Annotated in this window: 104 protein-coding genes and 2 pseudogenes (2 of these 106 only partly in view); 67 read left to right on the forward strand and 39 right to left on the reverse strand. The window is 36.5% G+C overall.

Features of this window, described 5'->3' with window-relative positions:
- The 11 genes from IPI65_03740 to IPI65_03790 form a co-directional block, all read right to left on the reverse strand.
- Positions 1–909: the 5' portion of a hypothetical protein gene (locus IPI65_03740; GenBank protein ID MBK7440657.1), read on the reverse strand. It extends 72 nt beyond the left edge of the window; only the first 909 of its 981 coding nucleotides appear in the window; its start codon is at positions 907–909; the stop codon falls past the left edge of the window.
- A gap of 11 nt (positions 910–920) precedes the next feature.
- Positions 921–2,453 carry a lipopolysaccharide biosynthesis protein gene (locus IPI65_03745; GenBank protein ID MBK7440658.1) on the reverse strand — a complete coding sequence of 511 codons (1,533 nt, stop codon included), beginning with the start codon at positions 2,451–2,453 and terminating at the stop codon, positions 921–923.
- Positions 2,454–2,487: 34 nt separating this feature from the next.
- Complete coding sequence (locus tag IPI65_03750) at positions 2,488–2,964, reverse strand: HAD hydrolase family protein (protein MBK7440659.1); 477 nt, start codon at positions 2,962–2,964, stop codon at positions 2,488–2,490.
- Positions 2,965–2,969: 5 nt separating this feature from the next.
- Entirely contained in the window at positions 2,970–3,932 is a 963-nt protein-coding gene (locus IPI65_03755) for a sulfotransferase (protein ID MBK7440660.1), read from the reverse strand.
- On the reverse strand, positions 3,926–4,747 hold the full coding sequence (locus IPI65_03760) for an SDR family oxidoreductase (GenBank protein MBK7440661.1): 822 nt from the start codon (positions 4,745–4,747) through the stop codon (positions 3,926–3,928). Before IPI65_03760 ends, IPI65_03755 begins: the two co-directional genes overlap by 7 nt.
- On the reverse strand, positions 4,740–5,705 hold the full coding sequence (locus tag IPI65_03765) for a Gfo/Idh/MocA family oxidoreductase (GenBank protein ID MBK7440662.1): 966 nt from the start codon (positions 5,703–5,705) through the stop codon (positions 4,740–4,742). Before IPI65_03765 ends, IPI65_03760 begins: the two co-directional genes overlap by 8 nt.
- On the reverse strand, positions 5,698–6,426 hold the full coding sequence (locus tag IPI65_03770; GenBank protein ID MBK7440663.1) for an acylneuraminate cytidylyltransferase family protein: 729 nt from the start codon (positions 6,424–6,426) through the stop codon (positions 5,698–5,700). The genes IPI65_03765 and IPI65_03770 overlap by 8 nt, the downstream gene beginning before the upstream one ends.
- The gene (locus IPI65_03775; GenBank protein ID MBK7440664.1) at positions 6,426–7,301 is read right to left on the reverse strand and encodes an N-acetylneuraminate synthase family protein; all 876 of its coding nucleotides are present in this window, start codon (positions 7,299–7,301) and stop codon (positions 6,426–6,428) included. Before IPI65_03775 ends, IPI65_03770 begins: the two co-directional genes overlap by 1 nt.
- A 66-nt stretch (positions 7,302–7,367) precedes the next feature.
- Positions 7,368–7,931, reverse strand: a complete 564-nt coding sequence (locus IPI65_03780) for an ArsR family transcriptional regulator (protein ID MBK7440665.1) — start codon at positions 7,929–7,931, stop codon at positions 7,368–7,370.
- A gap of 57 nt (positions 7,932–7,988) precedes the next feature.
- Positions 7,989–8,813, reverse strand: coding sequence for a 3-deoxy-8-phosphooctulonate synthase (kdsA, locus tag IPI65_03785; GenBank protein ID MBK7440666.1), 825 nt, complete (start codon positions 8,811–8,813; stop codon positions 7,989–7,991).
- 255 nt (positions 8,814–9,068) lie between these two features.
- Positions 9,069–9,872, reverse strand: a complete 804-nt coding sequence (locus IPI65_03790) for a LexA family transcriptional regulator (GenBank protein MBK7440667.1) — start codon at positions 9,870–9,872, stop codon at positions 9,069–9,071.
- Between the two features lie 65 nt (positions 9,873–9,937).
- Here IPI65_03790 and IPI65_03795 point away from each other — a divergent pair, with 65 nt between their 5' ends.
- The 7 genes from IPI65_03795 to IPI65_03825 all read left to right on the forward strand — a co-directional run bounded on the left by IPI65_03795 (position 9,938) and on the right by IPI65_03825 (position 19,189).
- Positions 9,938–11,011, forward strand: a complete 1,074-nt coding sequence (locus IPI65_03795; GenBank protein ID MBK7440668.1) for a PA0069 family radical SAM protein — start codon at positions 9,938–9,940, stop codon at positions 11,009–11,011.
- A gap of 88 nt (positions 11,012–11,099) precedes the next feature.
- The gene (locus IPI65_03800; protein ID MBK7440669.1) at positions 11,100–12,092 is read left to right on the forward strand and encodes a polysaccharide deacetylase family protein; all 993 of its coding nucleotides are present in this window, start codon (positions 11,100–11,102) and stop codon (positions 12,090–12,092) included.
- The gene (locus IPI65_03805; protein MBK7440670.1) at positions 12,089–12,967 is read left to right on the forward strand and encodes a sulfotransferase domain-containing protein; all 879 of its coding nucleotides are present in this window, start codon (positions 12,089–12,091) and stop codon (positions 12,965–12,967) included. Before IPI65_03800 ends, IPI65_03805 begins: the two co-directional genes overlap by 4 nt.
- A gap of 82 nt (positions 12,968–13,049) precedes the next feature.
- A complete protein-coding gene (locus tag IPI65_03810; protein MBK7440671.1) occupies positions 13,050–14,114 on the forward strand; it encodes an efflux RND transporter periplasmic adaptor subunit in 1,065 nt (354 codons plus the stop codon).
- 10 nt (positions 14,115–14,124) lie between these two features.
- The gene (locus tag IPI65_03815; GenBank protein ID MBK7440672.1) at positions 14,125–17,193 is read left to right on the forward strand and encodes an efflux RND transporter permease subunit; all 3,069 of its coding nucleotides are present in this window, start codon (positions 14,125–14,127) and stop codon (positions 17,191–17,193) included.
- A complete protein-coding gene (locus IPI65_03820) occupies positions 17,183–18,496 on the forward strand; it encodes a TolC family protein (protein ID MBK7440673.1) in 1,314 nt (437 codons plus the stop codon). Before IPI65_03815 ends, IPI65_03820 begins: the two co-directional genes overlap by 11 nt.
- A gap of 99 nt (positions 18,497–18,595) precedes the next feature.
- Positions 18,596–19,189 (forward strand): SGNH/GDSL hydrolase family protein, encoded by a 594-nt coding sequence (locus IPI65_03825; GenBank protein MBK7440674.1) that lies wholly within the window; start codon positions 18,596–18,598, stop codon positions 19,187–19,189.
- Here IPI65_03825 and metH read toward each other — a convergent pair.
- Complete coding sequence (gene metH, locus IPI65_03830; protein MBK7440675.1) at positions 19,186–22,848, reverse strand: methionine synthase; 3,663 nt, start codon at positions 22,846–22,848, stop codon at positions 19,186–19,188. The genes IPI65_03825 and metH overlap by 4 nt on opposite strands.
- A gap of 470 nt (positions 22,849–23,318) precedes the next feature.
- Here metH and IPI65_03835 point away from each other — a divergent pair, with 470 nt between their 5' ends.
- The 6 genes from IPI65_03835 (at position 23,319) to IPI65_03860 (ending at position 30,586) form a co-directional block, all read left to right on the forward strand.
- Positions 23,319–25,262 (forward strand): T9SS type A sorting domain-containing protein, encoded by a 1,944-nt coding sequence (locus IPI65_03835; GenBank protein ID MBK7440676.1) that lies wholly within the window; start codon positions 23,319–23,321, stop codon positions 25,260–25,262.
- A gap of 121 nt (positions 25,263–25,383) precedes the next feature.
- Positions 25,384–26,436: a phenylalanine--tRNA ligase subunit alpha gene (gene pheS, locus IPI65_03840; protein MBK7440677.1), complete on the forward strand. Its 1,053-nt coding sequence runs from the start codon at positions 25,384–25,386 to the stop codon at positions 26,434–26,436.
- A gap of 4 nt (positions 26,437–26,440) precedes the next feature.
- Positions 26,441–27,049: a hypothetical protein gene (locus IPI65_03845; protein ID MBK7440678.1), complete on the forward strand. Its 609-nt coding sequence runs from the start codon at positions 26,441–26,443 to the stop codon at positions 27,047–27,049.
- 7 nt (positions 27,050–27,056) lie between these two features.
- Entirely contained in the window at positions 27,057–28,079 is a 1,023-nt protein-coding gene (locus tag IPI65_03850; protein ID MBK7440679.1) for an SPASM domain-containing protein, read from the forward strand.
- 296 nt (positions 28,080–28,375) lie between these two features.
- Positions 28,376–29,554: an aspartate aminotransferase family protein gene (locus tag IPI65_03855; GenBank protein MBK7440680.1), complete on the forward strand. Its 1,179-nt coding sequence runs from the start codon at positions 28,376–28,378 to the stop codon at positions 29,552–29,554.
- Between the two features lie 54 nt (positions 29,555–29,608).
- On the forward strand, positions 29,609–30,586 hold the full coding sequence (locus tag IPI65_03860; GenBank protein MBK7440681.1) for a S1/P1 Nuclease: 978 nt from the start codon (positions 29,609–29,611) through the stop codon (positions 30,584–30,586).
- A gap of 115 nt (positions 30,587–30,701) precedes the next feature.
- Here IPI65_03860 and IPI65_03865 read toward each other — a convergent pair whose 3' ends face one another.
- On the reverse strand, positions 30,702–32,975 hold the full coding sequence (locus IPI65_03865; protein MBK7440682.1) for a PKD domain-containing protein: 2,274 nt from the start codon (positions 32,973–32,975) through the stop codon (positions 30,702–30,704).
- A 12-nt stretch (positions 32,976–32,987) separates the two neighbouring features.
- The gene (locus tag IPI65_03870; protein ID MBK7440683.1) at positions 32,988–34,397 is read right to left on the reverse strand and encodes a T9SS type A sorting domain-containing protein; all 1,410 of its coding nucleotides are present in this window, start codon (positions 34,395–34,397) and stop codon (positions 32,988–32,990) included.
- Positions 34,398–34,637: 240 nt separating this feature from the next.
- Between IPI65_03870 and IPI65_03875 the strand changes: the two genes are divergently transcribed.
- Positions 34,638–36,071 (forward strand): hypothetical protein, encoded by a 1,434-nt coding sequence (locus IPI65_03875; GenBank protein ID MBK7440684.1) that lies wholly within the window; start codon positions 34,638–34,640, stop codon positions 36,069–36,071.
- An 86-nt stretch (positions 36,072–36,157) separates the two neighbouring features.
- Here IPI65_03875 and IPI65_03880 read toward each other — a convergent pair whose 3' ends face one another.
- The 4 genes from IPI65_03880 to IPI65_03895 all read right to left on the reverse strand — a co-directional run bounded on the left by IPI65_03880 (position 36,158) and on the right by IPI65_03895 (position 41,602).
- Positions 36,158–38,170, reverse strand: coding sequence for a sulfatase-like hydrolase/transferase (locus IPI65_03880; protein ID MBK7440685.1), 2,013 nt, complete (start codon positions 38,168–38,170; stop codon positions 36,158–36,160).
- An 84-nt stretch (positions 38,171–38,254) separates the two neighbouring features.
- Positions 38,255–40,243, reverse strand: a complete 1,989-nt coding sequence (locus IPI65_03885) for a glycosyltransferase (GenBank protein MBK7440686.1) — start codon at positions 40,241–40,243, stop codon at positions 38,255–38,257.
- Positions 40,240–40,866: a recombination protein RecR gene (gene recR, locus IPI65_03890; GenBank protein ID MBK7440687.1), complete on the reverse strand. Its 627-nt coding sequence runs from the start codon at positions 40,864–40,866 to the stop codon at positions 40,240–40,242. The genes IPI65_03885 and recR overlap by 4 nt, the downstream gene beginning before the upstream one ends.
- Positions 40,867–40,882: 16 nt before the next feature.
- Positions 40,883–41,602, reverse strand: a complete 720-nt coding sequence (locus IPI65_03895) for an NINE protein (GenBank protein MBK7440688.1) — start codon at positions 41,600–41,602, stop codon at positions 40,883–40,885.
- 184 nt (positions 41,603–41,786) lie between these two features.
- On the opposite strand from IPI65_03895, the gene IPI65_03900 reads away from it, so the two are divergent.
- The 6 genes from IPI65_03900 to IPI65_03925 all read left to right on the forward strand — a co-directional run bounded on the left by IPI65_03900 (position 41,787) and on the right by IPI65_03925 (position 47,456).
- Positions 41,787–42,704, forward strand: a complete 918-nt coding sequence (locus tag IPI65_03900; GenBank protein MBK7440689.1) for a hypothetical protein — start codon at positions 41,787–41,789, stop codon at positions 42,702–42,704.
- A 144-nt stretch (positions 42,705–42,848) separates the two neighbouring features.
- A complete protein-coding gene (locus IPI65_03905) occupies positions 42,849–43,748 on the forward strand; it encodes an outer membrane beta-barrel protein (protein ID MBK7440690.1) in 900 nt (299 codons plus the stop codon).
- Between the two features lie 115 nt (positions 43,749–43,863).
- Positions 43,864–45,330: a sodium:solute symporter gene (locus tag IPI65_03910; GenBank protein ID MBK7440691.1), complete on the forward strand. Its 1,467-nt coding sequence runs from the start codon at positions 43,864–43,866 to the stop codon at positions 45,328–45,330.
- 4 nt (positions 45,331–45,334) lie between these two features.
- Complete coding sequence (locus IPI65_03915; GenBank protein ID MBK7440692.1) at positions 45,335–46,042, forward strand: TIGR00730 family Rossman fold protein; 708 nt, start codon at positions 45,335–45,337, stop codon at positions 46,040–46,042.
- Between the two features lie 9 nt (positions 46,043–46,051).
- A complete protein-coding gene (gene bcp, locus IPI65_03920; protein MBK7440693.1) occupies positions 46,052–46,525 on the forward strand; it encodes a thioredoxin-dependent thiol peroxidase in 474 nt (157 codons plus the stop codon).
- A 97-nt stretch (positions 46,526–46,622) separates the two neighbouring features.
- Positions 46,623–47,456, forward strand: coding sequence for a T9SS type A sorting domain-containing protein (locus tag IPI65_03925; GenBank protein MBK7440694.1), 834 nt, complete (start codon positions 46,623–46,625; stop codon positions 47,454–47,456).
- A gap of 80 nt (positions 47,457–47,536) precedes the next feature.
- On the opposite strand, the gene IPI65_03930 is transcribed toward IPI65_03925, so the two are convergent.
- On the reverse strand, positions 47,537–48,010 hold the full coding sequence (locus IPI65_03930) for a DUF5606 domain-containing protein (GenBank protein MBK7440695.1): 474 nt from the start codon (positions 48,008–48,010) through the stop codon (positions 47,537–47,539).
- A 116-nt stretch (positions 48,011–48,126) separates the two neighbouring features.
- On the opposite strand from IPI65_03930, the gene uvrB reads away from it, so the two are divergent.
- From uvrB to IPI65_03985, 11 genes are all read left to right on the forward strand, one after another.
- The gene (gene uvrB / locus IPI65_03935) at positions 48,127–50,019 is read left to right on the forward strand and encodes an excinuclease ABC subunit UvrB (protein MBK7440696.1); all 1,893 of its coding nucleotides are present in this window, start codon (positions 48,127–48,129) and stop codon (positions 50,017–50,019) included.
- Positions 50,019–50,165, forward strand: a complete 147-nt coding sequence (locus IPI65_03940) for a UvrB/UvrC motif-containing protein (GenBank protein MBK7440697.1) — start codon at positions 50,019–50,021, stop codon at positions 50,163–50,165. Before uvrB ends, IPI65_03940 begins: the two co-directional genes overlap by 1 nt.
- Before the next feature lie 294 nt (positions 50,166–50,459).
- Entirely contained in the window at positions 50,460–50,942 is a 483-nt protein-coding gene (locus IPI65_03945) for a cytochrome c (protein ID MBK7440698.1), read from the forward strand.
- A gap of 23 nt (positions 50,943–50,965) precedes the next feature.
- The gene (nosZ, locus tag IPI65_03950) at positions 50,966–52,957 is read left to right on the forward strand and encodes a Sec-dependent nitrous-oxide reductase (protein ID MBK7440699.1); all 1,992 of its coding nucleotides are present in this window, start codon (positions 50,966–50,968) and stop codon (positions 52,955–52,957) included.
- A 78-nt stretch (positions 52,958–53,035) separates the two neighbouring features.
- On the forward strand, positions 53,036–54,052 hold the full coding sequence (locus IPI65_03955; protein ID MBK7440700.1) for a nitrous oxide reductase accessory protein NosL: 1,017 nt from the start codon (positions 53,036–53,038) through the stop codon (positions 54,050–54,052).
- On the forward strand, positions 54,049–55,290 hold the full coding sequence (locus IPI65_03960) for a nitrous oxide reductase family maturation protein NosD (GenBank protein MBK7440701.1): 1,242 nt from the start codon (positions 54,049–54,051) through the stop codon (positions 55,288–55,290). The genes IPI65_03955 and IPI65_03960 overlap by 4 nt, the downstream gene beginning before the upstream one ends.
- Positions 55,287–55,994, forward strand: a complete 708-nt coding sequence (locus IPI65_03965) for an ABC transporter ATP-binding protein (protein ID MBK7440702.1) — start codon at positions 55,287–55,289, stop codon at positions 55,992–55,994. Before IPI65_03960 ends, IPI65_03965 begins: the two co-directional genes overlap by 4 nt.
- Positions 55,994–56,761 (forward strand): ABC transporter permease, encoded by a 768-nt coding sequence (locus tag IPI65_03970; GenBank protein MBK7440703.1) that lies wholly within the window; start codon positions 55,994–55,996, stop codon positions 56,759–56,761. The genes IPI65_03965 and IPI65_03970 overlap by 1 nt, the downstream gene beginning before the upstream one ends.
- Complete coding sequence (locus tag IPI65_03975) at positions 56,758–57,057, forward strand: hypothetical protein (protein ID MBK7440704.1); 300 nt, start codon at positions 56,758–56,760, stop codon at positions 57,055–57,057. The genes IPI65_03970 and IPI65_03975 overlap by 4 nt, the downstream gene beginning before the upstream one ends.
- A 4-nt stretch (positions 57,058–57,061) precedes the next feature.
- Positions 57,062–57,433 (forward strand): group III truncated hemoglobin, encoded by a 372-nt coding sequence (locus tag IPI65_03980; protein ID MBK7440705.1) that lies wholly within the window; start codon positions 57,062–57,064, stop codon positions 57,431–57,433.
- Positions 57,433–57,873, forward strand: coding sequence for a CopD family protein (locus tag IPI65_03985; GenBank protein ID MBK7440706.1), 441 nt, complete (start codon positions 57,433–57,435; stop codon positions 57,871–57,873). The genes IPI65_03980 and IPI65_03985 overlap by 1 nt, the downstream gene beginning before the upstream one ends.
- A 49-nt stretch (positions 57,874–57,922) precedes the next feature.
- Here the strand turns inward: IPI65_03985 and IPI65_03990 are convergent, their stop codons facing one another.
- The 3 genes from IPI65_03990 to IPI65_04000 form a co-directional block, all read right to left on the reverse strand.
- A complete protein-coding gene (locus IPI65_03990; GenBank protein ID MBK7440707.1) occupies positions 57,923–58,483 on the reverse strand; it encodes a fasciclin domain-containing protein in 561 nt (186 codons plus the stop codon).
- Positions 58,484–58,541: 58 nt separating this feature from the next.
- Positions 58,542–59,414, reverse strand: a complete 873-nt coding sequence (locus IPI65_03995) for a hypothetical protein (protein ID MBK7440708.1) — start codon at positions 59,412–59,414, stop codon at positions 58,542–58,544.
- A 358-nt stretch (positions 59,415–59,772) separates the two neighbouring features.
- Positions 59,773–60,360, reverse strand: coding sequence for a Crp/Fnr family transcriptional regulator (locus IPI65_04000; GenBank protein MBK7440709.1), 588 nt, complete (start codon positions 60,358–60,360; stop codon positions 59,773–59,775).
- 385 nt (positions 60,361–60,745) lie between these two features.
- Between IPI65_04000 and IPI65_04005 the strand changes: the two genes are divergently transcribed.
- The 14 genes from IPI65_04005 to dnaJ all read left to right on the forward strand — a co-directional run bounded on the left by IPI65_04005 (position 60,746) and on the right by dnaJ (position 75,660).
- A complete protein-coding gene (locus IPI65_04005; protein ID MBK7440710.1) occupies positions 60,746–61,591 on the forward strand; it encodes a transketolase in 846 nt (281 codons plus the stop codon).
- Positions 61,592–61,673: 82 nt separating this feature from the next.
- Entirely contained in the window at positions 61,674–63,689 is a 2,016-nt protein-coding gene (locus tag IPI65_04010; GenBank protein MBK7440711.1) for a T9SS type A sorting domain-containing protein, read from the forward strand.
- A 1,179-nt stretch (positions 63,690–64,868) separates the two neighbouring features.
- Positions 64,869–66,230: a VWA domain-containing protein gene (locus IPI65_04015; protein ID MBK7440712.1), complete on the forward strand. Its 1,362-nt coding sequence runs from the start codon at positions 64,869–64,871 to the stop codon at positions 66,228–66,230.
- A complete protein-coding gene (locus IPI65_04020) occupies positions 66,227–67,600 on the forward strand; it encodes a VWA domain-containing protein (GenBank protein ID MBK7440713.1) in 1,374 nt (457 codons plus the stop codon). Before IPI65_04015 ends, IPI65_04020 begins: the two co-directional genes overlap by 4 nt.
- A 63-nt stretch (positions 67,601–67,663) precedes the next feature.
- Positions 67,664–68,617: a transketolase family protein gene (locus tag IPI65_04025; GenBank protein MBK7440714.1), complete on the forward strand. Its 954-nt coding sequence runs from the start codon at positions 67,664–67,666 to the stop codon at positions 68,615–68,617.
- Positions 68,618–68,671: 54 nt separating this feature from the next.
- A complete protein-coding gene (locus IPI65_04030; GenBank protein MBK7440715.1) occupies positions 68,672–69,223 on the forward strand; it encodes an RNA polymerase sigma factor in 552 nt (183 codons plus the stop codon).
- Positions 69,224–69,289: 66 nt separating this feature from the next.
- Entirely contained in the window at positions 69,290–69,868 is a 579-nt protein-coding gene (locus IPI65_04035) for a hypothetical protein (GenBank protein MBK7440716.1), read from the forward strand.
- 31 nt (positions 69,869–69,899) lie between these two features.
- On the forward strand, positions 69,900–70,415 hold the full coding sequence (locus IPI65_04040; GenBank protein MBK7440717.1) for a hypothetical protein: 516 nt from the start codon (positions 69,900–69,902) through the stop codon (positions 70,413–70,415).
- Positions 70,416–70,571: 156 nt separating this feature from the next.
- Positions 70,572–71,234, forward strand: coding sequence for a DUF4290 domain-containing protein (locus IPI65_04045; protein MBK7440718.1), 663 nt, complete (start codon positions 70,572–70,574; stop codon positions 71,232–71,234).
- A complete protein-coding gene (gene murA, locus IPI65_04050; protein ID MBK7440719.1) occupies positions 71,234–72,526 on the forward strand; it encodes a UDP-N-acetylglucosamine 1-carboxyvinyltransferase in 1,293 nt (430 codons plus the stop codon). The genes IPI65_04045 and murA overlap by 1 nt, the downstream gene beginning before the upstream one ends.
- Positions 72,527–72,694: 168 nt before the next feature.
- Positions 72,695–73,216 (forward strand): TlpA family protein disulfide reductase, encoded by a 522-nt coding sequence (locus IPI65_04055; protein MBK7440720.1) that lies wholly within the window; start codon positions 72,695–72,697, stop codon positions 73,214–73,216.
- 7 nt (positions 73,217–73,223) lie between these two features.
- Positions 73,224–73,778, forward strand: a complete 555-nt coding sequence (locus tag IPI65_04060) for a TlpA family protein disulfide reductase (GenBank protein ID MBK7440721.1) — start codon at positions 73,224–73,226, stop codon at positions 73,776–73,778.
- Between the two features lie 152 nt (positions 73,779–73,930).
- The gene (locus tag IPI65_04065) at positions 73,931–74,464 is read left to right on the forward strand and encodes a nucleotide exchange factor GrpE (GenBank protein ID MBK7440722.1); all 534 of its coding nucleotides are present in this window, start codon (positions 73,931–73,933) and stop codon (positions 74,462–74,464) included.
- A 38-nt stretch (positions 74,465–74,502) separates the two neighbouring features.
- Positions 74,503–75,660: a molecular chaperone DnaJ gene (gene dnaJ, locus IPI65_04070; GenBank protein ID MBK7440723.1), complete on the forward strand. Its 1,158-nt coding sequence runs from the start codon at positions 74,503–74,505 to the stop codon at positions 75,658–75,660.
- A 189-nt stretch (positions 75,661–75,849) separates the two neighbouring features.
- On the opposite strand, the gene IPI65_04075 is transcribed toward dnaJ, so the two are convergent.
- The 4 genes from IPI65_04075 to IPI65_04090 form a co-directional block, all read right to left on the reverse strand.
- Positions 75,850–77,253 (reverse strand): histidine--tRNA ligase, encoded by a 1,404-nt coding sequence (locus tag IPI65_04075; protein ID MBK7440724.1) that lies wholly within the window; start codon positions 77,251–77,253, stop codon positions 75,850–75,852.
- Between the two features lie 344 nt (positions 77,254–77,597).
- Entirely contained in the window at positions 77,598–78,050 is a 453-nt protein-coding gene (locus IPI65_04080) for a low molecular weight phosphotyrosine protein phosphatase (GenBank protein ID MBK7440725.1), read from the reverse strand.
- A gap of 87 nt (positions 78,051–78,137) precedes the next feature.
- Positions 78,138–78,932, reverse strand: a complete 795-nt coding sequence (locus IPI65_04085; protein MBK7440726.1) for a hypothetical protein — start codon at positions 78,930–78,932, stop codon at positions 78,138–78,140.
- Complete coding sequence (locus IPI65_04090; GenBank protein MBK7440727.1) at positions 78,922–79,716, reverse strand: hypothetical protein; 795 nt, start codon at positions 79,714–79,716, stop codon at positions 78,922–78,924. The genes IPI65_04085 and IPI65_04090 overlap by 11 nt, the downstream gene beginning before the upstream one ends.
- A gap of 41 nt (positions 79,717–79,757) precedes the next feature.
- On the opposite strand from IPI65_04090, the gene mnmE reads away from it, so the two are divergent.
- The 10 genes and pseudogenes from mnmE to IPI65_04140 all read left to right on the forward strand — a co-directional run bounded on the left by mnmE (position 79,758) and on the right by IPI65_04140 (position 91,698).
- Positions 79,758–81,134 carry a tRNA uridine-5-carboxymethylaminomethyl(34) synthesis GTPase MnmE gene (gene mnmE / locus IPI65_04095; protein MBK7440728.1) on the forward strand — a complete coding sequence of 459 codons (1,377 nt, stop codon included), beginning with the start codon at positions 79,758–79,760 and terminating at the stop codon, positions 81,132–81,134.
- Between the two features lie 518 nt (positions 81,135–81,652).
- On the forward strand, positions 81,653–82,075 hold the full coding sequence (locus IPI65_04100) for a hypothetical protein (protein MBK7440729.1): 423 nt from the start codon (positions 81,653–81,655) through the stop codon (positions 82,073–82,075).
- Between the two features lie 104 nt (positions 82,076–82,179).
- Complete coding sequence (locus tag IPI65_04105) at positions 82,180–82,965, forward strand: T9SS type A sorting domain-containing protein (GenBank protein MBK7440730.1); 786 nt, start codon at positions 82,180–82,182, stop codon at positions 82,963–82,965.
- Positions 82,966–82,975: 10 nt separating this feature from the next.
- Entirely contained in the window at positions 82,976–83,665 is a 690-nt protein-coding gene (locus IPI65_04110) for a hypothetical protein (GenBank protein MBK7440731.1), read from the forward strand.
- Between the two features lie 5 nt (positions 83,666–83,670).
- Entirely contained in the window at positions 83,671–85,389 is a 1,719-nt protein-coding gene (locus IPI65_04115; protein ID MBK7440732.1) for a multicopper oxidase domain-containing protein, read from the forward strand.
- A 43-nt stretch (positions 85,390–85,432) separates the two neighbouring features.
- Entirely contained in the window at positions 85,433–85,996 is a 564-nt protein-coding gene (locus IPI65_04120) for a helix-turn-helix domain-containing protein (protein MBK7440733.1), read from the forward strand.
- Between the two features lie 80 nt (positions 85,997–86,076).
- A pseudogene (locus tag IPI65_04125) lies at positions 86,077–86,482 on the forward strand (heavy-metal-associated domain-containing protein).
- Positions 86,483–86,517: 35 nt separating this feature from the next.
- Positions 86,518–86,994, forward strand: a complete 477-nt coding sequence (locus IPI65_04130; protein MBK7440734.1) for a DUF3347 domain-containing protein — start codon at positions 86,518–86,520, stop codon at positions 86,992–86,994.
- Positions 86,945–89,385: pseudogene (locus IPI65_04135) on the forward strand (multicopper oxidase domain-containing protein). Before IPI65_04130 ends, IPI65_04135 begins: the two are co-directional and overlap by 50 nt.
- Before the next feature lie 255 nt (positions 89,386–89,640).
- Positions 89,641–91,698, forward strand: coding sequence for a copper-translocating P-type ATPase (locus IPI65_04140; GenBank protein MBK7440735.1), 2,058 nt, complete (start codon positions 89,641–89,643; stop codon positions 91,696–91,698).
- A 66-nt stretch (positions 91,699–91,764) separates the two neighbouring features.
- Here the strand turns inward: IPI65_04140 and IPI65_04145 are convergent, their stop codons facing one another.
- The 6 genes from IPI65_04145 to IPI65_04170 form a co-directional block, all read right to left on the reverse strand.
- Positions 91,765–93,216 (reverse strand): T9SS type A sorting domain-containing protein, encoded by a 1,452-nt coding sequence (locus IPI65_04145; protein MBK7440736.1) that lies wholly within the window; start codon positions 93,214–93,216, stop codon positions 91,765–91,767.
- A 254-nt stretch (positions 93,217–93,470) separates the two neighbouring features.
- Complete coding sequence (locus tag IPI65_04150) at positions 93,471–94,742, reverse strand: HipA domain-containing protein (GenBank protein ID MBK7440737.1); 1,272 nt, start codon at positions 94,740–94,742, stop codon at positions 93,471–93,473.
- A 12-nt stretch (positions 94,743–94,754) separates the two neighbouring features.
- On the reverse strand, positions 94,755–95,054 hold the full coding sequence (locus IPI65_04155; protein ID MBK7440738.1) for a helix-turn-helix transcriptional regulator: 300 nt from the start codon (positions 95,052–95,054) through the stop codon (positions 94,755–94,757).
- A gap of 196 nt (positions 95,055–95,250) precedes the next feature.
- A complete protein-coding gene (locus tag IPI65_04160) occupies positions 95,251–96,453 on the reverse strand; it encodes a fibronectin type III domain-containing protein (GenBank protein MBK7440739.1) in 1,203 nt (400 codons plus the stop codon).
- Between the two features lie 261 nt (positions 96,454–96,714).
- A complete protein-coding gene (locus IPI65_04165; protein MBK7440740.1) occupies positions 96,715–98,106 on the reverse strand; it encodes a serine hydrolase in 1,392 nt (463 codons plus the stop codon).
- Between the two features lie 161 nt (positions 98,107–98,267).
- Positions 98,268–98,714 (reverse strand): hypothetical protein, encoded by a 447-nt coding sequence (locus tag IPI65_04170; GenBank protein ID MBK7440741.1) that lies wholly within the window; start codon positions 98,712–98,714, stop codon positions 98,268–98,270.
- A gap of 90 nt (positions 98,715–98,804) precedes the next feature.
- On the opposite strand from IPI65_04170, the gene IPI65_04175 reads away from it, so the two are divergent.
- Positions 98,805–100,658 carry a hypothetical protein gene (locus IPI65_04175; protein ID MBK7440742.1) on the forward strand — a complete coding sequence of 618 codons (1,854 nt, stop codon included), beginning with the start codon at positions 98,805–98,807 and terminating at the stop codon, positions 100,656–100,658.
- Between the two features lie 200 nt (positions 100,659–100,858).
- Here IPI65_04175 and IPI65_04180 read toward each other — a convergent pair whose 3' ends face one another.
- The gene (locus tag IPI65_04180) at positions 100,859–101,455 is read right to left on the reverse strand and encodes a hypothetical protein (GenBank protein MBK7440743.1); all 597 of its coding nucleotides are present in this window, start codon (positions 101,453–101,455) and stop codon (positions 100,859–100,861) included.
- A gap of 23 nt (positions 101,456–101,478) precedes the next feature.
- Positions 101,479–102,108, reverse strand: coding sequence for a zinc ribbon domain-containing protein (locus tag IPI65_04185; protein ID MBK7440744.1), 630 nt, complete (start codon positions 102,106–102,108; stop codon positions 101,479–101,481).
- A gap of 336 nt (positions 102,109–102,444) precedes the next feature.
- On the opposite strand from IPI65_04185, the gene IPI65_04190 reads away from it, so the two are divergent.
- Both IPI65_04190 and IPI65_04195 read left to right on the forward strand, forming a co-directional pair.
- The gene (locus IPI65_04190) at positions 102,445–102,774 is read left to right on the forward strand and encodes a hypothetical protein (protein MBK7440745.1); all 330 of its coding nucleotides are present in this window, start codon (positions 102,445–102,447) and stop codon (positions 102,772–102,774) included.
- Positions 102,775–102,960: 186 nt separating this feature from the next.
- Entirely contained in the window at positions 102,961–104,247 is a 1,287-nt protein-coding gene (locus tag IPI65_04195; GenBank protein MBK7440746.1) for a citrate synthase, read from the forward strand.
- Positions 104,248–104,313: 66 nt separating this feature from the next.
- Here the strand turns inward: IPI65_04195 and IPI65_04200 are convergent, their stop codons facing one another.
- The 3 genes from IPI65_04200 to IPI65_04210 form a co-directional block, all read right to left on the reverse strand.
- Complete coding sequence (locus IPI65_04200; protein MBK7440747.1) at positions 104,314–105,342, reverse strand: hypothetical protein; 1,029 nt, start codon at positions 105,340–105,342, stop codon at positions 104,314–104,316.
- Positions 105,343–106,294: 952 nt separating this feature from the next.
- Positions 106,295–106,726 (reverse strand): hypothetical protein, encoded by a 432-nt coding sequence (locus IPI65_04205; GenBank protein MBK7440748.1) that lies wholly within the window; start codon positions 106,724–106,726, stop codon positions 106,295–106,297.
- Between the two features lie 4 nt (positions 106,727–106,730).
- Positions 106,731–107,225, reverse strand: a complete 495-nt coding sequence (locus IPI65_04210; protein MBK7440749.1) for a DUF4442 domain-containing protein — start codon at positions 107,223–107,225, stop codon at positions 106,731–106,733.
- 1,045 nt (positions 107,226–108,270) lie between these two features.
- Between IPI65_04210 and IPI65_04215 the strand changes: the two genes are divergently transcribed.
- A complete protein-coding gene (locus tag IPI65_04215) occupies positions 108,271–108,549 on the forward strand; it encodes an ATP-dependent Clp protease adaptor ClpS (GenBank protein MBK7440750.1) in 279 nt (92 codons plus the stop codon).
- 5 nt (positions 108,550–108,554) lie between these two features.
- Positions 108,555–109,235 (forward strand): leucyl/phenylalanyl-tRNA--protein transferase, encoded by a 681-nt coding sequence (locus tag IPI65_04220; protein MBK7440751.1) that lies wholly within the window; start codon positions 108,555–108,557, stop codon positions 109,233–109,235.
- Between the two features lie 7 nt (positions 109,236–109,242).
- Here IPI65_04220 and pdxH read toward each other — a convergent pair whose 3' ends face one another.
- Positions 109,243–109,887, reverse strand: a complete 645-nt coding sequence (pdxH, locus tag IPI65_04225; GenBank protein MBK7440752.1) for a pyridoxamine 5'-phosphate oxidase — start codon at positions 109,885–109,887, stop codon at positions 109,243–109,245.
- Positions 109,888–110,011: 124 nt separating this feature from the next.
- Between pdxH and IPI65_04230 the strand changes: the two genes are divergently transcribed.
- The 7 genes from IPI65_04230 to IPI65_04260 all read left to right on the forward strand — a co-directional run bounded on the left by IPI65_04230 (position 110,012) and on the right by IPI65_04260 (position 114,571).
- Positions 110,012–110,569 carry a carboxypeptidase-like regulatory domain-containing protein gene (locus IPI65_04230; GenBank protein MBK7440753.1) on the forward strand — a complete coding sequence of 186 codons (558 nt, stop codon included), beginning with the start codon at positions 110,012–110,014 and terminating at the stop codon, positions 110,567–110,569.
- A 247-nt stretch (positions 110,570–110,816) separates the two neighbouring features.
- Entirely contained in the window at positions 110,817–112,067 is a 1,251-nt protein-coding gene (locus tag IPI65_04235; GenBank protein ID MBK7440754.1) for an NAD(P)/FAD-dependent oxidoreductase, read from the forward strand.
- Positions 112,068–112,094: 27 nt separating this feature from the next.
- Positions 112,095–112,406, forward strand: a complete 312-nt coding sequence (locus IPI65_04240; GenBank protein ID MBK7440755.1) for a TusE/DsrC/DsvC family sulfur relay protein — start codon at positions 112,095–112,097, stop codon at positions 112,404–112,406.
- A 36-nt stretch (positions 112,407–112,442) separates the two neighbouring features.
- Complete coding sequence (locus IPI65_04245) at positions 112,443–112,949, forward strand: DsrE/DsrF/DrsH-like family protein (protein MBK7440756.1); 507 nt, start codon at positions 112,443–112,445, stop codon at positions 112,947–112,949.
- 131 nt (positions 112,950–113,080) lie between these two features.
- Positions 113,081–113,197: a T9SS type A sorting domain-containing protein gene (locus tag IPI65_04250; GenBank protein ID MBK7440757.1), complete on the forward strand. Its 117-nt coding sequence runs from the start codon at positions 113,081–113,083 to the stop codon at positions 113,195–113,197.
- A 4-nt stretch (positions 113,198–113,201) separates the two neighbouring features.
- Positions 113,202–114,263 (forward strand): hypothetical protein, encoded by a 1,062-nt coding sequence (locus IPI65_04255; protein ID MBK7440758.1) that lies wholly within the window; start codon positions 113,202–113,204, stop codon positions 114,261–114,263.
- Between the two features lie 98 nt (positions 114,264–114,361).
- A complete protein-coding gene (locus IPI65_04260; GenBank protein ID MBK7440759.1) occupies positions 114,362–114,571 on the forward strand; it encodes a hypothetical protein in 210 nt (69 codons plus the stop codon).
- A 148-nt stretch (positions 114,572–114,719) separates the two neighbouring features.
- Here the strand turns inward: IPI65_04260 and IPI65_04265 are convergent, their stop codons facing one another.
- Positions 114,720–115,343, reverse strand: partial view of a flavin reductase family protein gene (locus IPI65_04265; protein MBK7440760.1) — the 3' portion only. The gene runs 255 nt beyond the window's last position; 624 of the gene's 879 nt are visible here — the last part of the coding sequence; its start codon lies beyond the right edge, outside the window; it ends in the stop codon at positions 114,720–114,722.

Genomic DNA, 115,343 nt, shown 5'->3' on the forward strand with positions numbered 1-115,343 from the left:
TTCGTCTTTTATGGATAAATCGGTTTGTTTGTAACTGTTGTCTAAAACCACATTACTTTTCTTTAATAATGAATCATACATAGCCCAGTTACTAAAATTCGGATAAGGTCGAACATACAATTTATAATCAGGGTAAACTTGTGCTATACAATCAGCAAGTTTACCAATTATAATTACTTCTTGTTCAACTAATTCCGGTATACCAATTCCACAACCAAAATAAAAGTAAGGATTTTGATTTTGGTTAGATGTTGTGCTACGAAGAAATTGCTCAATGTAACCCAATTGTGTAGAACCGAAAATGGTAATGTGCTCAGCAGGAACACCTTGTAACTCCATCACATCATTTGCAATATCTTGATTCCATACCAAATATTGCACACGTTTTGAAAATCGCACATGCTTGCACGCGTGATCCCAGCTATAAACATAAACCTGGGTTGGTATTTGCTCCCTAACTAATCGGGCAAATAGATAGTCGTCGTATATTTCAGTAAAGGCAATCATTTTATCTACCCCGCTTAAATCTGTTTTGCCTTTATAGTCTATCGTATTCAAGTAAAAATCGTATGAAATAAAATGTGGTGCTGCCTGCTGATATTTTAATAATTGCTCAGCCTTTTTCCTTTGATTAATATCTTTTAGTCCAACACCTTTGTATGCCTCCATCAGGTAATAATTTTTCACCGATTTAGGTAGGCGCTTAAACAATAAATATAATCGCGTATAAAAAATATTTTTTTTTGTGGTTAGATGTTCATCTATAATTCTGCATTCCATACCGGGAATCATGAACTTTTGTATTAACTGTTCATGTTCTTTTCTTATAAAAACAACCACTTTGTGATTTATGCATATGCTTTTGATTAATGCACGAACATCATTTCTGAAATCAAAAAAAGTAAGCATTAACCCAATTGTCATGTAACGATGTCGCTTGCTGGTTTGTGTTGCACCGAACTAAACTGACCAAAAATATTTTCGGTCTTAATAATTTTATAGAATATAAAACTTAACAGCCCTAAAAAGCCTACAAATAGGATTGCCTGCAACGTGAGATTATGTGCATAATTTGCTACGAGGTAATTTATCCCAAAGGCAATTGCAATTAAGCAAACTACCAACAATAGGAACCCCTTGTTGATTTTGGTGAATTTAACCGGATATTCAAATTTCTTATAAAATAAGGTATATGAAAAAATAAACTCACAAATAATTTGAACCAAAGTGCCGATGATAACTCCCTGAAAACCTAGCAGTTTTGAAAGTGTTATACTTAGTATTACATTAATAAGAACAGAAATCAACGAAAACTTTACAATAATACGTATATAATTACTGTGTAAAAGAGTTCGATAAAATGGTGTATATAACATTGAAATGCATAAACCTGCCAAACTTAAAATGCCCCATTTGATATAGATATTGTAGATGTCTGTTCCCAGCCAAAGTGTTAATACCTGATTATAAAAAATTGCAGTTAGTAATGTTATGCTTAGCATAAATAGGAATGCAGTTCTAATTACCTTTCCAGTGAAATTAAAATATGCGGTTTTGTCTTTTTCCAGATTTAAACGGGTAAGCATTGGCTGTATTACCGGGAATGAGATTGATGTGACTCCTCTCAATACAAAATAAGGTTTTGTGATAATCGTATAAATAGTAACTGAGGCAACATCTAAAACACTGGCAATTATAAAACGATCGGCTTGAACAGCCATAAAACTTATTAGCGACAATAAAAAAACCTGCATAGAATATCCAGAATACGGTGTAGAAAAAATGGACTTTCCGCTTAGCAATTTTATGGATAATCCTTTTAATAACTTTTTAATTGAAACCAGATATAAGTCACAAAGTAAAGTAAGTAAGGTGGTTAGTGTTGTAAGTGCGGCAAAAATATTTAAAGTGATGAGGTTAGTAAATTGAATACCTAAAACAATTAACAGGTTTAAACCAATAATGGCTAATTGATATTTATTGCGGATTAGAAAATGTTTATTGGCAGTTAAAATATTTTGTGGCACAGCATCAAGTGTAATCAAAAAAGAATTTATGGCAGCTAAACTGAACAATAGCAATGATGATTTTGCTGTTTCACTTGATATGTTAAATAATGTATCACTAAAAAATCCAATCGCCAACATAAAAATGGCAATTACAAAGGCAGCGTAAAAATTAAACGAGATTCCTGCACTGATGGCTTCCTGGTATTTGCCTGAATTTTGATCGGCATTATATTCTATAGTATATCTGAAAATAGATTTTGAGGAACCGAAGTCAAAAGCAGCCATTGCTGAGGATAAACCAAAACATATAATATACAACCCATATTGTTCGGCACCGTAAGCATGCAAACATACCGGAAGCGCATATATTCCTAAAAGGATACGAACAGCAAAAATGAAATAGTTGCTGCTGATATTTTCAATAAATTTTTTGGACTCGCTCATATCAAATTGCCTTCAAAGCAATTCCGTGCAACGATTATTCAGATAGAAGATAATCGTCTACAAATTCTCTTATAGCTCCTTCGCCACCATTTTTTTGTAAATGGATAATTCCTGGAATCGCTTTAACGTGTTTTGTTGAATTGGCAGGACAAGCAGCAATGCCTACAGCCATCAACAAGTCAATACAATTAATATCGTCACCAATATAGGCGACATCTTTAATAGAAATATTTTCTTTTACACATATTTCTAAAGCGGCTGCTAGTTTACCTTTAAAGCCCGCCCCCTGATATACATAATCAACTTTTAATTTTGCAGCCCTGCGTTCAACTATTTTTGTATGCTCAGTGGTTATAATTCCTGTTTTAATGTTGGCCTCCCTTAATAAATTAAAAGCCATGCCATCATGGGTATTGAATTTTTTAAATTCATCGCCATTTTCAGTATAATACATTCCGGCGTCAGTCATTACACCGTCAACATCAGTCAAAAATAATTTTATTTTATGCATAAAAATTATTGTGGATAGGGAGCATTAAATAAATTGTAGTAATAATTTATGGTTGCACATTCATCAGTATTGGTGATATTCTCCCAATATTTAATGTAACGTTTTGAATTGCGTTTGTAACTATGTCGTGTTATTGGACGTTGATCGTTTGATGTAATTGATTCAAGGTGCGATTGAGTGACATAATTTTTAGAAAATTGCAATTCTTGAGAAAGTGCAGCCACTTCTTGTGGTGGATTACTCATCAATGTTTCAAAATGAACAATTTTGTAATTCTTACGATTTGCAGATTGCACATTTAAAAAGTAATGCAGCAAAGCAGTTTGCAGTGCCATCCTTTCTAAAGGCGACATCTGTGCAATTTTGTTTATAGTGATATTGTCGCGATGAATATCATATCGTTTAAAATAAGGATGGGTATAAATGATATTAAGTCGCTGAATAGGGTCCCATTTTAATTTATTTAAACTGGTAACTATACTCAATGGATTTCGCATCAGGATAATTCCCAAATGATCCCCGAGCAACGGTGCTGCATCTTCCAGGCAAAACGACAAACCCGGATCCTTAATGATTATTCTGCGTTTTCTTAATGGTAACGATTTGTGTAACGCCAGCTTCGTAAGGTATGGATACCAACGTCCACTTTTTCTGTAATGTGACCAGTTTTTAACCGCTACTATTTCTTTATATATTGAACTGATTTGTGCTGAATTAAAAGGCTGATTGCTGTTTATTTTTGCAAGTTCAGAATTCCAAAGTATTGTATTTCTTAAAAACGGTTCGTGATATAAAAATACTTTGTTGGAATTGAATATTTCTTCAACTGTGGTAGTTGCAGATCGTGGTGCTCCCGTAATAATAACCGGTAAACCATTTTCTACCGGGCTGACAGACTTAAATGCATAATCGATTAAATCATCCAATACACACGTTAAGCGTTGTGGTATTTTGTCTATTCTTACCATGCTGTCCACCCTCCGTCAACTGTCAATACACTTCCTGTCATATAACTTGAAGCATCCGATACTAAAAATGTAAATGGTCCTGTTACTTCCGATTTATCAGACATTCTACCCATCGGACTTAATTCAGCAAAGTTTTTAAGAAATGCTTCATCATGATTATTAAATATGCCATGCGGTGCTATTGCATTGCACCGAATTTTATTTTTGGCATAAAAAGTTGCGATATATCGGGTTAAATTCGGAATTACTGATTTAGTTATAACATAATCAACTGGCTTAAATTGCTGATTGCCATCTCCAAAATCATATAAACCCTGATTAGGGGCAACTAATGAATAGGTTGAAGCTACATTTATAATATTGCCATAACCTTGTTTCAACATTTGTTTAATTGCTAATTGCGTTATCAGAACTAAACCTTTAACATTTACATCAAATGATTTTTGTAATAAGTCTAGCGGAAAGTTTTCAAACCTTGTTGAATTATTTTCCGCATTCGCGCTTTTATCAAATTTTGCATCAATGGCTGCATTATTTATCAGCACATCAATACGTTTAAATTTTTTAATAGCATTTTGTATACAGGCGTTGCACGACTTCTCCTTTGTAATATCAGTTATGCAAACCAACGTGTTTTTAGAATAGCCTAATGCTTTTAATTCTGCTTCAGCTTTTAAGGCTAACCGTTTATTGCTATCTGCCAACACAACTTTAGCACCTTGCATAGCAAAACTTTTAACCAATGTCATGCCAATCAATCCAAAAGCACCGGTTAACAAAATCACTTTGTTTTCAATTGTAACAATTTCATTCATTTTGGCACAAATTAATAATTACCGCTGACTCTTCAATTTGTTGCAGCGAAATGGCTGTCACATTATCGTTGTTTATTTCACTAATAAAATGGGATAATTCCGTTTTAAATAAATCATTTCTGTCAAAATCAGCAATTGTTTCTACCTGCTTGATTCCTTTGTGGTGTATGGTTATTGTTGCAGAGAAGTATTCTGCCTCCACCGTTGCATCTTCAAAAATAAAAATGTATTTGCGTTGGGGTATTTGCTCCAGGTAGTTCAAATGTACCTGCGCTGTGATGTCATTTTGATATGAAATTTGAAAGTCGGCAACACTTTCTACATCAATATTTAAATTACTGCTATAACCGAATTTTTTTGCAACTGTTTTAATCTTACTGTCTGCCAACCAGTTAACTAAATCCAGGTCATGACTCAATGTTAAAGCAACACCACCACCCATATTTTTATTGGCAGCATAAGATGTTTTATAATCTTCATAAGGATGCCAATCCGGCAAATAGCTGCCCCAATGTGTTCTAATACTATGCAATTTCCCATATTGATTAGATTTTATCATCGCTTTTATCTGAATCATATGCGGATGAAAGCGCATCATATAGGCAACCTGAACTAACTTGCGATACTTATTTACTGCTGCATTTAATTGTTCAAGATGTTCATTTGAGTGGGAGAGGGGCTTTTCTACCAAAACATGAAATCCGGCTTCCAAACATAACAGCGTTTGCTCAAGATGTTGATTTGTTGGGGTGCAAATTATTGCGAATAAAATTTTTTCTTTAGGTATGGATGACCAATCTGTGTGTATAACAATTGCTGAATTCGTTATATTCCTAAAAGGTAAATTGCGCTGACGATAAACATGAATATTTTGATAACCCATTGCTAACAGATTGCCGATATGCCGCTCTCCAATTGAACCGGCACCAATAACTAAAACACCCTCCTTCTTATTCATCAAATTTGATACAATCGCTGTTTTGAATTAATTCTTCGGCTTTATAAAAACTTGCAACATCATCAATATCTATCGCATATTTTCTTTCAATTAAATAGGGCAATATTTTTTTTCCGCTCATACTGTGCTGCTCTGTTATTGCAGCGGTTTTTATAATATCCAAAGTTCCTGTTTGCCAGTAAACAGTTGGTAGTTTTTGCCTTGGCTGATTATATGGTTCTTCAATATGCTGCAATTTCAACAACGGTTCCATGGCATCGTTATTATTCACGTTGAGCAACCACATTTTAAATGGCGTTATGGGCGATTCAGTTATTGATCGAACGGAATCGGCATCACTGTTTAATAATTTTGTTATTGCTTCATCTATCCATCCTGAAAACCGAATTGGAGATGTTGGTCTTAACTGAACAATGATATCCGGAACATAATTTTCATTTTCTTTCATCCATTTTAACTGATGTTCAAAAACAACAAGATCTGTTGCTACATCATCAGCAAGATGCGCCGGACGCATAAAGGGAATGGCCGCTCCGTATTGTTTACCAACCGCTGCAATTTCTTCACTGTCGGTATTTAAGGTTATTCTTGTAATTAATTTACTTGCTTGTGCTGCCGCAATACTATATGCCAATAATGGATGTTGCAATAGTGGTTTGATGTTTTTACCGGGTAAACCTTTACTGCCGCCTCTTGCCGGAATTATTGCCAGAATTTCCATTAATTATCTGATTTTAATTTTTTACGCTGCACTAATTCTACCGGTAAAATTTCTGATGCTTTATATTGTAATGCTTCATGTGTATGTTGCAAATCACGAATCAGTTTTTGTAATCCGGGAACTTCCAAACTTGCCGCATGATCTGTTCCTTTCCAGGTGCGATCTTTTGTAAAATGGCGTTCTATCCACGTAGCTCCTAAGGTATAGGCTGCTATATCTATTGCAATACCTAAATGATGGCCGCTAAATCCAACGGATTGCACTTGCTCACCATATTGATCATGTAGTTTTTTAATTTCCAATAAACAAATTTCATTAAATTGAATCGGGTAACCACTTGTGCAACTATATAGTACCAATCGATTTTTTAATTTTTCAGAATTAAATAAATCGATAATGGTTTTTATTTCACTGCTGGTAGTCATGCCTACCGAAATATGAACATCTCCCAAATAATTATCGCGAATTAATTCCAATAATTGAATATTATGATTACAGGCAGATGGAATTTTAATAAAATCAGGCTGCAATGCGATAATTTCGTTTGCGCTGGTAATGTCCCAAACCGATGCACTGTAGCCGATGCCAATACTTTCAGCATACAATTTTAGTTCGCCATGTTGTTCAGCAGTAAATTCAAGATATTCACGGTGCTGACCGTAAGTGTTACCATAACTTTGCCAAGGTTCTGGATGTGGTGCGTTGTATTGTGTATCACTTAATAATTCTTTGGGGTTTCGTTTTTGAAATTTTGCATAATCCGCGCCACATTCTTTTGCCAAACGAATTAATTCTTTTGCAATTTCAAAATTCCCCATATGATTACAACCAATTTCTGCAATCACTTTCGGAGCCTGATAATTAAATTGAAACATTTTTTTACAGCTTCGCCTCCTCAGTCACATAAGCGTGTTGAGCAGACAGGTTTTAATTAATAATATTTATTCAGCTGCGTTGTTATTCCACAACACAATTGAATTATCAAGATAGCCTTTAGCCTTCCAGCCCGGATATGATTCCAGACTCAAAACCAGGGCTGATACTTTTCGGTTAATAAGCGCTTCGGTTTTTTTAACCCAATAACTTAGTTTTTCATTATCTACCTCACCAACAATTACCAGTTCAATTACACCGGTATCTTTCCCTTCCGCATAATCGCCGGTTATAAATGCATAACTGATATCGCCAATCTGATTTACGATATTTTCTACTACTTTATCTAATCCAAGATATTTTCTAACTAAACTTTTTAATTCTGGAAAAAGCGGATGTTTTTCATTTGCCCGATATTGAATGGTATTGCCTTCATCAAAAGAAACTAAAAATCCGGCTTTGGAAAGTTTGTTGAGTTCCAAACGAACTGCATTGGTAGATTCATGCATCTCCTTCGCCAAACCACGAAGATGGGCAGACGATTTACTGTTTGAAAAAAATTTCAACAACAGTTTAATACGTGTTCTTGATGTTATTAAGGATTCTAACACAAACTTGAATGAGTAACAAATTTACTCATTTGAATAAAATTTGCAAATCCCCAAATCTGGTTACAAAATACTACACCCTCAAATTGCCTGCCGAATCCTGAGTAAACCGGCTAAAAGCGCCTCCATTTCTGCAAGTGGAACCATATTCGGCCCGTCGCTGAGCGCAACTTCAGGGTTAGGATGTGTTTCGATAAAAAAGCCGTCTACGCCTACTGCTGCGGCAGCTTTGGCGAGATATGGAGCAAATTCCCTTTTGCCACCACTTTTGCCACCGGCTCCTCCGGGCATTTGAACACTGTGGGTTACATCAAAAATTACCGGTGCAAATTGGCGCATAATTGGTAACGAACGCATGTCTACTACTAAATTATGATACCCAAAAGAGGCTCCTCTTTCAGTAAGTAATACATTATTATTACCTGTTGAAGCAACTTTTTCTACCGCATAGGCCATGTCTTCAGGCGCCATAAACTGGCCTTTTTTCACATTCACAGCTACTTGTGTGTTCCCTGCTGCTAATAACAAGTCGGTTTGGCGACACAAAAAGGCCGGAATTTGTAAAACATCAACTACACCCGCCGCCTGTGCAGCATGTTCCGGCAAGTGAATATCTGTTAAAACCGGCACCCCGATTTCTTCCTTTATTTGTTTTAAAATTTGCAAACCACTGTCTATACCTTCTCCTCTGAAAGACCCGCCTGCTGTGCGATTGGCCTTATCAAACGATGCTTTAAATATGTAGTTATAACCCAATTTTCCTGCCACCAGCTTCATTTTTTGTGCTACTTCGCGACAAAGCTCTAGGCTTTCAATAACACAAGGGCCGGCTATTAATAATGGTGTTGCTTCACCTACTGTAATGGTTGATCCTATTTTAACTGGAGCAGAAAACGTTTTAAACATGCCACAAAATTGCAAAAAATATGTGGCAAGATTTGATTTTACGATACAGCCCTAAAGCTGCCGTTTTTTCAAATACATACGGTATATAATATATAATAGCGGAAACAAAAACATGGGCTTGGGTTTAGAGGTTGGGAGAAGGGAATTGACCCGCCCCGCCTTTATTCGGGTGATGACAAGTATAAAAACGACCAAATATTTATTCCAAGAGCATCAAACCTGCACATAATAATGTGTAAAGACGGGGCAGAAGTGCTAATTCCGCTCGATATTGTCCAATCTGCTTTTCAGCAAATGCACCTGTGTGGTAAGATCACCGATAAGTTTATCCAAATCGTTTTTCTTTACAGGCATATAGGACGATAATTTACTTTTCACAAACCAGATTTCCTTAACATCATCAATATCTACAACTATTTCAGGATAAGCATCGTTGTCGCTGATGAGATATAACTTATGCTCCGTTTCGGCCTTGTTTATCAGCCTTTTTACCAAAACATTGTCGGCAGTAACAACTACGTGTATATATCCATCGCGAACATCTTTAAAATGATTATCGCAAAAACGACCAATTACATAATCGCCATGCTGTATTGTATCCTGCATACTGTCTCCCTCAATCTGAAAACATCTGAAAGTGCCATTCCTATAGTCGGAACCGGGTAACTTAAACGCCGGTAACTCCTTGTAATACTCAGGCTCCAAGTATCGCGTTGGATAACCGGCCGCTGCTTTGGTATCCACCATCACAATATTTTCCTGCCCCTGCTCATCTACTGTAATTACAATCGGTCTGTAAATAATTGTGCCGCTTCCTTTTTCTACATCCTTAGTACTTACCTGCTTTATTTTTTTTGTCAGGTCAGTATGCAACAACTCGTCAATCGTTATGTCAAATACTTTGACTATTTCCAACAAAGTCTTATGACCCGGATTTGCGAGGTTGGCTTCAATGTTCGCAATCGTTGTGCGTCCTACGCGGATAAGGTCTGCAAGTTCCTGCTGACTGAGCTTTCGCTCGTTGCGGAGATGTCTGAGATTTGAGCCTATTAATGCCATAACGTAAAATTTAATTTTGTTTTTGTCAGGAAATATGACTTTATTTGTCAAAAATAATGACAATTATGGAATTTCCAAAATTTGATGAAAATTTTTTTAAAGGTCGCGGTGCTCAGATAAATCCGTTTAACCCTTTTCATGCCTCAAACGTAACAGCAGAGCACATTGAAGGGCTTGATGAAGAATTATTATCACCCCGTCAAACCCAATTTTACAGCGAACATCCGAAAAAAATTCTAAATAAGCTCGAAATGCCCGATGCGGCTATGATGTACTCCGTAAATCCTTATCAGGGTTGCGAACATGGATGTATCTATTGTTATGCCCGAAATTCTCATAATTATTGGGGATTTAGTGCCGGCCTCGATTTCGAAACTAAAATTATTATTAAACATAATGCAGCCGAATTACTCGAAAAAGTGTTCATGGAGCAAAAATGGGTGCCCGGACCGGTAACTTTTTCAGGTAATACCGATTGTTATCAGCCCGTTGAACGCAAAATGGGTATCACCCGCAGCTTATTAGAGGTATGTAACAGATTTAAAAACCCTGCCGGAATTATCACTAAAAATCAACTTATCCTCCGCGATCTGGATATTTTGCAAGACCTAGCGAAAGACAATCTCATATTTGTAAATATTACGGTAACCACATTACAGGAATCATTACGTCGTCAGCTGGAACCACGCACTACCAGTTGCGGTGGCCGCTTAAAAACTATTGAAAAACTTGCTGCAAAAGGAATACCGGTTGGTGTTATGATTGGGCCAATTATTCCCGGACTCACCGATTCGGAAATTCCTGATATTATTAATGCTGCTGCCGACCATGGCGCACAAACTGCCAATTATACCATGGTGCGTTTGAATGGTGCTTTGGATAAAATTTTTACCGACTGGATTTGGAAAACGTATCCGATGAAGGCAGAAAAAGTTTTGAATAACATCCGTTCTACACATCAAGGGCAACTGAACGACAGCCGATGGTCGCTGCGCATGCGTGGTGATGGTGAACTGGCAAATAGTATTCATCAGTTATTTTATCTCATGCGCGATAAATATATGCCAAACCGAACACCATTTGAATATAATATTAAATCGTTTAAACGGCCCGGACAACTTACCCTGAATTTTGATTAGTGATGTAGTTGTTAAACTATACAACATTCTGGGTGCAATGGTTTGACCGAATTCATTTAGCTTTACATGTAATTTTTTTGTAGGGCAAATGGGTTTGAAACAAAGTTATTTTACTATTTATAACAAGCGAAATCGTAAGTCGGCTATCGCTACACTTGCTGATAAAACCGGAATGCGTATTATATTCCCATTTTACCATGTTGTAAGTGATGAGCCCGTCCAACATATTAATTACCTCTATAAAGTAAAAACGACAAAACAATTTATTGCAGATTTAAATTTTTTACTGGAAAATTATTTACCACTTGCAATCGATGATTATCAAAACGGAAACTACAATCCGGAAAAAAATTATTTTGTATTAAGTTTCGATGACGGCCTGAGTCAAATGGCTCATGTGGTTCATCCTATTTTAAAATCATTATCTATTCCCGCTTTATTTTTTTTAAACTCCGGATTTATTGATAATACTGCTTTATTTTATCGGTATAAAGTAGCATTGCTGTTAGCTGAGATAGAACATACTGCGCTGGCAACACAAATTTCTGCTGTATTATCATTAAATAAAATTAAAGTTGCTGACCCGGTAAAATATTTATTACAGCTTAAATATAAAGACACGAATTTAATTGATTCAATAGCGAAGTCCTGCAATTATAACTTTGAAGATTATCTCAAAAATGCACATCCATATCTGTCCACCAATCAAATTTTTGATTTGATAAAAGATGGACATACCGTAGGTGCCCATTCGGTTGATCATCCCTTGTACAGTGCCATTGACCCGCAATTGCAATTTGTTCAAACGCGAGACAGCATGCGGTTTATAAACGAAAAATTTAATCTCCCCAAAAATTACTTTGCTTTTCCTTTTACTGCTGATGGTGTTGTAAAAGAATTATTCCCTGCTATGTATAGTGAATTAAATATTCATAAAAGTTTTGGAACTGCCGGGTTGCAAAAAAATAAAATTAACAATCATATAGAAAGAATTCCTGCCGAACACCAAACTTATAATTTGGAAACGTTGGTAAAAAATGAATATCATTATTTTCAATTTAAAAAAATGTTTGGCAAATGAGTTTGGTAAACACATTGATAATTGGTGCAGGAAGAAGTGGAACTACATCTTTGTATGCCTATCTTGAAAAACATCCGGCGGTAAATTTTTCTATCACAAAAGAATTACATTATTTTTCTATACCGGATTTATACAACCGTGGTGAAAATTATTTTCACAGTTTATTTACTGATCGTAATAAAAAAATTATTGCCACTGCAGATACTTATTTGCTTATGGACACAGATGCGCCTGCAAGAGTAAAAGCTTATAATGCAAATATGAAGCTGATTATTATGTTGCGCGAACCGGTTGCACGTGCTTACAGCAATTTTAATTATTCAGTAAATTTTGGGCACGAAAAATCAGATATTTCTTTTTTAGAAACGATTAAACTCGAGCCTGGCAGATTAAATTCTGAGGACATTGTAGAAAAAAATAACTTATGTCATTTTTACGGCAGTTTATATTATAAACATATCAGTTACTGGAATAAATATTTTCCGTCAGATCAAATTTTAATTTTCAAATTAGCAGATTTAAAAAATAATCCTGAACAATTTTATAAAAATGTGTGTATTCAGCTGGGAATAAATTATGTTCCGTTTGAAAAACAGGATAAAGAATTTAACGTTGCTACCGGTGCAAAAAGTAAATGGCTGCAACAATTATTATTAAATCGTAACAATCCGGTACGAAAAGTATTATCGTTTATGCTCAGACCATTTAGAAAATTGGTTATACAATCGGGTATGATAGATAAAGTATATGCGCTCAATAAAAAAACAATAACTATTCAGCCTTTAACTGATGAAGAGAAGCAGATAGCTAAGGCATATTTTAAGGAAGATGAAGAATTATTGATTAAAACCTATGGTATTTCACTCAATAATTGACACTTTAACAAAATTTTAATAAACTTTTTTCCTCTTTATACCATTGATAAACTTATTTGACCAAAACTACTACCACTATAAAATGAATAATGTTAATCGAATAATTGTTGGTTTTACTGCAAGCATGGCGATATTACTTTCTGCCTGCGGTAAAGCAGAATCCAAAACAGAAACCTTGCCTGCAGCAGCCCCGGTTGCACAACCTGTTCAGGCATTTGTTGCAGGAAGTGCGAGTTTGAATAATGTGATTGATGCCACCGGTACTGTTTTGGCAAATGAGGAAGTAGAAATTCGAAGTGAAATTCAGGGCAGAGTTACAGGCGTTTATTTTAAAGAAGGTGAATTTGTTGCTGCAGGAAAATTGTTAATTAGCATTGATGATAAAGAACTACAAGCACAATTAAAAAGAACCGATTTATCTATACAACTTGCAAATGAAGATGAAACGCGTAAAAAGAAATTAACTGATATCGGCGGTTTAAGTAAAGAAGATTATGATGTTGCTCTAAACTATCTCTTAAAATTAAAAGCTGAACGCGAATTACTAGTTACGCAAATTGAAAAAACAAAAATTACTGCGCCGTTTTCCGGTGTTATTGGATTGCGATATATCAGTGAAGGTGGGTATGTAACACCGGCTAATTTAATTGCAACATTACAACAAACCAATCCCATTAAAGTAGAATTTAGTATTCCTGAAAAATATGCAGGTAATATTAAAAATGGCTCAATAGTAAATTATACGGTTGAAGGTAATACAAAAACGTATTCGGCAACTGTTTATGCAAAAGAACCTAAAATTGATCCTGCAACAAGAACAATAAAAGTTAGAGCAACCGGTCCTAATAATGATAATATGCTTGTGCCAGGTGCTTTTGCTAAACTGGAAATTGATTTAGCAACTATTGCTGATGCCATTGTTGTTCCGTCTGAAGCACTTGTGCCTACAATTAAAGGTCAATCAGTAATGCTGGTTAAAAATGGTAAAGCAACTATGACTGTTGTTACTACCGGAATTAGAACTGAAACCACTACACAAATTGTTGATGGTGTTGTTCCGGGAGATACAATTGTAGTTACCGGATTATTAACTGTTCGTGATGGAATGCCCGTTAAACCAATTGTTATTGAAAAAATAAATAAATAATTCAGGCGATATGAATATTTCCTCTCTTTCAATTAATCGCCCGGTAATGGCTACCGTTATTTCGATTTTAATTTTATTATTCGGAATAATCGGATACTCATTTTTAGGTGTGCGGGAATACCCAAGTGTTGACCCGCCTATTATTACAGTATCAACAAATTATATTGGTGCTAACGCAGATGTTGTTGAATCGCAAATTACCGAAGTTCTCGAAGAAAATATTAATGGTATTGCCGGCATCCGTTCATTATCTTCTACAAGTGCTGATGGAAGAAGTACAATTACCGTTGAATTTGAATTAGATGTTGACCTTGAAGCTGCCGCTAATGATGTACGCGACCGTGTAAGTCAGTCGGTTCGTAACCTGCCGCCCGATTGTGATCCGCCTGTAGTTGCAAAATCGAGTGCCGATTCCAATCCGATTGTTTCCATGACCATTCAGAGTAATCAGCGCTCATTACTGGAATTATCAGAAATAGCAAATAATGTATTTAAAGAACGATTGCAAACAATTCCGGGAGTAAGTGAAATAAGGGTTTGGGGAGAAAAAAAATATTCGATGAAATTATTGCTGGATCCGGTTAAACTGGCAGGCTATAATTTAACTCCCCTTGATGTAAGAGATGCTTTAAATAAAGAAAATGTTGAATTACCTACAGGAAGAATTGAAGGTTACAATACAGAACTTTCTATTCGCACATTCGGACGATTAACTTCTGAAGAAGATTTTAATGAGTTGATTATTAAAGAAACAGATGGGGCAGTTATTAAATTAAAAGATATTGGTTCTGCAAAATTATTACCTGAAAATGAAAGAACAATTTTACGCGGTAATGGTGGAATTCCTCAAGTGGCAGTTGCCATTACACCACAACCCGGGTCTAATTATATTGACATAGCTGATGAATTTTATGCGCGCGTCGAAAATATTAAAGATGAATTACCCGACGATTTACAATATAATATTGCATTAGATACGACACTTAGTATTCGTAAAGCGATTGATGAAGTTAAGGAAACACTGGTTATTGCTTTCATTCTTGTTGTATTAATCATATTTGCATTTTTACGCGACTGGCGAACAACTTTAATTCCGGTAATTGCTATCCCGATTTCATTAATAGGTGCATTTTTTATCATGTACATTGCCGGTTTTTCAATAAATATTTTAACCCTGCTCGGAATTGTTTTAGCAACCGGTATTGTGGTAGATGATGCCATTGTGGTATTGGAAAATATATATGCAAAAATTGAACGTGGCATGGCTCCGAAAGAAGCCGCACATGAGGGCTCCAAAGAAATTATTTTTGCAATTATTTCAACAACTGTAACACTCGCAGCAGTATTTTTACCGATAATTTTCCTTCAGGGATTAACGGGCAGGTTATTCCGCGAATTTGGAATTACCGTTGCCGGATCAGTTATTATTTCAGCAGTTGTTTCATTAACCTTAACGCCAATGATGAGTTCGCGGATTTTAAAACACCGCGAAAAACATAATTGGCTGTATCGTGCAACTGAACCATTTTTCGTGGGTTTGGTTGGGGGATATCACCGTTCGTTAAAAATATTATTGCGCACACCTACTATTGCATTTTTAATCATGCTAATTTCTGGTGGAATTATTTATTATTTCGGAGGAAAATTACCGGAAGAATTAGCGCCTATGGAAGATAAAGGGCGTTTTGTAATTAATTCTACTGCACCCGAAGGAACTTCATTCGAAAAAATGGATGCCTTTAATCAGCAATTGGTAGAAATAGTTGATACATTACCTGAAAAGGCAAATATTATTGCAGTTACTGCACCAAGTTTTGGTTCATCCAGCGCGGCAAATTCAGGGTTTATTCGTGTCAATTTGGTTGAAGCAGAAGATCGGGATAAATCGCAGCAACAAATAGCGGATGAAATGGCCGCTATCGTTAAAAAATATAATTTCGCAAGAACATTTATCAGTCAGGAACAAACTATTGGTGGCGATAGACGTGCAGGCCTACCTGTGCAGTATGTTATCCAGGCTCCTGATTTCGAGCAACTACGAGCTGTTATTCCAAAATTTATGGAGCAAGCTGCTCAGGATCCTGCTTTTCAGGTGGTAGATATTAATTTGAAGTTTAATAAACCCGAATTAACCGTTGAAATTGACCGCGACAGAGCACGTGCACTCGGAGTTACCGTGCGCGATATTGCAGAAACATTACAACTCTATTTCAGCGGACAACGCTTCGGATTTTTTATTTTTAATAATAAACAATATCAGGTAATTGGTCAGGCTACACGTGATAATCGTGATGAGCCTTTTGATTTGAGTAAAGCTTATGTAAAAAATAGTCGTAACGAGTTAATTCAACTTGATAACTTAATTACATTAACAGACAATAGTTCACCTCCTCAACTATTTCGTTACAACAGATATGTGTCTGCAACAATTTCTGCAAACCCTGCTCCGGGTTATACAATTGGTGACGGTATTAAAGTAATGGATAATATTGCAGAAAAAACGTTGAACGACGATTTTTCTACTGCATTAGCAGGTACTTCTAAAGAATTTGCGGAAAGTAGCAATAGTTTGCAGTTCGCATTTTATCTGGCATTAATATTAATTTATTTAATTCTTGCCATACAATTTGAAAGTTATCGCGACCCTTTAATTGTAATGTTTACTGTTCCGCTAGCACTTGCCGGTGCGGTGTTATCACTGAGTATTTTTGGTCAGACATTAAACATATTTTCTCAAATCGGAATTATTGTTTTGGTGGGGATAGTAACTAAAAACGGGATATTAATTGTTGAGTTCGCCAATCAACGTAAAGCAGCAGGCTTAACAAAAATGGAAGCTGCTCTCGATGCTGCAACTCAGCGTTTCCGACCAATTTTAATGACAAGTTTTGCAACGGTTTTAGGGGCTTTGCCAATTGCACTTGCACTCGGTGCTTCATCAAAAAGCCGTGTATCAATGGGTATCGCTATTATTGGCGGATTGCTATTTTCACTTGTATTAACATTATATGTTATCCCTTTACTTTATTTGCTCATGTCAGCAAGAAATAAAAAAATTCAACAATCAAATGAAAATTAATGCTAAATATTTTATCAGCTTAATAATAGTTGTTGCTCTAACTTCAAATGCAATTGCACAAACGCTAACCTTAGTGGAAGCAAGGGCATTAACCTTAAGTAATAATTATGGCATACAAATTCAGCAATTAAATTCAGATATTACTGCATTGCAAAACAGTGCCGGTTATGCCGGTATGTTACCAACTATTTCGGCAACTGCAGCTTATAACACCGAATTAACCAATTCAGAGCAAAAATATTTTAGTGGAGATGTAAGGTCAGTTACCAACGCAGGGGCTAATGCTTTTGATGCGGGTGTTTATTTAAACTGGACACTTTTTGATGGTTTTGCCATGTTTGCTACACGCGATAAATTAAATGAATTGGCAGCAAAAGGTGAATTACAATTAAAAAATGAAATAGAATATACCATGTATGATTTGAACGCAGCATGGTATCAGATGATTCAATTACAGGAAGCAGCTGAGGTTAACAAGAAAAACATTGAGGTTTCACTTGAACGTTATCGTATTGCAAAAAACCGAGAAACACTTGGTGCAGCTTCACACCTGGATGTGTTGCAGGCTGAAGTTGATTTGCATACTGATAGTGCGTCACTCATGCAAACTAATTTACAATTAAAAAATACAAAAGCTAAAATAAATAATATCATTGGCAGAGATCCTGCAACTGAATTTAATTCTACTGAAAAAATTACAGTTAATACTGGAATTATTTATAGTGATGTAATAACTAAATCTATTGAAAATAATACAGAACTCCAAATAGCAAAAAAAGATGAAGCCATTTATAATCTACAGGTAAAAGAATTTAAGGCTTTGTTGTATCCTGAATTAAACTTGACCGGCGGATATGGTTATCTTAAATCAACTTCTGAATCCGGATTTGTGGAGTCTAATCTGAATTATGGGCCATCTGTTGGATTGTCATTAAATATTCCATTATTTAACGGTTTTACTACTTCCAGAAATATTGATATTGCACAAATCGGACAACAAATAGTAACAACTCAAACACAACAATTGCAGTTGGATATTAATACATGGATTTATACTTTATACAACCAGTATTCCACCTCATTGGCGTTAATGGAATTGGAGCAACGTAATATTGAAGCAGCGCAACAAAATGTAACCATTGCGTTGGCAAAATTTGATTTGGGTAATATCACTTCAGTTGAACTTAGGGAAATTCAACAGGCATTATTGAACGCTCAAAACCGATTGCTGGTCGAAACCTTAAACGCTAAACTTGCAGAATTGCAATTAATGAAAATAAGCGGTCAGTTGCCCGTAAATTAAGCGACAATCTCAACAATTAGTTATTACGTATATCATAATATGTATTTAATTGCATGTTTAATGTTATTTTTTAATTCGCCGCAACCAAAGCAACATACCATGTTATGCCTTGGTGATAGTTACACGATTGGTCAGTCCGTAGAAACCTCAGAACGTTTCCCGGAGCAAACCGTTTCCAAACTTGCTGATAAATCAAACAGTTTTAATGCACCGGAAATTATCGCCCGCACCGGATGGACATGTGATGAACTGAATAAGGCAATTAATCAAAAAAATATCAAAACAACTTTTGATGTTGTCACTTTGCTGATTGGCGTGAACGACCAGTTTCGCGGATATGACACAACCGGTTATGCAACAGATTTTGAACAATTATTAAAAACGGCCATACAATTTGCAAATAATAAACCCGCACATGTTTTTGTATTAAATATACCTGATTACGATGTAACTCCCTTTGCCGCAAATGCAAAACAAACGCCCGGACAGATTGCAGCTGATATCGATAACTTTAATACTATTAATAAGCGCATCGCCAATAAATACCATGTCAATTATATTGATATTACTCCAATTTCCAGAAAAGCTGAAAGTCAATCAGATTTAATTGCCTATGATGGATTACATCCTTCTGGTAAAATGTATGGTTTGTGGGCAGATAAATTAGCTGAGTTAATCAGCACAATTTATTAGTAATTAATATTACTGCTCAACCATTTTTCCATTACTTCAGGTGACATGTTTTTTCGTTTGGCTAAATCAAGCACCTGGTCTTTACCTATTTTACCCGTTCCGAAATATTTTGCTTCCGGATGTGCAAAGTACCAACCACTAACACTAGCTGCAGGATACATAGCCATACTGTCGGTAAGCTGAATGCCAATATTTTCTGTTACCTTAAGTAAATTAAATAAGGTAATTTTTTCGGTATGATCAGGGCATGCTGGATAACCGGGCGCAGGTCTTATACCCACATAATTTTCACTGATGAGTTGCTCAGTTGAGTTGTTTTCATCTTTGGAATAACCCCATAATTCTTTGCGCATTAATTCGTGCATACGTTCTGCAAATGCTTCTGCTAACCTGTCGGCAAGTGCTTTTAATAAAATGCTGTTATAGTCATCATGTTGTGCTTCAAATGCTGCAACTTTACCCTCAATATTAAACCCGGCACTTACCGCAAATGCACCTAAATAATCTGTTTTCCCCGATGTTTCAGGTAAAATAAAATCGCTCAGGCAATAATTAGCCTGACCGTCAACCTTTTTATTTTGCTGTCGAATATGATGTAATGTGCAAATCACTTTATTGTTATCATCCAACAACTCAATGTCATCTTCAACTGAACGCGCTTTGAAAATTCCCACTACTGCTTTTGCTGTGAGCCATTTTTCTGCAACTATTTTATCAAGTAAAACCTGTGCATCTTCAAATAATTTTTGTGCTGCTTCACCTATAAGTTCATCTTCCAAAATAGCAGGATATTTTCCATGTAATTCCCATGTTTGAAAAAATGGTGTCCAGTCGATATATTTTACTAACTCTGCAATAGGATAATCATCAAATGTTTTAATTCCGGTAAAACTTGGTGTTACAGGATTATACTCAGTATCTTTTAATTGAATTTTGTTTTTACGAGCATCTGCCAAACTCAAAAATCCTTTAAAAGATTGTTTTGATTTGTGGTTTTGATTTAAGATGGCATATTCATCTTTTATTTCCTGAACAAATGCTGTCTTTTCATGATTCAACAATTTTCCTGCAATGGTAACACTGCGCGATGCATCGGTAACATGAATTACAGGCTGATTATATGCAGGTGCAATTTTAACTGCTGTATGCGTGCGGGATGTAGTTGCACCACCTATTAATAACGGAATGGTGAAATTTCTTTTTTCCATTTCAGATGCCACATAAACCATTTCATCAAGAGAAGGCGTAATTAATCCGCTTAAGCCAATTATATCTACCTTCTCACTTATTGCAGTATTTAAAATCTTCTCTGCATTTACCATCACCCCTAAATCAATTATTTCATAATTGTTGCAGGCTAATACCACACCAACAATATTTTTACCAATGTCGTGTACATCACCTTTTACTGTTGCCATCAATACCTTTGGTCTGCCATCAGTATTTCCGCTAAGTGTTTTTTCTTTTTCAATAAAAGGTTGTAAATAAGCAACTGCTTTTTTCATTACGCGGGCACTTTTAACTACCTGCGGTAAAAACATTTTTCCGCTGCCAAATAAATCGCCTACCACATTCATTCCGGCCATTAAAGGACCTTCAATTACATCAAGCGGTTTTGCATATTTTACTCTGGCTTCTTCAATATCTGTATCTATAAAATCAGTAATTCCTTTCACCAATGCATAACTCAATCTTGCTTCTACTGTATTATTTCGCCATTCATCGGTAACAATTGCTGTTTTATCTTTTTTCTTTAATGTTTCTGCAAATGCTACGAGATTTTCAGTTGCATTTTCATTGCGGTTAAAAATTACATCTTCAATTTTTATTAATAAATCTTTATCGATATTTTCATAAATATCAATCATGCCCGCATTTACAATTCCCATGTCCATTCCGGCTTTTATGGCATGATATAAAAATGCGGCATGCATGGCTTCGCGAACCGTATTATTTCCCTGAAATGCGAATGAAATATTACTTACTCCACCACTAACTAATGCGCCTGGTAAATTTGCTTTAATCCATTTTGTGGCATTAATAAAATCAACAGCATAATTATTGTGCTCTTCTATCCCTGTACCTATCGTTAAAATATTTGGATCGAAAATAATATCTGTTGGCGCAAAATGTAATTCATTTACTAATATTTTGTAAGCGCGTTCACAAATTTCAATGCGTTTTTCAAATGTTGTTGCCTGACCTTCTTCATCAAACGCCATAACTATTACAGCGGCGCCTAATTGTTTAGCCTTGTGTGCATGTTCTTTAAATTTAGATTCACCTTCTTTAAGTGAAATGGAATTGACAATGCTTTTTCCCTGCAAACATTTTAATCCGGCTTCAATTACTTCCCACTTACTTGAATCAATCATCACAGGCACGCGCGAAATATCGGGTTCAGCAGCAATTAAATTTAAAAAAGTTATCATTGCATGAACTGAATCAATCATACCTTCATCCATGTTCACATCAATAACCTGGGCGCCATTTTCAACCTGCTGTCGTGCAACAATTAATGCATCATCATATTTTTCCTCAGTAATTAATCGTTTAAATTGTTTACTTCCAGTAATATTTGTTCGTTCTCCAACATTAACGAAATTACTTCCTTCAAATAATTCAAATTTTTCTAACCCTGCAAAGGCAGGTAATTTTGGTAATACCTGTGGTATACGTGGCGGATATTTCGATGCTATTTTACTGATATAGGCAATGTGCGCAGGTGTAGTTCCGCAGCAGCCGCCAATAATATTTACCCATCCATTTTTTAAATAAACTTCAACATCATTACCATTACTTTCAGGTGTTTCATCATATTCGCCAAATGCATTTGGTAAACCTGCATTTGGATATGCAGAAACAAATAAATCGGTGTTAACAGAAAGTGTCTGAATATATTCTTTTAATTGTTTAGCACCTAAAGCACAATTTAAGCCGATACTTAATAATGGTAAATGACTAATTGAAACGAGAAATGCTTCAACTGTTTGTCCACTCAACGTTCTGCCACTGGCATCGGTTATTGTGCCGGAAACCATAACCGGTAATTTTTTACCTGTTTCCGTAAATAATTTATCTATCGCGAAAATTGCTGCCTTGGCATTAAGTGTATCAAAAATGGTTTCTATCAATAAAATGTCTGCACCACCATCCATCAAACCCCTGGCTTCTTCATAATATGCATCTGCCATCTCATCAAAAGTAACGGTGCGATAACCGGGATTATTAACGTCGGGAGACAAACTCAGCGTTTTATTGGTTGGCCCAAGTGCACCTGCCACAAAACGGGGTTTATCCGGATTTTTAACTGTATATTCTGCAGCAGCAGCTTTAGCAAGTTGTGCTGAAACTAAATTGAGTTCATAAGCCAGGTGCTCCAAACCATAATCTGCCTGGGCTATTGCTGTTCCACTAAAAGTGTTGGTTTCAATAATATCGGCTCCTGCTTCAAGATATTGCTCATGAATGGCCTTAATAATTTGCGGCTGGGTAAGTGACAACAAGTCATTATTGCCCCTCAAATCATGTGGATGGTCCTTAAAACGTTCTCCTCTGAACTCAGCTTCACTAAGTTTATACTGCTGAATCATGCTTCCCATTGCTCCATCGAGCACCATGATGCGTTTTGCCAGAATGTTCCTCAAAATATTTTCCACGCGCAAATTTACATCAACAAGGTTTTACCAAACAGATGAGTTCAAAAGAATTACAAAATCAGCATAAATAAGCTCAATTCTTTGAATTTTCTTCAATAAAGTATCTTGCGAAAATCAATACCTTGCAAAGATGGTAAACGGCTAAAAAATAGGTGTTCCATGACAGTCAAAAATAATTTTCTTTTAGGACTTACATCTTGATAATCAGCATTTTAGACATTATTATGACATAATTTTGTGCTGAAAACCCTTATTACGTGACAGCCAACATACCCTGTGCTTAGAATTTTGTAAGGAAATTTATGGAAATTGCAAAAATCCGCTAATTTTACGCAACTTTTATGGGGGGTGGGGCATCTACACAATACAGTTCTTGTTTTATCTTCCGTAACTTGTTACATTGAAACGCCACATAATCAAAAATTAGTTAACCAATTTAATCATTAATTAACCCTTAATTTTAATTTCAAATGTTGAAAAAATCGTTACTTTTCACAGCTTTCTCATTTATGTTGGGAGGTTTAGTGATGGCGCAGGCGCCACAGCGTAGCTGTTCAACAATGGACGTAGATGCTCGTTTAAGAGCTGAAGATCCAATGTATGAAATCAATAGAGCAGCTATTGAGGAATTTACTCAAAACTACATTGCAACTGAAGCTAACACCGGCGAAAGAGCTGTTGTTACCATTCCGGTTGTTGTACACATTATTTACAACGTAGCAGCAGAAAACATTGCTGATGCTCGTGTTTTTGAACAAATTGACGTTTTAAACAAAGATTTCCGTCGCTTAAATGCTGACGTTGGTGAAACACCTGCTTATTTTACAGGAGTTGCTGCTGACTGTGAAATCAATTTCTGTTTAGCTACTGTTGACCCAAGTGGTAACCCAACTACAGGTATCACTAGAACCAGCACAACTAAAACTTCATTCAGCACTGCTGATGATATGAAATTTGCTACTTACGGACATACTGCATGGGACAGAAATAAATATCTGAACTTATGGGTTTGTGACTTAAGTGGTGGTTTATTAGGTTATGCTCAGTTCCCTGGTGGTGCTGCTGCTACTGATGGTGTTGCTATCGACTACGTTTATTTCGGAACAGGTGGTGGCGCTGCTGCTGCTCCTTACGATTTAGGTAGAACTGCAACTCACGAAGTTGGTCACTGGTTAAACTTATTCCATATTTGGGGTGATGATGGTACCGGTTGCGGCGGATCTGATGCTGTAGGTGATACTCCTAATCAGGCTGACGAAACTTATGGTTGCCCTAACGGAACTATTCGTATTTCTTGCTCTAACGGTCCTAACGGTGACATGTATCAAAACTACATGGATTATACTGATGATGGCTGTATGAACTTATTTACTGCTGGTCAAAAAGCTCGCGCTCAGGCATTATTTGCTGCGGGTGGTGCCAGAGTAAGTCTTACAACTTCTAATGGCTGCGCAGGTGGCGGTGGAGTTACTTGTGCTGTTCCAACCGGAATGACAACAACTTCAATCGGTACTACAACAGCTACTTTCAACTGGACTGCTGCTGCTGGCGCTACTAGCTATAACGTTCGTTATAAAGCTACTGCTGCTGCAACTTGGACTACAACAACTTCAGCTACAACTTCTAAAGCTGTTACCGGCTTAACTGCAGGTACTGCTTACGAATGGCAAGTTCAAACTGTTTGTGCTGCAGGTGCTACTAGTGCTTACACTTCTTCTACTACATTTACTACTACTGGTGGTGGTGCAACTTGCGTTGACAACTACGAACCAAACAATACTTCAGGAACTGCTGTAACATTATCTACTGGTACAACTTACCAGGAATTAATTGCCAGCTCTACCGATGTAGATTGGTTTAAATTCACTACTACAGGTGCTAATACTAAAATAAAAGTAAACGTTACCTCTTTACCAGCCGACTACGATGTTAAATTATACAACCAGTCTGTTGCTCAAAAAGGTGTTTCTGAAAATGGTGGAACTGCTGACGAACAAATTATCTGGAATACAACTGCTACTGGAACACGTTATGTTCAGGTTTACGGTTGGTCAGGTGCGTTTAACGCAAGCGATTGCTATGATTTATTAATTTCAGTTCGTTCTGCTAACTGGAAAGATGATGGCACATTTGCTACCGTTGATGAAGAATGGAATAACTCAATTCTTGGTGTATTCCCTAACCCTGCTTCAGGTGAAATGGTTACAGTTGATTACTTCAGCGTTCAGGAAGATATGAATGTTACAATCACTTTAGTTGATATTCTTGGCCGTCAGGTTGGAACTTCAACTGCTGCTGTAACTTCAGGCGAAAACATGATTGATGTTAATATCGATCAGTTAGAAGCCGGCTTCTACTTCGTTGTTATCAGCAATGGTAAATCAAGCTACTCTGAAAAATTTGTGGTTGAATAATTAAAATCATAAATCATATAAAAAGCGGTTGTCTCGTTGAGGCAGCCGCTTTTTGTTTTACAATATTGATGGGTACATCGTAATACTTAATCCATGCCTTACTTTTTGTAAATTTGCTCGCATGGAAGGCTTACAGGATCAATTCAGCACTATCGAAGCGCTAAAAGCAGATGTACAGGCTTTTGTTGTTACGAATGCTGCTGAACTGGAACAATTCAGAATTAAATTTCTTGGAACAAAAAATGTTTTGAAAGACATTTTTGCAGAAATCAAAAATGTTCCGAATGAACGAAAAAAAGAATTCGGCCAAAAAGTAAATGAATTAAAACAACAGGCAGAAACCCGATTTACGGAGCTCGAAGCACTTTATAAAAACAATACAGCTGTAATTGCAGATACTATTGATATGAGTATGCCTGCAAATACCACTGCGCCAGGTGCGCGACATCCAATTACCTTAATGAAGGATGAGCTGATGTCCATATTTACCCGTATCGGTTACACCGCAATCGACGGACCGGAAATTGAAGACGACTGGCATAATTTCACCGCTTTAGGTATGCCTGAAGACCACCCGGCAAGAGATATGCAGGATACATTTTATGTGCAAACAAATCCTGCTATTTTGTTACGAACACATACTTCCAATGTGCAAATTCGTGTTATGGAAGCATTGTCGAAAGCACGAAAACAACCACCGGTTCGAATTGTTGCTTTGGGTCGTACTTATAGAAATGAAACCATTTCAGCAAGAGCGCATTGTACTTTTCATCAAATAGAATTATTATATATCGATGAAGGGGTAACCTTTGCCGATATGAAACAAACTTTGCTTTATCTCGCACAGGAATTATACGGAGCGCAAACAAAAATTCGTTTACGTCCAAGTTATTTTCCATTTACAGAGCCCAGTGCAGAAATGGATGTGAGTTGCTTTGTTTGTGGCGGCAATGGTTGTGCAATTTGTAAACATACCGGATGGGTTGAAATTGGCGGATGCGGTATGGTTGATCCCGTTGTGCTCGAAAATTGTGGTATCGATTCTGAAAAATATACCGGATTCGCATTTGGATTCGGATTGGAAAGAATGGCGATATTAAAATATAAAATTAATGATATCAGGTTATTTACTGAAAATGATTTACGTTTTTTAAAACAATTTGAACAGCTTTAATTACATGAAATTCCGTATCGTAATATTTTTATTTACTGCACTTTTATTTACTAATAAAATTTATGCTCAAAGTTCAACACTTGGGGTAGATACTAATGTAGTTTCAGGTAACGACAGTCTCACTATTATTGGAACAGATACAATTATCGGTCCGCCTATAACTTTCCGTTCATACAATGAGCGTTTTATTGATTTTATGTTTTTTGATGGCAGTTTTAATGTGGTTTCTTTTCATATCACAGAAAAAAGTTCATCCTTTCAACTCATGTTAAGTAGTTTGGATTCTAGTACATATTGCTTCAGCGTAAGCCCTGAAGAATTTAAAATTTTAATGGCTTATATGAAACAATTTAACGATGAATTACTGGCACAACCCAATTATCCGATAAAATGTAATTATTGTCAAACGCTCCAAATGTTTTGGTACGATGGCGATAAAGAACGCAGCACAATTAAACGCAGTTATCGCATCCCTTCCGTTTTTAACGAAATTCTTGAATTTTGTTATGATGTGAGCAGCGACGATAAAAGAAAATGTTCAATTGAACTGAACTATTTTCACTCTTTAGAAGGTTTTGAAGATAATCTGAAAGGACCTTCATCCAATAAATAATATTATTATGCCATTTAGTTTTACAGATTCCCTCAACTATGCATCAAAAATGACGCCCCGACGGTTGTGGAATATGAGTAAAGTGGTATCATCTTATTATTACAGCAAAATAGTTAAAAAGCCGGTTCAGTGGGGCCTACCAATTTCGCTTTCTTTTGAACCCACCACTTCCTGTAATTTGCGTTGCCCGGAATGTCCGAGTGGTTTGCGCGCATTTACCCGACCAACCGGAATGCTCAAAAAAGATTTTTTTAAGGAAACAATGGATGAGCTGGGTAAAGATTTAACCTATCTTATTTTTTACTTTCAGGGTGAACCATATTTAAATCCCGATTTTTTAGATATGGTGAAATATGCTAACCGAAAAAAAATATACACTGCCACTTCAACAAATGCACATTATCTGACTGATGAAATGGCAAAAAAAACAATAGAAAGTGGTTTAGACAGATTAATAATTTCTATCGATGGCACAACACAAGATGTTTATCAGCAATATCGTGTAGGTGGTAACCTGGAAAAAGTGCTGGAAGGGGCCAGAAATATTGTTAAATGGAAAAAAGAAATGAAAAGTAAAACCCCGTTTGTTATTTTTCAGTTCCTTGTAGTTAAACCAAACGAACATCAAATTGAAGATGTAAAAAAACTGGGTAAAGAAATTGGGGTAGATGAAGTTGCTTTTAAAACTGCACAAATTTATGATTACGAAAATGGCAGTAATTTAATTCCAACAATAGATTATTATTCCCGTTATGCTAAACAGGATGACGGAAAATATACCATCAAAAATAAAATGCTAAATCATTGCTGGAAATTATGGCATTCATGTGTAATTACCTGGGATGGTGCTGTTGTACCATGTTGTTTCGATAAAGATGCTGACCACCGCCTCGGCGATTTAAAAGAAATGTCGTTTAAACAACTATGGCAGGATGGTAAATACAAAAATTTCAGGGCAGCATTGCTCAAATCAAGAAGTGAAATTGATATTTGTAAAAATTGCACAGAAGGAACCAAGGTTTGGGCTTAGCAATTAGCTGATTAGCTAATGGGGTTTGTCGAATCATTTACATGAGGAAACTAATTGAGATTTTATCATGCAATAAAAATAAATATTTCAAACAAACAAAAATGAGCAACCTGGCACTTATCCAACATCTGCTAATTTGCTAATCAGCTAATTTGCTAATAAATTTGTAGAATCCCATAGAAACTAATTGTGCTTTATCAAGCAATAAAAATAAATTTCTCAAACAAAACTAAAATAAGCAACTTAGCAGTTATCCAACATTTGCTAATTTGCTAATCAGCTAATTTGCTAATTCAATGCACCGTCAACAATTTTTACAACACATTGCTCAAACCAGTCAGTCGCCACTCATGCTCGAAATAGAACATGCTGATGGTTGTTGGTTGTTTGATGCTAACGGAAAAAAATACCTCGATTTAATTTCAGGAATTTCAGTAAGTAATGTAGGGCATAATAATGCTGAAGTTAAAACTGCAATTTACAATCAGGTTGAAAAGTATATGCACGTGATGGTATATGGCGAATTTATTGAAAGCCCGCAGGTAAAATATGCTAAATGGATTTCCAATCATTTACCTGCGCCACTTAATTCGGTATATTTTGTTAACTCAGGTTCTGAGGCTGTTGAAGGGGCACTTAAATTAGCAAAACGAGTTACCGGGAGACCGGAAATTATTTCTTTTCACAATTCCTATCATGGTAGTACTATGGGTGCATTAAGCGCCGGGAATAATGAAGAAAGAAAAAATGTATTTCGCCCATTGATACCTGATAATACTATTTTAAATTATAATGATTTTGACCAACTTGAATTAATTACTGAAAATACTGCAGCAGTATTAATTGAACCTATACAAGCCGAGGCGGGCATTATTTTACCGGAGGCAAATTATCTCGAAGCAATTCGTGAAAAATGTAATGCAACAGGAACATTGTTAATTTTTGACGAATGTCAAACCGGTTTTGGACGCACGGGGAAATTATTTGCCTGGGAACATAGTAATGTAATACCGGATATAATTACACTTGGAAAAGCACTAGGTGGCGGTATGCCTTTAGGTGCTTTTGTGGCTGCAAAAGTGCATATGGACATGTTTACACAAAATCCGATTTTAGGGCATTTAACAACATTTGGCGGACATCCTGTTTGTTGTGCAGCGGGGTTAGCGGCATCTGAATTTATTGAAAAAAATAATTTGATTGAGCAAAGTAATCATAAAGCCAACCTTATTAAATCTTTGTTAATTCACGATAAAATTAAATCGATACGCAACCAGGGTTTATTTTTCGCTATTGTTTTTGAATCGGCGGAAATTAATATGACTTTAAATAAAAGTCTTGTTGAAGCCGGGCTTTTGGTTGATTGGTTTTTATTTGCACCGGATTGTTTGCGCATCGCTCCGCCACTTACTATTTCAAATGAGGAAATAGCTTTCGCTTGCTCATGCATTATCAATACCCTGCAAATTTCCTGAATTGGGCTGCCCCGTTTCCTAAAATTTCTGTATTCTTGTAATAATATTCCTTGAATGAAAAAGATCATTATTACTTGCTGTCTGACCATTTCATTAATGTCGTACGCTGCAGCGCCTGCTCCGTGGGGTTTTTGGGGGCACCAGCGCATTAATAATATGGCGCTGTTTACGTTGCCGGAAGATTTGTTTGGATTTTACAAGCCATACATTCAATACGTAACTGAACATGCAGTTGACCCCGACAAGCGTCGTTATGCGTTTAAAGATGAAGCGCCTCGTCACTACATTGATATTGATCATTATGGCGAGCCACCTTATGATGGCTTACCTAAAAAATGGAATGACGCAGTAATAAAATATACTGAAGACAGTTTAAATGAACACGGCATCGTACCCTGGTATATCGAAAAAATGATGTTTCGTTTAACAGATGCATTTAAACAAAAGGATGTAAATTATATTTTAAAAACATCAGCAGATTTGGGACATTATATTGGAGATGCACATGTGCCATTGCACTGTACCGAAAATTATAATGGTCAATTAACCAATCAGGTGGGTATTCACGGATTATGGGAATCACGAATTCCGGAATTGCTGGGCGAAAATTTTGATTACCTTACAGGTAAAGCAGAATATATTCCGGATATCAATGCAAAGGTGTGGGAAATTATTATGGAGAGTCATGCGCTGGTAGATAGCGTTTTAAATCTGGAAGCAAAATTAAATGCTGAATTTCCTACCGACCAAAAATATAGTTATGAAGCGCGCGGCGCATCAACTGTTCGTGTTTATTCAAAAGCATATACTGAAAAATATGATGCCATGATGAACGACATGGTGGAACGCAGATTACGTGATGCCATAATTGAACTAGGTAGTTTCTGGCTAACAGCCTGGATAAATGCCGGAAAACCTAACTTAACAGGAGTTGTTATTAAGCCCTGGACCGATGCTGAATTAAAAGAAATGGAAGAGCTCGATAATGCGTATAAAAAAGGGGAATTTAAAGGGCGCGACCATCAGGATTAATTTTTTATACTTCTTCCGCAATTATTTTTTCCGGAAATTAATATTCAATAATAGCTTCATAAATAAAAAACGCATAGTCATTACAACTATGCGTTCTCAATTAATAAAGGGTTAATTATTTCGTAATCATCATTTTTTGGATGGATTCATTTCCATTTGAACTTAATCGAACGATATAAATACCTGAATTTAATTCAGTGGTATTTAATTCAATTCTAAATGTTCCCGGAATTGAATGATGTGTAATTGGTAACAACATTACCTTACCGGTTAAATCCATTATAGTGATTGTTACATCTGCTGTTGATTTCAAGGAGTAACTGATGTTAGCTGTGTTTTGTGCCGGATTCGGACTAACCATTACACTACCAAATATTGTTTCTTCCTGTATTGTTGTTGCACCGCATGGTCCTGCTGAATAAAATACAACACCACCATAATAAGTTGCTTCGCATGAATTTGTATAAGTGATGCCATCGCAACCACATACCGGTTCGTATGCATCCGAACATTCATAAGTGCTGTCAATCATTGCAGTTGCAACACAATCATCGCCACCGCCAATAAATATTTCTTCGCATTTGGTATCAAAACAATCTGTTCCTTCTTCACCAATGGTTAAACAAATAGTATAAATTCCGGCTTCATCGTAAAAATGGTCAGGATTTGCTGCTTCCGACATACCACCATCTCCAAATGACCAATGGTATAATTCGGAACCGGTTGAATTATTATCTAAAACAATTACCCAACCTAAGTCAGTTTCATTAATAGCAGTTACATCAAATTTTGCTTCGCAACCACCTTCACCTTCAACATGTAATTCATGACAAATTGTACTAATACAACTATCAGCAGTTACAATGGTTAAACAAACTAAATAACCTCCTGCTTCATCAAAAGTATGTGTTGGATTTGCATCAGTTGAAGTGGATCCATCACCAAAATCCCAGGCATATGAAATAATATCTGAACCACCGCCATCTGCAGTTTCCATAAATGATACAGTTAATAATTCTTTATCAAATTCAAATCCTGCTTCACAATCGCCTCCATCGCCACCAACAAATAATTCAAAACAATATTCATCAGTACATCCATCAGCAGTAGAAATTACCAGACAAACTGCATACACACCACTTTCGGTATAAATATGTTCAGCGTCATATGTTTCAGCAACGGTGCCATCGCCGAAATACCATGTGGTTGAAACAATATCTCCACCTGCTGTTGAATTATTTTCAAAATGTACAACCCAGCCATCAGGCGTTAATTCAGTTGATGCAACTAGATAATGTGCTTCACAAGGTCCTCCAGTTTCTTCCACTGTAATTTCATCACAAAATGTATGTGTGCAACCATCTGCCGTAACAATTGTTAAACAAACTTCATAGTCGCCTGCAACATCATAGGTATGGAAAGGATTCATTGCATCAGAAACACCTCCATCTCCAAATTCCCAATAATAAGAAATGATATCAGCGCCTGCACCATCAGCAGTTTCTATAAAATGTACTGTTAAACCATCAGCATCCCATTCGAAATCTGCCTCGCAATCGCCACCTGCACCTTCAACAACCACTTCAAAACAATATTCGTCAACACAACCTGCACCTGTTTCAATTACAACACAAACATTATAAACGCCGGGTTCTGTAAAAAGATGCCATGGGTCAGAAGGAGTGCCTGCGGTTGTTTCGGTAAATGTTGTGCCATCACCAAAAATCCAGGTATACGTAACAATATCTACATCAGGTGTAACACTTGCTAAAAAATGATAATTCATTCCATCAACTGCTGCAATTGATGCAGTAACCATACAATCACCACCAACACCTTCTACAACAACTTCATTGCAATATTCAGCAACACAACCTGATGCAAAATGAACAACAAGACAAACATTATAAACGCCCGGTTCAGCGTAAGTATGTGACGGATTTTCACCATCAGCAGTACTGCCATCACCAAAAGTCCACATATAGGAATCTACATCTCCAGGACCCGGCTCTGTATTACTATTAAAGAAAAATGTCATGCCATCAACTTCAAAATCGTAGTTGGCAAAACAATCTGCAGCAGCAACCGGAATATTACTTTCGCATTTATCGTCATAACATCCACCATCACCGTGAATGGTTAAACAAACATCGTATTCACCAGGCTCAGCATAAGTATGAACAGGGTTTTCCTCTGTTGATGTTGTGCCATCACCAAAATCCCATGTCCAACCTAAAATTGGTCCCGGGTCGGCAGTTGAAAAATCAGTAAAACTGACAGTCATGCCACTAACATTGAATTCAAATGCTGCATTACAATCCGACACAGGGGCTGTGGCGAACATGTTTAATCCTGCAAGCATTAAAATACCAAGAATAAAATTTTTCATTGTGCGGTTTATTTAATGTTGAATAATTAATTGTTTGTGATAAATACCGGAATCGGTATTTATTTGAATAATATAATTTCCTGAAGCAATAGTTTCAGTATTTAATTCTGCACTATTACCTGATAGTTTTTGTGAATAGATAACCTGGCCAAGCTGATTAAGAATATTAAAATTGCCTTCCATTATTTGTGGTAACGAAATTTTTACCATTGCATCAGCAGGATTAGGGTATGTATGAATATTAGAATTAATATAATTATTTATTGAATTGGTAAATTGTATTGCAACCGCAGAATCGCAAACAGTTTGAACAGGAATAATATTTCCCTGCTGATCAATAACCTGTGGTAAGCTAATACAGAAACTTAATACAGCAGCAATCTGATCATCCGTTTTTCCGGCAATATTATCTTCCATTACAAAACTTAATTCACCAAAATGATTATAACCGGTGCGGGATATTTGGTTGATTCGGGTTACCGAAACACTTAAAATGCCATTCAGCGTATCATTACTTTGCAGATAAATTAAATCTTCACCCGGTGTGCCTAACCAACCGGAATTAAATGTGGCTTTGATACTGTCTTTATTTATAATGGTTTTATCATAAATAATTTCAAAAGCAGCACCATAAATATTTGAAGCCGGTGAAATTGCCGTTCCAAAATTAATTGGCACCACAACTTTTGAACCGGCGTAAACAGTATCTGATAATAAATCAATACTAATAGCCGCATCATCAGGGCCACCTTCATAAGCAACAGGAACATACGCCCCGCGTAATAAACCATAATTATTTAATAAAGGAATGGTATCAGCATCGTTGATTATTCCATCACCATTACAATCTGAAAATTTCGGGTTATTGGCCACCACACCAACCGGCTCAGGCCATTCATCACAAAAAGCTTCATCCCAGTCACCATCCTCATCATCACGGTCGGGACCAAGTAATCCATAATAAATACCAATTGGTAATAAGTCGATATAGTTACAAATACTATCGCCATTTGCATCTCCCGGCCAAACACAACCCGCTTCACCCGCAACAATAATGGCTAAAATACCGGTTGCACATAAATCATCCTCTCCGCATACTTCGTATATCAAAAAGTCTGTTCCTGTAAAACCCGCATCTATCGAAATGGCATAACTGCCTTCCGGTAATGCATCATCGTCATAATCAATAAGCACACTTGCTGGTCCGGCTAAGATGTCTGTTTCCAGCGATTCTCCCGGGTCAATATCAACATCATTGGCAAGTAAATCAATAATTACCGTTGTGCCTTCGCATAAGCGGATAGTATCGTTTGTTACAACCGTTACCGTTTGTCCGCTCAAAACTGAACCCCAACTCAATATCACGAGCCATGCCACCAGTATGGTGAACTGCTTTCCGTTTAGTATATTTTTCAAATGCATGATCGGCCTGTTTAGATAATTCCAATGTAAAGAAACAGCTTCTTTCTACATAGAAAAAGTACATTTTTTAATTATTTCCGCAGTTTCCGACCTGTTTTTAGGCGATTTTTATCACCTTTTAGTGATAAAATAGTTATAATTTGCTGATAATCAATATATTACAATTATTACAAGAATCTCATTTTTACACCCTAAGTGATAGGTTTCCGATAAAAAGTAGTATTTTTCCGTCCCTTTAATATGTATAAAAGTAAAATGATTGAAATGCTCAGGCATTTCAGCACCAAAGAGCTTAGTCGGTTTTCCGATTACCTTGCTTCTCCCTTCTTCAATAAAGACGAGGAGTTGTTGGTTTTTTATAACTACATCAAAAAATACGCACCTGAATTTGATTCAAAAAATATCGACAAGGATAAACTACTGGTAAAGGGAATTCCCGGGCTTTCTATTACCGAGAAAAAAATTGGGTATATGATGAGCGATATTGTTGAACATTGCGAAAATTATATTCGTTACAACAACCATTTTGAAGAAGATATTGAAGGGTATGTGCATTTGTTAAGCACATATAATAAATGGGGGACTGATAAATTATTTGAACAAACATTACGAGAAGCCAGAAATACGCTAACTAAAAACCCTTTCCGTAATGCCTCCTATTTTTTTAAAGAGTATTTATTACAAAGCGAGGTTAATTTATTTTTTGATCGCCAAAAAAAGCGCGCATATGATGCAAGTTTGCAGGAAGCAGCTAATTTCCTCGACTTATTTTATATTTCAACTAAATTAAAATATAGCTGCGAATTAATTAATCGTCAGAAACTGGTAGTTACTGATTATAAATTACGTTTGCTGAAAGAAATATCTGATCACCTCGCTGAAAATAGTTATACTGAATATCCATCTATTACAATATATTATCAAATTTTGATGACATTTATTGATACGGATACTGATGTTCACTTTGAAGAATTAAAAAAACTACTGGATGAGCATACCGGAAAATTCCCTGCATCAGAAGCGAGAGATATGTATGCTTATGCTCAAAATTATGCGATTCGGAAAATAAATGCAGGCGAAAAAAGGTTTCTGCGTGAATATTTCGACCTGTCAAAATCAGCACTCGAAAAAGAACTGTTATTGGTTGATGGAGATTTGTCGCCGTGGACCTATAAAAACCTTGTTATTACTGCATTACGCGTTGGTGAATTTGACTGGGCTGAACAATTTATTCGCGATTACAAATCGAGCATCAACGAAAAATTCAGAAGTAACGCATATAGCTATAATCAGGGTGCGCTATTGTTTTTTAAAGGGCAATACGGGGAAGCTTTGCGTTTAATAAATCAGGTAGAATACACCGATATTTTTTATGCGCTCGATACCCGAACCATGCAAATTAAAATATATTATCAGTTGGATGAATGGGATCCGATGCAAAGTGCTATTGAGGCATTTAAAGTTTATTTGCGCAGAAATAAAACACTAAGTGAAAATGTAAAGGTGTTATATAATAATTTCTTGAAATATACCGATAAACTTTCGCGACTTACAAAACGCGATAAGCCAAAACTGCTGGAATTAAAACAACGTATTGAAGAGTCGAAACAAGTTGCCGACCTGGGTTGGTTGCAACAAAAAGTGGATGAAAAATTGATAGACCCGAAGCGTTAAAAGCCCACTACATTTTTCAACATTTCTTTATAATAAAAAAGGCTGTCCACAAATGAACAGCCTTAAATTTTTAATTCGTTTATAAATTAACGCGCAACAATAAATTGCACCGTTAATATTTTATCGCCCTGTTTTAGCTGACCGAAATAATAACCTTGTTCCAATGTTTTTACATTGTAGGAAAATTCCAATCCACCGTATTCATCAATGGTAATCACGTCGGTTTGAATTACACGACCTGTGATATCTATAATACTAAATGTTGCATCACCCGGATTAATATCCATCACCCTGAAATTAGCAAATTCGCTTGTTGGGTTAGGAAAAACACCTAACTGTTGAACATCAACAATTATGTCTTCATCGGTAGCAATTCGGTCAAATTGTAAATAATTGGCACCTCCCGGTAAAAAAGAAGCAAGATGTGCTTTGGTAGCATCATAAGCAGGATCATCAGCAAGATTATCCCATTCATAAGGGTCAATATTTCTGTTTTTACCGATATGATATAATTCTTCCTGAAATACACTTAATGCTTCATTACAAGCCGGTGCAACTGCACCATTAGTTTGGTAGCGGATATAATGCCACTCATCATCGCGCACACTATATTGCGGGAAGCAAAATCCTTCGTCGTAACCATGCAATTGTAATGCAGAAACTACCGGACGATCCCACGGAGTGTTTGGGTTGGCCAAAATTGGTAATAAACTTTTTCCATCTAAATAATCAGAGCCATCAGGGAAATGCGGAAAAGCAACACCTGCCATTTCTAATACTGTTGGCATAATATCTAAGTTACTAACCACACGTTTGGTAGTTTTTTTCGCAGGTGCGCGCATGTCGGCAATTACTAATGGAATACGCACATCTGTTTCCCACATGGTGCCTTTACGCCAGTGCGTTTTTTCACCTAATGAGTATCCGTGATCACTGGTGATAATAAAAACGGTATTATTAAATATTTCAGGGTGCGATTTTATTTCATTGTAAAAACGACCAATTTGTGCATCCATAAATTTAATTGATGCTAAATAGGCAATAATACCATTTGCACGTTCTGATTCCTGAAGGATAAATAATTTTTCTGCATCCGTTAATCCAGCGCCAATAGGTGGTGGTGGAACTTCAGCCATCATAATATCGCCAAATTGTAAAAAGTCAGGATGTACATAGTCTTCCTCATTCAAAACTTTCCCAACTAAGTCGTCAGGTAATGCATAATAATCACTCCACAACGGATCCGGCTGCGGAGGCATTACTACACCGTTTGGTGGTGTTGCGCCTACAGGATCATTATATGGTTTGTTATACGGGTCCTGATAATAATCAGTATTATAAAATGGTAAAAAATATTTTTCAGGAACGTAAAACGGTCCATGTGGACGTTTATATCCTACAGTGAGGAAAAATGGTTTATTACAATATGTTTCAGGATTATCAGCATAATCTTGTATAAAAGAAATTGCAGAATCGGTGATAATATAATCTACCATTTCCGATTCAAGCGAATCTGGAATTGGTGTAAAGAAAAATCCATTAACACCATCATCATTTACACCACCGTAATCCAAAATAACATCCATATCGCCACCTTGTCCGTATGAAAATGCCTTGCTCCACGATAAATCTTTTTCGCAGGCAGGAACATTCGATGTATCATAATCCGGCAAACCAACATAACAATGCATTACCTTGCTCAACATATAAGTATAGTATCCGCCACTGTCTTTTAATAACTCCGGCATCGTAAAAATTGTTGGATTGCCATTTGCTACGGTAAAGTTTTTCCTGAAATTTTTACAGCCGATATCATCATTATTATACACTTTAGTATAGTAAGTGTCCTTACCTGTAATTAAACTGGTGCGGCTTGGTGCACATTTTGGTCCGGCGCAATATGCATTCAGGAAGGTAGTCCCCTTTTTTGCAATTTTTGCAATATTTGGGGTTTTGGTTTGAGGGTGCCCGTCGAAACCCTGAACGTAATCGTTAAGGTCATCGGCAATAATCAGCACAAAATTCGGTTGCGTGGGAGCCTGTGCTTTAGCCAGAATCATCCCTGCGAGCAATAAAATAAATAATCCTGCTTTTTTCATATGTTTAATCGTGTGGTATTGATATGAGTAACTTAAACTAAAATTAGTTGTTTTCAGGCAAAAATAATTTTTTAAGGGGTAGATTTAATTTCCCAGCGCCTTGATATTTGTTAAAACAACCTCTAAATCGTCGGTAACGCGGTAATCTCTGGCATAAATAAAATTTACCCTGGCCATAATTGCAGGGTCGGTTACTGCAGCATTGCCACCGGTGACAGGAAACAATACACCTTTTTTCAAACGCGGTAACACAACCTGTCCGTTAGCAGTATTTGGAAAATAGCCCACCCAGGTTTTTTTGTTGAACAAAACACTGCCGATATTGGCAAAAAGTCCGCCTTTATTTTTAACAAAAAATATAAGAATTGGTGATAGTAATAATGCTGTAAGTGCAACGATAATATCAAACCATTTTTTTGCTCTTTTGCTTTCCGGCAGGGTAATTTTGAGCTGTATGTCAACAGTATAAATATCACCTGCGGAATTTTTTGAATTACTTCCTATGATACTTAAACTCTGGTCCGGAATAATTTTAAAATCAATCTGCTGTCCAAGGCTTACCATGTGATTTATTATTTCCTGACTACTGATATCTTTTGCACAAAAAATAATTTCATTTGCTTTATATACCTGAATCAATTCGTTTAACATCGAAATATCACCAAGTTCAAGCGCATTATGACTTTTATTTTCTGAAGTGCGCACATAACCAATAATCTGATTACCTAATTGCAATTGATTTAATAACTGATGTGCTCGTTCGGTTTCATCGTCGTTTCCAACAATGAGAATTTTTTTCTCTGGTGTTTCTCCAAAGCGGAAATTCCGGTATTTGATAAAATGCATTACCGAACGCATTGCAATCAATAAAGCAGTATTAAATGCTGCTCCGGCTATAATCATTCCTCTTGAAAAACGATAGGCTTCCGGTAAAAATCCGTAAACAGCTGCAATAAGAATCGTTCCCCAAAACATGCCTCTTACAATACGCGAAATATTTGTAGACCTATCGTAACCTCCGCTAACAAAAATGGATAATATCCATATAATAATATACAACGGAATATTAACCAATAAATAGGTTAGGGGATATTGACCACCTTCGATATATTTAATATAATATTCCCAATATTCTTTAACCACATACATGCCGCCTAAAAAAACTAAGGCATCTAATAAAGGCATTGCGATTGCACGAATAAAGCGCATTGTAGTTGCTAAAAAAGCTCTGAAATAAATAGCGATATTCAATAAAAATATAAATACACCTGCGCGTCGACCAACAAAATGTTTTTGAGCGAAAATAATCATCGCATTATAAAACATTTTTACATAATTAAAACTGGCTTTTTTTGTGCTTTCTCCTTTGTAGTGAATAATTCTTGTTTCCGGAAAATAATAGTTTTTATATCCGCCTTTTACAATCCGGTAACTTAAATCAATATCTTCGCCGTACATAAAAAAGTCCTCATCCAGCCAGCCGATTTTATCCAGGGCTTCTTTTCTGATAAGCATAAATGCCCCGGCCAAAACATCAACCTCATGTGTTTCATTTTCACTTAAAAAACCGAGATGATATTTGCCGAATATTTTCGATTTCGGAAACAAATTTGCCAATCCGAAAACCTTGTAAAACGCCACTTCCGGGCTAGGAAAACCACGTTTGCTTTCTGGTAGAAAATTGCCTTTGCCGTCAATCATTTTAACGCCCAAGCCACCTGCATCAGGATGAGTATCCATAAAATGAATACATTTTTCAAACGTATCTTCTTCAACAACAGTATCCGGATTAAGCAGTAAAACATATTTGCCTTTTGCAATAGCAATACCCTGATTATTTGCTTTCGAAAATCCGCTATTTTGCTGATTGGCAATTACAGATACGGGTGTATGCTGACCGGCTTGCTGAACAAATTTTTGGGTAATGAATTCTACACTGCCATCAACCGAATGATTATCTATAATAATAATTTCTGCATCAATTTTAGCACAGGCTTTTAATGCCGATAAAACAGCTTGTTCAAGAAAATACTTGACATTATAATTAACAATAATTACCGAAAGCTGGGTCATTCGTTTTGCATGTAATTTTCAAAAGGGCGTCGTGTTGCCAATGAACGCGCTAAAGTGAGTTCATCAGTATATTCCAATTCACCACCAAAAGAAATACCTCTTGCAATGGTAGTGATTTTTAAATTTTTATTCGTAATTTTTTTTGTGATATAAAATACCGTTGTGTCTCCTTCGATATTTGGATTAAGCGCCATAATTATTTCAGTGTAATTTCCTGAGTTCGCTTTGTCAATCAATTTATCTATAAACAGTTGCTCAGGGCCAACACCTTCCATTGGTGAAATTACCCCACCTAATATATGATATTCACCAAAAAACTGATTCGTGCTTTCAATGGCAATTAAATCGCGCAAACTTTCAACCACACAAATTACTTTATGGTCGCGTTTGCCGTTGTTGCAAATGGTGCAGTTACTTCCGGCAATATCCGCAATATTATTACAATTGGGGCAAAAATAAATATCGGTTTTAAGTTTCAGAATGGCATTTGAAAATGCTTCAACATCTTCTTTTTTTTGTTTTAATAAATGCAGTACCAGCCGCAATGCCGTTTTTTTTCCGATGCCGGGCAATTTTGAAAATGCCGACACCGCTTGTTCCATCCATTGAGAAGGTAAATTCACGCTCGCCGTTAATTAATTATTGAGAAACCTTTTTCCCGTTAATACTGATTACTTTACAATTTTCCAGTTTGTTGCCGTTTGCAACACCCTTCATAATAATTTTATCGCCCAACTTAACCATATTGGCATCAGCTACATTTTGCTCGAGGAAATAACATTTAATTCCGAATGGGTCATTGTTTAAGCCTTTTAATGCAAAGTATGAACCTGCTTCAAAATCGTTTCCTGTTTCGCTTACTTCTCCTTCAATTTGTAACACAAGGTTATCATACTTTTTGCGGTAAACTTCTTCATCAGTTCTAAATTCTTGTGACATTGCTTCGGCAGACAATACGGCACTCACATCTGCTTCTACGATATCCACCACCATCGCTGATTTCAGCATGCGACTTCCGCCAACTATAAGCAGGGCGCTAATCACAAAAGAAGCAATGGTTAATGGAAAAGTTTTACTTTTTGATTCATCTTGTGACATGAATCTTTGGTCACTCATTACCATATATCGTCCTGTTTCATACAAATGAAACACAATAGGCAGTGCGAAACGGCCTAACATAAAAGGCTCCCAGTTAGGCACCAGGTTGAACTTAATTATACCAAACACAGCTCCGGGAATCAATAGCCAGAAAGTGAGGAGTGTAACCCATCCCGCTGTGTTCTGACCAAGATAGAATCTGTCGGCGCCGGCACTACCGCCTAAGAGTGCCAGTATTATGCTTGTCTTTTTTGATTTCATTTCATTTATTGCTACCCACAAAAATAGATACAATTGTATGATTTCGTGTAAAGGGCCAAATTTGTGACATTTTTAAAAACCGCAAAAATGCCTATTTTTGTGGCCGGAGTCAACGATTTATGATTTAAATACAGCATATTTGTATTGACAACAGCAGTCCATGACACCACCCAAGTTCAAGTTAATGAAAAGAATTGTGCTATTCCTTTGTCTGGGATTAATGTGCTCGCATGCACGTGCTCAGCAATATATTGAGGTTGGCGTTTTTGGTGGTTTAAGCAACTACCAGGGCGACCTTGCTCCTGTGGCATTTGTGCCTAAGGAAACCCACTCCGCATTTGGCGTATTTTACAAGTTTAATATTAATTACTGGATGGCCTTTAAAGGCAGTCTTTACAGCGGATTAATTTCCGGTAACGACGATAACTCCACGGAAGAATGGAAACAACAGCGCAATTTGAGCTTCCAAACACCAATTCAGGAAGCATCTGTTTATTTTGAGTTATTCCTTAAAAAATACAACCCTAAATACAAGTGGAATATCATGTCGCCCTATATCTTTTTTGGCGTTTCCATGTTTCACTTTAACCCAAGAGCAAATTATGACGGTGTTTGGTACGACCTGCAACCACTTGGAACAGAAGGACAGGGCAATCCGGCTTACCCCGACCGTATACCATATAAACTAACGCAATATGGCTACCCAATGGGGTTTGGTATAAAGGGCTCCGTTACCAAATATTGGAACATCGGTCTGGAAATGGGCTACCGAAAAACAAAAACCGATTACCTCGATGATGTAAGCACAACCTACATCGCGAAAGAAATTTTATTAGCCGATAACGGTGACATTGCCTGGCAGTTATCAAACCGTACCGATGAAATGAATGGCGGAACCGAAGTGCTGAGAGATGATAAAAAGTATCGCGGTGATGACACTAACAAAGATTGGTATATCTTTACAGGCGTAACCATCTCAAGAAACATAGAAGTAAAGGGATGGGAAAGCAGAAAATATAAAGCCAGCGATAATCCTAAGAAGCCGGGACTCAAAAAATCAAGGAAAAAGATGTCCTGTCCGGGGATTAACCAAAAGCTTTAACCCGCTCAAAACCACACACTGTTGATTTTTTTCGACACCTGACACAATAAAAGTGTCATTTTTAAGTTAATATAACTGGTCAATTTTACCTTGTTATCCAACAAATCACTATTTTTGTTTAAATTAAACAAACTCAAAGATCGGATGAAGATAGTTCAACTCCTCGGTTTAATGTTTCTCTCTGGTACTATGCTTGCCCAGCAACCCTATTTTGAAGTGGGTTTGTTTGGTGGTGTAGCTAACTATTATGGTGATATGACCCATGACTATGTGGTGTTAAAGGAATCTCATCCTGCTTATGGTGGATTTATCAAATACAACATGGATCCTAAAAAAGGATTCAAATTCAATATTTACAGCGGAACCGTTTCTGCTGCCGATAAAAACAGCGATCGCGCAAACCTCAATGCTCGTAACCTCAGTTTTACATCTAATGTTACTGAAGTAGCTTTTACTTTTGAATATAACTTTTTGGGTTATCGCCCTGTAGAATTCAAACAACGTATTTCACCATATGCATACGCAGGTTTGGCAGGATTTCATTTTAATCCGCAAGCATATTATGAAGGTGAATGGTACGATTTACAACCACTCGGAACCGAAGGTCAGGGAATGGAAATTTTCCCTTTCCGTGAAAAATATCGCTTATATGAATTTGCCATTCCTTTTGGGGTGGGATTTAAATTCGCGATGACTGAACGCTGGAACGTTGGTTTAGAATACGGTGCAAGATGGACATTTACCGATTATCTGGATGATGTGAGCCGCACTTATGTTGATCGTAACTTATTAATTGAAGCAAACGGTATCGATTCATACAACCTTTCAAACCGAAGTGGCGAATATTTATTGGGTGAACCATTTGATTATCAAAACAACGACTGGAGAGGTGATCCTACCAACAATGATTGGTACATGTGGTTTGGTATAACACTCAGCCGAAATATGATTAAAGGTGTTGAAGAGGGTTTCAGAACATCAACAAAAGATATTCTTGGTTGCCCCGGCCCGCGTCATATTAATAAAGTGAAGAAAAAAAGATAATTTAATCTATAATATTTAAAACGGGAGCATCAATTGATCTCCCGTTTTTTTATGTTCATAACCCAATTACATTTATTGTAAAATAGATTTACTTTCGAGCCTTAAGCCATACACAATGTCGACCTGGTTTTTTCTGATATTATTAATCATTTATTTCCTTTGTTTGTTTACCATTTCCTGGTTTACATCGCGTAAGGCAACTCAAAATTCTTACTACCTCGGTAATAAATCATCTCCTTGGTACGCCGTGGCATTTGGATTAATTGGTGACTCATTAAGTGGAGTAACATTTGTTTCAGTGCCCGGAAATGTTGCCACTCAGCAATTTGGTTATATGCAAATTGTAATTGGTTATTTATTGGGTTATTTTATTATTGCTGTTGTTTTATTACCGCTGTATTATAAATTAAATCTCACCTCCATTTATACCTATCTCGGACAACGTTTTGGGAAAAATGCACAAAAAACCGGTTCGTTTTATTTTATTGTATCGCGTTTGGTTGGCGCAGCGTTTCGATTATATGTTTCAGCTACCGTTTTGCAATTATTTATTTTCGACCCTTGGGGTGTGCCATTTGAAGTAACTGTTTCTATTGTTATAATTTTGATTTTATTATATACTTACCGCGGCGGAATTAAAACACTGGTTTGGACCGATACCTTGCAATCATCATTTTTATTACTCGGTGTTATTCTGTCCATACTTGCCATTTCCAATGCTTTACATTTAGATTTTGGCGGTATTGTAAATACAGTATTGCACAGTGAACACAATCAAATATTTTTTTGGGATGTTAAAGCACCCAATTATTTCTGGAAACAATTTATCAGCGGCGCATTAATTGCGGTGGTAATGACCGGCCTTGATCAAAACATGATGCAAAAAAACTTAAGTATGCGCACGTTGCCGGAAGCACAAAAAAATATTATCTGGTTTAGTGTGGTGCTTATTTTTATCAATTTAATGTTTGTTTCACTCGGTGCATTATTGTATGAATACATTGGTGTAATGGGTATTGCTGCTCCCGACCGGACAGATTATTTATTCCCGATACTCGCTTTGGACCATCTCGGTGTTTTTGCTGCTATCGTATTTATTTTAGGAATTGCCGCAGCAACTTTTTCCAGCGCCGATTCAGTATTAACAACATTAACCACCTCTTTTTGTATAGATATTTTGGGTTGGGATGTTTCAAAACAAGAAACACCGGAACATAAAAAACAACGCCATATCATACATGTGCTGTTTGCCGTATTATTGTTAGGTGTGATTATTGTTTTTAATGCAATAAATAATGATGCTGTTATTAATCAGGTATTTGCAGTGGCAGGATATACCTACGGGCCTTTATTAGGATTGTTTGCATTTGGTATTATTACCAAACGTTTAATTTTTGATAAGATAGTTTTACTGGTATGTTTGATACCACCGTTTTTATCTTATTATCTGAATATACATTCAAAAGAATTATTTAATGGATATCAGATAGGTTACGAATTATTGCTTATTAATGGTATTTTGACATTCGTTGGATTATTACTAATTTCATCCTCGAACCGCAATAAACAAGTTAAATTATAATTATATGGCTGAGAAGTATCGCAAGAAAAAATTGTTTAAAGTAAAAGACTGGACCGAATTAAGTGCGCAGTCGAGCTGGCGAATGTTTAAAATAATGGCAGAGTTTGTTGATGGATTCGAAACTATGGATAAAATTGGGCCATGTGTTTCAATTTATGGTTCAGCCAGAACAAAACCCGATCATAAGTATTATAAATTGTCGGAACAAATTGCAGCTAAACTTGTACATGAAGGATTTGGTATTATAACAGGCGGCGGACCCGGTATTATGGAAGCCGGCAACAAAGGTGCTTATAAAGAAGGCGGGAAATCAGTAGGATTAAATATCGAATTACCATATGAACAAAGTCATAATCCTTATATTGATTATGATAAACTGATAAATTTCAAATACTTTTTTGTCCGCAAAGTAATGCTTGTAAAATATGCACAGGCATTTATTTTTATGCCGGGTGGTTTTGGAACATTAGATGAAATGTTCGAAGCACTAACATTAATTCAAACCCATAAAATTGAACGCGTTCCTGTTATTCTTGTAGGTAAAGCCTATTGGAAAGGATTATTGGCTTGGGTTCGTGAAACAATGTTGCATAAAGAACATAATATCAGTGAAGAAGATTTGGATTTATTTTATATCACAGATGATGCTGAAGAGGTGGTGAAACACATTTCTGCATTTTATGCCACTTCACATTTAAGACCTAATTTTTAATATCACATAATGGCAATTGTTACATCCATCACTCATCTTAAAGTTGGTGATAAAGCTCCTGCATTTAAAGCATACGACCAAAATGGAAAATTATTTAATTCCACAACTTTAAAAGGTAAACCTTATGCCTTGTATTTTTATCCCAACGATGACACTGAAACCTGTACAAAGCAGGCTTGTAACATTCGCGACAATTATACTGCACTGCAAAAAGCCGGTTTAACGGTTATTGGTGTTTCACACGCAGCGGTAGACTCGAAAAAAAAGTTCGCTCAAAAATATCAACTGCCTTTTACATTATTGGCGGATACAGATTTAACCATTGTTAAAGCTTATGGCGTTTATGGCGATAAATTGTTTATGGGTAAAACAATTACCACAATTCATCGTTTAACATTTATCGTCGATGCAAAAGGCATCATCTCCAAAATCATACACAAAGTTTGGGCAGGAAAAGCTGCCGAACAAATGCTGGAAGCCTAAAAACAAGATTAGGAAATGTGTAACTAAATTGTCATTTTTGTGTTTATATGTATAAACATACATGTAACTACATATATTTAATTTTTAAATCAAAGAAATGAAAAAAATCAAGGCGTATCATCTCCTCGCGTTAACACTTATTATCTCAATCATCAGTGGTTTATCTACTATTGCAAGTGCAAAGGAAAATGGTGCGCCGTCTGCAAATACGGGCTCTCCGGGTGACGGAAAGTCATGCGCACATGTTGACTGCCATACCGGATCGGCCGTGCCAAAAGATGGTTTAATTATTACAAATGTTCCGGCAAGTGGTTATTTATCAGGGGAAACTTATTTAGTTACAGTAACGGTAGAAGAATTGGATGTAGTTAAATTTGGTTTCCAGGCATCACCTCAAAACGAAGACGGTGATGTATTGGGCTCAATGGATTTAATCAGTGCAACAGATACCAAATTTGTTGGAGGCGGAAAATATATTACCCATACACTAACCGGAACAGCCGGAACCGGCAGCAGAACCTGGACTTTTAACTGGACGCCGGAAGACGCGCATGGTGATGTAACATTTTATGTTGCGGTAAATGCAAGTAATAATGGCGATAATGCTTCAGGTGATAAAATATTTACTTCATCGGTTAGAATGTCGGAAGACCCGGATAATATTCCGTTAACCATTGAACAAATAAATAATATCCGATTTGATATTCAGGCGCTGGTGCAGGATGAACTAAATTTAACTGTTGCTACAGCTGTAAACGATGCAATTATTATTGACATCATAGATTTAAACGGAAGATTGGTTTCAGCAAACAGTTTTGATTATTCGAACGGAACATTTTCGTTGCCGGTAGATAATCTTAATTCAGGAATGTATTTTGTACGCATAAGTAATGCACAGGGTGCAACTACGAAACAGTTTTTTAAGAATTAATTCCATTTTGTAATTTTGATTAACAAAAAACGCCAATCTTGCAATAAGATTGGCGTTTTGATTTTATAGTTAAAATTAATTTATTCTTTTTCTTCTTTAGCAACTTGTTCTTTGCCTGATTCTTCGTCCATTTTTTCTTTTGCTTCAGCAATTGCTTTTTCTTCAACTTCAGTAGCTAAAACACCTTTTTCATCTAAAATGGCAAACCATTTTATAAATTTTTTAATGTCGCTGAAGTGCACTTTTTCTTTATCGTAATCCGGTAATACTTTTTCAAAATAGGCAGATAGGGTTGCATTATCTGATTTTGCATCTACCGGTGGATTACTGTCTTTTTGTGCATAAGCTTTTAACAAAACATCAAGCAATTCAACAGTATCGTCAGCGGTGTAGATGGAAATATTATCGAGTGGGGAAAATAAATGTTCCCGGTTAGAAATAAATTTTGTCCAACCCTCTGTTAATGAAGTAACTATGAGCCCTGATGGCTTGTGGGATTCCATTTTATACAAGCCGCCCATTCCGGTAATTGAGGTAATATCTCTGAAACGCATAATTTAATTTTGCGCAAAGTTAAGGAAACCATTCCATGTTTTAATTGTTTTAACCTTTGTCAGTGCATTTCACTGTGTATATTTGAGGTTCATTTCGATTTTTTTACGCTTGCAATATGGAATTTAAACTTACCAGCAAATTTACCCCAACCGGCGACCAGCCGGAAGCCATAAAACAACTTACTGAAGGTATTGAAGCCGGTGAGCCGGCACAGGTTTTATTAGGTGTTACAGGTAGTGGTAAAACGTTTACCATTGCCAATCTGATTCAGCAAACGCAAAAACCAACCCTTATTTTATCGCATAACAAAACCCTGGTTGCGCAATTGTATGGTGAGTTTAAACAGTTTTTTCCTGAAAATGCAGTGGAATATTTTGTGAGTTATTACGACTATTATCAGCCGGAGGCATATATATCAACTACCGATACTTTTATTGAAAAAGATTTGGCTATTAACGCAGAGGTTGAAAAATTACGCCTCAAAACTACGTCCAGTTTACAAAGTGGGCGGCGAGATGTAATTGTTGTGGCAACTGTTTCCTGTATCTATGGTATGGGCAATCCGACCGAGTTTAAAGAAAGTGTTGTTCGGGTGAATGTTGGGGATAAAATTTCAAGAAATTATTTGTTGCACCGACTGGTAGATGCGTTGTATTCGAGGGCAGCTTTGGATTTTAAAAGAGGTAATTTTCGGGTAAATGGTGATGTGGTGGATATATTTTTGGCCTATGCCGATCATGGTTACCGGATTACATTTTTTGGGGATGAAGTGGAAGAAATAGAAGTGTTTAATCCCGAAACTGGAAAGGCAACGGAGAAACAAAAAAACGTAGCAATTTTTCCTGCTAATTTATATATTGCTCCACGAGATATTCTGCCATCAATTATTCACGAAATTCATGCTGAATTAGATGCTCAGGTAACTTATTTTGAAAGTATCGGAAAATATATTGAAGCCAAACGTTTAAGTGAACGTGTGAATTTTGATATTGAAATGATTAAAGAATTAGGATACTGTTCCGGTATTGAAAATTATTCGCGTTTTTTCGACAGGAGAAAATCAGGGCAGCGACCATTTTGTTTAATTGATTATTTTCCGGATGATTATTTATTGGTAATTGATGAAAGCCACGCTACCATTCCTCAGGTGGGTGCCATGTATGGTGGCGACAGAGCCAGAAAAATGAACCTGGTAGAATATGGATTCCGCTTGCCAAGCGCGATGGACAACCGTCCGCAAAATTTTGATGAATTTATGGGATTATTAAATCAAACGGTTTATGTTAGTGCAACACCGGGCGATTTTGAATTGAAACAAAGTGAAGGCGTTATTATTGAACAGGTAGTGCGCCCGACAGGTTTATTGGATCCGCCAATTGAAGTGCGCCCATCATTAAATCAAATTGATGATTTATTGCACGAAATTGATGAACGAATAAAAGTAAACGAACGCGTTTTGGTTACAACATTAACCAAACGGATGTCGGAAGAATTATCGAAATATTTATTAAAAATGAGTGTGAAATGTAAATACATTCACAGTGAAGTAGAAACATTGGAACGTGTTGAAATATTACGCGATTTACGCTTAGGAAAAATAGATGTTTTAGTCGGTGTAAATTTATTGCGAGAAGGATTGGACCTACCGGAAGTTTCGTTGGTTGCAATTTTAGATGCAGATAAAGAAGGATTTTTACGCAATACACGAAGCCTTACTCAAACTGCAGGACGTGCTGCGAGAAATTCGAACGGAAAAGTAATTATGTATGCCGATAAAATTACCGAAAGTATGCAACGTACTATTGATGAAACCAACCGTCGCAGAGCAAAACAAATTGCTTATAATACAGAACATAATATTACGCCAACAACAATTTTAAAATCGACTGACGATATATTTAAACATAATATCGGACAAGGTGCAAGAAAAGACGATCCGCAACCATATCTGGAACCACAAGACAGAATGGAAATGGGACTTGTTGCCGATCCGGTTGTATGCATTTAATGAGCAAACCACAGTTGGAAAAAGCAATTATTGCTGCAAAGAAAAAAATGTTGCAGGCTGCAAAAGACATGGACTTTTTGGAAGCCGCCAGATTAAGGGATGAAATGTATGCATTGGAAAAAATTATTGATAGCAGAGTAGATTAAGCTTGTTAATTTTGTAAGGTGCATTTTTTTACTTGCTATCAAGATTGGCTATTTAATTTTTCAGATTATTTATGCAACACTTTCTGCGCAATAATTTGCTATGCAACATTTTTTTAATTTAGTAATTGGACGTAAACAGCTTCAATTACACTAAAAATTTGCACCTGCAAAAGTATTTATTTTGTGGTTTTTTTCGCTTATAATCACTGCAATAAAGAATGAGGCGTTTATGATTTCAATCATAAACCGCTGGAACATGCCGAGATACTTTTGTATCAACAAAATCGATATGTTATGAAAGCTACAATTTATGGTTTATCTACTCTCTTCCTGTTAACATTAATAATGGCATGTGGAGGTTCCGGTGCTGAAAAAGGGGCCAATTCGGGGACACCTCCAAAAAGCATGGTAGCAGATATTGAATCTTATGATCCAAATAGGGGTGTAGGAAAATTTACGGCTGAGAATGTAGTTCTTGGTCCATTAGACGATGCTATGGCTGCAGAAGGTGAAGCTATTGCAAGTACAAAATGTCAGTCATGTCACAAATTAACTAATGAAAGACTGGTTGGTCCCGGTTGGCAAGGTGTTACATCCCGCAGAACTGCCTATTGGATAATGAACTTCATTACAAATCCTGAACCTATGATTGATAAAGATCCTCAATTACAAGCTCAACTCGAAATATGTTTGGTGCGCATGCCAAATCAAAATCTTGTAGATCAAGATGCGCGCAAGATTGTTGAATTTATGCGTAAAAATGATGGCGTAAAATAATTTATCACATTAATTATAAATATATGAAAAATAAGCAACTACCTATAAGCAGAATAACACTGCTTATTTCGTTATTCATTTTGTTTACGCTCAGTGCATGTAAACCCAAAAATGTAGCAAATGCCATTAGTGGCGATGCAGCAGAAAAAGCTTATGTCGCTCCGGGAGAGTACGATGAATATTACAATTTTGTTTCCGGAGGATTCAGCGGACAAATGTCGGTGTATGGTATTCCAAGTGGCAGGTTATTACGGGTGATACCTGTTTTTTCTGTTGACCCTGAAAAAGGTTGGGGTTATAGTGAAGAAACTAAACCAATGTTAAATACATCACACGGTTTTGTGCCTTGGGACGATTTACATCATACCGAATTATCACAAACGAACGGCGAAATTAATGGAAAATGGGTTTTTGCAAATGCCAAGAATACACCTCGATTAGCACGTATCGATTTAAAAACATTTAAAACAGCCGAAATTCTTGAATTGCCAAATAGCGGTGGTAATCACAGTTCACCATTTGGTACCGAGAATTCAGAATATATTGTTGCAGGCACAAGGTTTAGTGTTCCACCTGATGGAGCAGGCGGCGACGTTCCTATAGATTCATATAAGGAGAATTTTAAAGGACATATCAGCTTTGTAAGTGTTGACCCTACAACAGGAGAAATGAATATTGCATTTCAATTAAAAACACCGGGTGTGAATTTTGACTTGGCACGTTGCGGAAGGGCAAAATCGCATGGTTGGTTTTTCTTTAGCTGTTATAATACTGAACAAGCAAATACATTGTTGGAAGTAAATGCATCGCAAAAAGATAAAGATTTTATAATGGCAGTGAACTGGAAAAAAGCAGAAGAATATTTAAAAGCCGGAAAAGGAAAAACAATGCCTGTAAAGTATGCACATAATACTTATAATGAAGCAACACATACTGCAGTTTCTGAAATGGAAACAGAAGTTATTGTATTAGATGTAGCTGAATTAAAAGAAATTTGTTACTTTATTCCATGCCCTAAATCACCACATGGTTGCGATGTTGACCCAACGGGAGAATATATTGTAGGCAGTGGTAAATTAGCAGCGATAATACCTGTTTTTAGTTTTGATAAAATGATTAAAGCTATTGAAGACAAAGCTTTTGATGGTGAATTTGAAGGTATACCGGTAATTAAATACGAATCAGCATTATACGGTGAAGTAAAAAAACCGGGCTTAGGTCCATTGCACACTGAATTTGATGGTAATGGATTTGCTTATACCTCATTTTTTGTTTCATCGGAAGTTGTAAAATGGAATATTAAAGATTTAGCAGTGGTTGATAGAGTGCCAACATTTTATTCTGTTGGTCACTTAAGTATTCCTGGTGGAAATACCCGCAAGCCATCACCTAAATATTTAATTGCATATAATAAAATTACTAAGGACAGGTATTTGCCAACGGGTCCGGAATTAGCGCAAAGTGCACAATTGTATGACATAAGCGGTGATAAGATGCAACTAATTCTAGACTATCCAACAATTGGTGAACCACATTATGCACAGTCGGCACCGGCTGACATTATTAGAAATAATGGCCAATTAAAAATCTATAAAATAGAAGATAACCAGCACCCTTATGCAACAAAATCTGAAAAAGATTCACGTGTTGTAAGGGAAGGAAATAAGGTACACGTTTATATGACCTCCGTTAGATCTCACTTTTCACCGGATAATATTGAAGGCATTAAATTGGGAGATGAGGTTTATTTCCATGTAACCAATTTAGAACAAGACTGGGATGTACCGCATGGATTTGCCGTTAAAGGTGCTGCAAATGCTGAGTTGTTAATAATGCCGGGTGAAACTGCAACATTGTTGTGGAAGCCGGATCGTACCGGAATTTTCCCGATGTATTGCACCGACTTTTGCAGTGCATTACATCAAGAAATGCAAGGATATATTCGCGTTTCGCCTGCAGGTAGTAATGTGCCAATTTCATTCAGCTTAGGCAAGAATTCAAGTACTCCTAAATAATCGATATCAATATAAAGGGAACAGATATCGTATAAACTATCTGTTCCCTTTTTTAATGCCAATTAAATTGCAAAAGTTATGCGTAGCTCGAAGATTTCAATTTTAACAAGGATTTTATGCTTTGCCGGTGCAGTTGCTTTGGTGATTTCATTGTTCGTGCCGCTTTGGCGAATAGAACTCGCAGCTCCGCAGTATCCTGAAGGTTTAGTGTTGCTGATTTATCCGGATGATATTGCCGGGGATGTTGAAATAATTAATGGATTAAATCATTACATCGGTATGCAAACTTTACATACTGAGAACTTTATTGAATTTACAATTTTACCCTATCTTATTGGACTTTTTGCATTAATAATTTTGCTGTCAAGTCTAATTGGCAATAAAAAATTATTGTATGCAGTCTTTATACTATTTGTAATATTCGGTGTTGTTGCAATGATTGATTTTTGGAGATGGGAATACAATTATGGTCATAATTTAGATCCTAACGCAGCAATTATTGTGCCCGGTATGGCCTATCAGCCGCCATTAATCGGCTTTAAACAATTGTTAAATTTTGGGGCGTATTCAATTCCTGATATAGGTGGTTGGTTGTTTATTAGCAGTGGCGCATTGCTATTAATAGCCGTGATAGTTGAATTAAACTTGCTGAAAAAATTTAGGAAACCGAAACATACTGTAACTGCATTATTTTTAGTATCAATATTGGCTACTTCATGCAGCCCGAAGGGACCGGAAGTAATTAACTTAAACTATGACCATTGTTCCTCATGCAAAATGACAATAGCCGATAGTAGATATGCCGCGCAATTAATTACCGATAAAGGACGCGTATACAAATTTGATGATGTTACCTGTTTGATTAATTACCTTAATGATAATAAGCAGATTGCAATTGGATCTATTTGGGTTACAAATTTTAATAGTCCTACAAATTGGTTAAATGTAAATCAAGCTTACTTTATTAAATCAAGAAGCCTTCAAAGTCCTATGGGTGGTAATTCGCCTGCATTTGAAAGTAAAGCGAGTGCGGCAATTTATGCCGAAGCAGATACCGGAGAAATTTTTACTTGGGATAAATTAATTCAATTATGAGTGTGATTAGTTTCATCTTATTTACTTGTGCATTGGTTTATGCAAATTGGTCAACCGCTAATACTTTGGTAGTTGGGAAATTAAACCCCTATCAAACTATCAAATCAGCAATTGCTGATGCGGTTGACGGCGATACAATAATCGTATTATCAGGTTTTTACAAAGAGGGTAATATTTCAATTGAAAAGGCAATCACATTCATTGGCGAAAATTTTCCTGTAATAGACGGCGACAGGCGATTCGAGGTAATTACTATTAAATCGAATAATGTAAGTATCAGTGGATTTAAAATTCAACACTCCGGCTTTGCAACATTGGATGACCCGGGTGGTGTAAAAATCATTAATGTATCTAATATTACAATTACGAATAATATATTGTATGATAATTTTTTCGGCGTATATATACAACAAGGCCATAAATGCACTATTAAAAATAATTTAATTGTTGCATTAAACAAAGATGAACAGCAAATCGGAAATGGCATACATTGCTGGAAGAGCGATAGCTTGCAAATAATTGGTAATGAAATAAGTGGTCATAGAGATGGTATTTATTTTGAATTTGTAACTTATTCCGTTATTTGGAGAAATATTTCACATGATAATATCAGGTATGGCCTCCATTTTATGTTTTCAAACGACGATTCCTATTTTTCTAATATTTTCAAGAGTAATGGTGCTGGAGTTGCTGTAATGTTTACAAAAAATGTAACGATGATGAACAACCATTTCGAAGAAAATTGGGGTGATGCAGCATATGGATTATTACTCAAGGAGATATCAGATAGTTACATTTCGGGAAATACGTTTGCCAATAATACTACCGGAATTTATATGGAAGGCACTAATCGCATTATCCTTGAACGGAATGTATTCGAACAAAATGGCTGGGCTTTGCAAATTCAAGCGAGTTGTATGGATAATGTTTTGCGTAACAACGATTTCCTGGCCAATACCTTTGATGTGAGTACCAACGGCACAAATGTGCTCAATACATTTGAATTAAATTATTGGGATAAATACTCTGGATATGATTTGAACCACGATGGAATTGGCGATGTGCCTTTTCACCCGTTAAGCATGTATAGTGTGGTTGTAGAAAATATACCTTCGGCAATGTTGCTATACAGAAGCTTCTTTGTTACGATGTTAGACAAATCTGAAAAAATGTTTCCTTCAATTACGCCGGATAATTTTATTGATAAAACACCAAGTATGAAGTCTATAATTATATGATTGTTATAAATAACATATCAAAAAAATTTGGCAAATTAAGTGTGCTGAAAAATATTCAACTTTCGTTTAATCAAGGAGAATGTATTGCATTAGTGGGGCCAAATGGTTGCGGTAAAACAACAATGATAAAATCCATATTGAGTATGGTAATTCCTGATTCAGGTCAGATATTGTTTGATAGCCTAGATATTCGCAATCAATTTAAATATCGAAAAGATATAGGCTATATGCCACAGATTGGTCGTTATCCTGAAAATATGAATATAGGACAGGTTATTGAAACAGTGAAACTACTTAGAGGCAACAGTATGCAATCTGACGAAGATTTATATGTTCAATTTAGAATTGATGAACTAAAGGCAAAAAAAATGTCCACACTCAGCGGTGGTACACGGCAAAAAGTAAGTGCAGTTTTAGCATTTATGTTTAATCCGAAGGTTTTGATTCTTGATGAACCCACAGCAGGTTTAGATCCGCTGTCTGCAGAATTACTTAAGGAAAAAATTATAAAGGAAAGGAATAATGGAAAGTTATTATTAATTTCTTCTCACCTCTTAGCCGATTTAGATGACATTGTTTCAGAAGTTGTTTTTATGGAGGAGGGCCAAATACTTTTCCATAAAAAAACAGCCATGATAAAAGAAGAAACAGGGGAGCAAACTATTTCAAAAGCTATAACTCATATCTTAAAAAAATCTTTTTAATGAGTAAAATTGTTTATTTTGTATTAATAGATATCGTTAAAAATAAGATTGTTGTTGCATATGCTATTATTTTAACGATATTGTCATGGGGCGTTTTTATGCTGGAAGATAGCAGTAATAAAGGGTTGCTCACACTATTAAATGTTGTTTTATTAGTAGTTCCGCTTATGGCATTATTGTTCTCGACAATATATTTATATAATAGTGCTGAGTTTATTGAGCTTTTGACAGGCCAGCCAGTTAAGCGAAAAACAATTTGGTTAAGTCTTTACAGCGGACTAGCCCTGAGTTTAACAAGTGCTTTTTTATTAGCGGTAGGCTTGCCGGTGTTTATTTTTTGTGAATTTGCAGCAGCAATTACCCTAGTTATAACAGGGTGTTTAATTACATTGGTATTTACTTCTATCGCTTTTCTTTCTGCTATAAGCAGTCGCGACAAAGCAAAGGGAATTGGCATTGCAATTATGGTTTGGTTGTATTTTGCGCTAATATTTGATGGACTAGTGCTTTTTTTGTTATTTCAATTTGGCGAATACCCTATCGAAAAGCCTATGGTGCTGCTTTCAATTTTAAGCCCACTCGATCTCACCAGGATTTTTAATTTGTTGCAAATGGATTCATCTGCGCTTATGGGCTACACCGGGGCAATTTTTAAAAATTATTTCGGAACAAATGTCGGGATGATAATTGCATTTATGGTTTTGACTGCATGGACATTAATTCCATTGTTAATTTCTTTAAGAATATTTATTAAAAAAGACCTATGAAATTAAAAGACGCTTTACTCAAGCTTGAAAAATCTACGCATCCTGTAGCTACAATCCTTGCGAATGATGGGCAATTTAAAGTGTATAGCATTTTATTTAAGAGTGGAATGATTATGACTGATCATAAAACTTCAAGTAATGCAATACTATATGTGCTTAGTGGTGTAGTGGTTTATAGTGATTCGGAGGCAACCGTTGAGTTGAATTATTTTGATGAATTTCATATTAAGCCCGGAATAGTACATTCAATAACAGCAAAAGCCAATGCATCTTGTTTACTCATCCAAAGCAGGTAATGATATGAAGAAGGATATCCAAAATAGAAATGATATCGAACAGTTAGTAGATAGTTTTTACACTAAGGTGAAATCAGATGATACAATAGCTTATTTTTTCACAGAAGTAGTAAAAGTAAATTGGGAGAAACACCTGCCACGCATGTATGACTTCTGGGAGAATGTTTTGTTTCAATCAGGTGCATTCACAGGTAACCCGATGGCCAGACATCAACAAATTAATGAGCATAGTAAAATTACCGATTTGCATTTTGCACGATGGATTATGCTATTTGAAATTACAGTCGATGAATTATTTTCCGGAGCTAATGCATCACTTATTAAGCAAAGGGCTAAAAGTATAGCCACAATCATGCAATCTAAAGTAGATAAATAATGAACCATATTTTATTAATCATTCATATACTTGCAGCAACTATTTGGGTTGGAGGGCACTTAATAATTAGTTTTCGAATTTTGCCTGAGGCAATCAAAAGGAAAAACGTCGCCGGATTACTTGAATTCGAAAAGAAATATGAAGTAATCGGTTTGCCTGCATTATTGTTACTTGTAATTACAGGAATCTGGATGTCACTAAACTATGGAATACCCCTGTCACAGTGGTTATCTTTTTCATCCGGAATTGAAACTGTTGTTTCTTGTAAGTTATTGCTCTTAATAATTACATTCGTTTTGGCATTGCATGCAAGGTTGGTGCTCATTCCGAATTTAAAACCTGAAAGATTGGTATTCCTTACTTTGCATATTTTTGCTGTAACAGCAATAGGTATTACCATGCTTATTCTTGGAACTTTTGTAAGATATGGCGGAATTTAAAAAGGCGCAACTGTAATAGTCGCGCCTTATCAAACAAAAATGAAAATATTTATTTTGCAGGTGGAAGTAACACTTCGTTAATTACATGAATTATGCCATTCGATGTAGGAATGCTTGCTACAATTTCTGCGGTTCCATTAACAAAAACTTTATTGTCTTTCATTGTAATAGTTATCTTATCACCGCTTACTTGTTCAAATTGTTGACCATCTGTAAGATATTCTAGTTTTAAAGCACCAACATAAGTATGGTATTCAAGGATGGCTTTCAGGTCATTAATTTTATCAGGTTCCAACAACCCTTCAACTGTTCCTTTCGGTAATTTATCGAATGCTGCATTCGTGGGTGCATAAACTGTAAATGGACCGGCATTACTTAGTGCATCTACCAATCCTGCTGCCTGAACTGCAGCAACTAATGTAGTGTGGTCTTTACTGCCTGCAGCAACCTGAACAATATTGGGATTCGATACATCATCTTGTACTCCTGATTGACCAACAGTAGTTGCGGCGTTTCCGGTTGAAGCTTGCTGTTCATCTATCGAATTTGAATTGGTGCATGATGCTAATACAATTGAACCAATCAGCAGCCCGGTAAATTGAATTTTCATAATAGTTAATTTTAACTACTAAGGTAGTGTGACGATTAAAAATCACTTATGATTCAAATCATATTTTTCGAAAACCGGAACTTTTTATTTGGGAGATAAAAAGTATTGCAATTGCTAAGCAAATTAGGACGGTAAAACTCACTAATATATAATCTATTCCCGGTATAACAGTGTAGCTGAACGAAGCAATGCCCTGTGTTGCCAGAGCTAGTTCATAAATAATAACACTAACTAAAAATAGCATTATACCAATGGATGAAATTTTATTCACCAATAATAATTTTGTGCTGTAAGCATATGTTAGAATGAACATCGATATGATACCAATAAGCACTAAATGCAAGTATGCAATAACAATTGAACGGAATCCGAATGCCAGTGTACTCACAGTTGGAATTACTGAGCCTAATTGAAGTGTGAATTTAACTGTTAATGCGGCTGCAATAAATGCAAATAATAACTTTGTAATTAAGTTGTTGCCTAATTTAGTTAATACCTTGTTTTGTCTACAATAAAATAGCAATACTACCCATGCGTAAAACTGCCCGACTGCGGCAACTACAACTAAACCATAAATTAATATCGGTAAATCCCTCCATAATACCGAAAGACCGTATGCAGGTATGCAACTCAGCGCAAAGTACCAAAAAACAGATTCAGGTATTTTAGGTAAACCTAATTTTTTTTGGAAATGATGTATCAATATACCCATACAAGCAAAAAAGAACCATCCATTGTATTGAAAATGTAAGTACCAGTAAATGGAGGATAAATAAGCAATTTGATGAATATCCTTAATAACCATAATGTAAACCAAAACAGCAGTACCAAATGCAGATAAAATAAGCATTAACAATGAAGTAATAAACCAACGTTTAGGTGCAAATGATTTCAATCCGCTTAAATCTTTGAAATAGTAAAATGCGAACACAAAGCTTATTATTATGGATGCCGTTGAAAAAATGATAGATATTGTATTGTATCCATTTGCTAAAAATGCTAATAACATCCCGTAAGCTGTAAAAAGATTTAATCCAAGAATCCAATTGTATACCCTTATTTTGCTGTTAACAATGTGTGGCGTTATTATGCCGACCATTAATAGCATTATTGTTTGTGAAATCCATCCCGAAAATGCAAAGTGTGAATGTCCGTGTTGTAGATTCTTTTGATCAAAGTAGGGAAAATCGAATCCGATTTTATAGCGCATTATCACACCAATAACCGCTACAATTAAAAAATTAAAAATGGAAATGAAAAACCACTTATTTGCATTGAAATTTAACATATTAAATGTATAATTTTCTATTAATAATTTCAACTTGCTTTTTAGTTCGCATTACAGATAAAGTTCTAATTACAGTTTCAACTCTTAATCCCGTGAAATTGGCAATTTCTTGTCGGGTAAATGGGATTTCAATTTTTTCACCGGTTGTATAATGTTTCTTCTTGTAATCATCTAAAAACGACAACAACCGTTCTTCGGGAGTATGATTCATAACAGCCTTTGCAGTTGATGCTTTTGAGTACACCTTACGTGCAAGAAGTGCTAAAAATGTTTTTTGTATGTTAGGATATTCATCTAATATATTCAAAAATGTTTCTTTCCGTATGCGCAATACAGTTGTGTCCTCAACAGCCATTGCAGAAGCCGGATAACGCTCATTAATAAATAATGGTGGCTCACCAAATGATTGTCCAGCAGTGAAATTACCTTGAACATATTCCCTACCCATATCATTAATATTCGTCATTTTTATTTGTCCTTGATCAACCTGAAAATAAAATAGTGCTTCATCACCTTCGTAAAATACAAATTCACCTTTGCTGTATTTTTTATAAGTAGCACCCCATGATATCAGTAAATCAACATCCATAATTGCAAGTAATTTGGGTTATCCTTACAAATATACATTTTGCACTATGAAATATTCTTATTTCTGTTCATTATTAAACTGTAAACTTGAAATTTGTTTACTGTCTGCCTATTGCAAATATTTGCATTAATATTTTTTTTTATTTATGATTTGAATCATACTTGAGCAAAATAGTATTCATACATTTTAGTTGTTACTGTTTTAGAGGGTTTGAGTGATATACAATTGGGGAGTTTATCATAACTATGTATAAAATTTTGGCTTCTTTAAGCTTTGGCACCCAAAATCCCCCCTTTTTGCAGCAGATTTTTAAAATCCAAGTGTTAATACAACCCAATGCCTGTTTCGCTCCAATTCCCTACCTTTGCTAAAAATAACCTTTCGCATGGCTGATATTAACCAATTAAAGCGCATTTGTTCGCAGGTAAGAAGAGATATAGTTCGTGAAGTTTACCAATGCCAAAGCGGGCATCCGGGTGGCTCGTTGGGCTGCACTGAATTTTTTGTTGCCTTGTATTTTGATGTGTTGAAACACGACAGTTCGTTTAATATGGATGGTGTTGGTGAGGACCTGTTTTTTTTGAGTAACGGGCATATTTCGCCGGTTTGGTATAGTGTTTTGGCGAGAAGTGGTTATTTCCCATTGGAAGAATTGAATACTTTCCGCAAATTAGATTCCCGTTTACAAGGTCACCCAACAACGGCTGAACATTTACCCGGAATTCGCATTGCCAGCGGTTCACTCGGCCAAGGTATGAGTGTTGGTATTGGTGCTGCTCAGGCAAAAAAATTGAATGGCGATACTCGTTTAGTTTATACTTTACATGGTGACGGTGAATTACAGGAAGGCCAGATTTGGGAAGCTGCCATGTATGCTGCCCACGTTGGGGTTGATAATTTAATATGCACCGTTGACTGGAATGGTCAGCAAATTGACGGGCCTACCAAAAAAGTAATGGACTTGGGCGATTTAAAAGCCAAATTTGAAGCATTCGGTTGGGTTACATTGGTTTGTGAAGATGGTAATGATATGGAAATGTTGCTCAACACCATAAAAACAGCTCAAGCAGCAACCGGAAAAGGAAAACCGGTTATGATTTTAATGCGCACGGCAATGGGTAAAGGGGTGGACTTTATGGAAGGCAGTCATGAATGGCATGGTATTGCTCCAAATAAAGAACAACTCGAAAAAGCCATGGCACAGCTTGAGGAAACCCTTGGCGACTATTAATTATTTTTTTAATGCTGATTAACTACTTTTAATTTTCTGCAATTTTGTTGTGGAACTTAAGGTATTGCCGTAACTTTTCATCATGAAACCTAAAAGCAAACAAAGCGAACGTAAACTTACGTTGCAAAATTATTCTGCTTTTTCTGCTGCCTTTTTAACAATGGCAGCTTCCGGTTCTGCGCAAATAGTTTATACCGACGTTGACCCAGATTTACAAGTGTACATTGATGATATCGGATTAGATATGGATGGCAATGGCACGAATGATTTTAAATTAGTTTTTTTATCGGAATCGTTTGCTTCGTTTGCGCCTAATGAATTAAAATTACGTATTAATCCGCTTGGTGATAATCAGGTTGCTTATTCCATTCAAAATGTTCCGGTAACCTATAGTGGAACACCGTGGTATACCTATAATGCCGGTGCAACACAAATTATGTTTACCAATATTCCTTTATTAAATGAAGGTGCGGTAATTGATGAAGCATTTAATTTTCAGTCGGATCTTGCAGTGTTATATGAAAAATTATTTTTTTATATCTACAGCAGTTCAAATATTGAACCTATTGCCGGTGGTTTGTGGAATGGTACAACTAATCATTTTGCTGCAGTGCATTTTTATACTGATGGTGCATATCATTATGGCTGGTTGCGTTTAAATGTTAGTGTTGAAGAAGGTATTACGCTATTGGATTATGCCTATGAGTTAACACCGGAAACGCCAATTACTACGGCAATTAAAAATTATTCGACATCATGGATTTCGGTTGCTGATGCAGGTATTTCTGAAACAGCTGCCGATTTAAATTTTAATTTTTCTGCTGCCGGCGATGAAGTTGATATTGATGCTTATCGTGTAATTTGTGTAAAATCGGATATCACTGATTTTAATGTAGATGATGCTAATATTTTAGGCAGCGACAGATATATAAGTATTATTCCGGATGGCAGTGCTGATTATGCAGGTAATTTTATTTCCGGTGGATTGGATAGTGATGGTGATGCGATTGTTGCCGGGCAGGAATATCAATTATATGTTTTAAATGTAATGAGTGCTGCCAGTAATTATTTAAATATATTATCGCAAGCTTCCATGCCGGTTATTTTAGTGGATACCGTTGCAGCAGCAATTGATTTAAGTATTGCAGATGTATTTAATAATGGTGATGCAACAGACATTCGTGTTAATTTTTCGGCACCTGCTATTGAGCAAGGTATAATGGAGTATCGGGTAATTATTGCACAAAAAGATGATGCAGATATTTTTACAATTGATAATGCGTTAGCATTAGATGCAACACGTTATACAACAGTATTGCCTGGTTTGGAAGCGTATGAATTATTTTTATCTGAAACAATTTTAGACGTTGCAGGAAATGTGATTGTTCCTGATAAATATAAAGTATTTATATTAAGTATTCCTGATGGCACATCGGTTGTAAATGCACAAATGACTGAAGCATCAAATATCGTTTCGCTTGAGCAGGCAACATCGCAAGTTGCAGGAATTGTTTTAGAAGATATTTCAGATATTGGAAATGGAGAAGATATTAAAATTAGTTTTCCAATTCCGGCTTTTGAGCAAACCATAGCAACGTACCGCGTTTTTCTTGTAGATTTTGCAACCGCATTTAGTTTTAATTTAGATGCAGCATTAGCCACAACAAATTATTTCGAAGTTACACCAGCCGGAACCGATATTATTTTAAACGGCGATGCCACAACCCGCGACAGCCAAGGCAATTTAATTACATGGGGCGTACCATATTATGCCTATGTGTTATCGATGGCAAGCGATTATGGAATAGGCGATACATTATCAGCACCCAGCAACCAAATCATATTAAATTTTCCGGTTGAAATTGCAAACAATAATTTAAATACACCTGTAATATTTTCTGCTATTGATGGCATACATGTAGCATTAAACAATAACGATTCCGGCATTTTCGAATTATACAACACCGCCGGACAATTAATCACCACCACCAAATTAATTACCTCAACAACAATCATCCCAACCACCCAACCCACCGGCATCTACATCACCCGAATTTTCACATCCGGCAAATGGTATTATTCAAAAATCCAATTGTAAAAAAAAGATTGCCAAACAACCCACCCAAAAAAAAAAAAACCCCCCCTTTTTTTCCCCCTTAAAAAAATTATAAAAAAAAAAAAAAAAAAAAAAAAAAAAAAACCCCAAATTGATTCCAAAATCAATCATCCCACAACCCCATATTGATTTATCTCAACATAAACCGATGTAACATATTTAAAAAAAATTAGAATGAAACGACCCACCAACCCCTTTAAGGGTTGCATATTTTTAGCAAATGAAATGAAACGATTCACCAAACCCCATCCGGGGTGAAACAAATTCACAAAACCCCAATGCTACGACCCCCCAACCCCTTTAGGGGTTGCATATTTTTAGCAAAATGAAATTGAACGATCCACAAACCCACCGGGGTGAAAAGAAATTCTCCAAACCCCAACCTCACGATTCACCAACCCCTTTAGGGGTTACATATTTTTAAATGAAATTGAAACAAAAAACCAAACCCCATCCGGGGTGAAACAATTACACCAAATTCACCAAACCCTGCTACCCACCAACCCTTTAGGGGTTGCATATTTTAATTAGCAAATCAAAATCATACGATTCCCAACCCCCTTAGGGGTAAATGAAATTGCGAACAAACCCCAGGTTACCACGTCACCAACCCCGGTTTTTGAAATTGAAACGAAAAACCATGCAGAAACAAAATCCCTACGCCATTTTGTTGATAGCGGAAACAAACTAATGGACCAATGTGATAATGTACCGATGTACCAATGGAACAGCCGGTTTTGAATAAAAATTTAATTAACTGTTTGTTGCAGCGAAAAGCCCGCAAGGATTTTGATACAGAGCGCGATGTTGATGCTCCAAATTAATGTACCAATTAGTTAATGTACCGATGTACCAATGGAACAGCCAAAAAATGTGCTAATTTGTTGATGTGCTTATGTTCTAATTAAACAGCCGGTTTCGAGTGAGATTTTTAATTATTAGTTTTTTGATGGACAAATTACCAATTGAACAGCCGGATTATATGCTATAATTCATCATTTTACACAAAACTATACACCCATTGGCGGCGTGTTAACTCAAATTTGGCTTGTGATAATCAAAAACGGCAGCATTTTTGTTTATTTGCAACAGTTCAAATATGAAAAGCTCAATAAAACCCTATAAATCATCGTTTTATAAGGTTGGACAGAGCCCTGATACATGAGAAACAGCCTGCTATTATTGCTTCTTTTTACATTTTTTACCGCGTCGGCGCAAACAAAACCGACGGGAGAGGCCAAACGTATTCTCATTTTGCTGGATGGCAGCGGCAGCATGGTTGACCCCTGGAAGGGCACTACCAAATGGGAAGTAGCAAAAAAACTGGTTGTAAAAACGATCGATAGCATACAAAAAGCCGACCCTACGGTGGAAATCGGGCTCAGGGTGTTTGGACATCAGAGTCCGCGTGCCGCTCACGATTGTAAAGATTCAAAACTGGAAGTATCGATATCAAAAAATTCGGGTTATAACGTTAAAAATGCGCTGAACCGGATTACGCCACAGGGTTACACGCCGATTGCATACTCTTTGTTTTTATCGGCCGGTGATTTTATTTCAACGGAAGGCACAAATTCCATTATTTTAATTACCGATGGAATTGAAAATTGTGATGGTGATCCATGTGCAAGTTCCCAGGCATTGCGTGATAAAAAAATTACGTTAAAACCATTTGTTATTGGTTTGGGATTGGAAGAAAAAGATAAAAAACAATTTGATTGTATCGGTAATTATTATGATGCCGGCGATGAAAAAACATTTTCGAATGCGATGAGTATTGTGGTGTCGCAGGCATTAAATATTACTACCACACAAATCAATTTATTAGATGCATTTGGGTTGCCGGTTGAAAAAAATATTGAGATTACATTGTATGATCATTTAAGTGGTGAGGTGCGTTATAATTATGTGCATACACCTGATGCGAGAAATCAGCCGGATACTTTGTTTTTAAATCCGATTGGAAAATATGATATTGTAGTGCATACAACACCACCGGTTTATTTAAATGAAGTGGAACTGGTTCCGGGCAAACATAATATAATCGGAATTGATGTGCCACTGGGAAATTTAGTTGTTACTGAAGGCACAGGTGCGGTATTTAGTCAGAAACAATGTGTAGTGAGGAATAATACTACCGGTGAAATTATTTATGTGCAGAATTTTAATACCACGCAACGTTATATTGCCGGAATTTATGATATTGATGTGCTTACTATTCCACGTTTGCATTTTGAAAATTATGAAATAAAAGGTGGTGTAAATAATAAAATAGATATTCCATTACCGGGCACATTAAATTTATCGACCACCGAAAATAAAGTTTATAGTATTTATTTGGTGAAAGACGGTAAATTGGAAAAAGTATATGAAGGTAGTTTGAATGCAAATATGGAAAGTATTCAATTATTACCAGGCGATTATAAAATATTTAGTCGCTCCAACATTAAAAAATATTCGGCGAACACAAAAGATATTTCTATTACGATTAAAAGTGCAAAAACATCTATTATTAAAATTTGAAGCAGTCGATATTATATAAAAATATTTTTGGCTTGCTGATACTGTTTATCGGTTTCAGTTTACAAACGTATGCCCAAACATCGCAGGTTACGCGGATTTTGTTTGTTGTAGATGCCAGTCGCAGTATGACACAAACGTGGGAGCGCAGTGCCAAGATGGTTGCAGCCCGCGCGGTGGTTAATGGTATAGCTGATAGTCTGAATGATGACCCGAATATTCAAATGGCTATGCGTGTTTATGGTCATCAAAGTCCGCAGCCATTAAATGATTGTGAAGATTCGAAATTGGAAATAGGTTTCAGGACGAAAAATGCGTTGAGTATAAAAAATCGTTTAGCTGATATTCGCCCGAATGGCGTAACACCAATTGCCTATTCGATGGAACAATCGCTGGATGATTTTGGTCCGGATGCAAAAAATTATCGCAATATTTTAATTCTGGTGAGTGATGGATTTGAGAGTTGCGGAAAAAATCCGTGTGAAGTTGTGCAGCGAATGCGGAATATGGGTGTAATTACAAAATCGTATGTAATTGGAATTGGTATTGATGCAACGGAGTTCACACAATTTAGTTGTATGGGTGAATTTATGAATATTGAAAGTGAGCAAAAAACGGAGCAGGTTGTAGATGCAACTATCGCAAAGATATTTAATTCGGTTTATGTGCAGGTAAATTTAATGGATACTTATAATCGCCCCGAAGAAACAGATGTATTGATGACATTTTATGATGCGAACAGTGAGGTGCAAAAATTTAATTATTACCATACGATAAATCCGAAAGGGAATCCTGATACACTTACATTAGATCCCGCATTAACATACGATATGCAGGTGCACACCACACCGGAAATTATGAAAAAAGATGTGGTGTTAACACCGGGAAAAATAAATGTAATTACGCAACCCGCGCCTCAGGGTTATTTAGTTGTAGATATTCGGAACGAAGCCTTTAAAACCAATTTAAATTGTATTATTAAAAAAGATGGTAAAGTGGTGATTTGGCAACCGGTAAATACTTCACAAAAATTATTAACCGGAAGTTATGATGTTGAAATATTAACGTTGCCGATAATTACCGTAAAAAATGTTCAGGTGGAGCAGGATAAAACCACCACCTTAGAAATAGCGGCGCCGGGATTTGTTACTGTTGCAAAAAACGAAGCAGTATCGGGTGGTATTTATGAATTTAAGGATAACAAGCTGGTTGAAATTTATGAGATGAGCGAAACGAACCCCAAAGAGACGCTGGTAATTCAGCCCGGAAAATATAAAATCATCTATCGTTATTTATCACAAAAAGACATGGATGCAACCCGTGTTATCGATTTTGAGGTAATTACCGGTTCAACCCTTACCGTAAGACTGTAACTTTGCCTTATCTTCGCAGCGGATTTCCCAAAAACGGAGTCTATAACCTAAAAAATCGCTGTTTTGATCAACGTAGATTACACCAATCAGAAAGATACCCGCTCAGGATTTGGCGCCGGTATACTGGAAGCAGGAAAAGCTAACCCTCAGGTAGTGGCATTATGTGCCGACTTAATTGGCTCGCTCAAATTAGAAGCATTTATTAAAGAATTTCCTGAACGGTTTCTCCAGTGTGGCATTGCGGAAGCCAATATGACAGGTATTGCTGCGGGTTTAACGATTGGTGGAAAAATTCCATTTGCCTGCACATTTGCAAATTTTGCAACAGGCAGGGTTTATGATCAAATTCGTCAGTCGATAGCTTATTCTAATAAAAATGTAAAAATTGCTGCATCGCATGCCGGGGTAACCTTAGGTGAGGATGGTGCAACACACCAAATATTAGAAGATATTGGGTTAATGCAAATGCTTCCGAATTTTGTGGTGATTAATCCATGTGATTACAACCAAACCAAAGCAGCTACTATTGCTGCTGCCGAATATGAAGGCCCGGTTTACTTGCGTTTCGGTCGCCCAAAATGGCCCATTTTTTACCCTGCAGATGAAAAATTTGAAATTGGTAAAGCCTGGAAAATTCAAGATGGCGCTGATGTTTCCATTTTTGCAACCGGCCATTTAGTGTTGAAAGCAATTGAAGCAGCAAAAATTTTAGTTGAACAAGGATATACTGTAGACCTGATAAATATACATACCATTAAACCTCTCGACGTTCAGGCAGTCATACAATCGGTAAGCAAAACAAAATGTGTTGTTACTGCTGAGGAACACCAGATTTTAGGCGGTTTAGGAAGTGCTATTGCCAAAGTAGTTTCTGAAAATACACCTGCGCCAATTGAATATGTTGGTGTACACGATAAATTTGGTGAAAGTGGAACTGCCGAACAACTGCTCACAAAATACGGAATGAGCACACAGCATGTGGTAGATGCAGCCCTCAAAGTAATGGCACGCAAGTAATTGCGGACCGGTTCCGGTTTTATTTTGAACCCGGAATTACTAATCAGGAGGTGAATGACAGATAAAGAGATTGTACAATTATGTCTTGACGTGTCAACCCGTGAGCGAGGATTCCGACTCTTGGTTCAGGCGTATTCAAAAAAACTATACTGGCATGTACGCCGCATGGTAGTAAGCCACGACGACGCAGATGACGTGGTTCAGAACTGTTTTATTAAAGTATGGAAAGGGCTTCCGGAATTTCGGCAGGAAAGTAAATTATATACTTGGTTGTATCGCATTGCCTCTAATGAAGCCATCACATTTATTAATGAAAAATATCGACGTTCAAGTGTTGCGTTGGAAACTGAAGGTGAAAGTTATTCTGCCAATTTAAAAACTGACCCCTGGTTTGATGGCGATGCGGTTCAAGTGCAATTACAATTGGCCATTGATACACTTCCTGATAAACAAAAGCAGGTATTTATTATGCGCTATTACGACGAATTGAAATACGAGGAGATGGAAGAGATTTTGGGCACTTCCACAGGCGCTTTAAAGGCAAGTTTTCATCATGCAGTAAAAAAAATCGAAGTTTTTTTAAAGGATAACTTAAACCAAGTTTAAAAACGATAGTCATAACTGCAATTGACAGCATAAAAAAAATAAAATTTAATCAGTCAATTAACTAAAATGGAACCAATTAACGAAAATCTCAACCGGAAATTAAAACAAAACACCATGCGTGTGCCGGATGATTATTTTACGAATCTGGAGCAATCAATTTTTGAAAAAACAATTGGAACTGAAGCGGAGCAAATTAAAAAGACTCCGGTTATTAAACGGATTATGATAATTACTGCAATAGCAGCTACTGTTACAGCAATTTATTTCGGTGTTTCTTTTTTTGGGAAAGATAGTACTACAAAGCTTGCAATACAACTTGCTGAGATGAGTGATACAGAATTAAATAATTATATGGATGATCAAATTGCGGCATTAAGTTATGATGATTTATATGGTTATGTTGCGCAGCATGTAGATGATATCAGCACGAATGCCATTTTTAATTCCACATTTGAATTGCCTGCGCAGTCTGACGCTTCACTGACAAACGATTTACATGAGCAGGTGTTAGATCAGGATGTATTAAATCAAATTATTGATAAAACGGAAATTAATTTAGAACCAACTTTGATGGATTCTATTGATGAAGAAATTTTACAGGAATATTTAAATGATGCAACTTTGTTTGAGCATCTTGGATTATAAAAAACTAACTAACCAAACTAAAATAAAAATTATGAAAAGGACATTCATTATCACATTATTGGTCCTGACTGCAGCAGCCGGATTTGCACAGGGTCCTCCCGGTCCGCCGCCGGTTGATGAAGAAAAAATTGAAGCATTACGTATTGCATTTTTAACCAGGTATCTGGATTTAAGTTCTGAAGAAGCACAAAAATTCTGGCCGGTATATAATAAAATGCAAGATGAATTAAAGGTGGTGCTCGACAAAGAAAAAGATTTGCGCAACGGCAAAAAAATTGATGACATGACTGATGAGGAATTGACAAAAATGATTGCGGCGCATTTTGACAACGAGCAAAAAATTCTCGACATAAAAAAGAAGTATGCAGAAGAATTTAAAAAGGTATTGAGTTTAAAAAAGGTAGCCTTACTTGCTGATGCAGAAAATGAATTTAAACGGGAAATGTTAAAACATGCCCGCGATAAACAAGGTCCTCCTGGAGGTGGTGAAGGTGATAGACCCGGTGGTCGTGATCCAGGACCAAAACCGGGCCCTGACAGACCTTGATTTGAAAAAGATTGTGTTTTTAATAACAAGTACAAATTTTGGTTTTCAATGTGAACACTGCCTGTTTTTAGGCGGTGTTTTTGTTTTTAGACTAGCGGGAATTTATACTTGCAACATGCCTTATAAAAAGTTACCTTTGCCTTAAACAGAATATAAATGCCATATAATACCCAGCTTCCAAAGCTGATACTTCGCGAATACGGTCGCCATATTCAACAGTTGGTTGACTTTGCAGTTAAAATTGAGGATGATGAAGTGAGAAACAAACTGGTGCTCGATATCATTGATATGATGGGAACCATGAACCCGACTTTGCGTAATGTGGAAGATTTTCGGCATAAGCTGTGGGATCATATTTATATGATGAGTGATTTTAAACTTAAGGCGAATTCACCTTATCCGGTTCCTGAGCGCGAAACCCTGTTGCGCAGAAATATCAAATTGAAGTATCCGAAACAAAAAATAAAATTTGCCCATTACGGTAAAAACATTGAAAACTGCGTGAAAAAAGCTTCTGAAATAGAAGACCCTGCCATAAAACAGGAATTTGCACAGGTAATTGGCAACTATATGAAACTGGTTTACTTAAACTGGAATCGCGACAATGTAAACGACCTTACCATTAAACAGGATTTGGAAAGTTTGAGTAACGGACAATTACAATTAGATGAGGACAGCGACCTGGATACTTTAACAAAATCTACTGCCCGCCGCCAGATCAATCAGCCGCAGCAAAACAGAAACAACAACAACGGAGGGCGCAATTTCAAACGTCCCGGACAAAATCAGAATTATAAGAATTTCAAAAAGAATCGTTAATGAACGCATTTGAAATTACCGGAGGGAAGCAGCTCAAAGGTGAGATTATTCCCCAAGGTGCAAAAAATGAAGCGTTGCAGGTAATCTGTGCCGTTTTACTTACCGACCAAAAAGTTACCATCCATAATATTCCGGATATCAGAGATGTAAATTTTCTGATAGAATTACTCGCTCAGATGGGGGTTAAGGTTAACCGCTTAAACCCGCATACTTGTGAGTTTCAGGCGGATGAAATAAATCTGGCCTATATCAACAGTATGGAATTTGTGAACCAAAGTCGCAAAATGCGCGGCTCGGTTATGGTGATGGGCCCGCTGTTAGCGCGTTTCAAACATGCCACATTGTCAAAACCCGGAGGCGATAAAATTGGCCGTCGCCGTTTGGATACCCATATTATTGGGTTTATGAAATTGGGCGCTGAGTTCAATATTGAAACCGGTGCCATCAGTGCAGAAAAGCTGAAAGGCGCTTATATGTTGCTGGATGAAGCTTCTGTCACAGGAACAGCAAATATTGTAATGGCCGCTGTATTGGCTGAAGGCAGAACTACGATTTACAATGCTGCCTGTGAACCTTATCTCCAACAGCTATGTCACATGTTAGTAGCTATGGGGGCAAAAATTTCGGGTATTGGCTCCAATTTGTTACATATTGATGGTGTTGAGCAGCTTGATGGCTGTGAACATCGCATTTTACCGGATATGATTGAGATTGGCAGCTTTATAGGACTGGCAGCCATGACCAAGAGTGAGATAACGATTAAGGATGTAAGGTTTGATATGTTGGGGGTGATACCGGAAGTGTTCTCAAAACTGGGCATTCAAATGGAATTAAGAGGGGATGATTTGTTTATCCCGTCACAAGATATCTACGAAATACAAAATTTTCTCGATGGTTCCATCTTAACTGTCGCAGATGCGCCATGGCCGGGCTTTACACCCGATTTAATCAGTATTGTTCTGGTAGTGGCTACACAGGCCAAAGGAAGTGTGCTGATACATCAAAAAATGTTTGAAAGCCGCTTGTTTTTTACCGATAAACTGATTGAAATGGGCGCCCAGATTATCCTCTGCGACCCGCATAGGGCAACGGTTATAGGCCTGGAGCGCAAAAATAAACTGCGCGGTATCGAAATGACTTCTCCCGACATTAGGGCAGGGGTTGCTTTGCTTATTGCAGCTTTATCTGCCGAAGGAAAGAGTATTATCCGCAATATCGAGCAAATAGACCGTGGTTACCAGTATATTGACCAACGTTTGTTAGCCCTCGGAGCGCAGATAAAAAGAATTTAATGTCACTTATGCAACGAAATCATGCAGTTATTAATCTATAACTGTTGAAAAAGCAATTTCACAGATTACCCATCTTCTGTAACTTTGCTTATCATATTTTATAACAGCCATTACCCAATCGACGACAACACACGCTGATAAATGGTGAGATTCAACGGGAATCCTTTTATGAAAACACAGGGATTAATTATGGGCATGGCTATGGTCGTGCTTATCATATCTTGCAAAACAACGGCACCAACTATTGGTGTTTCTTCAGGCAATTTAGCGCCTGAAATTACTGCTACAAACGTTTCCGGAAATTCCATCAAATTATCTGATTACAAGGGTAAACTGGTTTTACTTGAGTTTTGGGATTCAAATAACAGTGTGGCCCGGAAAAATCACTTTGAAATACAACGCATGTATCAGAAGTTTAAAACAGCTTCATTTAAAGAAGGGGAGGGCCTTGAGGTATATAGTTTATCGATAGACAGTGATATTGCAGCTTGGCAAGCAGCTGTTAAAGAGGATGGAATTGTGTGGCCGGTAATTGTAAACGACCGGAAAGCATGGAATGCACAGGCAATACTGGATTATAAAGTTGCCACGTTGCCAAAATATTTTTTAATTAACGAATCAGGTGTAATCATCAACCATAATATCATCATTTCAGATTTAGAAAAAATATTAAACGGATTAAAAGATTAACATTACAATGAAGATTTCCTCTCCTCAATTCCTTAAAAACGGATTAATGGTATGTGCTCTAATTATCGGAGCAGCAAGCTTTGTAGGCTGTTCAGGGACAGCAAATTCAAAAACTGTTGGTATATCAACAGGTAATTCCGGACCAAACATTATTACCAGTGATAAACATGGTGAATGGTTGCAACTTTCAGCTTTAAAAGGTTCTTATGTGTTGGTTGAATTTTGGGAGTCGGGTAACTCGGCTGCCAGAATGAATCATTTTGAAATGGACAGATTATATCGCAAATACAAAAATGCTGATTTTAAAGACGGCAAAAACTTTTGTGTTTACAGTGTATCGCTCGACACAGATAAGGCAAAATGGGAGGCCGCAATAACTCAGGACAACGTTACCTGGCCTTGTCAGACCATTGATACCAAGGGCTGGAATGCCCAAAGTGCCATTGACTACGGTGTAAATTACCTGCCTAAGTATTATTTACTCGATGGCCACGGCGTGGTAATAAAACGCAATATTTTGATTGAGGACCTTGAAAAAATCATCAAGGAAGAGCTCAATTAACAGTCACTTTCGTCATTTCCAGTAATATTATTGTGTCATTTTGGCAATAAGCCGGCGGTGGCAGTATTTTTGACCTCCGATTTCAACCTGCGGTAAATAGCCGTAAGGTGAAACTTTGTCATTAACTCAAATAAGCTATTGCAATGCAAGAAATGGAAGAAAAGGAAATAAAAGACGAAATGCTCGAAAACGCTGAAACTACAGATGCCGGATTACCGGTTGAAGAGCAGGTTATTGATGAAACTACATCTGCCTTAAAGGAGCTTGAAGACCAGAAGGATAAATACATTCGTCTGCTTGCCGAATTTGAAAATTTTAAACGCAGAACCAGCAAAGAAAGAATTGAATTATTCAAAACTGCGGGTCAGGACGTGATTAAGGACTTATTACCCTCGCTGGATGATGTAGAACGTGCCGAACAAGTAGTAGCTAATGCTAAGGACCTGGAGGCGGTTAAGGAGGGATTAAAATTAATTAGCGAGAAATTAAAATCTACCCTTAGCCAAAAAGGATTAAAGGAAATTCCATGTAAGGGAATGGAATTTAATACCGATTTAATGGAAGCAATTACCGAAATTCCTGCACCAACTGATGACTTAAAAGGAAAAGTTGTTGATGTTTTAGAAAAGGGTTACACATTAAACGATAAAATAATTCGCTACGCAAAAGTGGTGATTGGCAAATAAATTAAATTTCATCGGTATATTATTCAGCAAGAATAGACATGGCAAAAAGAGATTTTTACGAGATATTAGGCGTTAGTAAATCAGCAACTGCAGAGGAGATAAAAAAAGCTTATCGCAAGATGGCTTTACAGTTTCACCCTGATAAAAATCCGGGCAATAAAGAAGCTGAAGATAAATTTAAAGAGGCTGCCGAGGCATACGAAGTATTAAGCGACCAGCAAAAAAAAGCTAAATACGATCAGTTTGGTCATGCCGGTGTAAGTGGTGCCGGTGGTGGCGGGCAACACATGAACATGGATGATATTTTCAGCCAGTTCGGAGATATTTTTGGTGAATCGGTTTTTGGCGATTTTTTTGGCGGCCGTGGCGGTGGTGGCGGAAGAGGACAACGTTCACGTGGTATTCGCGGAAGTAATATTCGTATTAAAGTAAAACTCACTTTAAAAGAAATTGCAGAAGGAACACGTAAAACAATTAAAGTAAAAAAATATGTTGTTTGCGATGTGTGTTCCGGAAGCGGTGCCAAAGATGCGTCGAGTGTAAGTACATGTAAAACATGTAACGGTGCAGGTGTTGTTCGTCGTGTGCAAAATACAATTTTAGGCCAAATGGCCACAACACAAACATGCCCGACTTGTCACGGCAGCGGACAACAGGTTACAGCAAATTGTACTAAATGTCATGGCGATGGTCGCGTATACGGTGAGGATACCATTAATATTGATATTCCAGCAGGTGTGCACGATGGTGTTGAATTATCGATGAACGGAAAAGGAAATGCCGGAGAAAAAGGCGGACCAAATGGTGATTTATTAATTTCAATTGAAGAAGTAAAAGATAATGATTTAAAACGCGAAGGCAATCACGTTTTATATGATTTATATATCAGTTTTGCTGATGCTGCATTAGGCACAAAAGTAGAAGTGCCTACAATAGATGGCAAAGTAAGAGTAACCATTCCTGAAGGCACCCAAAGTGGTCATATCATGCGCTTAAAAGGTAAAGGTTTACCATCACTAAACAGTTACGGAAAAGGTGACCAGATTATTGAAGTACACATCTGGGTTCCACGTAAATTATCTTCTGAAGAAAGAAAAATGCTGGAAAAATTACAGACAGCAAAAAATTTCATTCCCGATGTTAATGAAACACGGAAGGAAAAGGGGTTTTTTGATAAGATGAAGGATATGTTGTAATTAGCTAATTAGCTGATTAGCAAATTAGCTAATGGGGTGAGTGCCAAGCATTGCATGTTGAATTACGATTGTCAATTTTTGCTAAATTCAAATTAGTTGAATAATTAAAAAAACATCCCCCGCTTTTATTGCGCAGCAATAGAAGGTTACACATTAGCTAATTTGCTAATCAGCTAATTTGCTAATTGCCTATTCTGATAGGTCGAGAAATGCAAATCCGCTTTCGCCATTTAATTCTGAAATGAGTTCCTGAAGCGTAACGAGTTTTTGTTCGCCGGTGGACATGTTTTTTAATGCTACTTTTTCTTCGGCCATTTCATTGCTGCCGATTACTGCTGTATAAGGAATTTTTTTATCGTCGGCGTATTTGAATTTTTTACCCATTTTAGCGTTGAGGTCGGGGTAAACTTCGCAACGGATATTTTCGGTTCTTAATTGGCGTGCACAAGCAATAGCAAATTGTTCGGCATCGGTGTCAAAGGGAATAAATAATACCTGTGTATTGCTTAATGCAGCAGCAGGGAAACGATTTAATTCGGTAATTACATCATAGATACGATCTAATCCGAATGAAATTCCCACACCACTCATATTTGGTAACCCAAAAATTCCGGTGAGGTCATCATAGCGGCCTCCACCTAAAATACTGCCTATTTTAACCTCATTAGAAACTACTTCGTAAATAGTTCCGGTATAATAACTCAAGCCGCGGGCAAGGGTTAAATCGAATTGAATTTGTATTTTTTCGGAAGCAACTCCTTTTAATTTTTCAAAAAGTGATTTTATTTCCGAAATACCTTTTGTTCCTTTTTCACCTGTAAAAATATTTTCTAAAAATTCGATTTTTCCTGAGGTGTCTCCGGAATAACTTAACAGCGTTTTAATTTTATTAATTTGGTCTGATGTAAATTCTTTTTCTTTTAGTTCTGCTTCAACGCCATCTAGTCCAACTTTATCTAATTTATCGATTGCTGTTACCAGTGCAACATTTTTTTCAGTTTCACCGATATATTCATTTAAACCGTCTAATATTTTCCGGTTATTTAAACGAATGGTGACACTTAAATTTAATTTATCGAACACATCGGCAATCATCATTACCATTTCGGCATCGAGCATTAAACTGTTGCTGCCAATTACATCAGCATCACACTGATAAAATTCTCTGTAACGCCCTTTTTGTGGTTTGTCGGCGCGCCATACAGGTTGTATCTGGTATCGTTTAAAAGGAAATGCCAACTCGTTCTGATTCATTACCACATAACGGGCAAAAGGCACCGTGAGGTCGTAACGCAATCCTTTTTCCGAAATTTGTGTGAGCATTTTATTTGAATTCCGTTCCTGCAAATAACCGGAATCAACATCTTTTAAATAATCACCACTGTTTATTATTTTGAATAATAATTTATCACCTTCTTCACCATACTTACCCATTAATGTAGATAAATTTTCCATTACAGGGGTTTCCAACGGCTGGTAACCATATAATTGATAAACTGATTTTATTATATCAATGATATAATTCCGTTTTGAAACAGCTTCCGGTCCGAAATCTCTTGTGCCTTTTGGTATAGATGGTTTTTGTTTTGACATGATGGTTATTTGGTTAATCGCTTTCGATGCTATTGCTGATCGTTAATTGAATTTTTGAGTATCGATTTAATTTATTTATATTTTTGGATTGAACAAAATTGAGCAACATTGAATCAAAATTTATTTTATTTTGAGTTGAAATTGCATGCATCTTATTTTTATTAGATCCTGCATTGGGTTAATTTATGTATAATTTTTTTTATTGTTCAATTCTGTTTCAATCATGTTTCAATTATGTTCAAACTTGATTAAATCTTGTTCAATTCTGTTTCAATTCTGTTCAATTTTGTTTCAATTTTGTTTCAATTCTGCTTCAATCTTGTTTCAATTCTACTTCAATCCCCTCAATCCCCTCTCCGCACAATCTCCTCACACGCTTCATCTATCATTTGATAAACTACTTCGTATAAATTATCATCATAATAGGGGTCGGGAACTGCTTTGTTTTTGCCGGGTTCGCTGCTGTTCATCAGCAGTTCGACTTTGTTTTTTTCAATTTCATTTTTTGCGTGACGAATAATATCCTGATAGTTGGAGCTATCCATGGCATATATTTTATCAAATGTTTCCAGATGATAAGGTGAAAATTGTTGAGCTTTTTGTTTCGAGATATCAATTCCATGCAACAGCGCAACTTTTTGTGAACGAGGGTCCGGTGCCTGCCCAACATGCCAGGCTCCAGTGCCTGCACTTTCAATATGCCAGTTTAATCCTTTTTGTTGTGCTTTGTAGCGTAAAACGCCCTCTGCTAAAGGGCTGCGACAAATATTACCAAGACAAACCATCAGAATTCGCATAGGGCAAAGTTAAGCAGAATCGGGCATTAAAAAACGGCAAGATTTATTTTCATGCCGTTTTTAATATAGAATCTTTTAAAGATTGGCTTAATAAAATGTATAAGCGAAATAATTAGTCAGTCTAAAACCTTCTTCTTCAGTAATCATTTGCTCCGGCAATCCGTTTTTGTCGTATTTAAAAACAACGGTAAATGACGCTTGCGCATCCGGCGTGATATCGTAATACACTTTGTATCCGTTTAATGTATTATTATCGTTGTAGGTATAATTAATCTGGTAATATAATTCGCCACCCATATAAAATACTTCACTCAACAGGTTGGACTTGTCATCCCATGTATAGCTGCTGGAATCGTAATCCACCATTACCATATCTCCGGTAGCATTGCCTTCATCGTCGGTTTCAAAAAAAGCTGCTTTGCCGATACGTTTAATAATATTGCCAGCATTGTCATAGGTATAGCGGTATACTCTGGCCTCAGCAGATGCGTATTTACTTTCTGTTAAGCGACCTTTTTTATCATATTCAAAATTATGTGTAATGTCCACCAGATCATAACCGTATAAAATAATTTGTTTTACACGTCCATCAGGAAAATAAGAATATTCATCTTTCATTTCCGGACCACGTTCTTCAACCGGCATTGTCGTGTCTTGGTCGTAAGCAATTTTTGTCAACATACCATTTTGATCATAATAATTCACTTGAAGGTCGGATGAATATCCTTCAGCATCAACAACAGTTTGTTTTTGGGTTTTAACTTTTTGTGTTTTGTATACCTTGGTTTCATTTGCTTTAAAACCAATATCACCGGGTTTAAATTGTGCTTGCAACAAGGTGCTGCAAAATAAAATATAAAAGAAAAGGATTTTATTTTTCATGTAATGCATGTTTTGATATAAAGTTACTACAAAAATTGGTTGCTTTGGTAATTTCAGCGGGTGGAACCGGTAGTCGTAATTCGTCGAAAGTAACACCATTGCGGGTTTTCCAATGAATTTTAAATTCAAGTATTATTGGGGATATATTATCGAATAATCGAACAGATGAAGTGTATACGCCATCACCAAAAAGTAAATATTTTTCACCGTTTAACACAATAAAGTAATCTGTTAAATAAAGCTCTTGATATTTTGTTTTAGATTTTAATTTCGCCATTGCAATTGCACGGCGAATAACAACTACAATTATTCCGATAATAATAGAAACGATAAAAGCGCGTCCAATAACCGCCCCTTTATTGATAGTAAGTAATACCGCTCCTGCCACTGCAAAAGCAATAAAAAAATAGATATTGTCAACTAAGCGGTATTTTGTTTCATTTTTTTTGAAATTGTTCCAGGTTGTTTTGTCGATAAGCCAATGCGCGCGATCGGGCTGAAATTCAATTTCACTTAATATTAAATTGTTTTTTTGTGCTTCAACAATAGTGTTCAGGAGTTTGCCGCTTGATTTATTTTGACTCCGGGACTGAATTAACATGGTTATTCCGCTTGCCAATAATAAGAATCCGGATAAAGTAAAAATGAGAAGTATCCATCCGGCAGCGTCAAACGAGGTATGCAGCAAGCCGGAAATACCCATGGGCGTTATGAGCAATCCGACGATAGTAACGGCGATACCTGAAATAAAATTGAAGCCGGATTTTTGTTTTTCATTACCCATTTAGATATGTATTTGCCCTGAACACATTACCTTCGCATTTGATGCAATTGGCCGAACACAAAGATACAATAGTTGCCTTAAGCACCGCTCCCGGAGTTGGTGCTATTGCCGTTATACGCTTATCGGGTGATACGGCCATAGAGATAACAGACAAAGTATTTATCGGGAAACGTTTAGCAAGAGCAGCATCGCATACTTTACACTTTGGGGTAATTTCTGACGAAGGAAATAAAATAGATGAGGTGGTTATCGGTTTATTTAAAAATCCGAGATCATATACGGGTGAAGATATTATTGAAATAAGTTGTCACGGCTCGCCATTTATTCAGCAACAAATTATTCAGGTGCTGATAAAAAATGGTGCGCGTTTAGCAAAGCCCGGTGAATTTACCATGCGTGCATTTTTAAATGGTAAAATGGATTTAAGTCAGGCCGAAGCAGTTGCCGATTTAATTGCAGCACAAACACAGGCCTCACATGATATTGCATTAAAACAAATGCGCAGTGGTTACGGAGAAACATTAAAACAATTGCGTTTCGAATTAATTCATTTTGCTTCACTTATTGAATTGGAATTAGATTTTAGTGAAGAAGATGTTGAGTTTGCCGAACGCAGTCACATGGTGCATTTAATTGATAAAATTAATGTTGAACTGGACCGTTTAATTCGTTCGTTTGAATTGGGCAATGTGATAAAGAATGGTGTTAACACCGTAATTGCCGGTAGGCCGAATGCAGGAAAATCTACACTATTAAATGCATTATTAAATGAGGAGCGTGCAATAGTTAGTCACATTGCAGGAACTACAAGAGATACAATAGAAGAGGAATTAAACATTAACGGTGTAATATTCCGTTTAATTGACACAGCTGGTATTCGGGAAGCAAAAGATGAAATAGAAAAAATTGGTGTTGCAAAAACCATGGAAAAAATTAAAACATCAACATTGTTAATTTATATGTTTGATGTAAATGCCATGACACCCGAAGAAGTGCGCAGCGATTTAAATAATTTGGTGGAAGCCGGCGACCGGATGTTGGTAGTTGCTAATAAAATTGACACCCCCGAAGGCGGAAAATTACTCGCACAATTTTTTGAATTTGAGCCCGATTGTTATATCTCATCCCTTCAAAAAACAAACATCGACGAATTAAAATCCATCATGTATAAAAAAATTGTGCATGAAGACTTTAATTTTGAAAACACAGTAGTCACCAACGCGCGCCACCTCGAAGCCCTCAACAAAGCCCGCACCACGCTCAACGAAGTGCTCCAATCCCTCCACAACAACGAAAGCGGCGACCTCACAGCGCTATCCATACGCTACGCATTAAACGCCATTGGAGAAATAACCGGGCAGGTAACGAATGAAGATTTATTGGATAATATTTTTAGGAATTTTTGTATTGGGAAGTAACTATTTCTAACCGCTCATTAATGCCTGATCCACCGCCTATGTCATTTCTCTAGACCCATGATTATTAATCATTATTTGTAATGCTTTCAGTAAAAAATGAAAATTTTATTGTGAATAAATTCGAGACATTTGGTAAATATTTTGAGCATTTAGGCGAGTATTTGGTGAAAATAATTACCAATTATATAAAATAAGGCAAGCACAAAACAATCCCATCAATTGCAATTCGGAATAAATATTTATATCTATCATATTCAAATTTCGGTTATCTACTAAAGCAATCTTTTTACCCTTTAATTTAAGTCTTAACAAGAAGGTTAATAATTCTCTTGAATTTTTCACTCGGTAAAACTTATTTTAAATGATTCATTTTTGTGAAGATGTAATTAAAATCACAAATGGATAGAATAAGCCACAGCCCAGTATCAGTAAAGGTCTAGTAGCCCAAATTTTAAAATTGAATTAAAATTCAACCTTTTACTACATAGTTTGTAGTTTTGCGTATATTTGATGAATCTATGCCAAGCGGTGCAAACATTGGGTTTAAAAGTATTGTAATTGTAATCTTAGTTGGATTGCTGCAAACCTATGCCTGCTCAGCTTTCTGCAGCGTTAGTCTCAAAAGTTGTTGCAATGAAACTATAGAAACGCATAGTTGTTGCAGTAAAGAGGCTGAGTCTACGTCATCCACTGCCTCGCCTAATGGTGACTGTCAGGAGCAGCATTTAGCGTTTTCGCTTTCTATAGGTCAATTTTTTTCAACAACAACAATTGAAATTGTTAAGGCATCTCCTATTGAATTTAATTTAGTGGCTATAAATCAAGCTCATATTGATTTTAATAATTTTGAAACCATACTTGGCTTTCTAATTTATTCTGGATTTAGCCCCCCTCCTCCCAAACAGGGAATACCTGTGCTTAATTCAAGCATACTTATCTGATTTTACAACACTTTGATGTAACCCGAAGTGCTTCCTGTTGGGCGTTTACCGTTTATACAATAACCTAAAATACTATTTTTACACAACGTTAATTTCAATTTATTATGAAAAATTTACTCCTATTTTCATTTGTTTTTACCTCCTTCATCACAGTTGCCAAAGCGCAATCGGCAATGCAAATTCAGGGGCTTGATTGTTATGGCAATGCAGTAGACATGTTTGCTGATTTAGATGCTGGTAAGGCGGTTATTTTGCACTTTTATATGCCTGACTGTGGATCATGCCCTCCACCTGCAAAAAAAATTCAAACTATGGCAGATGACATCATGGCAACTTATCCAGGTATGATAAAAGCGTATGCATTTCCGTTCCAAAATTCTACTACTTGCGAATATTCTATTTCTTGGGTAGAAGATAATTTATTACCATTCTATGCACCTATGGATAGCGGAGCAACACCTGTTGCATATTATGGTGGCTTCGGAATGCCTACAGTAGTTTTATTAGGTGGTATAGATCATAGAATTATGTTCTCTACGCAGAGTTTTGTTTCAAGCGACACATCGGAAATGGCCGATTCGATACTTGCCTTATTTGGGGAAACAACGAGTATTTTGAATATTCCTTCAATTATTTCAGATTTAAATTTGGCGCCAAACCCTGCAAATAATCAATTTGAAGTTAAAGCTAATTTATTAGAAAATGGCCCGATTAAAATTGAGCTTATTGATATAACCGGTAAAATAATTTTAGTTAAAGAAGTTCAATTTGCGCTCACCGGTGAATTTGTTGAAAGTTTTGAAACAAATTCATTCCAGAGTGGCTTATACATGCTGCGATTTACAGCTGGAGCTTCAACAAAAACCGAACAAATTGCTATAACGCACTAATTTGAACTGTATGAATTTCGATAGGAATTTATTAGTAACTGCTGTAATGATTGCAGTTACTAATTTATTGTCAGGCCAAAATTATTCTATTTCACCTGCAGATACTATTATAGGCACAGTTCCTTATAATGATATTTATCATTTTAACATCATACAAAATAATTTAACAACGGATGCTTTAATATTTAGTTATGAAAAAGTAGATGCAATTTATCCGATAGGTTGGACAGCCAATTTATGCGACAACGGTACTTGTTATGACGGGTTTCCGGATAGTGGCACTATGGATACTGCATTTAATGGCGATGTTGGACTTATGTCAGTAGGTATTAACCCGGGATATATTTCTGGAACTTCATTGTTTAGATATATTATTTGGGAAGAATCAACGCCGGAAATATTGGATACCCTTACTTGGATAATAAGTACAGATGGAGTTTCTAGCGTTGCCAATGCACTTTCTGCATCAATAGATTTTATTTTCAACGCACAACAAAAAAATGTAATCATAACATCAAATTTGAATGACGGATTTGAATATTTCATTTCCGATTTGAGTGGACGTATATTAATAAACGGAAAATCATTCCAGCCGAATGTATCAATCGATGTTGCTTCATTTATAACGGGTATATATTTAGTTTATATATTAAATAATAATTCTTTTTCAAAAGGATCACAATTATTAATAAGTAATTAATAAAAATGAAAAAACAATTTCACCTCATATTTTTATTGTGTAGCGCCCTTTTTGCCAAAACTCAAAATCCGCTTGTGATTCCACCTGCGCTTACCGGAACTACGTTCAATCTGAATGTTCAAAATGGCGTTGTGCAGTTTTTTGATGGAATAAATACACCAACATTTGGCATAAACGGTGATATTTTGGGGCCTACAATTATTGTTAATAAATGGGATTGGGTTACAATAAATGTTACCAATAGTTTAACAGGTACCGGCAATACAACTACGATGCATTGGCATGGTTTGCATGTGCCGGCTATGGCTGATGGAGGCCCACATCAGATTATAGAACAAGGCGCTACTTGGAGCCCTCAATTTCAAATTTTGAATAATGCAAGTACGTTTTGGTATCACCCTCACGGTTTAGGAAAAACGGATTTACATGTTGCAAAAGGTTTGGCAGGTTTTTTAATTGTAAAAGATAGTGCTGAAGCGGAATTAAATCTTCCAAGAACTTATGGCGTTGATGATTTCCCAATTGTGGTGCAAACTAAGGCATTTGATGTTTTATACCAAGTTGCTATTGCTACACAAGATGATACACTTGTTTGTGTTAATGGTACTGTTGATCCTTACCTAGAGGCACCTGCACAGGTAATTCGTTTGCGATTACTAAACGGGTCGTCAATGAGAGTATATAATTTTGGATTTACTAACGATAAAGAATTTAATTTAATCGGTACAGATGGTGGATTATTGAGTAATTCGTTGCCATTAAATAGATTAATGTTAGCACCCGGAGAGCGCGGAGAAATTTTATTGGATTTGCAGGGTATGGAAGGGCAAACAATTTATTTAATGAGCAACAGTTCCGAAATGGTGAATGGAATTTATGGTGCTTCAACGGTAACCGGAATGATGGGAGGTGTAATTACTGATTATAATTTGAATCCGTTAAATGGAGCTGATTTCCAAATATTACAAATAAATGTCGGCGCTCAAACAATTGACCCCGTTTTAGAAATTCCCGAAGTGTTAGTTGAAAATATGCCTTTAACTAGCTACGATAAAACCAGAACTTTTAATTTGCAGCCCGATGAAATGATGGACCCTGAAGGTCAAGTAATGGGGCCATTTAATATTAACGGCGACCACTTTGATATGGAGGTAATAAACGAAACTGTTTATATTAATGATACAGAAAAATGGAGGATTCAAAATAATACGGGTATTGCACATCCATTTCATATCCATGATATTCAATTTACGGTTGATAATATAAATGGCGGTCCGGTACCTTTACAATTACAAGGGCTAAAAGATGTAGTAATGGTTATGCCAATGAGTTATGTTGAAGTAATTGCAGAGTTTAAAGATTTTACAGATAATGATGTGCCATATATGTATCATTGCCACATGTTGCATCATGAGGATGATGGTATGATGGGTAGTTTTATAGTGATTGACACAAATGCCACAGATATTCAAAGCGACAATGCAATCAATTTTTTAATTTATCCCAATCCGGCAGCCAACAATTTATTTATTCAATTGGATAATAATACAACTTGGGTTGAAATTAAAATAGTCAATATATTAGGTGAAGTTCTTTATAACCACCAGGAAAAAGCAACTGATCACATTTTAATTGATATTTCAGGATTAGCACCGGGAACATACACTTTAAAATTAGAAACTAATATTGGTAATAGTTCAAAAAAAATAATTATTGTGAATTAGCTGAATTAATATTTAGATAAATATTCACCGTAGTGGCTAAAAAATGAAGATATTTATTAAAAATATGGTTTGCGAAAGGTGTATCCGCACTGTAAAAAATATTTTCGAAAGGAATCATTTCCATCCTAGGAATGTGGAATTGGGAGAAGTTGAACTTGATGACTCCACACTTGGAAATAAGAAAGAACTAATTCTCGATGAATTAGAAAAAGAAGGATTTCAAGTAATTGAAGAGAAAAATGCAAAGATTATTGAAAGCATTAAGAATGCAATTATAAATCAAATCCACTATAATAGTAATTCTCACAAGCATTTAAATTACTCTCAAATACTGGAAATCAAATTGCTAAAAGATTACAGCTTTTTAAGTAGCCTATTTTCCGAAACTGAAGGAATTACTATTGAAAATTATATCATAAAACAGAAAATTGAACGGGTAAAGGAATTACTTGTATATAATGAATTATCATTAAGTGAAATTGCTTTCCAAATGAATTACAGTAGCGTGGCTCATTTAAGTGCTCAATTCAAAAAGATAACAGATTTAACACCCACTCACTTTAAAAGCATTAAGGATCACAAAAGAAAAACTCTGGATAAATTATGAAGCTGGAATTACGTAAATCAAATCGGTAATTATATAACATGCAAATGCCCACAGAAATGGAACTTTGTATTATGAGAATTATGACATATAATTATAAAGTAACTAATATGACTTGTGGAGGATGCATAGCCAATGTAAAGAGCCAGTTGTTAAAACATCCTGACGTTTTATCAGCAGAAGTGAACCTTCCTGATGATGCCATAATAACGATGGGGAAACAAATTACAGTTAGGCAACTACAGGATGCAATAGGTCTAGATTCAAAATATCAGATTACCCAAAATATGGTTTTGACTTATATCTGACCAACTATGCAACAATTATAGTAATGGGTTTCAGCAGTATTGGAGTAATTCAAAGTGTGGTGAAGAAAAAGTTATTCAGTGTGCGTGTCTTGGAACAATATTTAACTTGCCTATGAGTACAGTTGCAATTATTGAAGATTTATTAATGGTAACGATGGCAGAATTAATGCTTTTACTATAATGAAATTTATTTTGTTAAAATTAAATTATATGAAAATGAAAAAAATTATTTTATCACTTGCATTTTTATCAGGTTTTTTTGTTCAAAATTCTTTTGCACAAGATTTTGTACAATCTCAGCCATCTCAGTTGCTAAATTCCTACTATGACATTAAAAATGCTTTAGTTGCTGGTAAGGTAGATAGTACATCAATTAGAGCGGGTGAGTTTTTAAAAATATTAAATGCAATAGATTATAAGGTAATTTCAGAAGGTAATGCTAATGCATTATTAAAAGATGCAGGAGCAATTTCAGAAAGTAAGGACATTAAAAAGCAAAGAGAATATTTTGAAAATCTCTCTCTCAACATGTCATTATTGGCAAAAGCATTAGATCTATCTGATGAGGCGATCTATGAACAATATTGCCCTATGAAAGATGCATATTGGCTCAGCAGCGAAAAGGAAATTAGAAATCCTTATTATGGTAGCTCTATGCTTACATGTGGCAAGGTGGTGGATACAATTGAATAGTATCAATTCTAAAGAAAGTAAAATGAAAATATATACATTCATATTAATTCAACTTGTTTACATTAGTTATGTGTCGGCTCAACATGACATGCATAATATGAATAGAGAAGTTGAAAATAAAAATCAAATTGTTGAGGAAGATCTGGTACCCGTTAAAATAAATATGCATCCGGGTAAAACAGTTGTTTATCATTTATATGTTACCGATACAATAGTAAACTTTGCCGGAAAATCAAAGCGAGCCATTGCAATTAATGGTTCTATCCCCGCTCCAACTTTAATTTTTACTGAAGGAGATACAGCTGAAATTTATTTGCACAATATGCTGAAGTCTGAAGAAACCTCACTTCACTGGCATGGCGTTATTTTGCCTAATCATGCTGATGGTGTTCCATATTTAACTACAAAACGAATTGGCCCCGGCGAAACTCATTTATACAAATTTGCCGTAGTACAAAATGGAACATATTGGTATCATTCACATAGTGGATTACAGGAGCAGGTAGGAATGTATGGAGCATTGGTTTTTAAAAAAAGGGATGAGCAAGCAATAACCAATTTATTCAGTGCTGAATATACACTTGTTTTAAGTGAATGGACGAATGAAGACCCTGATCAGGTTCAGCGCCGACTTCGATCAGGCACAGATTGGTATGCAATAAAAAAGGGTAGTGTACAAAGTTACGCAGAGGCTATAAAAGCCGACGCATTTGGGACCAAAATCGAAAATGAATGGAAACGCATGGAAGCTATGGATGTTAGTGATATATTTTACGATTGTTTTTTATCAAATGGTAAATCCGAAACTGAAGCGGCACAATTTAAGGCTGGTGATAAGGTGAGACTTCGTATTATTAATGCAGGTGCATCAAGTTATTTCTGGCTGCAATATGCCGGAGGGAAAATAACTGTTGTTGGGAATGATGGTAATGACATAATTCCAGTTGAAGTTGACAGGTTAATTATTGGAGTTGCAGAAACGTATGATGTTATTGTTACGATCCCGGAAAATATGAGTTATGAGTTTAGATCAACTCCTGAAGACAGAACGAAATCAACTTCATTATGGCTGGGAGATGGAATGAAGATGAAAGCACCTGTTTTGCCCAAGCTAAAATATTTTGAAGGAATGAAGATGATGAACGATATGAGGAAGATGAATGGCGATATGGATGATATGGGAATGCAAATGAGCTTGCAACAAATGGATATGAATATTGTAATGTATCCTGAAATAACAGGTGGTAAAGAAATGGATATGGAATTAAAAAATGATTCCATTAAACATAACATATGCATAATAAAAAGCAAGATACCATACCTGAATTAAATGAAATGCATGATATGGACGCTAATTCCGAAATTATAACGCTTAATTATGCAATGCTTCGTTCAGCCGTAAAAACAACTTTGCCGGATACACTTTTTAAAGAGCTCCATTTTACACTTACAGGGAATATGAATAGATACGTATGGTCAATGAATAACAAAACGGTAAATGAATGGGATAAAATATTAATTATACAAGGACAAAATGTACGCATCATACTTCATAACAATTCTATGATGCGGCATCCTATGCATTTGCATGGTCATGATGTTAGAGTAATAAACGGACAGGGTGAGTATTCACCACTAAAAAACGTTTTAGACATTATGCCGATGGAAACAGATACAATTGAGTTTGCTGCTAACCAAAACGGAAACTGGTTTTTTCATTGTCATATTTTATATCATATGATGGCGGGAATGGGAAATGTTTTCAGCTATGTAAATTCGACAGAAAATCCTGAATTACCCGATGCGAAAAAAGCCTATAAAAGTTTTATAAATGATAACACAATGATTCATTTCATGGGCAAAATTGGTTTAGAAAGTAATGGGAGCGATGGAGAATTAATGCTTTCTACTAATCGCTATGCATTGCAGGGAATGTGGCACCTTGGTTATCATGATTCTCACGGCTATGAAGGCGAATTAAACTTCGGTCGGTATTTTGGTAAAATGCAATGGGTTTTTCCATATGTCGGTTTTGATTACCATTATAAAAAGATGGAGAGGCATGGTGACAACATTTTTGGCGATGAAGATTATACGATGTTGGGTCAGCTCACCAATAAAAACGATCGCAAGACTTTTGTTGCGGGTGTTCAATATACATTACCTATGTTGTTTGTTGTAGATGCACGAATTGATAGCGACGGGCAGTTTCGTTTGCAATTAGGCCGTGAAGGTATTCCGATATCAAGCAGGCTGCGTTTTAACCTTATGGTAAATACAGATAAAGAGTATGCTGCCGGATTTGAATATATAGTTACAAAGTGGTTTTCTCTTTCTACACATTACGACAGCGATATGGGTTTAGGAGTTGGAATTACTTTAGTATATTAAATTAAACCCGTTTTATTGATTATAATGTTTCTTTAATACTATATAACAATGGATCATCTACATCACAAAAAAAATCAGAAAACATCAAAGATTTACACCTGTTCCATGCATCCTGAAATCAAACTGGACAATCCGGGGAGCTGCCCAATTTGCGGAATGATTCTAATTGTAGCTGAAAAGCATGATACAACAGATAATAAGCAAAATGTAGAGTCAGATAAACCGCAGCATCAGCTTCAAAAATATACTTGTCCGATGCATCCGCATATTTTGCGTGACGCTCCAGGTAAATGTCCTTTATGTGGAATGAAGTTAGAACCAATTGCAAATTATTCTTCCAACTCTACGAATAATAAACATACACATCACACGGGTATGATTGCTAATTTCCGAAAACGTTTTTATCTCGTATTAATATTAACTATCCCTATTGTACTGTTATCAGAAATGATTCAACAATGGTTGAATATTAATATCAGTTTTCCCGGTTCAAAATATATTTTACTTTTATTATCCTCCCTTGTTTTCTTTTATGGTGGTTGGCCCTTTCTTAAAGGTTTAGTAGATGAAGTCAAAGCTAAAAATCCTGGGATGATGTTTCTAATTGGCTTTGCCATAACAGTGGCTTACACATACAGCGTGGCTACCGTATTTGGATTGGAGGGCATGGATTTTTTTTGGGAACTGGCTACTTTGATTCTCATAATGCTTTTGGGACATTGGATTGAAATGAAATCCATTGCAGGAGCTTCAAGAGAATTGGAATTACTGGTACAATTGATGCCTTCTGAAGCTCATCTGGTTATGCCGGATATGGTACTAGACATAAAAACGGATACTTTAAAAGAGGGTGATTTAATTTTAATTAAACCCGGTGAAAAAGTGGCAGCAGACGGAATAATTGCTGATGGAGAAACTTATTTAAATGAAAGCATGCTTACAGGGGAATCGAAACCTGTTCAAAAAGTAAAAGGTGATAAAGTAATTGCAGGAGCTATCAACGGGAATGGTGCTATCAAGGTCACCGTATCGCACGGCGCACTAGATTCTTATTTATCACAGGTGATTAAACTGGTGCAGGATGCACAAAATGCTAAATCAAATACGCAGCTATTGGCGAATAAAGCGGCTAAATGGTTAACTATAATTGCAATGCTGGCAGGTGTTACTACCTTTTTGTTTTGGTATTTAACAGGCCAGTCAATTGCCTTTGCTATGGAAAGAATGGTAACAGTAATAGTTATATGTTGCCCACATGCCTTAGGTTTAGCCGTACCACTTGTTGTTGCAAGGTCAACCGCATTATCAGCAAAAAGTGGCTTGCTTATAAAAAATCGAACGGCGTTTGAAAATGCAAGAAAAATTACCACAGTTGTATTTGATAAAACAGGGACGCTAACAGTAGGCAAATTTGAAGTATCAAAAATTGTTTCACTTCAAAAGGATTTAACTGAAAACGAAATCATTCGACTGGCATCCGCATTAGAGCAAAAATCAGAACATCCTATTGCCACGGGAATTTTGCAACAAGTAAAAGATTTATCTATTCAAGTTCCGGCAACAGAAAATTTTAATGCTATCACTGGTAAAGGTGTTGAAGCAACCGTAGAAGGGAAAAAAATATTGGTTGTAAGCCCTGGTTATTTAAAAGAAAATAATTTTGCTGTTCCTGATAGTTTTAAAGTGAATGATATGGAAACAGTGGTATTTTTAATTATTGATAATAAGTTAGCGGGATATATTGCTTTGTCTGATGAATTACGACCTGAATCGGCAGAAGCAATTAAAACTTTAAAACAAAATAATATCAAATCAATATTGCTTACAGGTGATAATAGTAAGGTGGCAAAAAGTGTAAGTGAAATTTTAGGAATGGATAGCTTTATTTCAGAAGTTTTACCACACCAGAAATTAGAGAAGATTAAAGAACTGCAAGACAAAGGAGAGTTTGTAGCAATGACAGGAGATGGTATAAATGATGCCCCTGCGTTGGCACAGGCTGATATCGGTATTGCTATCGGAAGCGGCAGCGACATTGCGGCAGAAACAGCGGGTATAGTGCTTGTAAACAGCAACCTAAAGGATGTTGTTAATTTAATTTTATTTGGTAAAGCAACCTATAGAAAAATGATACAGAACTTAATATGGGCAACTGGGTATAATGTAATAGCACTGCCACTGGCAGCAGGTGTTTTATATAATTGGGGAATAATGTTGTCTCCCGCAATGGGTGCGGTATTAATGAGCTTGAGCACAGTTATAGTAGCAATAAATGCAAGCACATTAAAAGTAAAATCTTTGAACAATCATTGATTGTTTTCATGCTTACTAAATTTACTTCACAATCATTCTGGGCCTTGAGTTTTTTTGTCATTACAATTAAGGCATATTAATTGCAATCTTTGAAATATATTGAACGCCACTATTATCCTGCAATAAAACTAAATAAATTCCTGAAGCCACGTTCTTTACGTTAATAGCGATTTCATCTTTAAGTAAAGTCGAGGTTATAATAATTCTTTCGCCATTCATATTTATAAGACTAAATGTGGAAATATCAAAATCTGATTTGACATATATAACATCTTTTGCCGGGTTTGGATAAAGTTTTATTTGCTGATCAATAATTTCACTTGTTGTTAAAGGCTCCGCATACGTTCCATTTCGATAATAAACAACATCATTATAATTATCTTGCCAAACAACATGCACACTTGTAGCTGAAGCAGCAACATCAGTATTTTCAAGACCGTAGAAATCAAGCAATGCAACTGTATCGTATTCTAAAGGCAATCCATTACTAATATCTGAAGTAAACAATAATGGAATTTCAGAGTTAGTGCCAACATTTTGCCTCCATGTTATAGCGACAGCATTGCCGAAATTTGCTATACGTGGATAGTTCTGGGTGGTGAGTTCAGGAAATTCAGCAGTTAATCGAATATCAAAATTTGCTTCAAAGGAAATAAGTGAAGAGGTTGAAAAGTAGATACGCGAATCTCCACTTGCGGCACTCATGTAGACGGAATATAAACTGTCATTAATAATAATACCATCAGGACCGCTTGAGGGACATGCATTAATTATCCAGTCAGTTTGATCTATTTGTATTCCATTCATAAACATATCACCGCCATTTGTTGAAATTCCAGCCCATGAATTGCGTAAATTATCTAAGTTATCTCTGTATAAAGTAGCAACATAATTATTTTCAGAAGTGATCCCAACAGGACAACAATCACAAACATCACCCCCTGAAAATTCGCTTGCTAAAACATCCATATTAAAACTATTTCCAAAATCATTTGAAGTTGCAACTACATATCGGGCATTTCCAAAGTCACTATCCAATTTCATAAAAGCAACTATTGGTTGCCCGTCTTCATTTACAGTAACAGCTGGAAATCTTGAAATATTGTCACCTATCATTCCGTCTACTTCAACTGGAGCTGAAAAGGTCATTCCACCATCATAGGAATGGATGCAATAAGCCGGAGCCATATCTTCGGGATTCTCTTTGCAAACCACATAAATAGTATCGCCAAAGGCTGCAATATCAGGCCCAGCCCATGAGGCTGTAAAAATTTCCATATCCATAGGAGTAACCCTGATTGGAGTTGTAAATTCAGTACCATTCCATCGGGCGAAATAAGCAGCTGCTTCATTAGTATTTCCCCAAAGAATTAATGGGTTGTTATTTCTATCCAAAACAACCCTTGGATGTTGATTGCTGAATGATGATTCTGCAACTTGCATAGGTGAATCCCAAACAATACTGCTTTGGCTAAAACAAATTGCAGGTAGAAATATATAAATTAGGAGAAGTCTCATGCTCCAAATTTAAGAAAATTGTGGTTTAGAATGTTGCCTTCTTATTTAATCTGCTGATTAAAATAAGTTATTTTATTTATGTTATGCTATGTTTCGCATTGTAATTTTTTACAAATTACAAATTCATTGATGAAGCATTAAATTGTTCATCGGCGTCCAAATTGAATGCAGATTTGTCCCCCATTTGCACCCATCCCTAATACCCTTTAAAATAAAACCATCTCACATTTTGTATTGGCAAGTAATTGCAAACCTCATCTCCCCACCAACCTAAACCCATTCCTCATCCCCTCTACTTCACTATTCCCAATCCCAACTTCTTTAGCAATTTCTTTCCATCGGCTAACACTATTTATTACATCTGTAATTATTTCTTTACTGCGTTTGTGTTGGATGCGAAAATCGGGAGCAACTTGGAGCGCTAATTCAAGATCCTGAGCATTATCTGTTTCTGAAATATTTAAGGTGAGTCCATTACCATAATGTGTCGGATTTACATCAAAAGCAGGTGAGAGTTTCCATCCATTTTCGTCGAGCAGGAAACCATGATTGCGGAGGTGGTCATCAACATTTGATATACAAATATTAAATACAATTCGTCGCCATAATTGCTCTAAATCGCGGTCGGGTTGAGAGCCGTTGCGCATGAGAAATTCGGCAAGATGCAAATAACTCACTCCGGTAGCGTGATTGTCGCCATCTTTTTTACCTAGTTGTGTCATTGCAGAAGAATAATGCAGACGTTCACCTTCTAATCTGTCAAATCGTTTTGTCAAGAATGTGTGATGTCTTCCGGAAAATTTTCGAATGTGCGCATCTGACATTTCTATACCGGCGTCAACTGCAAGTTGTCGCGCAACATATTCCCATGCGCCGGTATTTATTTCATCATTATGACTCGGAAATTTTGCAATCCATAAATCACCTTCCGGTGAAAGTACACTTGCTTTAGGAAGAGCACCACCAAGCGAGGAGCCCGGTGTAATTAACAGGTTTAGCCACTTTAAATAATCTTTTTCATCTTCTGCACCATCTTTTTCTAATTGCAGACTCGCAAATTCAAGATCTCTCAATTTTGCAAAAGGCGGTGCTGCCATTTCTTTATTATTGTCGAGAAAAGGCCCTTGCTCTGATAACCGAAACCGAAGTCCGCCCATACGGTGGCCATCATAAACGCCTAACAAAAAATCTGATTCGTATAAAGTTTTGGGTTGCCTTTTTTCTTCCCTGGCCAGTTGCGCTTCACGTCTTCTCATTAACACTTTGCCCCAACGGTCCGGTGAAGAGTCTAAAAAAATACCAAAATTGGGATGCTCATTTCGATGATATTGCGGTCCGGTGAATAGACCTAAGTCCGGATCGAGCTGTTTCGCAAATGGCGATTGAAGCCAATCCGAATTATAAGTAAATGAAAACACTTCGCTACCTCTTGATTGATCAACGGCAAGCATTCCCATTACCATTGGCGAGGTTAATCCTTGCCAATGGGCACATACCTGAATCCGTTTTTGAGTTGCTTTACTCATGTTTGTTGTTATTTACTTCCCACCCCGCATCAAAGCCACATCCTGCAACTTGCGACCAACCACGTCATCTTGTGCAATTATTAATAAATCTTTCTCCAACCCCAGACAAAACAATACACTGGCGTAGGCGCCTATGGTTACGGCACTGTCACCGCGCTCTATGGCTCTAAGCGTATTTCTGCTCATACCGGCACGCTCTGCAAGCATAGTGGTAGTAATCTTGCGGCGTAAACGGGCAAGGCGGATGTTTTCACCCAATTGCCTAAAGGTATGTTTGAGCGTTGGAGGTAATGGAGCTGTTTTTCGTGGCATAATTGCACAATTTGGTAACTATTTTAACCCAAAAGTAACATAATTAGTTAAAATAGTTAGCAAATGTAAAAAAATTAGCTATAAATGTTGGTCATTATTATGTACAAAATATAACTAAAATGGTTAAAATAATTACCATTTTGTATTTCAGCTTTACAATATTTTCAAATATCCATTATTTTTTTTGACCATCAATTCATCTATTCAACGCCACTTGAACAGCATAATTCTCACCTGCAATTTCCATGGTAACGATATAAATCCCATTAGGTAATTCCGTTTCCAAAACAGTTTCTGAATTGGATATTTGGCTTTCGAATAACAACTGACCATACACATTAAATATTTTGCAATTCCAGTTTGTCGGAGTTTCTTCGTCGAGTGAAATATGAATTTGACTGCCATAACTGAATACGGAAAATGGAGGTTCTTCTTCAATTGTTTCTTCTCCTAGTCTGCATGTGTTGGTATTAAATGTTTGGATGTCAGAATACAATGAAACCTCACCATCGCTGCAAAAACTTCTGATACGCCATTCATATTCGGTATCGCAAGTTAAGCCTGATACTTTTCTAAAAGATTTAACACCTGCAACTGTTTTGGTTATCCATGTTGCTGCACCTGTTTGTCTGTATTGTAATTCATAATGGTCGGTACCCGCAATTACTTCCCATTTTATTTTTGCAGTTGTCCCGGTTATAGCAACAGGAGTTAATGGATTTGGGGGATAACAAGTTGGAATAAAACCGGCAATAATTGGGAGTTCCGGTGTTGTTTCATATGCATAGGAATGAATTTTAACTACTTGCGCAACTTTAGTTGTTGGCGTTGCACTTAAAGAAACCCATCCATAATGTGTAAGTCCGTCAATTTCAAATTTAACTCCAAGGTATTTATGATCAATATTTTGCCATGGACCAAATTGATAACTGAAATCAACCCAACTCCCGGGTCCCCAAAAATCATCCCATTTACGCCACTCACCTGCATTATTAAATAAGGTAACTTCGGTTGCAACACCCCAAGTGGCAGCTTCAGAAATAATTTCCCCTGATTCCAATGGCGATGCAACTGATGTTCCGAATGTAGCCAAATTATTAACGAAATTTACATTCATACCATACGCTTCAATTCTTTGATGCGTAGATCCTGTGCATGACCAACCTGTAGACGATGTATCACAATACATACTAACCCAGATATTATGAGAAAAAGTCAAATCGGTTAATCCATCACCATTAAAATCGATAAAATAACTTTCATCAGTGTATAGTGGGAATTGCTTGTCAGGGTCAATATCGTAATAACTAACTTGCCCATATACTTGATTGGAAACGATTAAACTTCCTGCCATAGCAGAATAACTAAGCAGTTTTTTTTGTAATGAGTTGTTGTTCATGAGTTTCAATTTTAAGTTAAAATTGGGGAACTGTTTCCTAAAAAACAACTACTAATGTGCGAAATCTTAGTTTTTTTATGTGAATCGATAATTTGGCTTAGTAAAGAAAATTTTGTTATAGTGAAGCACTTTGGCTTTTGACAAGTGTCTCAATTTAATTGGGTGCAAGCTATATGCTTTTTCAAACCAATTTCAACACCATTGCGCAATTTTAAGTAATATCACTCCATTTGAAATTTAATTTCAGTAATCATAAATAAATTACATTTTTACAAAACTTTGTATTGCAAATTCACTGCTGTTATTATTGTGTAACATCAAATAATATAGGCCGGTGGGGAGGTTTTGTATCTCAAGCTTCGTTGAGTATAATTTTCCACCTTCCTGCAATTTCCCTTCTGCAGAAATAATTGTATAATTTTCAAAATCGCCTGTTGCTGAAATATATAAATAGGTGTTGGCAGGATTTGGAAAAGTGATTAGATTTAATTGTGATGTTTGTTGAACCGTTAAAGGTAATTCAACATTACATGTTATTTCCGTACTACTTTCAGTATTTAACGTTGCTGCAAAATCCACCAACTCATTCCATATTTGAATATGACTATTATCGCTATTGGTTAAAACGATAATTCCGGTTTGCGTATCATCATTAAAATACATATCGGTTGAAACGCCTGAATCGCCGCCGCTATGGCCCCACCAGGTGCCCTCGTCGTAATAATTATACCAGACTAATCCTTGGGTAGGATCAATTAAAGGAATTTGTGATGAACGAATTAATTCAATCGTTTCAGGCTGTAATAATTGAACACCATTAAAGCTTCCATTATCCATATTCATCCATAAAAATTTTGCAAGCGACAAGGCAGTGGTACGCAATTGTCCGTCAGGATAATCCGGGTAACCATATAATCCATAATCGAAATAGGCATCCCCAATATAATCATAAGGATGTGCAATTAAATTGGTATCTAATTCACTTAAAAACCATCCGGTATTCGACATACACAATGGTTCAAAAATATTTTCATTACAATATTCATTAAATGGTTTACCGGAAAATAATTCAACCATATAACCTAACAATGCAATGCCCTCATTACAATAATTGTATTGCGTGTTCGGAGCGTAGGTGTAAAAATTATCTTCTGCATAATAATAGGGGCCACCCGCTTCAAAATAACCCTGCATAAATTCTCCTAATGGCAATGTTGCGTCACCGGGAACATAAACGGTATCGAGTATATTCCAATTGTCGCGCATAGCTGCACTGTGTGTGAGCAGTTGTCGCATAGTGATAATTGAATCAGGGAAGGCGGGGTGATATATTTCAAATGGTAAATGGGCATTAATATTATCATCTAATTCAAAATAACCATCTTCAAATAATTGCATAATTGCAGTACAGGTGATAGTTTTGGAAATAGATGCGAGCATATAAATGGTGTTGGTATCAACAATAGCGCCGGTAGCTAAATTTGCTGTTCCGTAATTGCCAACCCAGGCTAGTTTATTATCTTTAATAATAACCGCACTTACACCCGGCACATGTTTACTTTCCATTTGGTCGGTGATAAATATATCTATCGCAGATTGTGTTTTTGCAACGATACTGACGCAGGTCAAAAAAACTAGTAAATTCCATTTCATAGTATAAATTTATGAAAGGACGATGAAAAGGAGAAAAAATTAGCAAATGTTATGGAAATTACTGCCATTACAATATGGCTTATTGGCAATAATAAAAAGCAACGACTGAAGGGGCAGGAAAAAAAGAATCGGGAAATAAATGTTTCCCGATTCAAAAAAAATTACTTCGTAATCGGACTATTTGCGTCGCACATTGGCGGACAAAGATTTGAGCCGGTGCGGGCTGCGGAATAAATTGTTTCGGTATTGTCTAAACCATCGTCGTTTATACCTACAACAATTGATAAAGGTGCACCAACCGAATCTTGTGCAAAATACATGCGATACGCAGATGTATTTGGATTGTTGGCAGCAATATTATTCATCGATTCCAATTCGCTGGCTTCAATTCTTATTCCTGTTACAGGTGAATCGGCAGCAGCAGCACTGTTGCGATAATTTCTGATGTTTGTACGCGCTTCTTCCTGTGAAACAGATTTTGCTTGTCCGTTTGCAGCAGGACTAAACGGTGCAAGCGACATACATAAAATTGCTGAAGGGATAATAGTACTTATTGTAAGAATTACAATAAGTCGTTTGTAAATTCTAATCTTTTGAGTTGCTTCCATAAATGTGTATGTTTGTATTAGTTTGCGATAAAGTTAGTAATCTTTCCCTTACAACAGCTTTTTTATAAACACACAAGCAGCAGTTTTAATATGTATAAACATTTAAAAGGACAAAGCCTCCTCGCTTTGCTTATTTTAGTTCAGTTTTACGCATTTGCGAGCAGTGAAAGTGCTAGTGCAATTACATCGCCCGAAGAACACATTTCCTTACCTCCTGTTGATAAAACGGATATCTTGACCAAGTTGAAGTCTGCCAAAACAGATATCCAAAAAATAAACTGTTATAATGAATTAGCTACATTTTATATCGACTGGGAAGCCGATGCATCGGTTGCAGATAGTTTGTTAAGTGAAGGAATAGCCCTGGCTGAAATGTCGTATAACAATAATTTATTGTTGCATGCGTATGCTAATTATTTAATTGTAATAGATGATTATAATTATGCAAAAAAGGCAGAAACAATAATTGAAAAACTGAATGCTTTAGGCGGACAGTTTAATAAACCGGAAGACAATTGGAAGTGTAAATATGCATTAGCAAAAGGATATCAGTTGATATTTAAAATGGAATCGGCCCGTGATTATGCTTATCAGGCGCTTACATTAGCTATTCAGTCAAAAGACCCTGCCACCATTGTTGAAACACATTTAACGCTAGGCGATATTCAACAGAAAATGAATAATAATGTGGAAGCCATCCGCAATTATCTGGATGCGCTAACTATAGCAGAAGCCGAACAAAATGTTATTCTGCGCATGGATTGTTACCATCGTTTATCCAATTTTTATAATCTGATAAAAGCTTATGATAAATCGATACAATATAAGCTGAAGGAAATTCATTTATCGGAAATAGATGAACACCCTGATTCGATTCGGATAATGACGTTGAAATTTGATTTGGAGGTAATTGCATTTAATAACCGTACGGTAAATGAAAAACAGTTGTATAACATATTGGATTTTGCCGAACGCCATCATGTCGAAAAACTTAATAAATTCGGGATGGTAGCTTTTAGAAATCATTTAATCAAACAAAATGATTTCGCGCAATTATATACATTATTTAATACTGAATTTCCGGAAGAATTGGAACGAATCAAAATAAATGATACTACCACTTATTATCGTTTAAATGCATTATTTAAGGAATATAAAGGTGAACCCGATTCAGCCGGCTATTATTTTGATAAGGCTGCACAACGAATAAATACATCCAGCGATAAATTGCGCAAATCGAGTTTTTACCTGAGGTATGGCGATTTTTTTCAACGCCATAACCAACCCGAAAAAGCCATTGAGCAATACCGCAGCGCTTATTTACTGGCTTCCTCAATGCCTTATTACGAATTTATGTTGGAAGCATCTGATAAGTTAGAATCAATTTTTGTAGGTGTGGGCGATTATACTAATGCCTATAAGTATGGCAACATAAACCGCAATATTGCTGATAGTTTATCGAATATGGTTAAGAAAGAAGAATTACAATTGCTTGAAATAGAAAATGAAGAAGTATTGCGCGAACAACGCACTGTTAAAGCAGAAGAAGAAACCAGACGAAGAAATAATATTCAATACACAGCGATTACTATTTTAATTGCCACAGCATTTTTATTGTTGCTGATTTTGGGCGGATTTAATGTGCACGCTTCACTCATCAGAATGGTGGGATTTATTTGTTTTATTTTCTTCTTTGAATTTTTGATATTATTATTTGACACGTGGATACATCACCTCACCCATGGTGAACCCTGGAAAATACTTGCAATTAAAATTTTATTAATGGCCGGACTTGTCCCGCTGCATCACATGATTGAAAAACGAGTGACACATTATTTAATTAATAATAAATTCAACTGGAAACAAAATCGCTGGTTTAACTTCAAAAAGCCGGTTCAGGCTGCTCCGGAAGTTCCGGTTGTGCAAGATGATGAGGTGGTTTAGTTCTAAAAATTTATTTTCATTTAATGAACCGTAAATTCATTTTTTGTGAGCTCAAAGCGCTTTCGGCTCAATAAAATCACTTTTTGAGCTCAATAAGTGGTTTTTTTGAACTCGAAAACCCAGTTATTGAGCTTGAAATAGGTATTTGTAAACAATTAATAACGGTGGACGCACTTAAAGAACGCGCTAATATTTAATCCTCACGGTTTATTAAACCGCCGTTTAAATTTATATAAAATACCCGCTTTAAATACAAAATCGAGAGAGGTAGCATCTACATATAAATCTTCTTTATAAGCCGGTGTATAATTATACCGTGCACTTAAACCAAAATGTAAAAACATGGTTTTGCTGAGTACATAACCAAAATTATAACCCAGTTCGCCACCCATTTTGTAAGTATAAGTTGAGTCGCCGATAATTACGCCGTTATACATATTTAAATCAAAATAATTCAGCCATTTGTAGGTGCTCATGGTTACACTTTCGGCATTGGTGGCAAACATAAATCCGCTTGGAGTTATGGTTACGTAACTTAATCCGGTAATTAAATATGCTTCGTTTAATCCATCAATATTTTTATAATCTAAACCAATATTGTAGTTCATTGGTAATGGAATAAAATTGATGGGTTTAGAAAAATACATTTCTGCACCTAATGCATGTGATAAATCTGCTTCATAAACATTGTCGGATAAAAACTGAGCGCTGTTGGTGCCGCGCAGACTAATAAATTGTGCTGATGCCACTAACTGACAACCAATAAATAGGAGTAGGAGGAGTTTTTTTAAATGCATAATATTAAAACGTAAAACCAGGTTCAGGTATTGTTTTTAAATTTCCAGATAACGGAGCGCAGGGCAATTAGTAAATAACCTAGGAGAATATATTCTAAAAAGCGAATACCCAATACGGCAAACATATTTATTTGTTTCACCGGATTTCCCATTTGGTCGAAGCAGGTAAAATCCTGTTGAATAATTGTTGTTCCAGGCATGGGGTTCGAAATGTTTTCATCGCGGCTCAAACTGCTGCCATCGGTGCAAAAACACATTTCGACGGGTTTGTTATAAATGATATTTCCGGGTTGATCGACAGTAGCGCCTATTAATGCAAAAAAGCTCAAGCCGATTGCACGCGTAAAGCTTCCCGGATTTTCGGGTTTGCGCAATGGTGCAATTCCGAATCCAATAACACCTAAAACAAGTAATATTATACTTGCCACACCTTCCAACGTTGCCACAGCAATAAATGAACCGATTAATGCAAAAAGGACACCTGCAATGCATGCAACAATAATGATAATCCAAGCCCATGCGGGAATTCGTTTCCAAATGCTGTTGGGTTTATTGGCGGGAATGCCCATTATTTCGGCACCACAATACCGACAATGTTTAAAATCGTCGGGATTATCTTTTTGGCAATGTGTGCAGGTTTTCATACGCTGCAAGATACTGATTTTTACATTTTTGGCTATTTATTGCTTTGGGTTAACGGATTGAGTGATGAACATGGAAACTCATAAAGTAGCGTATAAGACGAACCCGCGTGAGGGATTGCAGCGGAAACCCCCTTTGTCCGCCTCGGAAAAGGGGTTGCAGCGGAAAGCCCGACCCTATAGTAGATTAATAATTTGCGGGGGCAAATTATTAATCACTATAGGGGCACGCCCAACGTATTCAGTTCATTTGCGGGGGCAAATTATTAATCTACTATAGGGGCACGCCCAAATTTTAAGTATGCAACCTGATAGTTGAATATTTGAAATGTATTACCTTTGCACCCGATGGAACCTACACATCAACAGGAGCAAGAGGAACAGGAATACCACCCGAATATGTTTTGGGAGGGATTTTTTTATTTGAGCTTTTTCATTTTTGCCAATATTGTGCTCATTCCTTACACGCCGAAAAAATTGTCGTTTTTGTCGTTTAACGGGTATTATCCGCTTGCGATGATTACTTATGGTTTGGGCGGTTTGTTTGCGGGGATGCTGGTGTTCAGACTGGTAAAAAATGCACCTACGTGGGTTAAGTTTGCGATTGTTGCGGTAATTTATGCTACCATTTTGTATTATCTGGTTGATAATATTGAGCGATTTATGATTCCGGATTAAGCATTCACGGGATTTCAGCGCGTTTTTCCTCTACTTTTTGCAATATTGGTAACCTGTAAGTCAGGAAATTATCTTTCTGTAAAAAATGTTCGTATTTGTGGCATAAGAATTACGAATCTGCCATTCCTTTTTTTACCTTTGTCTACAATATTTTTTTAATCTGAAAAGCACAATTTGACCAAAATTATGTCTGATAAAGCGTTCATTAAACTCGGCGAAAAGGAAGTTGAGTTACCTATTTTCGTAGGCACCGAAGGAGAAGAGTCGATAGACATTAATAAACTCCGCGATTTAACCGGCTATGTTACCCTCGATAGTGGTTACAAAAACACAGGCGCTACTAAAAGCAGCATTACGTTTTTAGATGGTGAGCTGGGTATTTTGCGTTACCGCGGATACCCGATTGAGCAACTTGCTGAAAAGTCGAACTTTATGGAAGTGGCTTACCTGTTGTTATATGGTGAACTGCCGACAAATGATCAATTTGTAAACTTTACAGATAGAATTACGCATCATACCCTGGTTCATGAAGATGTGAAGCAATTTTTTGATGGTTTCCCATCCAATGCGCATCCAATGGGTCAGTTATGTTCACTGATGTGCACGCTGAGTTCATTTTACCCGGATTCATTAAATCCGAACATGAGCAAAGAGGCGACTGATTTAACCATTATTCGCATTTTGGCAAAAATGGCTACTGTTGTTTCATGGATTCATAAAAAATCGGTTGGTCATCCAATCATGTATCCGCAAAATAAATACGATTATGTAAGCAACTTCCTGTATATGACTTTTGGTATGCGTACTGAAGATTATGTGCCGGATCCGGTTGTTGTGGATGCTTTAGATAAATTATTAATTCTGCATGCCGACCACGAACAAAACTGTTCAACATCTACAGTTCGTATGGTAGGTTCCAGTCAGGCAAATGCTTACGCAAGCGTTGCAGCAGGTGTTGCTGCTTTATGGGGGCCATTACACGGTGGTGCTAACCAGCAGGTAATTGAAATGCTGGAAATAATTAAAGCAGATGGTGGTAATGTTGCCAAATTTGTTGAAAAAGCAAAAGATAAAAACGATAATTTCCGCTTAATGGGATTTGGTCACCGCGTTTATAAAAACTTTGACCCGCGTGCAAAAATTATTAAAGTTGCGTGCGACAATGTTTTAAATAAATTAGGTGTGTTTGATCCGATTCTGGATATTGCAAAACAATTGGAAGAAGTTGCTTTGCGTGACGAATATTTTATTGAAAGAAAATTATATCCGAACGTAGACTTTTACAGCGGTATTATTTATCGCGCAATTGGTTTCCCAACCGAAATGTTTACAGTATTGTTTGCATTAGGTCGTTTACCGGGTTGGTTGTCACAATGGAAAGAAATGCGTGAAGCAAATGAACCAATTGGTCGTCCGCGCCAAATTTACACCGGACCAACCGTTCGCGATTATACCAATATTGCAATTAGATAATTTTGATTTAGAAATAATATAAAAGCTGCCTTTTCGGGCAGCTTTTTTTATGCAGTAAAATCTTAATTAAAATGCAACCTGAAATTGCACCTGCATAACATCGTTTGTTTTTTGCACGGTTGCTTCTTCGCGAACAATATCGTAACCGATTTGAATTTTACATAGTTCACCAAATAAAAAACTCGGACAAATAGTATATACATAAACGGCATTATCGGCAATTGCTTCGTTGGTGTCAAAATATTCGAAGCGTCCGGATAGTTGAATTTTTTTAGGAATTACATCACCAATTAATTGCACATAATATCCGCCTTTATTAATGGTATCATCAACACCTTGCATGTATTCTGCACGAAGTGTAAATACCTTATATTGATACTCAGCTTCGAGTGCCCAGCGGTCGCGATTTTTATCTACATTTAAACTATCGCCCCATCGAGAAGAACCATTATAATAAGAACCGCCAATCCACATTTTTTGTATTGGAGAAACAATTACTCTGCCTGCAAATGCCTTGTCTTTGTTATTATCGAATTTATTAATTCCGCTTCCGTTAAATACACCTGCAGCATAATTTAAATAAGGTTTATCATTTTTAGTTTTTAAAATTCCGGAAGCTTGAATACCAATATCGCGTGCATTTTGATTGCCAATAACATCTGCTCCGCGTGCACCGAGCGATTCACTTAATATGGCGCGATTCACTGTTTCCATTTTTGTTTCAGAAGCAATAATATCATTTCCTAAAGGAACCAACATTTGCCCTGCACTCAATTTCAACTGGTCACCTTTTAATTTATAAATAAAAATACCTTCCAGTAATTGTGGCGGAACACCACCTGCAAATTCAGCAAAAAAACGATAATCAATTTTAGCTGTCAATCCACCGGTTAAAGCAAGTCGCGCACGGCGAATATCGAAGCCACTTATTTTAGCGGTATCCGTAAAATATTGAAAACGTGGTTGTGTGTATCCGGTTAATTTTAATTGTTTGCTGCTGACAATTTTATTGGTATCTGCTTTTGCTAATCCGGTTTGTGCAGAAAGGTATTGAATAAATAAAAATCCAATCAGGGCGAGTAATATTTTTTTCATTTTAGTGGGTTTTGGTAAAACTGATACCCGCAATATTAGGATTTTTAGTTTTGAATGGAATTTCAATTTACAGTTATTTTACGCTGTTTAAAATTGTTTTACACGCACCTTTGTAGTTTGTAAAAATAACAGCCATAACCGCAAAGTCGCCAAGGCCACAAAGCGACACGAAGATTTTTTTACAATTTACTTAGCGTTACTTAGCGGCCTTTGAACCTTCGCGGTTTTGGCTGTTCTGGGAGAAATAAAAAATAAAAACTCTGAATTAAATTAATTTATTTAATTGAAGATATATGTTTTTTATAGTCTGTAAATAACAGCCGAAACCACAGAGCAACACAGAGAAAATACACGCAAAGTGCACGGAGAATTTTACTAAAAACAAAACAATACATCTTTATAAAAACCACACAACACCACTTTGCGCCCTTTGCCCTTCGCGTCCTTAGCGAGAAAAAAAACCGCGGAAAAAAACACAGCAAATAATTACACAAATAAAATCACCACAAACACACACCCTACCACTTAGCGCCCTTTGCCCTTCGCGTCCTTTGCGAGAAACAAAACACTGCGAAAAAAAAAACACCGCGAGAAAAAATACAGCGAGAAAAAACACCACCGAATAATCACACAAATAAAATCATCATAAAATCAAACAATACAACTTTGCGCCCTTTGCCCTTCGCGTCCTTAGCGAGAAAAAAACCGCGGGAAAAAACACTGCGAGTAAAACTGCGAGAAAAAAAGACAAGCAAATACACACGCAAATTTCACAAAAAAAATCTCCAAACATTAATACAATAAACCTTAGCGCCCTTTGCCCTTCGCGTCCTTAGCGAGAAACAAAACACTGCGAAAAAAAAAACACAGCGCGAAAAAAACACCGCGCGAAAAAATACAGCGAGAAATAACCCTACCACAAATATTCACCAAAAACCTTGCGCGCTTACCTTCACCACTTAACATCAATAATTTTATACCGCTCCGCATAAACCTTCGCTTCATTCTCCGTTTCGAAAATTTTAATTAATTCGAAAGAAGTAGTCACCACCTCATCATCATCTCCTAAATTAATAATCATACCGTTTGGATCAACCTTGTCCAGACAAACATCCAACAAACAATATTTTTGCGGGAAAGCATTTACATCTTCCACTTGTTTATCGGGAGCATAGTAACTGATATCTAATTTGCGAATCACCGTACAAAATTCATTCGGCTGATTTTTAAATGGTTCTTCGGGAGTAATTAACGTTTCATCAGTAATATTCGGCTGTTCGATCGTCGTATTATTATCAATAGGTGTTTCTTTTTCCTCCGCAGTATTCCTTCCGCAACCATAACCCATTATTAAAACAAATACTATAAAAATGAATTTGCGCATACAATTATTTTTTTGCTTTAAACGACCATTCAATAATAAAATTGCTTACCACAGTGCCATCCTTTAATCGGCCTGTTGACTTGCAAACAACGGTAACACCTTCACCATCCGACAATGTTTTTTCCACTGCATCAAAAATTGCCTTTCCATTTTCGCAGGTAAAATAAACGCGTGCCTGTGCTTTTTTGGTGTATGCAGCTTCCAATTTTGTCACCAGCATCGAAACCGGAGCACTTTTCCCCTGAATAGCCATTAACCCTAAAACGCCGGTACTCATTTCCGCCGCCATAGCTTGGGTAGCAAAGTATACCGACTTAAACGGATTTTGCGATAACCATTTAAATGGAATACTCGCCACGGCGTGTTCCGCATCCAATTCCCTGACCCGCAAACCCGCCAACAAAGCAATAGGCATTTTCTGCAACATAAACAGCTTAAACAACCATTTATGCAACACATTGCGCCTAAAAACCACCTGTTTATTATTCAATTCCCCCATTCCAGTCCCGAAATTACCCCAATAATCCAAATTCCCCCAAAAAAAATCCACAAGCACATTCATCCCCCTCAATCGTAAATCCGGTATGTAAGGGCGGATGCAATTCGCCCCTACATAACGGATTTACTAACATTTGCGAAAAAATTTAATGACTATCCTCCCTCAAAAAAATCAGCACAAACTCCAAGCACACCCTCCAAAAAATCCGTCCCCATCCCTTTCCGCTTTAGCGGCCCATCCACCCACCCTCCCAAAAAAATCCGTCCCATATCCGTTCAACCCGTTTAATCCGTGTTCCCCTTAACCCACCCTCCAAAAAAATCAGCGTCCCGCCAGCGGGCACCCTTCACCCATCCACCCAAAAAAATCAGTTAAAATCCCGCCTAATCTGCGACCCGCCCAGCCGGGTTCAGCGTTCCCCAAAAAAATCCGTCCCATATCCGTTCAATCCGTTCAACCCGTGTTCCTTTTAAAAACATATCCCTAAAAATCTTAATTTGTCCACCCCATCCGTAAATCCGCTATGTAAGGGCGGATGCAATTCGCCCCTACATACCGGATTTACTTACATTTTCGAAAAAATTAAAAATTATCCTCCCCAACAAAGAAAACACCACAAATCAAGCACACCCTCCAAAAAAATCCGTTCCCATCCCTTTCCGCTTTAGCGGCCCCTCCACCCATCCCCCCAAAAAAAATCCGTCCCATATCCGTTCAACCCGTTTAATCAGTGTTCCCCTTAACCCACCCTCCAAAAAAATCCGCGTCCCGCCAGCGGGCATCCCTAACACATCCATTAAAAAATCAGTTTAAATCACGCCCAATCAGCGACCCGCCCAGCCGGGTTCAGCGTTCCAAAAAAAATCCATCCCATATCCGTCCCATCCGTTTAATCCGTGCCTGCCTGCCGGGGCAGGTTCCCCTTTAACCCACCCACCCAAAAAAATCAGCCTAAATCCGCCCAAATCAGCGACCCGCCTGCGGGTTCCGCGTTCCCTTTCACCCACCATCCCCTTTCCCCGAAATTCACTACCTTTGCACCACAATGAGCACCATTCAAACAGATCACCGCATTGAAGTAGACGAACTCATCGACGGCCTCGTCGGAGTGCGGCTTATTGTCCATAACGACGACGTAAACACCTTCGAATGGGTTATCGAAAGCCTTGTCGAAATCTGTAAACACACCCTCGAACAAGCCGAGCAGTGCGCTTACATCATTCACTTTAAAGGAAAATACGCAGTGCAACAAGGCGCAAGAGCCGCTTTAGCACCCATGCGCGAGCAATTAACCGATCGCGGTATTAATGCTACCCTCGAATAATCAATATGCCCATCTGGCAACTCGATGAACGTATCATTTTTCCTGCACCACAATTTGCAGAAACCGACGGATTATTAGCCATTGGCGGCGATTTTTCTATCGAACGATTATTACTCGCCTATCGCTCCGGAATTTTTCCATGGTTTAATTACGACGATGAATGTTATTGGTTTTCTCCCGACCCGCGTTGCATTTTAATGCCCAATGAAATTATTATTTCAAAAAGCATGCAGCAGCTTTTCAAAAAAAATATTTTCACAATAAGAGTTAATACCAATTTTGAAGGCGTAATTAAAGGTTGTGCAACAATAAAAAGAAAAGCCGATTCCGAAACATGGATCGATCATCAGTTTATTGAAGCTTACACACAATTACACCGAATGGGAATAGCACATGCTATAGAAGTATATGCAGAAAATGAATTAGTGGGCGGATTATACGGCCTTTCTATCGGTGCATGTTTTTTCGGCGAAAGTATGTTCAGTGCAAAAAGTAATGCTAGCAAATATGCATTTATTTTTCTCGCACAAAAAATGTTGGAATTAAAATATCACTTTATCGATTGCCAGGTATATAACGAACATTTAGCATCAATGGGTGCAAAAAATATTTCACGAAATCAATATCTCGAAATGTTGGCTGTGGCGCTCAAAGCTAAGCCGGTAAGTAGTTTAAGCGATTTGTAAATTATAATCAGGGCGCCAGTCTTTTTATTTCCCAATTATTATCACCCGTTTTTACATATAATAATCTGTCGTGCAAACGATTGCTCCTGCCTTGCCAAAATTCAATTTCTGTTGCCGTTAATTTATATCCGCCCCAGTGCGCAGGCCGTTTAATATCACCTTTTAATTGCACTTCAATTAATCGTTGTTCAAGCCATGCTCTGCTTTCAATTTCACTGCTCTGCGGAGAAATTACAGCACCGGCCTGACTGCCAACCGGACGAGAATAAAAATACTCATCACTTTCTTTTTCCGAAATTTTTTCTATGGTTCCGCTGATGCGAATTTGTCGTTCGAGTGGTCCCCACCAAAAATTTAAACACGCATGCGGATTTATTGCAAGATCATGTCCTTTTTTACTATTGTAATTCGTAAAAAAAACAAATCCTGTCGAATCAAATTCTTTTAATAATACAACACGTGATGAAGGTTTACCATTTACATCCACTGTAGCTAATACCATTGCATTCGGCTCTTCAATTCCCGCTTTTCCGGCCGCTTCAAACCAAAATGCAAATTGCTGCATTGCCGATGGATAAACACCACCAATATCTAATGCACCGCGCTGATAATCCTCGCGCATATGATGTAAATTGCCTTCTGTAGGTTCCATAATTGTTAATTAAGGTGAAATTACACGCAAATTTTACAAATTATTTCATAACTAATCATAACTTGCGTCATTATTCGTTAAAGAATTAATGTTTACACACAAGTGCATATTGTTCTGCTTAATTATGGTTGCGTTGTTTACCTGCACAACACAAAACGCTCAGGCCCAGCAGGAATTAATTCAACTTTCCGGAATTGTAACCGATGCCGAAACCATGTTTCCACTTTCTTATGCAACCGTTTCGGTGCCCAATGAAATGCGCGGCGTAAATGCATCAGTAGAAGGATTTTTTTCCATTGTGGTAAAACGCAGCGATACTTTGCAATTTAGTGCAATTGGTTATAAACCAAAGTTATATATTGTGCCCGATTCCGGCACCGATGTTATCGAATCCATCGCTGTTAAACTGGCATCCGATACACTTACACTCGAGCAATTTGTTATTTATCCCTGGCCCAGTAAAGAAGATTTCCGCGAAGCATTTTTAGCCTATCAGGAAACCCAGCAATATGTGGTTGGCCCGCTGCCCGGCTTGCGTCGACCATGGGAAATTGATACTGTTCCCCAGGCCCCTTCTCCAATCATGAATCCGATTTCATTTTTTTACGACGAAGTGGTTAAACCCATACAATGGAAAAAGAAAAAAAGAAGTATGGTTGATAAGCTGCCCGAGTGGGAGTAACAATTTTACATCGCGTTTAAATACAATTATTTTTTTTGGGGGGAAAGGTACATACTTCGCCATAAAGTTCATTACTGCTTTTATTCACCGCAACGTTTTATATTCTATTTTTCGTCAGTAAAAATAACATACTGATGCTGCTTAGCACATGCTGAAGTTTGGTGACATCTATCATTCTTTTCTGTGCCAAGCATCACATTTGTTGCGTGCGGGTCACTTGTAGCTTTGTGATATAAATCATCAAACTATGACTCGTAAACGAATTCTAATAGCAGGTGCCGGTTCCGCCGGAACAATGATGGCGAATCACCTGAAACGTAAAGTCAATTTACACGAATGGCAAATCACTATAGTTGACGCAGCTACTACACATTATTACCAACCCGGATTTTTATTTCTTCCTTTTGGTATTTATGACGAAGCCGAAATTCAAAAACCGATAATTAAATATATTCCCGATGAAGTGGAATTTATTAATACCGGTATCGATAAAATTGATGCTGATCGGAATGTGGTGATATTAATTAATGGTGCTGAAATATTTTATGATATTTTAATTATTGCCTCCGGATGTAATATCGCTCCTGAAGAAACCGAAGGTATGAAAGGCAAATTGTGGCAAAAAAATGTCTTCGATTTTTATACTTTCGAAGGCGCAAAAGCCTTACACGATAAATTACAGGGATGGGAGGGAGGCAAACTGGCCATACACATTACCGAAATGCCAATTAAATGCCCTGTAGCACCATTGGAATTTGCATTTTTAGCCGACGATTTTTTCCGCCACAAACACATGCGCGATGAAGTAGAAATAACTTATATCACTCCATTGAGCGGCGCATTTACAAAACCTTTCGCAGCTAAAAAACTGGCCCATTTAATTGAAGAAAAAAATATTAAACTGGTTACCGATTTTAATGTGGAACGCATCGATAATGACACCAAAAAAATTATCGACTACGGTGGACAAGAAGTGGAATTTGATCTTCTGGTAACTGTTCCTTTAAATAAAGGTGCTGCATTTATTGAACGCTCCGGTTTTGGTGACGATTTAAATTATGTGCCTACCAATAAATTCACTTTACAAACAACCGTAAAGGATAACATTTTTGCAATTGGTGATGCAACTAGTTTACCGGCTTCTAAAGCAGGTTCTGTTGCACACTTTGAGTCAGAAATTCTCACTGAAAATATTTTACACTATATAAAAGGCGAAGAATTAAAAGCCCATTTCGACGGACATGCAAATTGTTTTATTGAAACAGGCAATCACAAAGCATTATTAATCGATTTTAATTACGACCAGGAACCTGTAGACGGAACATTCCCTTTTGCCGGCATCGGACCAATGTCGTTAATGGAAGAAACTATGCTCAACCACATGGGTAAACTCGGTTTTAAATGGATTTACTGGAATGTGCTTATGCATGGACGTGCTATACCATTTATTCATCCCGGTATGCAAAAAAGTGGTAAACATATTGTTCCCGCAGAATAAAAATTTTTCACAAACAAAAATAATATTATGGAAAAGCTGATTAACGGAATTTCAATCAAAGTAAATGAGGAAGGCTACCTCACCGACTTTGCGCAATGGGATAAATCTATTGCCGAAACAATTGCCCAACAGGAAAATGTAGGTGATTTAACACCAAAACATTGGGAAGTATTAAATTTTATTCAGGACCAATACAAAAAAAATGTGCCTTTAACTATTCGTAAAATAGGTGCAAGTGGAGTAACTGATATAAAAGAATTTTACGCTTTATTTCCCAACGGGCCACTAAAAAAAGCAGCTAAAATTGCCGGCATTCCAAAACCAGTCGGTTGTATTTAATTCACTTTTAAAAATAATTGTATGGAAGATATTTTAATGAAAGAAGCTCCTGCCGTAAACGGAGTTGAGCAAAAAGAACCCATTAAAAAAATGTGTTTTATTTTATCTAAAGCCGGACTCGAAAGTGTTTATGCCTGTTTTATTATGGCAAATGGCGCACGTATGGAAGGTATTGAAGCCGAAATATTTTTTACCTTTTTTGGTTTAGATGCCGTACACAAAAAACGCCTCGAACATTTACATATTGCCACAGTTGGAAATCCGGGCATGCATATTCCAACATTTTTAGGTGGTTTACCTGGAATGGAAACTTATGCATCACGCATGATGCGCAAACAAATGGAAGCAATGGATCTGCCAACAGTACATGAATTTCTCGATATTTTATCCGCTTCGGGTGTTCAAATGTACGGCTGCAAACTCGCTGCCGATATGTTTAAAATTACTAAAGACGATTTATACGAAGGTATCGACAGTATCATCACCGTCGGCGATTTTTATAAACACGCAGAGGGTGAAGGTGTACACATGATTTTTGTTTGATGATTAATATGCTGTAAGCAAAAGGCCGGTTTAACCGGCCTTCTTTTTGTAGATTGGTTGCCAGGTGTGATTTTTTTAATACATTATAAATTTATATATGTTTAACTAAAATTTGTATTGTTTAGTAAAAATTGAATAAATTTGAAAACAAAATTTATATTGGCGATTTACAAAGTGGATTTTATATTTTGCAAATTACCTTAAAATCAAAAAAAATAATTACTGAAAAAATAATTATAGAAAACTAAACGCATGTATAAATTATTATTTCTGAGCATTGCAGCTTTGTTGGGCTGCAATGCTTTTACACAATCATATAGTAATAATTGGGTTTTTGGTGATAGTGCGGGATTAAATTTCTCCACTGCGATACCTATGTCATTTGCTTCAAATATATTGTCCTATGAAGCTTGCGCATCAATTTCCGATTTTAGCGGCAATTTACTTTTTTATACTAATGGAGAAAAAGTTTGGGATAAGAATAATAATGTTATGCCCAATGGCGATTCTCTTAATATTGGTGGTTTTAACCCTGGTTATCCGTCAAGTACTACTCAAGGTGTCACAATTTTGCCAATGCCAGGTGCGGAAAATATTTTTTATATTTTTCAATTGCAAAGTAAATCAGATCCTCCAAATTACGGTTTAGAATATAGTAAGGTTGATATGACAATGAATGATGGTTTTGGAGATGTTGTTGAAAAAAATATTGATGTTTTTACAGGTTATTTAAATGAAAAAATGCAAGCTGTGAAACACGCAAACGGCAGAGATTGGTGGTTAACAACAATGCAACTAAGCACAAATGATACTACCTTATGTTTAGCAACGTTTTTAATTACAGCAGATACGATTGAAGGCCCTTTTATTCAATGTTTTACAGAATTGCCTGACGTAGGTTCTACAAATGTTGGGGCTACAGGTCAAATGAAGTTTTCTTATCAAGGAAATAAGTTATTATTTACAAGAGGAATTATGTTTCTCGTTTTTGATTTTGATCGTTGTTCCGGTGAATTTTCAAATTTGATGGAAATAATGCATAATGACAAAGGTTTGTATGGCTGCGAATTTTCTAAAGACGCACGAATTGTATATTTTACGGAATATGCTAATATCGAAGGTGGTAACAGAATTATTCAATATTGTATTTCCTGTGGGGTTCCAGTTGAAGAAACAAAACAAATTATCTATGAAGGCATGGAATTGGATCATGCAATTGGTCAACTGCAACTTGGATTAGATGGTAAAATATATGCCCTACATATAAATACAATTACGCCGATCATGAACAAACCTACTTTAATACAAGGTTAAGTGTAATAAATAATCCAAACACAACTGGCCTAAGTTGCAATTTTGACACACTTAGTATTATTTTAAATTATGGAAGATGCACGTATACCCTCCCTAACATGCCCAACTACAACCTCGGCCCCCTCGCAGGCAGTGAGTGTGATACATTACAGATTGCGGTAAATAATATTTTACCAAAGGCAGCATTTTTAATTTACCCCAACCCGGCAAGTGACAATATTTATTTTAAATTTTCAGATAATAATTTGTCACCTATTAATATTAATAATATCACCATAAATGATGCAACAGGTCGGATAGTAAAATAATTTCTAAATTGGAAGACAATTCAATTTATGTGGGCGATTTACAGGCTGGATTATATATTGTCCATATTTCGACTACAAATAATAAATCTTTTTTAAGTAAGTTAATTATAGAAAAATAATATTGTAGACTGCAATTTAAGATAAAGGTTTATAGGGTTATTAATCCATACTCTTTCATCATTAAAACTTTAAACCCTTCCCAGCCTTCTCCCTTATCAAGTAATATTTTTGCCTGCAATTCAATTTCATTCCAGTTCATGTGATGTCGCATGGCATGAGCAATTGATTCAACTTCTGCTTTATCAGGATGTTTTGCAAATACACCTAACTGCCCTAAATTATTGCCGGTTAATACGGAAGAATTTCTGATATATTCCGGTAATTTATCAATGCCAAGCGCAGAGCCGTCTTTAGGCTGAGGTAAAACAAATATCGATTCAGGAATAACCCTGCAATAATATTCACCACCCATACGCGCTACTAAATCCATTTTATAAGGGTCAGGTCTGCCATTTTCGTCTAATATTGATTCATCAATATGCATCAACACAATTTCGCAAATAATAATGTTACCTGCTCCACCATTAGTGCCGGTATGAATAATATCCCGCACTTTACATTCCATTTGCACAATACTTTCTTTTACACGAAATGGTTTTACCATTTCAGATGCAATAGGCGTAAAGCCTGCTTTTTCAAATTCATTTACACCCTTTGGATAAGCTGAACTGGCTAAACTCATTTGTTGCACAATCGGGTAGTTTACAATATT

Source organism: Bacteroidota bacterium (genome assembly GCA_016706255.1).
Lineage (GTDB): Bacteria > Bacteroidota > Bacteroidia > Chitinophagales > BACL12 > UBA7236.

Coding starts and splice junctions, on each gene's coding strand:
- IPI65_03745 (MBK7440658.1), bottom strand. CDS start 2,453: ATGAGCGAGTCCAAAAAATTTATTGAAAATATCAGCAGCAACTATTTC.
- IPI65_03750 (MBK7440659.1), bottom strand. CDS start 2,964: ATGCATAAAATAAAATTATTTTTGACTGATGTTGACGGTGTAATGACT.
- IPI65_03755 (MBK7440660.1), bottom strand. CDS start 3,932: ATGGTAAGAATAGACAAAATACCACAACGCTTAACGTGTGTATTGGAT.
- IPI65_03760 (MBK7440661.1), bottom strand. CDS start 4,747: ATGAATGAAATTGTTACAATTGAAAACAAAGTGATTTTGTTAACCGGT.
- IPI65_03765 (MBK7440662.1), bottom strand. CDS start 5,705: ATGAATAAGAAGGAGGGTGTTTTAGTTATTGGTGCCGGTTCAATTGGA.
- IPI65_03770 (MBK7440663.1), bottom strand. CDS start 6,426: ATGGAAATTCTGGCAATAATTCCGGCAAGAGGCGGCAGTAAAGGTTTA.
- IPI65_03775 (MBK7440664.1), bottom strand. CDS start 7,301: ATGTTTCAATTTAATTATCAGGCTCCGAAAGTGATTGCAGAAATTGGT.
- kdsA (MBK7440666.1), bottom strand. CDS start 8,813: ATGTTTAAAACGTTTTCTGCTCCAGTTAAAATAGGATCAACCATTACA.
- IPI65_03790 (MBK7440667.1), bottom strand. CDS start 9,872: ATGGCATTAATAGGCTCAAATCTCAGACATCTCCGCAACGAGCGAAAG.
- IPI65_03795 (MBK7440668.1), top strand. CDS start 9,938: ATGGAATTTCCAAAATTTGATGAAAATTTTTTTAAAGGTCGCGGTGCT.
- IPI65_03800 (MBK7440669.1), top strand. CDS start 11,100: ATGGGTTTGAAACAAAGTTATTTTACTATTTATAACAAGCGAAATCGT.
- IPI65_03805 (MBK7440670.1), top strand. CDS start 12,089: ATGAGTTTGGTAAACACATTGATAATTGGTGCAGGAAGAAGTGGAACT.
- IPI65_03810 (MBK7440671.1), top strand. CDS start 13,050: ATGAATAATGTTAATCGAATAATTGTTGGTTTTACTGCAAGCATGGCG.
- IPI65_03815 (MBK7440672.1), top strand. CDS start 14,125: ATGAATATTTCCTCTCTTTCAATTAATCGCCCGGTAATGGCTACCGTT.
- IPI65_03820 (MBK7440673.1), top strand. CDS start 17,183: ATGAAAATTAATGCTAAATATTTTATCAGCTTAATAATAGTTGTTGCT.
- IPI65_03825 (MBK7440674.1), top strand. CDS start 18,596: ATGTTATGCCTTGGTGATAGTTACACGATTGGTCAGTCCGTAGAAACC.
- IPI65_03835 (MBK7440676.1), top strand. CDS start 23,319: ATGTTGAAAAAATCGTTACTTTTCACAGCTTTCTCATTTATGTTGGGA.
- pheS (MBK7440677.1), top strand. CDS start 25,384: ATGGAAGGCTTACAGGATCAATTCAGCACTATCGAAGCGCTAAAAGCA.
- IPI65_03845 (MBK7440678.1), top strand. CDS start 26,441: ATGAAATTCCGTATCGTAATATTTTTATTTACTGCACTTTTATTTACT.
- IPI65_03850 (MBK7440679.1), top strand. CDS start 27,057: ATGCCATTTAGTTTTACAGATTCCCTCAACTATGCATCAAAAATGACG.
- IPI65_03855 (MBK7440680.1), top strand. CDS start 28,376: ATGCACCGTCAACAATTTTTACAACACATTGCTCAAACCAGTCAGTCG.
- IPI65_03860 (MBK7440681.1), top strand. CDS start 29,609: ATGAAAAAGATCATTATTACTTGCTGTCTGACCATTTCATTAATGTCG.
- IPI65_03865 (MBK7440682.1), bottom strand. CDS start 32,975: ATGAAAAATTTTATTCTTGGTATTTTAATGCTTGCAGGATTAAACATG.
- IPI65_03870 (MBK7440683.1), bottom strand. CDS start 34,397: ATGCATTTGAAAAATATACTAAACGGAAAGCAGTTCACCATACTGGTG.
- IPI65_03875 (MBK7440684.1), top strand. CDS start 34,638: ATGTATAAAAGTAAAATGATTGAAATGCTCAGGCATTTCAGCACCAAA.
- IPI65_03880 (MBK7440685.1), bottom strand. CDS start 38,170: ATGAAAAAAGCAGGATTATTTATTTTATTGCTCGCAGGGATGATTCTG.
- IPI65_03885 (MBK7440686.1), bottom strand. CDS start 40,243: ATGACCCAGCTTTCGGTAATTATTGTTAATTATAATGTCAAGTATTTT.
- IPI65_03895 (MBK7440688.1), bottom strand. CDS start 41,602: ATGAAATCAAAAAAGACAAGCATAATACTGGCACTCTTAGGCGGTAGT.
- IPI65_03900 (MBK7440689.1), top strand. CDS start 41,787: ATGAAAAGAATTGTGCTATTCCTTTGTCTGGGATTAATGTGCTCGCAT.
- IPI65_03905 (MBK7440690.1), top strand. CDS start 42,849: ATGAAGATAGTTCAACTCCTCGGTTTAATGTTTCTCTCTGGTACTATG.
- IPI65_03910 (MBK7440691.1), top strand. CDS start 43,864: ATGTCGACCTGGTTTTTTCTGATATTATTAATCATTTATTTCCTTTGT.
- IPI65_03915 (MBK7440692.1), top strand. CDS start 45,335: ATGGCTGAGAAGTATCGCAAGAAAAAATTGTTTAAAGTAAAAGACTGG.
- bcp (MBK7440693.1), top strand. CDS start 46,052: ATGGCAATTGTTACATCCATCACTCATCTTAAAGTTGGTGATAAAGCT.
- IPI65_03925 (MBK7440694.1), top strand. CDS start 46,623: ATGAAAAAAATCAAGGCGTATCATCTCCTCGCGTTAACACTTATTATC.
- IPI65_03930 (MBK7440695.1), bottom strand. CDS start 48,010: ATGCGTTTCAGAGATATTACCTCAATTACCGGAATGGGCGGCTTGTAT.
- uvrB (MBK7440696.1), top strand. CDS start 48,127: ATGGAATTTAAACTTACCAGCAAATTTACCCCAACCGGCGACCAGCCG.
- IPI65_03940 (MBK7440697.1), top strand. CDS start 50,019: ATGAGCAAACCACAGTTGGAAAAAGCAATTATTGCTGCAAAGAAAAAA.
- IPI65_03945 (MBK7440698.1), top strand. CDS start 50,460: ATGAAAGCTACAATTTATGGTTTATCTACTCTCTTCCTGTTAACATTA.
- nosZ (MBK7440699.1), top strand. CDS start 50,966: ATGAAAAATAAGCAACTACCTATAAGCAGAATAACACTGCTTATTTCG.
- IPI65_03955 (MBK7440700.1), top strand. CDS start 53,036: ATGCGTAGCTCGAAGATTTCAATTTTAACAAGGATTTTATGCTTTGCC.
- IPI65_03960 (MBK7440701.1), top strand. CDS start 54,049: ATGAGTGTGATTAGTTTCATCTTATTTACTTGTGCATTGGTTTATGCA.
- IPI65_03965 (MBK7440702.1), top strand. CDS start 55,287: ATGATTGTTATAAATAACATATCAAAAAAATTTGGCAAATTAAGTGTG.
- IPI65_03970 (MBK7440703.1), top strand. CDS start 55,994: ATGAGTAAAATTGTTTATTTTGTATTAATAGATATCGTTAAAAATAAG.
- IPI65_03975 (MBK7440704.1), top strand. CDS start 56,758: ATGAAATTAAAAGACGCTTTACTCAAGCTTGAAAAATCTACGCATCCT.
- IPI65_03980 (MBK7440705.1), top strand. CDS start 57,062: ATGAAGAAGGATATCCAAAATAGAAATGATATCGAACAGTTAGTAGAT.
- IPI65_03985 (MBK7440706.1), top strand. CDS start 57,433: ATGAACCATATTTTATTAATCATTCATATACTTGCAGCAACTATTTGG.
- IPI65_03990 (MBK7440707.1), bottom strand. CDS start 58,483: ATGAAAATTCAATTTACCGGGCTGCTGATTGGTTCAATTGTATTAGCA.
- IPI65_04000 (MBK7440709.1), bottom strand. CDS start 60,360: ATGGATGTTGATTTACTGATATCATGGGGTGCTACTTATAAAAAATAC.
- IPI65_04005 (MBK7440710.1), top strand. CDS start 60,746: ATGGCTGATATTAACCAATTAAAGCGCATTTGTTCGCAGGTAAGAAGA.
- IPI65_04010 (MBK7440711.1), top strand. CDS start 61,674: ATGAAACCTAAAAGCAAACAAAGCGAACGTAAACTTACGTTGCAAAAT.
- IPI65_04015 (MBK7440712.1), top strand. CDS start 64,869: ATGAGAAACAGCCTGCTATTATTGCTTCTTTTTACATTTTTTACCGCG.
- IPI65_04030 (MBK7440715.1), top strand. CDS start 68,672: ATGACAGATAAAGAGATTGTACAATTATGTCTTGACGTGTCAACCCGT.
- IPI65_04035 (MBK7440716.1), top strand. CDS start 69,290: ATGGAACCAATTAACGAAAATCTCAACCGGAAATTAAAACAAAACACC.
- IPI65_04040 (MBK7440717.1), top strand. CDS start 69,900: ATGAAAAGGACATTCATTATCACATTATTGGTCCTGACTGCAGCAGCC.
- IPI65_04045 (MBK7440718.1), top strand. CDS start 70,572: ATGCCATATAATACCCAGCTTCCAAAGCTGATACTTCGCGAATACGGT.
- murA (MBK7440719.1), top strand. CDS start 71,234: ATGAACGCATTTGAAATTACCGGAGGGAAGCAGCTCAAAGGTGAGATT.
- IPI65_04055 (MBK7440720.1), top strand. CDS start 72,695: ATGAAAACACAGGGATTAATTATGGGCATGGCTATGGTCGTGCTTATC.
- IPI65_04060 (MBK7440721.1), top strand. CDS start 73,224: ATGAAGATTTCCTCTCCTCAATTCCTTAAAAACGGATTAATGGTATGT.
- IPI65_04065 (MBK7440722.1), top strand. CDS start 73,931: ATGGAAGAAAAGGAAATAAAAGACGAAATGCTCGAAAACGCTGAAACT.
- dnaJ (MBK7440723.1), top strand. CDS start 74,503: ATGGCAAAAAGAGATTTTTACGAGATATTAGGCGTTAGTAAATCAGCA.
- IPI65_04075 (MBK7440724.1), bottom strand. CDS start 77,253: ATGTCAAAACAAAAACCATCTATACCAAAAGGCACAAGAGATTTCGGA.
- IPI65_04080 (MBK7440725.1), bottom strand. CDS start 78,050: ATGCGAATTCTGATGGTTTGTCTTGGTAATATTTGTCGCAGCCCTTTA.
- IPI65_04085 (MBK7440726.1), bottom strand. CDS start 78,932: ATGAAAAATAAAATCCTTTTCTTTTATATTTTATTTTGCAGCACCTTG.
- IPI65_04090 (MBK7440727.1), bottom strand. CDS start 79,716: ATGGGTAATGAAAAACAAAAATCCGGCTTCAATTTTATTTCAGGTATC.
- mnmE (MBK7440728.1), top strand. CDS start 79,758: ATGCAATTGGCCGAACACAAAGATACAATAGTTGCCTTAAGCACCGCT.
- IPI65_04100 (MBK7440729.1), top strand. CDS start 81,653: ATGCCAAGCGGTGCAAACATTGGGTTTAAAAGTATTGTAATTGTAATC.
- IPI65_04105 (MBK7440730.1), top strand. CDS start 82,180: ATGAAAAATTTACTCCTATTTTCATTTGTTTTTACCTCCTTCATCACA.
- IPI65_04110 (MBK7440731.1), top strand. CDS start 82,976: ATGAATTTCGATAGGAATTTATTAGTAACTGCTGTAATGATTGCAGTT.
- IPI65_04115 (MBK7440732.1), top strand. CDS start 83,671: ATGAAAAAACAATTTCACCTCATATTTTTATTGTGTAGCGCCCTTTTT.
- IPI65_04120 (MBK7440733.1), top strand. CDS start 85,433: ATGAAGATATTTATTAAAAATATGGTTTGCGAAAGGTGTATCCGCACT.
- IPI65_04130 (MBK7440734.1), top strand. CDS start 86,518: ATGAAAAAAATTATTTTATCACTTGCATTTTTATCAGGTTTTTTTGTT.
- IPI65_04140 (MBK7440735.1), top strand. CDS start 89,641: ATGCATCCGCATATTTTGCGTGACGCTCCAGGTAAATGTCCTTTATGT.
- IPI65_04145 (MBK7440736.1), bottom strand. CDS start 93,216: ATGAGACTTCTCCTAATTTATATATTTCTACCTGCAATTTGTTTTAGC.
- IPI65_04150 (MBK7440737.1), bottom strand. CDS start 94,742: ATGAGTAAAGCAACTCAAAAACGGATTCAGGTATGTGCCCATTGGCAA.
- IPI65_04155 (MBK7440738.1), bottom strand. CDS start 95,054: ATGCCACGAAAAACAGCTCCATTACCTCCAACGCTCAAACATACCTTT.
- IPI65_04160 (MBK7440739.1), bottom strand. CDS start 96,453: ATGAACAACAACTCATTACAAAAAAAACTGCTTAGTTATTCTGCTATG.
- IPI65_04165 (MBK7440740.1), bottom strand. CDS start 98,106: ATGAAATGGAATTTACTAGTTTTTTTGACCTGCGTCAGTATCGTTGCA.
- IPI65_04170 (MBK7440741.1), bottom strand. CDS start 98,714: ATGGAAGCAACTCAAAAGATTAGAATTTACAAACGACTTATTGTAATT.
- IPI65_04175 (MBK7440742.1), top strand. CDS start 98,805: ATGTATAAACATTTAAAAGGACAAAGCCTCCTCGCTTTGCTTATTTTA.
- IPI65_04180 (MBK7440743.1), bottom strand. CDS start 101,455: ATGCATTTAAAAAAACTCCTCCTACTCCTATTTATTGGTTGTCAGTTA.
- IPI65_04190 (MBK7440745.1), top strand. CDS start 102,445: ATGGAACCTACACATCAACAGGAGCAAGAGGAACAGGAATACCACCCG.
- IPI65_04195 (MBK7440746.1), top strand. CDS start 102,961: ATGTCTGATAAAGCGTTCATTAAACTCGGCGAAAAGGAAGTTGAGTTA.
- IPI65_04200 (MBK7440747.1), bottom strand. CDS start 105,342: ATGAAAAAAATATTACTCGCCCTGATTGGATTTTTATTTATTCAATAC.
- IPI65_04205 (MBK7440748.1), bottom strand. CDS start 106,726: ATGCGCAAATTCATTTTTATAGTATTTGTTTTAATAATGGGTTATGGT.
- IPI65_04210 (MBK7440749.1), bottom strand. CDS start 107,225: ATGGGGGAATTGAATAATAAACAGGTGGTTTTTAGGCGCAATGTGTTG.
- IPI65_04215 (MBK7440750.1), top strand. CDS start 108,271: ATGAGCACCATTCAAACAGATCACCGCATTGAAGTAGACGAACTCATC.
- IPI65_04220 (MBK7440751.1), top strand. CDS start 108,555: ATGCCCATCTGGCAACTCGATGAACGTATCATTTTTCCTGCACCACAA.
- pdxH (MBK7440752.1), bottom strand. CDS start 109,887: ATGGAACCTACAGAAGGCAATTTACATCATATGCGCGAGGATTATCAG.
- IPI65_04230 (MBK7440753.1), top strand. CDS start 110,012: ATGGTTGCGTTGTTTACCTGCACAACACAAAACGCTCAGGCCCAGCAG.
- IPI65_04235 (MBK7440754.1), top strand. CDS start 110,817: ATGACTCGTAAACGAATTCTAATAGCAGGTGCCGGTTCCGCCGGAACA.
- IPI65_04240 (MBK7440755.1), top strand. CDS start 112,095: ATGGAAAAGCTGATTAACGGAATTTCAATCAAAGTAAATGAGGAAGGC.
- IPI65_04245 (MBK7440756.1), top strand. CDS start 112,443: ATGAAAGAAGCTCCTGCCGTAAACGGAGTTGAGCAAAAAGAACCCATT.
- IPI65_04255 (MBK7440758.1), top strand. CDS start 113,202: ATGTATAAATTATTATTTCTGAGCATTGCAGCTTTGTTGGGCTGCAAT.
- IPI65_04260 (MBK7440759.1), top strand. CDS start 114,362: ATGCCCAACTACAACCTCGGCCCCCTCGCAGGCAGTGAGTGTGATACA.